The sequence below is a fragment of the Azospirillum sp. VT-I1 genome (assembly GCF_055698305.1).
The window spans coordinates 290,001-403,726 of record NZ_CP168804.1; the positions used below are offsets into that span (position 1 = coordinate 290,001).

The window sequence follows — 113,726 nt, forward strand, 5'->3', positions numbered from 1 at the left end:
TCGGGTAAGTTCCGACCTGCACGAATGGCGTAACGACTTCCCCGCTGTCTCCAACACCAACTCAGCGAAATTGAACTCTCCGTGAAGATGCGGAGTTCCCGCGGTCAGACGGAAAGACCCCGTGCACCTTTACTACAGCTTTGCAGTGGTGCTAGGGACTTCATGTGTAGGATAGGTGGGAGGCTTGGAAGCATGGGCGCCAGCTCGTGTGGAGCCATCCTTGAAATACCACCCTTGAAGTCTCTGGCATCTAACCGTGGCCCGTGATCCGGGTCCGGGACCCTGCATGGCGGGTAGTTTGACTGGGGCGGTCGCCTCCCAAAGTGTAACGGAGGCGCGCGATGGTGGGCTCAGAGCGGTCGGAAATCGCTCGTCGAGTGCAATGGCATAAGCCCGCCTGACTGCAAGACTGACAAGTCGAGCAGAGACGAAAGTCGGCCATAGTGATCCGGTGGCTCCACGTGGACGGGCCATCGCTCAACGGATAAAAGGTACGCCGGGGATAACAGGCTGATGACTCCCAAGAGTCCATATCGACGGAGTCGTTTGGCACCTCGATGTCGGCTCATCACATCCTGGGGCTGGAGCAGGTCCCAAGGGTTCGGCTGTTCGCCGATTAAAGTGGTACGTGAGCTGGGTTTAGAACGTCGTGAGACAGTTCGGTCCCTATCTGCCGTGGGTGTCGGAGTTTTGCGAGGATCTGTCCCTAGTACGAGAGGACCGGGATGGACATACCTCTGGTGCACCGGTTGTCACGCCAGTGGCATGGCCGGGTAGCTAAGTATGGACGGGATAACCGCTGAAAGCATCTAAGCGGGAAACCCACCTCTAAACCAGAGCTCCCTTGAGAGCCGTGACAGACCATCACGTCGATAGGAGGCATGTGGACGGGCAGCAATGTCTGAAGCTAAGCCTTACTAATCGCTCGATCGGCTTGATCTCGACCCCACATTACCGCGCCATGCGCAGCAGCAAGCCTGCTTGACGCACACACCGCAGTTCGATACATCCTCGACCTCACTTGCACTGAACAGCTATACGCTTCGGATAGCGTCGGTCTTGAGCCTCGGTGACCTGGTGGTCATGGCGAGGTGTCAAACACCCGATCCCATCCCGAACTCGGCCGTGAAAAGCCTCCGCGCCAATGGTACTGCGTCTTAAGACGTGGGAGAGTAGGTCGCCGCCAGGTCACTCAGGCTCAAGAGACGCTAAAACTCGAAGCAAACGCTGGCATCGTCACGATCCATCATCCACAATAGGACATCCGCGGGGTGGAGCAGCCCGGTAGCTCGTCAGGCTCATAACCTGAAGGCCGCAGGTTCAAATCCTGCCCCCGCAACCACCGACACTTGGCGCCCCGGTTCGAAAGAGCCGGGGCGTTCGTGCGTCTGGGCCTTGCCCATCCGGGCGGCGCCCTCGCAGACCGCCAGCACGCCGGCCAGCTCGCCATGCAGGTCGGCATCCAATCCTGCGCCGGCAGGGGAGGGCGTCAGGACGACGCGCTCGATCATGATCCGCACCATCTCCATCGCCTCGGCGCTGTCCTCGCCGCCAGCGAGAGCAGCCTCCAGCGCTTCCACCTTGCGGCGGTAGAGGTTCGACAGCTGGGGGTGCAGCAGGACCGACGGCAGGTCCGCATCGGGCTCCTCGGCCGCGGCAATGAGCTGGGCCTTGTCCGCCTCCAAGGTAAGCGGTGTTTTCAGGCCACGGCAGTTTCGGCCTGCTGGGCATAGCTCCAGGGCAGCAGCTCATCGAGCCTGGTGATCGGATGTCCGCCGGCGAGTTTGGTCAGGACATCGGCGAACCAGGGCTGCGGATCGACACCGCTGAGCTTGCAGGTTTCCACCAGCGACGCGATGGTCGCCCAGTGCTCACCGCCGCCGTCGCTGCCGGCGAACAGAGCATTCTTGCGCGTGAGGGCCAGCGGGCGGATGCTGCGCTCCACGCTGTTGCTGTCGATCTCCACCCGGCCATCGTCGAGGAACAGCGTCAACCCCTCCCAGCGGCTGAGCGCGTAACGGATCGCCTCGGCCAATGTCGATTTGCGCGACACGGTCGCCAGTTGCTTTTCCAGCCACGTCTTCAGTTCCGCAATCAGCGGCGTCGAGCGGGCTTGGCGCTCCCGGCGGCGCGCTTCGGAGTGATGGCCGCGGATCTCGGCCTCCACCGCGTACAGCTGGGCGATGCGCCGCAAGGCTTCGCTGGCGATCGGCGCCGAGCCGCCGGTCTGGAGATCATAGAAGCCGCGGCGGACGTGCGCCCAGCAGAAGGCGAGGCGCACGGCTCCGCCCTCGGCCAGCTTGCGATAGCCGGCATAGCCGTCGACCTGGAGCACGCCGGTGAACCCCTGCAGATGCATCACGGGGCGTTCCCCCTTACGATCGGGAGCATAGACGTAGGCCACCGCCGGCGGCTCCGGTCCGTTCCAGGGGCGATCGTCGCGTGCGTAGGCCCAGAGCTGGCCGGTCTTCGTGCTGCCCCGTCCGGGGTCGAGCACCGGCGCCGTCGTCTCGTCGGCGAACAGCTTGCCCGACCCCCTCAGGCTGGCCAGCAATCGTTCATGAAGAGGCCGCAGATACCACGCCGCCCGTCCGACCCAGTCGGCCAGGGTGGAGCGGTCGAGATCGACACCCTGGCGCGCGTAGATCTGGACTTGGCGGTAGAGCGGCAGGTGATCGGCGTACTTGGACACCAGCACGTGGGCGATCAGCGCCTCGGTGGGGATGCCGGCGTCCACGATGCGCGCCGGCGCCGCGGCCTGCACGACGCCCTCCTCGCACTGGCGGCAGGCGTATTTCGGCCGGCGGGTCACCAGCACCCGGAAGCGGGCCGGGATGAGATCCAGACGTTGCGAGACATCCTCGCCGATGGGATGCAGCGTGCCGCCGCAACACGGGCAGGTCTTGTCGGCGACATCGATGAGGATCTCCTCGCGCGGCAGATCGGCCGGCAGGTTGCCGCGGTTCACCCGACGCCGTGGCGGCGAAGGGGCCGGCTTGGCCGCCGCGGAGCCGGCGGGCTCGGCCTCCTTGGCGGCCAGCGTCTGCTCCAGGTCCTCCAGCGCCAAGGCCAGCTGGTCCGGATCAAGGCGCTCGGCCCGCCGGCCGAAGCGATGGCGCTGCAATTCCCAGATGATCTGGCGCAGCCGGGCGATCTCCTCCTCGGCCGAGGAGCGGGCCGCCGTCAACTCCGCGGCATGCCGGAGCCGTTCGGCCAGCAGCAGGGCACGCAGTTCGTCAGGATCGCTGGGAAGGGTTTCAGGCGCGGTCGTCACGTCCACCAGTATAGCGGCGGCTTGCGCAGTCCTCGCCTGCGAAAAGGCAAGCGAGTCGCTGTGTCGCAGCTCAGCCGGCGGACGTCGGCCGAGGCACCCGCACGCCCCGCACCCGGGTCCAGTCCAGCCCCTCGACGAGCGCCGAGAGCTGAGCCGGGGTCAGCCGGATCACGCCGTCGCGGATCGCTGGCCAGCGGAACTGGCCGGCCTCCAATCTCTTCGCGATGAGAACCAGTCCGGTGCCGTCCCAGTGCAGGAGTTTCACCCGGTCGGCTCGCTTGGAGCGGAAGACGTAGATGACCCCGCTGAAGGGATCAGCCCCCAGCTGCTGCTGCACCAGGGCGACCAAACCATCCATACCCTTGCGGAAATCGACCGGCTTGGCGGCGACAAGAACCCGCACCGCGCCCTCGATGCCGATCACCGCGACGCCCTCACCGCGCGCAACACCGCCTTGACGGTGGCGCTGTCCATGCCGGCCGGTACGCGCACCACCGCATCGCCGATCTGCACTTCGATGGCCGGGAGTTCCTTCGGTGCGGCTGGGGGCGGCGTGGTGTCCAGCACCACCGGCGCAAACACGAACCCCTCTTCCTGGAAGCGGTTGACGGCACGCGCTTCCCGGCGCCAGCCGAACACCTGCTGGGGCCGCAATCCGTGACGCCGGGCCACTTCGGAGACCACGACCCCGGGTACCGCCGCCTCAGCCAGGATCCGCGCCTTCTCCTCTGGCGACCAGGTCCGGCGCCCTACATCGCCCGTGATCACCTCCATGCGGCGCACCCGGACGGGCTCCTGGTCAAGCGTAAGGTCGAGCGTAGACACAAACCGTTCTCCCGATCATGCGATCCGGGAGATTCGCTCCACCCCGATCCCGCCGAAAGGTGGGACCAGAACACCGCTTACCCTCCAAGATGGTCAGGCGCTCTTTCATCGACTCGTGGTACAGCCCGTCCTCGATCGCCTTCAGGATGCCGACGATCTTGCGCTCGACTGCTGCCAGTTCGCGCTCGCGCGTGCGGCGGTTGGCTTCGCGGTCGGCCGTTGCCGCTTCCACGCCGGCACGGAAGCTGTCGACGAACTCCTGGATCAGTTCGGGCGCCAGCAAGCGCTCCTTGAGACCGGTGAGGACCCGCCGCTCGATGTCGAAGCGGCTGATGGTGCGATCGTTGCTGCAGTTCCCCTTATTCCTGTGACTGGCGCAGCCATAGCGGTCCTTGGCCATGATGGTCTAGTTGCCGCCGCAGCTGAGATGGTCCCGGTTTCGCGGCGAGTTCGCTAAGCTTGGTTCGCCCAGGAAGAAGGACGGACCCGATGACGGGAAAACGGAAGCGGTATTCGGCGGAGTTCAAGGCGAAGGTGGCGCTGGAGGCGATCGGAGGCGGGAGCTGATCGAGCCGGAGCATCCGCGGCTGTCGATCGCCCGGCAATGCGAGCTGTCTGGCCGTACCTGCTGCGCGACGTGACCATCGACCGACCCAACCAGGTCTGGTGCGCTGACATCACCTACATTCCGATGCGCCCGGGCTTCCTGTACTTGGTGGCGGTGATGGACTGGGCGACGCGCAAGGTCCTGAGCTGGCGGCTGTCGAACACCATGGACGTCGAGTTCTGCATCGAGGCCGTGGAGGAGGCGATGGCGCGGCGCGGCCGGTGGATCGACTACTACAACATCGACCGTCCGCATTCCGCGCTCGGCGACAGAACCCCGGAGGAGGCCTGCCAGGGTACACCGGAACCTATCAGATTGGCGGCATGACACGGACCTGAGCCAAGCTTAGAAAAGCCGCAAATCTGTCCGCGAAACCAGGACCATCTCAGCTTGATGAAGCTGTGCACAATGAAGAGGGGTGGTTCGGCCGATCGCCGGCAACGGGGCGATGTCGGCGGTGGCCTTGCCGGATGGGCTCCATGAGCATGGTGGCCCCGGCGATCTGTCAGCCGGGCTCTATCGCCTGAATCGCCACGGCGCGGCCGTCCGAGTGTTTGCGCCTCAAAGCCTTCCAAGGCGCATATTCCGGTGAATTGAAGAAGGTCCTGATGTCGTCCTTGGAAGGAAAGGCAACGATCAGCACGCGGTTGTTCCATGCCCCTTCCAGAACGATGCCGTTGTCGTCATAGGCGATCGGTGTGCCGCCGAACCTCTTCAGAAGCGGCAGCACATGTCGTTCGTACTCTTCCATTTTCGGAATGTCGAAAATGCTGATGTCGATTACAAGATAGGCCGTCACTATTATCTCTCTGCTGCTCGATTGATGTGCTCAGGCATCTAATCAGAGTGCGGAGATAAGATTTAGACAGCCAGATCGGACAGCGCTGTTCCAGCAGTGGGACAATCGGAGCGCTTATGGGCAGGGAACGTGACCAGGCAGGGCTGCGCCAGCCCGAGGGATCTCCCCATGATCGGGGAGGGCGTCCGCCCAGAATGGCGGGACGATGTGCTGATGGACGTCGATGCGGTCGGGGGCTGCCATGACGGCCTCCGGCGATGATCGGTCGAACGGCGGCTGGGTGAGGGCGCGCCGGCGGGGGTATGGGGCGCCCTCCCTGGCGGGATCAGATCACTGCCAGCAGGCCGCCATCGACGGTCAGGGCGTGGCCGGTAACGTAGCTGGACAGGTCGGAGCCGAGATAGGCCACCGCATCTCCGATCTCCGACGGCTGCCCCAGGCGGCGCAGAGGAGTGCGCTGGCGGAAGCCTTCTGACGCCTCGGCAATGCCGGGGGCGGTGCGCAACAGCACCGTGTCGATGGTACCGGGGGCGACGGCGTTCACGCGGATGCCGTCGGGACCGAGCGCGTCCGCCAGCGACTTCGCCATCAGGACCACGCCGCCCTTGCTGGTCGAATAGGCCACCGTTATACCGGCGCCGACGATGCCGCCCATGCTGGCCATCAGCACGATGCTGCCGGCCTTGCCCTTCGCCTTCATCTGCCGGGCCGCCGCCTGGGCGCCGAAAAGCACGCCGTCCAGGTTCACCGCCATCAGCCGCCGGTAGTCCTCCTCCGGTACTTCAGCGCCGTCGGTGCGCAACGTGATGCCGGCGTTGGCGACGAAGACATCGACGCCGCCGAATTCCTCCGCCGATGCAACCAGCGCGTCGTTCTCGGCGCGCTTGCTGACATCCGTCTTCACGAAGACGGCGGGCACGCCCAGCGCCCGGATCGTCTCGGCGGTCGGTTCGCCGCCTTCTCGCGGTGTTTCCGTCACGTCGGGGACGATCACCGCGCGGGCGCCATGCTCGGCAGCGCGTAGTGCGATCGCCCGGCCGATGCCGCTCGACGCGCCGGTCACCACGACCACCTTGCCATTCAGAATGTTGCTCATCGTCGACCTCGTGGGGGAGAGGAAGGCGCGCCGGATCAGGCCGACACACCGGCGGGCTGGGCCGGAGACTGAGCGGCGGGTAGGGCGCCCAGTTGTTCCAGCAGCTTGTAGAGGTTGGCGACACCCCAATGCTCGACGATGCGGCCGTCACGCACGCGCATGGCGTCCACCGTCTCGAAGGCGATGGCCTTGCCGGTCGGGGCGATGCCGAGGAAAGGTCCCTGGTGGGTGCCGTGATAGGTCTTGTAGGTGGTGACCAGATCGCCGTCGGCGGCCTGCCAGTGGATGTCCGCATGGAAATCAGGGAAGGCGGCGCGCAGGGCCTTGTACAGGCGCAGTGTGCCGGCCCGGTCGGGCGTGCCACCCGGCTGCGGTGTATGGTCGATGTAGTCGGGGGCGAAGAGTTCCTCGAACAGGGCGTAGTTGCCGCGGCCTTGGACCTGCTCGGTATTTAGACGCACGACGGCGATCGCCGCCTGGCTCTGGGGCGTGCTGGACATTGCGAAACCCTTTCAAGTGCCAACGGTCAGCCGAACAGCTTGGCCGAGGTGAGGGCGACGAGTTCGCCCTGGTGGCGGGCGCCGGCCAGATCGATCTCGGTCGGCTGGCGCGACCCGTCGCCGGCGGCGACCGTGGTGGCGCCGTAGGGCGCGCCGCCGACGATCTCGTCGGCACTCATCTGGCCCTGGTGGCTGTAGGGCAGGCCGACGATGACCATGCCGAAATGCAGCAGGTTGGTGATGATCGAGAACAGCGTGGTCTCGTTGCCGCCATGCTGGGTCGCGCTGGAGGTGAAGGCGGCGCCGACCTTGCCGTTGAGTGCACCGCGTGCCCACAGCCCGCCGGCCTGGTCGAGGAAAGCCGCCATCTGCGAGGAGATGCGGCCGAAGCGGGTGCCGGTGCCGACGATGATGGCATCATACTGCTCCAGCTCGGCCACGGTGGCGACCGGCGCGCTCTGGTCGAGCTTGAAGTGGGCGTTCTTCGCCACCGCTTCCGGCACCGTCTCGGGCACGCGCTTGACGTCCACCGCCGCGCCGGCGCTGCGCGCGCCTTCGGCAATGGCATGGGCCATCGTCTCGATGTGGCCGTAGGAAGAGTAGTAGAGGACGAGAACCTTGGCCATGAAAGCGATCCTTTTCGTGTTGGTGCGGATTGCGGTGGCGGCGCAGGGGAAGGGCCGCGGGTTGCGTGGCAGTCCTGCCGGAATGCATTCACCGTCAGGATGCTAAGCGGCCCGGCTACGGTCGCACGACCGACAATTCGTCACCGCGTGGATGACAAAGCGTCAGCCGCGCCGGCTTGGGACTCAGGAACGCAGATTGGCGAGGTGAAGGGCGAAGGCGCTTTTCATCGTCGCGAGCGGATCGGCCGCCATGGCCGGGGAAACGCAGCGTCCCTCGGTGAAGGCCGAGGACAGGCCGTAGAGCTGGGCGCCGCTTGCGACGGCGGCGATGCAGGGGTCGGGATCGCCTCTGAGCATACCGGAGGCCGCGGCCGCACCGAACCATGCGAACCAGTAGCCGGTCATCTCGTCGATCTGGTGCTGGGCATCCGCCGACCGCGGCAGGCTGCCACAGGAGGCGGTGATGATCTGCATATGGACGGGGTGCGCGTATGACCAAGTGAGATAGGCGTCACCGGCGGCGCGGACGCAGTCCAGGGGATCGGATTTGGACAGGAAGGATGCCTCGACCGCGATCCGCAGGCTACCGACCGCCTTGTCGACGACGGCCAGCATCAGGTCGGCCCGGCTCCTGAAATGCTTGAAGGGTGCCGAGGACGAGACATCGACGCGCCGCGCCGCCTCGCGGACGGAGACCCCCTCGATCCCCTTTTCCCGGACGATGTCGAACGTCGCGTCGACCAGCGCCTCCGCCAGCTTGCCATGGTGATAGGGGCGAGGCTCGCTGGCAGGGCGTTCCTTGCGGATGGTCATCCGATGCTCCGGAGCGCGACGTCGGATGCCAGCGCCGGCATTCGCCCCGTCTCGAACGCTCCCGTCGGTACTCCCGCGGGCGTACGCGTGGTGAAGGCGTTGCTGGCGGTCCTCAAATGCTTGAGGAGTGCGTCGGTCCTGGCGTTGGGGGCGCTGCCCGGCTGGCGATACACATAAGTGCAGGCAAAGCCCGCGTGCCAGTCGCCCAAGATGCGGACCAGCCGCCCCTCCTCCAGTTCGGTGGCGGCGACGAAGCGGGGAAGCTTTGCGATGCCGCCGCCCTGGATCGCCGCCATCAGCACCATCATCGGCGTGTTGAAGCTCAGATGCCGGCTCGCCTCGATCGCGACCTTCTGCGTGCCGCGGGTGAACAGCCAGGGGGTTCGGCGGCGTTCGTTCGTCTCGTCGAGCAAAAGCGTGTGCCCCGCCCCGGCCAACTCTGTCGGTATCGTCGGCGCCGATTTCGCCCTCAGATAGCTGCGTGAGGCGCAGAGGATCGACTCGCTCTCGAACAGCGGTTCCCCGGCCGCGCCCGGCCAGTCGGCATCGGCAAGGTGCATCGCCAGATCGAACGGCCCGGCGCCTGGATCCAGCGGCCGCTCCTGCACCTCCAGCCGCAGGTTCACTTCCGGATGGGCTTCGGTGAAGCTGCGGATGACGGGCAGGAGGAAATGGCTGGAGGCCGAATCGGCGTTCAGCCGGATGGTGCCGGCGAGGCCGCCGTTCGACGACCGCACGGCGCTTGCGGACTGTGCCAGCTGTTCCAGCAGGGGCAGGGTCTGTTCGTAGAATCGGCGGCCATCCTCGGTGATTCGGATTCCTTGCGGAGTGCGGTGAAAAAGGCGGGTGCCGAGTCGCTCCTCGAGCCGTCCGATCGCCCTGCTGACTCCGGAGGTCGTCAACCCGACGACTTCCGACGTCCGGACGAAGCTGCCCGTCTCGACAGCGGCGGCGAATACCCCGACGCCGCTGATTACCCTACCGTCGAACCGAGTCATCTGACCTCTCCCGGTCTTTTGTTCGAACCGGCAGCCGATCGCGTTCTTCGACGCGGTCCGGAGCGCGGTCTCTATCCCAGGATAGGGTGCATGCGCACGGGAGGACGGCGCCAGCAATGATCGAACCCGCTCGATGAAACTTTAAAATACAATAACTTCAATAGCTTAAACTTAAACCGGACGTTGGGGAGGCTACCTTCCCCCTACGGGAGCGTTGCCAAAGTAAGCATTTGAACACATTGTTTCCGCCGACCTGCATGATTTGGTGAACGAGGGTCCATGCTCCATTCCACGACCATCGCCCCCCGTTCGCCCGGCAAGGGTGAGCATTCCGCTCCGTTATCGGGTGCATGGCGATGAACACCGAGCCGGAACTCGGCGTCGATATCGGGGCCTTGTCGGCGCGGCTTCGGTTTAATCCGGAAGACGGCTGCATCTGGCTCGAGCGCGAGCGCATGATGCTCGTGCATCTCTCCGCCTATGCCGCCTTCCGCAAGGAACTGATCGAGACGGTGGGGCAGGAGGCGGCGAAGCGGATGCTGATGCGCATGGGTCATGCCGGCGGCAGTTCCGATGGGGCGCTGGCGCGACGCGCCCGGCCGGAATCCGACATGCTGACCAACTTCCTGGCCGGACCGCGGCTGCACGCCATTGAAGGCATGGTGGTGGTGGAGCCCGTCGCTCATTCCTTCGATCCGGCGACGAACTTTCACGCCGGAGAATGGATCTGGCGAAACTCGATCGAGGTCGAAGCGCATCTGAAGGAACATGGCCTGAGCAAGGAGCCGGTGTGCTGGAGCGCCATCGGCTATGCGACCGGCTACACCAGCGTCTTCATGGGCCGCCCGATCCTGTACCGGGAGGTCGAATGCCGGGCGATGGGCCATGCCCAGTGTCGCATCGTCGGCAAGCCGGCGGAGCTTTGGGAGGATGGCGCCCGCGACGACCTGCAGAATGGCCTGTGCCTGTCCGAACCGTGGAACAGCGACACCGACCAGTGGGAGCGGACGGCCGGCGTGGCTGCCCCGGCGCTGGAATGGTCGGACGGCCGGCTGCTCGGCATGTCGCCCAACTTCGTCTCCACCATGGATCTGATCGGCAAGGTCGCGCCGACCGACGCCCCGGTGCTGCTGGTTGGCGAGGCCGGTGTCGGAAAGAAGACGAGCGCGCGCGCCCTTCACCGCTTGAGCAAGCGCGCGCGGCAGCCCCTCGTCCATTTCAGCTGTTCGATGGCAACCGGCGACGCGCTGGATGCTGAGCTGTTCGGCGTCGAGAAGGGCGTTCTGGCCGGTGTGGCGGTGTCTCGCAATGGCCGGGTGGAGCGGGCCAACGGCGGGACCCTGTTCCTGGAGGACGTCCATTGCCTCGACGCGCGGGCGCAGTCGAAGCTGCTGCGGGTGCTGCAGGCCGGCGAGGTGGAGCGGCTTGGCGGCGGCCAGCCGCGACCGGTTAAGGTCCGCATCATCGCCGCATCGACACCAAGGCTGACGGCGGCGGTGCGGGACGGCAGCTTCCGCGAGGATCTCTATTACAAGCTCAGCGCCTTTCCGATCCGTCTGGCCCCCTTGCGTGAACGGCGGTCGGACATCCCGTTGCTGCTGAAGCATTTCGTGACGGAGTTCGCCTGCCGCCACGGCAAGCTGATCCGATCGGTTGCCCAGAGCGCCATCGCCTTCCTGTTGACCTACGAGTTTCCCGGAAATGTCGCCGAGCTGGAGAGCATGATCGAGCGTGCGGTGATCCTTGCGCCGGAAACCGGGACGATCGACCTGTCGCATCTCTCCTCGCCGCTCGACCAGGACAGTCCGCGCTTCTTCAGCGTTTCGCAGGCGGGGCGGCTGTCGATGGGTGGGAGGGAGGAGCCGGCGCCGACGGATGGCGGTCCCTCGCTCGACCAGCTTCTCGACGGCAATTTCTCGCTCGAGACCTTCGAGAGCGAGATCATCGCCCGGGCGGTCGAACGTGCGTCCGGCAATCTCAGCGCCGCCGCCCGCGAATTGGGAATGACGCGCCCCCAGCTCGCCTATCGCTTCCGCAAAAGCCGCGGGATGGGGGAGGACGAAGCCAAAGACGCGTTTTAGAAGGGGAAGTTCCTGTTATTCCGGCTCGAACCCGCCGATCGTCATGCCGCCATCCACCACCAGCATGTGCCCATATACGTAGCTGGCGCGGTCTGAGCACAACCAGACGGCAGCCTCGGCGACCTCCCGCGGGTGGGCGCCACGCTGGGGCGAGAAGGCACCACCGACGATCTTGACGTCGCTCGGGTTGATTGCCGCCGCATGGACCTCGACGAGGGCTTGGCCGGGACCGGGGACCGGCACCGGCAGATCCTGAAGGGACAGGACCGAGGGGTCGCCGGTCCGTTCGAAACGTAACGCTTGCATGACGATGTCCTCCGGCCGCCACCGCGGCTGTCAATGGCGGCCATCAAAAAGGCTTCAGGGAATCAGCAGGAGCAGTCCGTCGCGGTTGCGCGATGCGATGTCCTCATGGGCGCGGGCGGCCTCGGCCAGCGGGTAGCGGCTGAGGCGCAGCGTTCCGAACACGCCCCGCCGGTGGGCGTCGAAGACCTCCGCGCCGGCGCTGGCGAGGAGCGGTCCGCGGACCAGCTGGGCCGTGCTGCCGCCCGACAGCCGGATGCGGCGGCTTGCCAATGTGTCGCGATCGACCTCCGGCCGGCCGGAGGCTGCGCCGATCATGACGATCTCGCCGCCGTCGCGGATCGCCGCCACGGAGGCCGGGAAGGTGGCGCGGCCCACGAATTCGCAGACGACGTCGAAGCCGTCCGGGACCAGATCACGCAGCCGGTCTGCCAGACGCGGATCATGGGAGTCGACACCCGTGACACTCGACCCGTCCAGGACACCGAGTTTGGCGGCGGAGCCGGTGCCGACGACCCGCGCGCCCAAGGCATCCGCCCAACGCGCGGTGAGCGAGCCGACGCCCCCGCTGGCGCCCTGGACGAGGACCGCTTCACCCGGTTCGACGGGATGCAGATGGCGGATCGCCACCCAGGCGGTCAGTCCCTTAGTCATGATGGCGGCGGCGTCGTCGAAGGCGATATCGTCGGGCAACCGGATCAGAACCTCCGCCGGGACGTTGCGCAGTTCGGCGTAGCTGCCCGGCGCGAAGAAATAGCCGACGCGGTCGCCGACTTCATACTCCGTCACGCCCGGACCGACCGCCTCGATGACGCCGGCGGCCTCGACCCCGCCGACCGCCGGAAGCGCGGTGTTGAAGCTGCCGTCGCGGAAGGCGGTGTCGACGAAATTCACGCCGATCGCCCGCGCACGGAAGCGGACCTCGCCGGGGCCGGGCAGGGGAACGTCCTCGTCTTCAAGGACGAGCACCGATGGCGGGCCGGGATGATGGAAACGGACGACGGCGCTCATCGGCAGGCCAGCCGCAGCATTGCGCGCGGCTGCTCCTGCGGAGGGATGGCATCTGACATGGGGCTGCTCCTTGCAGCTGGGGTGCCACTGTGGGCATGCCGGGCGGCGCCATCGCGGCGCCGCTGCGGTCCCGCGGGTCAGGCGGCGGTCGCCATCGCGTTCAGCAATTGCAGCTCCCAGGCCAGCGCGCTGGCGCTGGCGCCGCCATGCTCCAGAATGATCTCCGCGGTTTTCGCCGCCTGTTCGGTCCGCGCCCAGTCTCGCTGGAGTTCGGAGATGAAGACGATGGTGGTCATCGGCACGGCACCGGCCTGGACCATGCGGGCGATGCCCATCTCATGGGCTTCCTGGCTGGTGCCGCCGGACGCGTCGGTGACGAAATAGACCTCGTAGCCGTCGCCCAGCGCATGGATCACCGGGAAGGCAAGGCAGACCTCGGTCCACAGCGCGGCGAAGACCAGCTTCTTGCGGCCGGTGCGCCGCACCCATTCCACGCAGTTCTCGTCTTCCCAGGTGTTGATGAAGGTGCGGTCGATCGGCGTCTGTTCTGGAAAAACCTCCGCCAGCGGTTTCAGGATGTTTCCGCCGCGGTCCTTGATGACGCTCGTCAGCAGCGTCGGCACGCCGAAGGCTTTCGCCGACTTCGCGAGCGCCACGACATTGTTGACCATCAACGAGACGTCGATGTTCTTCACGCCGGCGACCTGGAAGGGCTGATGGTCGATCAGGATCAGGGCGCAGTTGTCGGGCGTCAGCATCGTGCCGAGGCCGGTCTTTTGAAAGGAGTCGCTGCTCATGATGGAGTCCTTCGTCAGGTGATCCGTCGCGGCGCCGTCGCCGCCTGGAAGCCGATGAAGGAAGCCTATGGGGGTGGCAGGTCCGCCGGCGAACGCGGTTTGGTCACGCGCCGTTGCGCGCGCGGCAACCGGTGCTCACCGGATACCTGCCTCCCTCAGCGCGGTGGCGATGAATCCATCCGCCGCAGGCGTGAGGGTGCCGTGATGCCACGCGATGCCGAGCTCGACTGACGGAGGCTGGGGCGACAGCGGCAGGAACGAAACACCGGCGCGGGCGAGGTTGCGCAGCGACTGCGGCACCAGGGCGAAGCCGAGGCCGGCCGACACCAGGCTGATGATCGTCTGCATCTGAACCGCTTCCTGTCCGTGCGGAACATCGGATTGCGCCGTCGCCAGAAAGCCCGTCACCAGATCACCGGCCGCAGTCTGGCGGAGGAACTGGCGGACGTCATAGACGGTGTGGAGCTGTTCGGTGGGGCTGCTGGCGCGGATCACTGCCAGCCGGGGTATTTGCGTTTCATGAACGCCGTCCCCCAGGTCGGAGGTCACGCGGTCCAGGATCAGCGAGAATTCGGTCTCCTTAAACATGGCAGCTTCCATTCCGGTCAATCCGCAGCCCGCCATCCTAGCGTCTTTGCCTCGGCATCCCCAATCCCCCGGTTGATCCCGTGGAGGGTCGTGCAACCCTTCACGAGGATCGGACCAGAGGGTTCGGACCAGAGGGTTCGGACCAGAGGGTTCGGACCAGAGGGTTCGGACCAGAGGGATCGGACCAGAGGTATTGGCCTGTTGCGCTGCCGGTCGCCTTACTTGCCCCACTCGGGGCCGCCGTCGGTGCAGGTCTGTCCGCCATCGACGGCGAGAGTGGCACCGGTGATCCACCGGGCCTCGTCGCTCGCCAGGAAGGCGATGGCGGAGGCGATCTCCTCTGGCTTGCCGGCGCGGCGCAACGGAATGCGCTCCCATGCCTTTTCGAGCAGCGCCTCGTCTTCCATGATCGCATCGACCATGCCGGTCACGGTCAGGCCGGGGCATACCGTATTGGCGCGCACGCCGTACTTGCCGTTGTCGCAGGCGACCGACCGCGTCAGGTTGGCGACGGCCGCCTTGGCGGCGTTGTAGCCCGCGTGGCTCCAGCCGCCGCCGAGGGAGGACACCGACCCAACATTAACGATCGAGCCCTTGGTCTTGCGCAGATGCGGCAGGGCGGCCCGCGTCAGGAAGAAGACGCTGTCAACATCGGCGCCCATGCAGGCGCGCCAGTCCTCGTCCGAGGTCTCGTCCACCGTGCCGACCAGATTCATGCCGGCGGCGTTGACCAGCGTGTCGATCCGCCCGAAACGCTCGACCGTCGCGCCGATCAGGGCGTCGCAGTCGGACCGCTTAGACACGTCGGCCGCGAACAGGAGAATGCGGTTCCGCACCATGTCGGCGGAGGCTTTTTCCAGACGGTCCCTGTTACGGCCGGCGATTACCACGCTGGCCCCTTCGGCGAGGAACCGGCGGGCGGTGGCTTCGCCGATCCCGGAACCGCCGCCGGTCACGACGACCACCTTTCCAATGAACCTGTTCATGGGATGTCTCCTGAATAATGGTGTGGAGCGGCCTGCGGGGTCAGCCGTCTGAGGAGGCGGCGAACTCCGTGCTGCTGGTCAGCGCCTCCCAGGCGCGGAATTCGCGGCCCATCTCGTCCAGCTTGGCCATGGCGACGGCATAGGCATCGTTGCCGAGCAACAGGCGCTTGGGCGGATCGGCCGACAGCACTGCGGACGCGATGGCCTGGGCAGCTCGGGCGGGGTCGCCCGGCTGACGGCCCACCGACTGGCGATAGGCGCGGCGGGCCTCGCCGGCGGTCGCGTCATAGTCCGGGATGCCCCCGGCGGCCTCAGTGGAGGAACCGGCCCATTCCGTGCGGAAGGCGCCGGGCTCCACCGTCATCACATGGATGCCGAGCGGTGCCGTCTCGATGCGCAGGCTGTCGGACAGGCCCTCCACCGCATATTTCGAGGCGCAGTAGAAGCCGACCGCCGGGAAGCCTTCCAGCCCGCCGATGGAGGTCAAGTTGACGATGGTGCCGCTTCGCCGACGGCGCATGCCGGGCAGGACGGCGCGGATGGTCGCGGCGGTCCCGAAGAGGTTCACGTCGAACATCCGGCGGACCTCGGCCTCGTCACTTTCCTCGACGGCGGCGAAATAGCCGATGCCGGCGTTGTTCACGAGAACGTCGATCCGGCCGAACCGGGCTTCCGCCTGCTGGACGGCCTGTTCGGCCTGGGCCGGGGCGGTCACGTCCAGCGGCAGGATCAGGGCATCGCCGCGCTGGGCAAGCTCTTCGACCTGTGCGGGTTTGCGCGCGGTCACGACGACCTTCTGGCCGATGTCGAGAAGATGGCCGGCGATGTTGCGGCCGAAGCCGGTGGAGCATCCGGTCACGAGCCAGACGCGCTGGTCGTTGCTCTTCATCCTACTCTCCAGAATCAGCGTGGGGCGAAGTTGGAGGTCAGCCGTTGGGCGGTGTGGATCGTGACGCCGTCCGCGCACAGGTCGGGCAGCGCGGCCATGAAGGACTGGACATAGGGGGTGCGCATGTGGGCGTCGAAATCGTCCTGGCTGGCCCAATTTTCGTAAACGAACCAGAGGTTCGCATCCTCATCCGAGCGGTGGATGTCGTAGCGCAGGCATCCAAGTTCGGAGCGGGTCGGTTCGACCAGGGCGAGCAGGCGGGCGCCGAGCGTCTCGCCCAGTCCCGGTCTGGCGGCGAAAAACGCCGCCTTGGTTAGAATGGTCATCGCAATACGGGTCCATGCTGGGGATGAAAAGGGGGCGGTGCGCCTCAACCGGCGGTGACGGTCATGCCGCCGTCGGCCATCACCACCGCGCCGACCATGAAGCTGGCCCGGTCCGACGCCAGGAAGGCGACGACCTCGGCGATCTCCTCGGGCTGGGCGGCGCGGCCGATGGGGGCGGCCTTGCCGTGGTCGGCCAGGAAGTCGCGGCCGTTGTCCATGAAGTGGTTGAGAATGTTGGTCACCACGTCGCCGACGCCGATGGCGTTGACGCGGATGCCGTGCGGGATCGCCTCCAGCGCCTGGGTACGGGTCAGCTGCGCCAGGGCACCCTTCGACGCGGTATAGGCGGCGATGCCGGGGAAGGCGAAATAGGAGGCGTAGGAGGCGATATTGACGATTGCGCCGCGCTTGCGCGGCATCATCGCCTTCATCGCTTCGCGGGAATGCAGGAAGGCGCCGGTGACGTTGGTCGCCAGGATGCCTTCCCACTCCTCGCGGCTGGTCTCGGTCAGCGGCTTGTAGATGATGCGGCCGGCATTGTTGACGAGGATGTCGAGCGCGCCGAAGCGCTCCTGCGCCAGTTCCACCGCCCGTTCGGCGCTGCCGTCGGCGGCGATGTCGGCGACCAGCGGAACCAGACCCGGACGGGCCAGCGCCTCCACCGCGGGGTTGATGTCCTCCGCGATCACCCGGGCGCCGCGGGCGTGCAGCAGTTCGACGGTGGCGCGGCCGATGCCGCTGGCAGCACCGGTCACGATGGCGACCTTGCCTTCGACTTCGTTTACCGTGTTGACGATGCTGGTCATGATGGCTGCCTCTTCGTTGCTGGTTGGGGTGCCGGTCGATCGGCCGGCTTGGTCCAGAAGTTAGCGGCGGGGGCCGGCCGGAATAATCGGCTGGGATTCGAATGGGTTGTTCGGAACCGCCGCATAATCGACGGGCGGACAAACGGAGCTTCTGACATGCGGTCGACTGGGAATGCCGATCTTCGCGCCTTCATCGCGGTTGCCGAGCTGGGCAGCTTCACCCGCGCGGCGGAGCAGCTGGGGCTCGCGCCCTCGTCGCTGAGCCAGACCATCCGCGGGTTCGAGGAGAGGCTTGGCGTGCGCCTGCTGCAGCGGACCACGCGCAGCGTGTCGCTGACCGAGGCGGGTGAGCGGCTTCTGCTGCGGGCCCGTCCGGCGCTGGCGGAGCTGGATGCGGCGCTGGACGACATCGGCCATCTGCGCGACCGGCCGGCCGGAGTCGTCCGCGTCCGCAGCCTGCGCGCGGTGTACCGGCGCCATGTCGAGCCGATCCTGGCCGGCTTCCACCGCAGCTATCCGGACATCACGCTGGACATTCTGGTGGACGACGCGGTGGTCGACCTCGTCGCCTCCGGCTTCGACGTCGGCTTCACTCTGGGCGAGGTGGTGGAGCGGGACATGGTCGCCCTGCGGCTGGGCGGCGACCTTCGCCAGATCGCGGTGGCGTCGCCCGACTATGTCGCCCGCCATGGCCGGCCGGAAACGCCGAAGGAGCTGCTGTCCCACCGCTGCATCCGCTGGCGCTGGCCCGGCCGCATCGCCCCTTACAACTGGGAGTTCTTCGTCGATGGCGCCTGGATGGAGGTGGAGGTGAAGGGGCCGCTGGTGCTGAGCGACCAACGCCTGACCATTGAGGCCGCGGTGCAGGGGATCGGCATCGCCTTCTGGATCGAGCATGAGCTGCGCCCCCTGATCGCCGAGGGAAAGCTGGTCCCGCTGCTGGAGGAGTATTGCGCGCCCTTTCCCGGCTTCTTCCTCTGCTATCCGCAGCAGCGCCAGATGGCGCCGGCGCTTCGTGCCTTCATCGATGCCGTCAAGGCGCATGGCCACGGCCTGACCTCCTCCTGAGGGGCTTCATTTTCCGCGGCCCTTCAACTGGCACCTGAAGCTCGGCTTGATTATCCCCCGCGCGCGGGCAACATTGTGCCGAAATCCGATCCAATTGGCGGGTGCAGATGCAGGACCTGAACGACACCATCGCCTTTGTGAAGGTGGTGGAGGAAGGCAGCTTCACGAAGGCCGCCCGGCGGCTGCGGCTGCCGAAGACGACGTTGAGCCGCAAGGTGCGCGATCTCGAACAGCGGCTCGGCATCCAGCTTCTGCACCGGACCACCCGCCGCATCGGGCTGACCGAGGCCGGGACGGTGTATTTCGACCGCTGCCGGCGGATCGCCGAGGAGCTGGAGCAGGCAGAGAACGCCGTTGCCCAACTGCGCGACGCGCCGCGCGGCTGGCTGCGTGTCACGATACCGCCGTCCTTCGGCATGAAGGTCATCGCGCCGCTTCTGCCCGAATTCCGGGACCTCTATCCCGATGTCCGAGTCGATCTGGTGCTCAGCCATGAAACCCTGGATCTGGTGGCGCGGGACATCGATCTGGCGATCCGGATGGGACCGTTGCCGGACTCCACCATGGCGGCCCGCAAGCTGGGCGTCCTATCCCGCCATGTCTACGCGTCGCCCTCCTATTGTGCAGATCATGGGATGCCGACCCACCCCGACGACCTTGCCCGGCATCTGACACTGGCCACCCTGACCGCATGGCGGCCTTCCGGCCATGAGTGGCGCCTGACGCGAAACGGCAGAGGCCAAGCCGGGGAGCAGCTGGACATCGCCATCGATCCGGTGATGACGGCCGACGATCCGGAGTTGCTGATCCCGACGCTGCTGGCCGGTGGCGGGCTGGTCCTGTCCACCGACTTCGCCATGCGGCCCTATCTGGCTAACGGCCAGGTGCAGCGGGTGCTTGCCGATTGGAGGGGATCGGATGTCGACCTGCACGCCGTCTTTCCCAGAGGACGCATTCAACCGCCGAAGGTACGGTCTTTCCTGGAGTTCCTGGTGACGCGTATCGATTTGGGGAGTTGGCCCGACGGCGGATCGGCCGGGCTAACGTTGTACCGGTGACCGTGGGTGGATCGGCCGGACGCCGCCTTCTCCCTCCCGCCTCGGGGAGTGGCCGAAGACACGCTTGTACGCATGGCCGAAAGCGCTCTCGGAGGCATAGCCGAGGCTGGCCGCCAACTCTCCGATGGTGATGCGGCCCTCGCGCAGGGCCGATCGGGCACGCTCCATCCGCAGGCGCCTGAGATAGTCAAGCGGCGCCGTCCCGACGAGCCGGCGAAATCGGGATGCGAAGGCCGACCGGGATATGCCGGCGGCCGACGCCAGGGATCCGACGGTCCAGGGCTCGGCGATCTCTCCGTGCATTAGAGTCAGGGCGCGGCCGATCCGCCGGTCCGCCAGGGCACCAATCCACCCGGCGCTATCGTCTCCATGGTCGGCTACATAGGCACGCAAGGCCTGGACCATGATGATGGAGGCAAGCCCCCGTGCGACCATCGTGCCGCCAATTTGCGGCCGTGCCATTTCTTCGTTCAGAAGCTCGAGCATGTTGCGCAAAGCCACTGCCGCTGGACGGCCTGCCGGCACCGGCATGACAGGCGGCAGAGCCTCCACGATCAGCCAGGAACTGCTCTCTTCGAAGACCAGCCCGCCGCCGAGCAGCACCGTTTCACCGTCGCCCAGCCGAACCGTGTTCTGCCCATCGTCCGGGAATAGACCGGTGCCGTCCGCCGCCGTTACCGCGGGATCGCTCGCCACCGCATACGGGGTGTCGCTGAGCAGGAAGACATCGCCGGCCCGAAGGTGATGCGCTGGCTGGTCGGGCAGCAGCAGCCAGCACTGTCCCCGCAAAACGGCTACCAGCTTCAACCTCGACCGTCCGGGAAATTCCAGCGCCCAGGCTCCACCGGCTTCGAGCCGGGTGCAGCGCATGCTGCGGACCTGGAGCAGGGACAGCACGTCCGTGAACGGATCGGCCGCGGATATGGACGCTTGCGACGAAATCATGGGGTCTGAAGCATAGACCATCCGGCAGCCCGGCACAAAACTGAAGGCCTCGGCATCAGTGACAGGGAATGGTCATGGCAATGGACGGAAAAATCATCGCGATCACCGGGGCCAGCAGCGGCATTGGTCATGCGACTGCGCTTCTGTTGGCCGGACAGGGTGCGACGCTCGTGCTCGGTGCCCGGCGCCTGGATCGACTGGACGAGTTGGTAAACAATATCCGTGGGATGGGGGGTAATGCCGTCCGGATCGCCACCGACGTCAGCAAGCGCGAAGACTTGGAGGCGCTGGTAGCGTTGGCAGTGGAGCGTTACGGCCGGTTGGACGTGCTGGTCGGCAATGCCGGCATCGGCCCCATCGCCCCGTTCGACAACGGCACCGTCGAGGATTGGGACACGATGATCGACGTGAACGTGAAGGGCGTCCTCTACGGCATCGCCGCCGCCCTTCCGGTGTTCCGGCGGCAGGAAGCCGGGCATTTCATCAACGTGATCTCGACCGCCGGGCTCAAGATCGTCCCGACGCAGGGGGTTTATGCGGCAACAAAAAATGCCGTTCGGACGATCACCGAAGCCCTGCGTCAGGAGGCAGGGGCGAAACTGCGCGTCACTGCGGTTTCTCCCGGCATGGTGAAGACCGACTTCACCGACTCCATCCGGGATTTGGCAACCAAGCAGGCGATCGGCGAGCGGATGGCGGGGGTGGCTATTCCGCCGGAGGCCGTCGCACGGGCGATAGCCTTCGCCATCGCCCAGCCCGCGGATGTCGAGCTGAGCGAGATCGTCATTCGCCCGACCGCACAGGCCTGACATGATCCTCGGACCGGTCAGCCCTGTCTGATCAGGCTATGGACCATCAGCGCGCCGCCGAACTGCTGCAGGCGACCGCCCTCGGCGATGCGGCCCAGCGTGATGGGGGCATAGCCCAGCCGCTCAATCAGGCCGGCAACCTCGGCGTTGGCACCGTCGTCGTCGCCGGACAGGAACAGGACGCGGCGCCCGTTCTCCTGCGGATCCTTCGCCAGAACCGCCGCCGGCAGGGTGTTGAAGGCCTTGACGACGCGCGCACCGGGCACGGCTTCGGCCACGATGTGGGTGGATTGGCGGCCGCCCAGGTCGCGGGGGGTGAAGGCCGGGAAGTCGATGGCGTTGGTGGCGTCGACGACGATGCGGCCGTTCCAGGCCGGCGCCCCGTGCACGGCATCGCGCACCGCGTCGTACGGCACCGCCAGGATGAGGATGTCGGCGGCGAGCGCGTCCTGCACCGTGGCGGGAACGACGCTCGGCCCCAGATCGTGGGCGAGGTCGGCCAGGGTTTCCGGCCCGCGGCTGTTGGCGAGCAGAACCTCGATGCCCTTGCGGGCGAACTGGCCGGCGACGGCGGCGCCGATGGCGCCCGAACCGAGGATGGCGTAGGTGGTCATGGTGATGGTCCTTTCGAGACAAGAGGTTGGATGAGGGATCAGGCCGCGCGGGGTGCCGCGGGCTTTGAAGTCGGTTCCGGAACCGGGATGAATTCGGTTTCGCCGGGGACGGCGGGGAAGCGGCCCTCACGCCAGTCCTGTGCGGCCTGTTCGATGCGCTCGCGCCGGCTGGCCACGAAGTTCCAGTAGATGTGCCGCCGTCCGTCCAGCGGTTCGCCGCCCAGCAGCATCAGCCGGGCCGGGCCGACGGCACGCAGAACGATTTCCGCCCCCGGCCGGAAGACGATCAGCTGGTCCTTGCGGAAGACGCCGTCCTCGGACACCACCTCCACCGCGCCGTCGACGACATAGGCGGCGCGTTCGATATGCTCGGCGTCGATGCGCAGCCGGGCGCCGTCCTGCAGGACGACATCGGCGTTGAACAGATCGGAGAAGGTGTGGGTCGGCGCCCGCCGGCCCAGCAGCGATCCAGCGATCAGCCGCAGGTCGATACCCTCGCCTTCGATCCGCGGCAGCGCGTCTGCCGCCACATGCTGGAAGGTGGGATCGGTCTCCTCATGCTGCGCCGGCAGGGCGATCCAGCTTTGGAAGCCGAACAGCCGGTGTCCGCTGCTGCGGGTGGCGGGGGCAGTGCGTTCGGAATGGACGATGCCGCGCCCGGCGGTCATCAGGTTCACCGCCCCCGGCTCGATCGTCTGAACGAAGCCCTCGCTGTCGCGATGGACGATTTCGCCCTCGATCAGGTAGCTCAGGGTCGACAGGCCGATGTGCGGGTGGGGGCGGGTGTCCATGCCCTCGCCGGCGGAGAAGGTCACCGGGCCGAAACTGTCCAGGAAGATGAAGGGGCCGACCGACCGGCGCATGGCCGACGGCAGGGAGCGGCGGACCTGGAACCCGTCGCCGATGTCGCGGATGGCAGGCAGCAGGATGTGTTCGACGCCGGCGGCAGGGCGGACGGTCATGGCGGGAACTCCCGGTTTTGGAAGAGGCGGCGCCGGGCTGGTTCCTTTGGAGGAGTGGTCCGGCGCTGCTGGTGAGGGAAAGCTAACGCCGCTGGACCTTCGGAAAAACCGGGATAAGATGGATCAAAACGTTCGAGAAATTGGAAATGTCAGATCCCGGCACCCCGACCTTCGACCAGCTCCGCGTTTTCCTGACCGTGGTCGATACCGGCAGTTTCGCCGGAGCAGCGCGCAAGCTGGGGCGGGCGACCTCCGTCATCAGCTATTCCATCGCGAACCTGGAGATGCAGCTGGGCGTCTCCCTGTTCGACCGCGAGACCACCAAGCGACCGCAGCTGACCGACGCCGGCCGCGCCGTTTTGTCGGAGGCGCGGACCATCGCCAACGGCATGGGCAGCCTGCGAGCCAAGGTGAAGGGCCTGATCGAGGGGCTGGAGTCCGAGGTGCTTCTGGCGCTCGACGTCATGCTGCCGGCCTGGCGGGTGGTTGATGCGCTGAAGGCCTTCCGCGAGGCCTACCCGACCGTGACCCTGCGCCTGCATGTCGAGGCACTGGGTGCGGTGACCCAAATGGTTCTCAACCGTGCGGCGACGATCGGCATCAGCGGGCCGCTGGACATGGAGATCGACGGTATCGAGCGGATCGGCGTCGGCTTCGTCGAACTGGTGCCGGTCGCCGCCCCCTCCCACCCGCTGGCGATGGCCGGGCGCAATCCGCCCGGCGCGGGGCGCGAGCATGTGCAACTGGTGCTGACCGACCGCTCCACCCTGACGCAGGGCTGGGAGTTCGCGGTCATCGGCACGCGCACCTGGCGGCTGGCTGATCTCGGTTCCAAGCACATGCTGCTGCGCGAGGGGATCGGCTGGGGCAACATGCCCCTGCCGATGATCCAGGAGGATCTGGACAGCGGGCGGCTGGTGCGGCTGGACATGCCCGACTGTAAGGGCGGCCCCTACCGGCTTCAGGCTGTCCACCGCACCGACAGCCCGCCGGGACCGGCCGCCTCTTTCCTGATTTCCCGTTTCGAAAGCCAGATGGCGGGGTGAGGGCGTTCCGCCTTTTGATTGTTCCCGTAGATGCAACGGATTTCTTCCGACTGCTTGGTTTATCGTTCCTAGAAGAACGGTTAGCGTCCCGGCATTGACCGGCACGGCAATCCGTTCGCGTCCGGCCCGATCCCGATCTCTCCCAAGGATCCAAGGACGCGGATCATGAGCCAGTCCACCTCCCTCTGCGTCGCCGCCGGCGACACCCTGTCGACCCTGTCCTGCAAGCTGCACAGCGCCGGCTGCTCCGTCGTTCGCGGGGTGCTGGACCTGCTGATGATGCCGTCGGGCAATCAGCGGCTTCTCGGCTGGCTGGGCAACCACCTGCTGTCGATTGCCGGCCAAATCGGCAGCGGTGCGTCGGACCTGCTTCCGGCCCATCCCATGGCAATCGGCCCTTTCCTGGCCGCGGTCGGCTGCGCGGCGATCCTGGCGCTGCGCTCACTCGGCACCGCGGTGGTGCTGGCGGTCGTCATGCTGATCGGCGCGCATGTTCTGGTCCTGCAACTGCCGCCGGAACTCGCCACGTCGATCAAGGGCGTCGAATTCCTGATGATCGCCGGCTTGCTCGCGGTCGGCGCCGCTCTTCGCCACACGACGCGCTGAACATATTGGCTGCCTTGACAGGTAATTTATAACTTATAAGATTGTCGCATCGGATGGTCCGGTGCGGCGGCACGTCGCCGGCCCTCCGGGATCCAAGTAAGGAGGGTCGGATGACGAGGAGACTGGCCGGGCGCCTTTGCGCGCCCATAGTGTTCGCCATGCTGATTGCGTCCGGTTCGTCGTATGCGCGCGACCTGACGGTCGTCGGGTTCGGCGGATCGTTGCAGGACGCGATGCGGACCGCCTATTTCGAGCCCTTTTCCAAACGGTCGGGCGCGCCGCTGATCGAGGAGTCCTACACCGGCGGCATCGCCAAGCTGAAGGCGATGAACCAGTCGCGGACGGTCACCTGGGACGTCCTGCAGATGGACGAGAACGAGATGACGCTGGCTTGCGACGAGGGGCTTCTCGAGCCCTTCGACTGGAACAGCCAGCCGAACGCTGCCGACATTATCCCGCAGGTGAAGGCGCCCTGCGGTGTCGGCGCCTTCGTCTGGTCGAAGGTGCTGGCCTTCGATCCGGCCAAGACCCCTGGCGTGAAATCCTGGGCCGATTTCTGGGATCTCAAGCGCTGGCCGGGTGAACGCGGCCTGCGCAAGCAGGCGCGCATGACGCTGGAGATCGCCCTGCTGGCCGACGGCGTCGCCCCGGACAAGCTTTATGAGACGCTGGGCTCCAAAGCGGGGGTGGACCGCGCCTTCGCCAAGCTGGACCAGATCAAGCCGCACATCCGCTGGTGGGTCAGCGGCGCGCAGCCGGTCGAATGGCTCGCCGCCGGCAATGTCGTCATGACCTCCGCCTACAACGGGCGGGTCGCCGCCGCCAATAAGGACGGGCGGGCCTTCACCATGCTGTGGTCGCAGCAGCTCTATTCCGCCGATTACTGGACGATCCCCAAGGGCACCGACAAGCTGGCGGCCGCCAGGGATCTGGTCGCCTACATGACCAGCGCCGACACGCAGAAGCGCTTTGCCGAGACGATCCCCTACGGCGTCACCAACGGCCGCGCCTCCGCCCTGATCGATCCGAAAATCCAGCCGGACCTGCCGACCGCCCCGCAGAACATGGCGGGCGCGCTGATGATCGACACGCCCTTCTGGGTGAACAACGAAGACGAGTTGCAGCAGCGCTTCGAGCGCTGGGTCGCCCAATAGATCCGGGTTCACCGGACCGGGTGCAGAGCCGACCGCAACCCATTTCCGAACAGGTGAGAGTCATGACGCTTCACGCAAGGCGCATCGTCGGATGCGCGCTGGCTGCCGGACTGTTGTCCGCGCCGGCCCTGGCGCAATCTTCCGCGCAAACCGAGCAATTGACCGTCGTCGGCGCCGGCGGCGTGCTGCAGGACGCCGAACGCGCGGTGTTCTTCCGCCCCTTCGCCGATGCCAACAAGGTGCAGCTGACCGAGGATTCCTATTCCGGCCAGATGGCGAAGGTCCGCGCCATGGTCGATACCGGCAGTGTCAGCTGGGACGTGCTGCAGGTCGAACAGAACAGCCTGCTGAGCGGCTGCGAGGAAGGGCTGTTCGAAAAGATCGAATGGACCCGCATCGGCGACCGCAAGGAGTTCATTGACGAGGCCTACAGCGAGTGCGGCGTCGGCGCCTTCGTCTGGTCGATGGTGATGACCTACGACCGCTCCCGCCTCGCCAACGGCCCGAAGAGCTGGGCCGATTTCTGGAACGTGCAGCGCTGGCCGGGCAAGCGCGGCCTGCGCCAGACCGCCAAGATGACGCTGGAGATCTCCCTGCTGGCCGATGGGGTGCCGCGCGGCGAGGTTTACAAGCTGCTGGCGACGCCGGCCGGCGTGGATCGTGCCTTCGCGTCGCTCGACAGGCTCAAGCCGGACATCCTGTGGTGGACCTCCGGCGCCGAACCGATCGAGCGGCTGGCCTCGGGCGACGTGGTCATGTCCGCCGCCTTCAACGGGCGGGTGGCGGCGGCCAACCAGGGCGGGCGCTCCTTCGCGCTCTCCTGGGACGGGCAGGTGCTGGGCGTCGACTACTGGGCGATCCCGAAGGGGGCGAAGAACCGCGCCACGGCGGAGCGCTTCATCGCTTTCGCCAGCCGGCCGGAGGTGCAGGCGCGTTTCCCCAGCCACATCGCCTATGGCGTGACCAACCGCAAGGCGAACCTCGCCGTCGATCCGAAGCTGGCCGCCGACTTGCCGACGAGCCCCGCCAATTTCGCGCTGGCGGTCCCGCTCGACACCGCCTTCTGGGCCGACCATGGCGAGGCGCTGGAAGCGCGCTTCGCCAACTGGCGCTCCCGATGACCGGTGGAAAGGAGCGATGACGCGCATGGCAACCACCACTGAAACTCCCACTGAAACTATTGAGCGGCCTGCGGCGCTGGCGCCGCCGTCCCTGTCGTCGCGTGCGAAGGCCCGGATGGTCTCGGCCCTGCTGATCGCGCCGCTCGTCCTGTTCCTCATCCTGGTCTTCGTGCTGCCGCTGGGCGGCATGCTGGTGCATGCGGTGGAGAATGGCGAGGTGGGCGAGGCGCTGCCCGGCGTCGCCGCGGAGATGCGCGGCTGGATCGGCGAGGGCCTGCCGCCGGAGAGCGCCTATGCCGCGCTGGCCCGCGACCTGAAGGCCGCCTATGGCGATCCCCGCCTGGGCGAGGCAAGCCGGCGCCTGAATTACGAACGCGCCGGTTACCGCGCGCTGCTGGCCAAGACGGCGCGTGCCGTCCGCGGCATCGACCGGCCGCAGGCGGACTGGACGGCGGAGCTGACCGCCATCGATCCGCGCTGGGGCGAACCTGCCACCTGGGCGGCGCTGCGCCGGGCCAGCCCGTCGCTGACGCCCTACTACCTGCTGACGGCGCTCGACCTGCGGATGGACGACAGCGGCTCGATTACGCGGGCCCCGGCGGAGGAGCGCATCTACATCGACACGCTGGGCCGCACGCTGTGGATCGGCTTCGTCACCACGCTTCTGTGCCTCGTGCTGGGCTTCCCGCTCGCCCATGCGCTGGTCAGCCTGCCGCGCGGTTTCGCGTCGGTCCTGATGGTCTGCGTGCTGCTGCCCTTCTGGACCTCGCTGCTGGTGCGGACCAGCGCCTGGATCGTCGTGTTGCAGAAGGAAGGCGTGCTGAACGGGCTGCTGACCCGGCTCGGCATCGTCGATGCGCCGCTGGAACTGGTGTTCAACCGCTTCGGCCTCTACGTCGCGATGGTGCACATCCTGCTGCCCTTCATGATCCTGCCGATCCTCAGTGTGATGAAGGGCATTTCGCCCTCCTACATGCGGGCCTCGGCCTCATTGGGCGCCCATCCGGCTGTCGGCTTCCTCAAGGTCTATTTGCCGATGACGCTGCCGGGCGTCGGGGCGGGCTGTCTGATGACCTTCATCATCGGCGTCGGCTATTACATCACGCCCAGCCTGGTCGGCGGCGCCCGTGACCAGATGACCAGCTACTTCATCGCCTACTACGCGAACACCACCATCAACTGGGGCCTGTCCTCGGCGCTGGGGGCGATCCTGCTCGCCTGCATCATGCTGCTCTACGCGACGGTCGGGCGCCTGATCGGCGTCGGCCGCATCGCCGGCATTCAATGAGGTCCCCGCTTCCGGAAGAGAGGCCGAGCCATGTCCAGTCCGACCCGTGTTCTTCAATACGTCTTCTGCTGCGCGATGATGGTCTTCCTGGTGGGGCCGATCCTGACGGTCATCCCGATTTCCTTCAGCTCCGCCGGCTTCCTGTCCTACCCGATCCCCGGTCTGTCGCTGCAATGGTACGAGAAGGTGCTGGCGGCGTCCGGCCCCTGGCTGCCGGCGCTGCGCAACAGCCTGATCGTCGGCACCGGCGCCATGGCGCTCGCCACGCTGCTCGGCACGCTGGCGGCGCTGGGGCTGGCGCGCAACGACCTGCCGGGCCGGTCCTTCCTGCTCGGCCTGCTGATCGCGCCGATGGTGGTGCCGGTGGTGATCAGCGGCGTCGCCATGTATTTCCTGTTCGCGCGGATCGGCCTGACCGCCTCCTATCTCGGGCTGATCCTGGCCCATGCGGCGCTGGGTGCTCCCTTTGTCGTCATCACAGTGACGGCGACGCTGCGCAACTTCGATACCACCCTGGTGCGGGCGGCCTACAGCCTGGGCGCCTCGCCCGTGCGTGCTTTCTTCACGGTAACGCTGCCGCTGATACTGCCGGGCGTGCTGTCCGGCGGTCTGTTCGCCTTCATCTTTTCCTTCGATGAGGTGGTGGTGGCACTATTCATCGGCGGGCCGGAGCAGCGGACCCTGCCGCGCCAGATGTTCGATGGCATCCGCGACACCATCGACCCGTCCATCCTGGCGATGTCGACCCTGCTGGTCGGCGTCACCATCGTCTTCATGGTCCTTCTCGCCCGGCTGGGGCGGGGGACCGGTTCAAAGCCTGGGAGCAACGCATGATCATCGTTACCGGCGGCACGCACGGCATCGGTCGCGCCTGTGTGGAACGCCTGACTGGCGACGGGCAGGCCGTCCTCTTCACCGGCCGGGACGAGGCGGCGGGGGCGGACCTCGCCGGTCGCTGTCCGGGTGCCGTCTTCCAGCAGGGCGACGTCGCCTCGCCCGACGACTGCGCCCGCGCGGTCGCGCGCGCGATGGAACTTGGCGATGGCCGCATCGACGGGCTGGTCAACAATGCCGGCATGTCGCGTCGCGTCGCCTTCGCCGAAGCGCAGGTGGAGGATTGGGACCAGGTGATGGCGGTGAACGCCCGCAGCGCCTTCCTGTTCACCCGCCTTGCCCTGCCGGGGTTGCGGGCGGCGCGCGGCGCGGTGGTGAACGTTGCCTCCGTCGCCGGCAAGATCGGGGAGGAAGGGCTGGCGATCTACTGTGCGTCGAAGGCGGCCGTGATCGGCATGACCCAGGCGCTGGCACTGGAGTTCGGCGACGAGGTCCGCTTCAACGCCGTCTGCCCGGGCCAGATCGACACCCGCATGATGCAGGGCATCAAGACGCAGGAGATCAAGCGCCGCCGCCTGGAGCAGCGCATCCCCGCCGGCCGCTTCGGCGCGCCGGAGGAGGTCGCCGATGCCATCGCCTGGCTGCTGTCGGAGCGGTCGAGCTACGTCAACGGCACCGTCCTGACCATCGACGGCGGCGAGACCGCCGGGATGCGCACCCCGCGCGGTCTGGACGAGTGACGGGTTCTTCTGGCGCCGGTCTCAGGCCGGCGCCAGGGATTGGCCGATCTTTTCCAGATAGGGGATCAGGCTCTCGCCGCCGCGGATGATGTCGCGTTCGATGGCGGCCCGGGCGGCCGGGCCGTCATGGGTGCGGAGTGCGGCGATCAGGGCCAGATGCTCGTCGGCGCCGGCGTAATCGTCGTGCTCGACCTCGTTGTAGAACACGTTCAGGATCGGACCCATCGACACCCACAGGCTTTCGATCTGGCCGACCAGCATCTCCATCCCCGACAGCCGGTAGACGGTGAAATGGAAGTCGCGGTTGTGCTGTAGCGCCGCCGTGACGTCGCGGGCGCGCTCCGCCGCGTCGAACCGGGCATGCGCCTCGGTCAGGCGGGCGATGTCCTCCGCCGTGGCATGGGCGGCGCCGAGCTCCGCCGCCAGACCTTCCAGCGCGATGCGGATGGTGCGGATTTCCAGATAGCGCGACAGGCTGAGCCCCGGCACGCAGACGAAGCGGCCCGACCGCAGCTCCAGCCCCTGTTCGCTGACCAGCCGCAAACAGGCTTCGCGCACCGGCGTGATGCTGGTGCCCAGCTCGTCCGCCAGATCCTGCATGACCAGCCGCTGGCCCGGCTTGAAGCTCCCCGCGATCAGTGCTTCGCGCACCGCCACATAGGACCGCGCCGACAGGTTTCCCGGTTCGATCGGCTGCATTCGCACGACGTCATCTCCTCACACACGGACGAACGGCAGAAGGCGATGCCTTGGGCACGCCTCCTGCCGTCCTATAAGCTATAACACAGAAAAGTCAGGCGCCGACCCGCATCGCCGGATGGAGCGCATGCAGCGTCTCGGCGATGGCGTTAAGCGTGCGGTCGATCAGCGCCTGGTCATGGGCGGTCGACAGGTAGAGGCGCTTCAGCGGCAGGGGTTGGAAGATGAAGCGCTGCTCCACGAGCCGCCGGCGGAAGGCGAGGTCGGCGGCGTTGTCATTGCGCAGTAGGTCCTCATAGCGCTGGAAGGCGCCCTCGAAGAAGTAGAGGAGCCAGACAGACCCGTAGCCGGCCGGCTGCGCCGGGATCCCCAGCCGCTCCACGATGGCGGACAGGCCGGTCCGCATGCGGTCGCCGAGCGCGAACAGCCGCTCGTAGGTGCCCGGCCGTTCAAGCTCGCCGACGGTCGCCAGCAGGGCCGCCAGCGAGGGCGGCGTGCCGTTGAAGGTGCCGCCCATGAAGACCGCCCCTTCGCCGGTGCGCCCCAGCCGTTCCATAAGGTCGGCGCGGCCGGCCAGGATTCCCACCGGATGGCCGGAGGCCACCGCCTTGCCGAAGGTGGCGAGGTCGGGCGTCACCCCGACGATCGATTGGTAGCCGCCCAGCGCGTGGCGGAAGCCGGTGATGACCTCGTCGAAGATCAGCACGGTGCCATGATCGGCGGTCAGCCGGCGAAGGTCGCGCAGGAAGGCGTCATGGGCGATCACCGATCCCATATTGTGGGCGATCGGCTCGATGATGACAGCGGCGACCTCGCCCGGATGGGCGGTCAGGTAATCCTCCACCGCCTGGGCGTCGTTGTAAGGCAGCACGATGGTGTGCCGGGCGGCATCGAGCAGGATGCCGTCGCAAACCGGGTCGTACTGCCCGATGCGCTCGGCGGGCGATTGCACGTTCATGGCGACATAGTCGTGCCAGCCGTGATAGCCGCCCTGGAATTTGATCACGGTCCGCCGCCCGGTGGCGGCGCGCGCCAGCCGCAGCGCGTGGTAGGTCGCCTCCGACCCGCTGCTGCAGAAGGCCACCTGATCGGCGCAAGGGATCAGGCGGACCAGCGTTTCCGCCGCCTCTACCTCTAAATCCAGCGCCGCGGCGCCGATCAGGTCGATGCGCTCGGACACCGCGGTCACGCGGTCGCGCACGGCGGCGGCGCAATGGCCCAGCATGTTGGCGCCGAAGCCGCAGTGATAATCAACATGCTCGTTGCCGTCGGCGTCGTACAGGTACGGTCCGGCGGCGCGCACGAACACGTAGGGGTGCGCCAGCTGCCGGCTGGGGCTGAGCAGCCCGCCGGGCATGACGGCCCGCGCCCGCGCGGTCAGCGCGGCGTTGTCGGTCTCGATGGGCATGGTTGGTCCTCGTCATGGCGGCCGGGACTGGCGGCGGATTGACCCGTCCCGGCCGGCGGTCTCAGGCCAGGATGTCGCGGACGACCGTCTCGATGCCCGCGGCGTCGAGTTGGTAGTGGCGGTAGAGGTGCGTCGGCGGCGCAATCAGGCTGTATTCGTCGCGGATGCCGTGGCGGATCAGAACCGCCTTGGTGCCGGCCTCCGCCATCACCTCCGCCACGGCACCGCCGAGCCCGCCGAGGATGTTGTGCTCCTCCACCGTCAGGATGATGCGGGAGCGTTCGGCCGCCGCCAGCACTGCGTCGCGGTCCAGCGGCTTGATCGTGTGCATGTCGATCAGCCCGACCGACAGGCCGGACGCCCGCAGAGCCCGAACCGCCTCGCGGGAGGGGTGGACCATGGTGCCGCAGGCGATGATGATCAGGTCGGTGCCGGTCTCATGTTCGATGGCCTTTCCAAACCGGAAATCCGGCAGGTCGTCATAGACGTTCGGCTCCTGCCCGCGACCGATGCGGAAATAGATCGGTTCGGGGTGGTCGGCCGATGCCTTGATCGCGGCGGCCAGCTGTGGCCCGTCGGCCGGATTGACCACGGTCAGCCCGGCGATGGAGCGCATGATCGCCAAATCCTCCGTCGCATGGTGCGAGGTGCCGTAGAAGCCGAGCGCGATGCCGGCATGGTGCCCGATCAGCCGCACCGGCAGGGCGGAGTAGGCGACGTCCATACGGATCTGCTCGCAGCACAATAGCCCGAGGAAGGAGGCGAAGGTCGCCACGAAGGGCATCACCCCGGTGGTGGCGATGCCGGCCGCCGCCGACACCATGTTCTGCTCCGAAATGCCGAACTGGATGAAGCGGTCGGGATGGCGGGCAGCGAAGCGGGCGAGGCCGTTGGAGTATTGCAGGTCGGCGGTCCCGGCCATCACCGGGTGGCCGTCCGCCACCAGCGCCGACAGAGCGTCCGACAGATAGGACAATCCGGGGGCGCGGGCATTGAGCTGCCGGTACTGCCAGCTTCCGGGATTGACCGGTCCGGCGAGGGTATTGGCGGCGGTCATCGGGCGTCTCCCTGGGCGGCGTCTTCTTGGGTGATGGCGGGGCCGCTAGGTTGCCCCATGATCTCGGTGATGGCGGCGGCTTCGTCTTCCGGCGCCAGATATCCCAGGTGCCAGCCGGCCTCCCGCTCCATGTAGCCGACGCCCTTGCCTTTCAGCGTCTTGGCGATGACGCAGGCCGGCTTCTCGCGGGTCTTGTCCTGCTTCAGCCGGCGGAACAGGGTGGCGAGGGCGGCGACGTCGTGGCCGTCCACCTCATGCACCTCCCAGCCGAAGGCGCGCCATTTGTCGGCCAGCGGCTCGATCCCCATCACCTCGTCCACCTGGCCGTCGAGCTGGTAGCCGTTGCGGTCGATGATGGCGATCAGGTTCCCGGCCTTCTGGTGGGCGGCGGCCATCGCCGCTTCCCACACCTGCCCCTCCTGCATCTCGCCGTCGCCGAGCATGACATAGACGTCGAAGCGCCGGCCCATCATCCGGCCGCCCATCACCATGCCGAGGCCGGCGGACAGCGCATGTCCGATGGAGCCGGAGCTGAAATCCACCCCCGGCACCTTGGTCATGTCCGGGTGGTCGCCCAGCGGGTTGCCGAGCCGGGTGTAGCCGTCCAGCAGCTCCTTCGGGAAGAAGCCCCAGTCGGCCAGCAGTGGGTAGAGCCCGACCGCGGCATGGCCCTTGCCCATCAGGAAGCGGTCGCGGTCGGGCCAGCGCGGCTCCCCGTGACGTAGGCGCATGGCGTCGTAATAGAGCGTCGCGAACAGCTCCGCGCAGGAAAAGGTCGAGGAATAGTGGCCCACCTTGGCGATGGCGATCAGCCGGATCGTCTCCAGCCGGACATGCCGGGCGCGTTCCTCCAGATGGGCGACGGTTTCGGGTGCCAGGATTTCGGGCGTCAGGGTTGGGCCGGCGCCCATGGGATCGGGCGCCGGTCCGGCGGTGGCGGTCGTTGGCATGGTCATCCTGTCAGCGGATCGGCGCTGGATCGTGTGGGCGGGGTGCAAGGGCGCGCCGAATTGCCCTCGACAACTTATAACTTATAAGATACAAGTTGGGAATGGCAAGCATGACATTGCCGCCCGTTCCGCCGCGATCCCGCGGCCGAACCGCCGCCACCGCGCCCCTTCTCACTCCCCCGCAATCAGGAAGAGCCGATCCCATGACCAACGCCCTTCGTGCCTTGGACATCGACCTGCATCTGCATTCGCAAACCAATGCCCGCGCCCATGAGGAGCGCGGGCCGCTCGCCCTGGTGCGGGGCGACGGTGTCCATGTCGTGGACGAGTCCGGTCGCCGCTATATCGAGGGGATGGCCGGGCTGTGGTGCGCGTCGCTCGGCTTCGACGAGGCGCGGCTGGCCGAAGTCGCCGCCCGCCAGATGCGGACGCTGGCGACCTACCACACCTTCAACCACCGCACGAACGACGCCTGCGTGGCGCTGGCGGAGGCGATCTCAGGCATCTCGCCGATCAAGGGGGGCAAGATCTTCTTCGCCAATTCCGGGTCGGAAGCCAACGACACCATGGTGAAGCTGGCCTGGTACTACAACGCTGCGCGCGGCCGGCCGGAGAAGCGCAAGATCATCAGCCGCACCGGCGCCTTCCATGGCAGCACGGTGATGGGTGCGGCGCTCAGCGGCCTGCCTCACATGCACCGCGCCTTCAACCTGCCGGACCAGGGCGTGGTCTTCACCGCCTGTCCCAACCATGCGCGCCATGCCGAACCGGGCGAAAGCCAGGAGGAGTATGCGACGCGCCTTGCCGCAGAGCTTGAAGCGCTGATCCAGGCGGAGGGTGCCGACAGCATCGCGGCGATGATCGCCGAACCGGTGATGGGCGCAGGCGGGGTGATCCTGCCGCCGGAGAGTTATTTCCCCAAAATCCAGGCGGTGCTGGCCCGCCATGACATCCTGCTGCTGGCCGACGAGGTGATCTGCGGCTTCGGCCGTACCGGCAACTGGTTCGGCAGCCAGACCTTCGGCTTCCTGCCGGACATGATGTCGATGGCGAAGGGCCTGTCGTCGGGCGCCATCCCCATCGCCGCGGTGGCGCTGAGCGACCGCATCTATCAGGCGATCGCCGACCAGAGCGCGGAGATCGGCGTCTTCGGCCACGGCTTCACCTATTCCGGCCATCCGGTGTCGGCGGCGGTCGCGACGGAGGCCATCCGCATTTATCACGAGATCGACGTGGTCGGCCGCGCCCGCCGGCTGGGCGCCCATCTGCGCGCCGCCCTGGACGAGGCGCTGGCCGGGCACCCGCTGGTCGGAGAGATCCGCAGCGTCGGCCTGCTGGCCGGCATCGGCCTGACCGCCGATCCGGCGACCGGCCGCGAGTTCGACCCCGCCTTGCGGGTCGGCGCGCAGGTGGAGCGTCGCTGCCTCGCCCATGGTGCGATCATCCGCAACATGGGCGACAACATCGCGCTCTGCCCGCCCTACGTCATCGAACCCGGCCAGATTGACGCGCTGGTCGAGCGGCTGCGTGCCGCGCTGGACGACGTCGCCGACACGCTGTCCCGCGACAGCCTCGCCGCCTGAGGGGGACCCGCCATGCCATATCTCGATCTGCTCGATCAGGCCCGCCTGATCCGCGACGGCGAGGTCAGCGCCGCGGACCTGCTCGACGCCACCATCGCCCGCATCGAGGCGGTGAACCCGGTGCTGAACGCGGTGATCCTGCCGCTCTACGACCAGGCGCGCGCGGCGCTGGAGACGGGCGAGGCGTCGTCCGGACCCTTCGCCGGCGTGCCCTTCCTGATCAAGGATCTCTACTGCCATGTCAACGGCACGCCGACCACCGGCGCCTCCCGCCTGCTGGCCGGGACCGTCGTCGACCATGACAGCGAACTGATGGCGCGTTACCGCCGCGCCGGCCTGCTGGCGGTCGGCAAGACCAACCTGTGCGAATTCGGCACGCTCGGCACGACGGAGCCGGTGCTGTTCGGCCCGACCCGCAACCCCTGGGACACCAGCCGATCCAGCGGCGGGTCGAGCGGCGGTGCCGCGGCGGCTGTTGCGGGCGGCATGGTGCCGGCGGCACATGGCGGTGACGGCGCCGGTTCCATCCGCATTCCCGCCTCCTGCTGCGGGCTGTTCGGGCTGAAGCCGACGCGCGGCCGCATCACCATGGGTCCCGATCTGGGCGACAGCCTGGGCGGCATCGTCAACGAACATGTGGTGACGATGACCGTGCGCGACAGCGCGGCGCTGCTCGACGCCACCCACGGGCCGATGGTCGGCGATCCCTACAGCGCCGCCCCGCCGGCGAACAGTTTCCTGTCGCAGGTCGGCCGCGAGCCGGGGCGTCTGCGCATCGCCGTCACCGACCGGTCGCTGCTGGGCACCGACGTCGATCCCGATTGCGTGGCGGCGGTGCGCGACACCGCACGCCTCTGCGCCGAACTGGGGCATGACGTTGAAATCGCCGCCCCGGTCTTCGATGCGGAGCAGTACCAATCGGCCTATCGCCGCTTCTGGTCGATGACGGCGACGCGCAGCCTGTGGAGCATCGGCCGCGCCACCAACCGCTCCCCCGCCGCGCTGGCGGAGGAGGTCGAGCCCTTCAACCGTTACCTGTTCGAGCGTGGCAGCCGGATCCTGGCGGCGGATTACGTGACGGATCTCGGCTGGTTCCACGGCTTCTCCCGCACCCTCGGGCGCTTCCTGGAACGCTACGATGTCTGGCTGACGCCGACGCTGGGCTCGCCGCCGCCGAAGCTCGGCCATTTCGATGCGGGGCTGCATGGCGGGGAAGCGGTCATGGACCGCTTCATGCAGTTCCTGGCTTTCACCACCTTCGCCAACATGGCCGGCCTGCCGGCGATGAGCGTCCCGCTGTCCTGGAATGCCGAGGGGTTGCCGGTCGGCTCCCAGTTCACCGGTCGCGCCGGAGCCGAGGCGACGCTGTTCCGCCTTGCCGGCCAACTGGAACGCGCCCGCCCCTGGCAGGACCGCCGTCCGCCCATCCACTCCGCCTGACACGGAAGGAACGACCATGGAAAGCCAAGGTTTTGTGGAATTCGCCGACGTCCAGAAAAGCTATGACGGGCGCACTCTGGTGATCGAGGGGCTGGACCTGTCGATCCCGAAGGGGGAGTTCCTGACGATGCTGGGGCCGTCCGGTTCCGGCAAGACCACCAGCCTGATGATGTTGGCGGGGTTCGAGGCGCCGTCGCGCGGCGAAATCCGCGTGGCCGGCAAGCCGATCCAGAACGTTCCGCCGCACCGCCGCAACATCGGCATGGTGTTCCAGAACTATGCGCTGTTCCCGCACATGACCATCGCCGAGAATCTGGCCTATCCGCTGAAGGTGCGCCGGATGGGGCGGGCGGAGACGGAGCGGCGGGTGACCCGCGCGCTCGACATGGTGCAGATGGGCGCTCTGGCGCAGCGCCGTCCTTCCCAGCTTTCCGGTGGGCAGCAGCAGCGGGTGGCGCTGGCGCGGGCGCTGGTGTTCGAACCGGATCTGGTGCTGATGGACGAGCCGCTGGGGGCGCTGGACAAGAACCTGCGGGAGCACATGCAGTTCGAGATCAAGCATCTGCATGAGCGTCTCGGCGTGACCATGGTCTATGTCACCCACGACCAGGCGGAGGCGCTGACCATGTCCGACCGCATCGCCGTCTTCAATCGCGGCCGGGTGGAACAGCTGGCGACGCCGGAAGAACTGTACGAGGAACCGGCCACCGTCTTCGTCGCCGGCTTCATCGGCGAGAACAACCGGCTGTCCGGCGTGCTGGCCGACCGGCAGGGCGACCGCGGGACCGTCCGGCTGGAGGGCGGTTCGGTGGTGCAGGCCCGTATTGCCTCCGGATTGGAGGCGGGGGCTTCGGTCACCGTGTCACTGCGGCCCGAGCGGGTCCGGCTGGTGCCGGCGGAGGCGGCTGGCGGGGCTGGAGGAGGGAGCGGCCTGTTCGGGCATGTTTCCGAACTGATCTATCTGGGCGACCACATCCGCGTGCATCTGTCGGACGGTCCGGCTGGCGGGCTGGTCGCGAAAATTCCCAACAACGCCGACCATCAGCATGTGCGTCCGGGCGGCCGTTATCGGGTGGAATGGGGACCGGCCGACGCCATCGCGCTACCGGTGGGGCACTGATCAACACGATATTCAGCTGGCGGGGGAGGCGCTTCGGCGCCTCCGCACCGTCGGGCAGTTTGTTCAGCGGCGGGCATCCAGGCTGAAGCGGCCGGCACCGAAGGCGACGATCTGCAGCAGGCCGCCGGCGATCGAGATGTTCTTGAAGAAGTGGAAGTACTGATCGAGGTCGGCGAGGTTGTTGTGGAAGAGCACCGCCGTCGCGACCGTGAAGACCGCCATGGCGAGCGCCACCAGCCGGGTCTGGAAGCCGACGATCAGGGCGAGGCCGCCAGCCAGTTCGACCAGCAGCGCCATCACATAGGACAGTTCCGGCACCGGCAGGCCGACCGATTGGATGTAGCCGATGGTCATCGTCGGCGCGATCAGCTTGCCATAGCCGGAGACCAGGAACAGGCCGGCCAGCAGGACGCGGCCGGCCAGCGGAGCCGCATCGGCGGCGATCGAGCCCATCGGCAGGGACGAGGTCGAAGCGGTGGGGGCGGAGATGGTCATGTCAGTCATCCTTCGTTGATCAGGTTTCGTTGATCGGGGTTTCCGGATCGGCGCTCCGTTTCTTCGTCGGCGCCGGGGATGACGGAGATCTACGCTCCTTCTGCATTCAGGAAAATCGGGATAAAATGGACCATAACGTTCGAAAACTTCGAAAAGGAGCCAAGCGCTACCACCCTTGCTGCGATTGCCCGGCCGCGCCGGGCTGCGTCATACCGGAAGCTCCGGCGGAACACTGGTCGCGGACCCCGCCGCCCCAGGCAGAAAGGCGCGGTGGCTCATGGCGTTGTTCGAGAGCACGTTGATCCTGCTTCTGATTGCGGTCCTCCTGCTCCAGTTCTCGCGCCGGCTTTCCGTTCCCTATCCCACCATCCTGTGCCTGTCGGGCGTGGGGGTGGCGGCGCTGCCCTGGGCACCCGATATTCCGGCGCCCGACATCACGCTGGATCCTCAACTGGCGCTGGCGCTCTTCGTGGCACCGGCCCTGGTCGATGTGGCCTATGACACGCCATTCACGGCACTGCGGCGCAACTGGGCGCCGTTGCTGTCCCTGGCGGCGGTTGCGGTCATCCTGACGACCGCGGCGGTTGCCTGGGTCGGCATCGCGCTGGCGGGGCTTCCCATCGCCGCCGCCATCGCCATGGGCGCCATCGTGGCGCCGCCCGATGCCGCGGCGGCGGCGGCCATGCTCGGGCGCTTCGCCCTGCCGCGGCGGACCGTCACCGTTCTACAGGGCGAGAGCCTGCTGAACGATGCGGTTGCCCTGCTGATCTTCAGCGCTGCGGTAGCGGTCCAGTCCGGGATGACGGGCGGCGCCATTCCGGAGCATGTGCTCCCGCAACTCGTCCTGGCGGTGCCCGGCGGCCTGCTGGTCGGCGTTCTGGTCGGTCGCATCTATGTTCTGCTGGCGCCCCGGCTGGCCGGGACACTCAGCGGCACGATCTTCGAATTCCTGACCACCTTCGGCACTTGGGTGATTGCGGAGCGCCTGCATTTCTCGGCGATTCTCGCCACCGTCGCCTTCGCCATGACAGTCGCGCGGTCCGCGCCGGAACGCCAGCCGCCCCGTGACCGTGTCCATTCCTATTCTGTGTGGGAGGCGGTGGTCTTCCTGCTGAACGTCCTGGCTTTCCTTCTGATGGGATTGCAGGCGAGAGCGATCATCGGCAGGCTGGAAGGCGACCGCTTCTGGCAGGCCGCCGGCGTCGCGGCGGCGGTGTTCCTAGTGGTGGTGTTGGTGCGCGTTGTCTGGGTTCTCGTCTACAACCGTGCTTCCGCTTTCATCTTGCGGCAGCGAGGCCCGGGCGATGTTCCGACGGTGGGGCAGGGGCTGGTGGTCGCCTGGTGCGGCATGCGCGGACTGGTGACGCTGGCCACCGCACAGGCCCTGCCGCCGACCTTCCCCGAGCGCGACCTGATCGTGCTGTGCGCCTTCGCCGTTCTGCTCGGCACCCTGGTGTTGCAAGGCCTGACACTGGGACCATTGATCGTCCGCCTGCGCTTCCCGCCGGACCACTCCTTCGACCGGGAAGCGTCCGCCGCCCGGATCGTTCTGATCGATGCCGCCGTTGCCGCGCTTGAGGGGCGCGAGGACGAGGCCGCACGGGCGGAGCGGCACTCCCTTCGGGCGGCACGCGCGGCCACGGCCGCCGGACAGCACCCGCGGGAGGTCAGCGAGAGCGACCGGCTGAAACGGGACATGATCGCCGTGAAGCGTCGCAAGCTTGCCGAGATGCGCCGCGCGGGCGCCATCGATGACGATGTGTTCCACGCACTGGAGCAGGAGCTCGATTGGTCCGAACTCGCCTCTTCCCCGCCCGAACGCCTGCAACTGGTGGAAGGGTGAGGGACCGTCAAGCTGTGCGGATATGAACTGATGGTGTGGATGCCCCCTTTCCTCGGCATCGGAGTATGCCAGGATGCGGTGTTTGTCTGACATTGTAATGGAGGGCAGCATGGCTGCCCTGCTGGAAGGGAGCGGCCGGCCGCTGGAGCATGTGGCGCGGGAGTTAGGCCTGCAGGCCTCGGTGCTGCGGAGCTGGCGGCGGGCAGCCCAGAGTCACCCGCCGCGCTCACGGTCTGGTGTCCCTGCCGTATCCGACACGGCCATGCCGGCCAAGCCGGACGAGCAGTCGGCGGAGATCGCGAGGCTGCGATGCGAACTGGAGCGCGCCCGGCAGGAACGCGACATTTTGAAAAAGCCATCAGCATCTTCGCGGAAGCACCGAGATGAGGTTCCGCTTCATCGAGGACCACCGGGACGAGCGACCCGGAAGATCGTTGGCTGGGCGATGCGCGACCATTTGCGCGCCGAACTCGCCACCTCGGCCATCGGATACATCGCCCCCGAACAGGCCGAGCTAAGATCTGCGTGAACCCGTGTCCACCCAACCGGGGCAAGATCAGGATCTCGACGGCCGGAATAAAGGACATACCGATGAGTCGTACCGGCCGGGTTCCTGCATGGTTCATCGATGAGGCCGCGCGACAAACCCGATTACCGAACCGCCTTGATCCCCTTCCCGCCGACACCCTGACGGCGCCTATCCCAGCAGCCGTTCGAACAGATCATCGCCACCCATCTGACCGCCCTTCAGCATCAACTCCAGACCGTCGACTGCCGGTTCGTTCGCATGGGTACGGCTGACGGTGACGCCCGGTGCCAGGGTGCAACGGTAGGACAGCCCCCAACAGCCGAGAGCCCGCACCGCGAAGCTGGAGGTATCGCCGCCGGCGATGCCGACCCGGCGCAGCGGCACGGCCCGCAGCACCGCCGCGACGAATGCCGCGGTAGCCGCCGCCACCGAGCCGGCACGGCCGGTCTCGGCCGATCCCGAGGCCGGGGCGGTCCAGCCCAGCGTGTGGCGTCCGGCCTGCAAGGAGGCGGCGACCTCACCAAGCAGGGCTTCGGCATAGGCGGGATCGTCGCACAGGGCGGCCGCATCGACCTGGATGCGGCGGTAGGAGGTGGCTGCGTCGATCTGCCTGCGGGTCAACGGCGACAGGCTGCCGGCCATCAGGAAGACCGGGCCTGCCGCGGGGGCGAGCGGCGTCTCCTCGACGACCGCCGAGGGTGATTGGGCATCCCAATGGGCGGTCAGTGCCTGGGCGACGCCGCTCGGCCCCACCGCCAGCAGCGGCTCGCGTCGGGCGTGGCTCCAGATCAGCCGGCCGACAGCGGCGAGATCGGTGCTGCGGGATACGTCCAGAAGGATGGCGGGCGGCTGCTCCGCCAGCAGCCGTTCCAGCCGGATGTCGAGCGCCGCGTCGTCCAGGCAATAGTCGGGGTAGTGCAGCGCCGCCACCCCGTCCAGCCCTTGCGCGGCGAGGTGGCGGCGCAAATCGGCCTCCGCCATCGGGGTGACGGGATGGATGCTCATGGTCGGGTGGCGGTCGATGCGGTGGACGGTGCCGCCGGTGCCGGCCGCGGCGAACAGGGTGCTGAACAGGCAATAGCGCCCGATGTTCGGCTGACCGCCCACCACCGGGCGGAAGCGGTTGGGGAAGTGGTGTGCCAGGGTGCGCACCGCCTCCCCGATGCTGCCGACCGTTGGCGCACTGTCGAAGGTGGAGCAGCATTTGTAATGCATCACCGGCACGCCCAGCGCCGCGAAGAAGCGGCCGACCGGCTCCAGCTCCGCCCGCAGCGCGTCGGGCGGCATGCTGCGCCCCGCCCCGGCGATGCCGACGGCGTCGAGCGGACCACCGGCCGCCATCCGGGCGGCGCCCAGCCGGGCGACATCCGGCACGTCGAGGAACAGCAACGCCCGCCGCCCGGCCTTCGCCAGGGTGGCCAGCGTGTCGGTCGCCCCGGTGAAGTCGTCGCCGTACCAGCCGATCTTCGGGATCACCGGCATGGCGTTCAGCCCTTCTTTCCGAAGAAGTCCAGCGACCGGCGCAGTTCCGGCAGTTCCAAAGCCGCGTCGTCGAGGGTACGCCCGGCGCGGACGGCGTCCCAGGCCTGCCGGATGCTCAGCACGCCGGCCGCCGGCCCGTCGGGATGGGCCATGATGCCGCCGCCGGACATGAACAGCAGGTCGGCCGTGCCCACCGCCTCCCAGGTGACCGGCACCGTCCCAGCCCATTGGCCGGAGGAGAAGGCCGGCATCACGGTGTCCGTGGCATCGGATGCGTCCGCCGCAAGCGGCGCAAGACAGGCGCGGGCGCCGTCGATCACCTCTTCGTCAGGCTGGGCGAACTTGCCGTTCAGGCCGTGGACATGCATGTGGTCCACGCCCGTGAGCCGCCACAGAGCCTGATAGGCGTCGAAGCCGATGCCCAGCAGCGGATGGCGCGAGAAGGCGCCGAAGCCGTTGCGGTGGCCGTGCAGCACCAGCCCGCTGTGCCGGCGCAGCGTCTGCACCGCGGAATAGCCGCACCAGTTCAGGCTGACCATGATGCAGGACCCGCCCTCGCGTTCCACCAGATCGGCATGGCGGCGCATGGCGTCGGTCTCGTCGGTGATGTTGAAGGCGACCATCACATGCCTGCCGGTGCGGTCCTGGTGGCGGCGCACCCGGTCCATCACCGCGGGGATGCGCTGGGCCAGCGGAGCATGGGCCGGATCGGCGCAGATCTCGTCGTCCTTGATGAAGTCGAGCCCGGCGGCGCACAGCGTGCCGACCAGCTCGCCGGTCTCCTCGGCCGACAGCCCGACATTCGGCTTGATGATGGAGCCGACCAGCGGCCCGTCCGCCACCCCGGTCAGCCGGCGTGTGCCGGCGACGCCGTGGCGGGGCAGGTCGAACTGCGCGCGGTAGGCTTGGGGGATGCGCACGGATTCCAGGCGAAGGCCGGTGACCTCGCCGAGATCGTAGAGGTTGCCGGCGACGGTGGCGGCCAGCGTGGGCAGGTTGGCGCCGATGTTGGCGGTGGGGAAGGAGATGGTGATGCGGGCGCGCTGCCAGGGGCCGGTGGTGCGCTGGCGCTCCAGCCATGTGTTGGGCAGGGCAGGGCTGTCGGCGCTGTCCAGCTTTTCCACCGATTCGACGATGGCGCGGGCGCGGGCGCGCAGGTCGTCGGTCTCGCCATGGACGCGGGTGAAGGTGCCGCAGGACTGCTCCCCCGCCATCACCTCCGCCACCTTGGCCGGGGCGAGGGGAGTTTCGATCAGGTATGTGGCTTCGATGCGGTCGGCGTGCATGGGCGTGGCCTTGTGATGGCGTGAGGTGCTGCCGCGGGGTGCCCCCTCCCCATCCCTCCCCTCTTCGAGGGAGAGGGGGTTGAACGCTTGCGGGGTGATTGCAAAGGGCAGCGGCAGTCCCCTCTCCCGCGAAGCGGGGAGGGTTAGGGAGGGGGCAAAACGCCCCTATAAATCGTCCCTCACAACTTGCTCAAATCCGGAAACGGCCGCACCGGATCGGACCCGTCCCAGCCCATCGACGCCTCGCGGATCAGGTCGAACATCCTGCCCTTCGGTCCGGCGACCTCCGACAGCTCGATCACCGTGCCGGGGTGGTATTCGGTGTCGAAATAGACGAAGCGGCCCTTCTCGCCGACCTCGCCGCTCATCACCGGCTTGAAGCCCTGGCCGAGCAGCCGTTCCAGATCGGCGTCGTAATCCTCGGTCCAATAGGCGACATGCTGCAGGCCCGTGTTCCCGGCCTGCAAAAAGTCGCGGTACATCGACGGCGCGTCGTTGCGGGTCTGGATCAGCTCCATCTGCAGCGGGCCGGAGTTGGCCAGCGCCACCGAATTGTGAACCTCGTAGGATTCGCCGCGGTAGCTGTAGTTCCGGATCGGGACCCGCTCGTTGTAGAACCAGGGGCCGATGCCGAGCGTGCGGCTCCAATAGTCCATGGCGGCTTCGATGTCGCGCACGACGTAGCCAGCCTGACGGATCTGGCCGAAGAATCGGCTCATTGAAAGCACTCCGGATAAGAGGGGATTTGAGGAAACCGGTGGCTCTCAGCGAGCCAGGAAGCCGGTCGAAATCCAGGGGATGGCGGCGACGATCACCAGCCCGACCAGCAGCGCGCCGACATAGCCCCAGATGTGCTTCAGGCCTTCGTCGGGATTCACCTTGCTGATGGCGCAGGCGCCGTAATAGCCGACGCCGAAGGGCGGCGCGAACAGGCCGATGCCCATGGCGAAGATGACGACCATCGCGTAATGCACCTCGTGCACCCCGGCGGCGCGGGCGATGGGGAACAGCAGCGGGCCGAACAGGACGATGGCGGGGATGCCCTCCAGAACGCTGCCCAGGATGATGAAGGCGACGATGGAGATGGCGAGGAAGCCGTAGGCGCCGCCGGGGATGCCGGCCATGAAGCGGGCGAGGTCGGACGAGAAGCCGGACTGGGTCAGGCCCCAGGCCATCGAGGTGGCGCAGCCGACGATGAAGATGATGGCCCCGGTCAGCGACGCCGTTTCGATCAGCATCGGCTTCAGCCGGCCCCAGTCGAACTGGCGGTAGATCAGCAGCCCGACGATGGTGGAATAGGCGATGCCGATGGTCGACACCTCGGTCGCCGTCGCGATGCCCTCGACCACCGCGGCGCGGATGACGAAGGGCAGCAGGATGGCGGGCAGCGCCACCATGGCGAGCCGGGCGATCTCGCGGCCGGGGGTGCGCTTGACATGGCTCAGATCCTCGTGCCGGTAGCGCCGCCAGACGACGAAGCACAGGCAGGCGCCCAGGACCACGCCCGGCAGCATGCCGCCGGTGAAGAGTGCCGCGATCGATACGCCGGTGACGGACCCGATGGTGATCAGCACGATGCTGGGCGGGATGGTCTCGGTCTGCGCACCCGTCGCCGACAAGAGCGCCACCAGATCGCCCGGAGGGGCGCCGCGCTTCTTCATTTCAGGGAACAGCACCGGCGCGATGGCCGCCATGTCGGCGATCTTCGAGCCGGAGATGCCGGAGACCAGATACATCGCGCCGATCAGCACATAGGACAGGCCGCCGCGCACGTGGCCCAGCAGGCTGGCCAGGAACTGGATCATGGCGCGGGCCATGCCGGTCATCTCGATCAGCAGGCCGAGGAAGACGAACAGCGGTACCGCCAGCAGGATCAGGTGGCTCATCCCCTCGTCCAGCCGTCCGACCATCACCAGCAGCGGCGTGGAGGTGGTCAGCGCCAGATAGGCGAAGGTGGCGAGCGCGAAGGAGAAGGCGATGGGCACGCCGGCGAACACGTTGGCGGCGACCAGCCCGACGAAGAAGATGATGAGGTTCAACTGCCCCAGCGGCTTCAGCACCGGCCCGGCGACCCAGAAGCCGGCGACGATGGCGCCGGTCACCAGCGCCGCCGCCAGGACGGTCAGCGGCCGGGCGACGCGCAGCAGCCGGAACAGCGCCGCCACCAGCATCAGCCCAAGGCCGACCGGCAGGGCCGAGGCGCGCCAGGCGTTGGACACCTCCATCGCCGGGGTGGTGATGAACTGCTCCTCGATCGCGTAATCGACCGCGTGGTAGAGCACCAGCGCCAGGAAGGCGATGGGGGCGGTGATGGCGATGCATTCCAGCAGGCTGCGCGTCTGCGGGCGGACGCGGCTGACCAGACCGGTCATCCGCATATGCTCGCCCCGGCGCAGCGCCACCACGGCCCCCAGCATCGACAGCCAGAGGAACAGGATCGAGGCCAGCTCGTCCGACCAGACCAGCGGGGTGTGGAACAGGTAGCGGGCGACGACGCCCGCCAGCAGGACCACGATCTCGACCAGAACCAGCAGGCCCGCCGCCATCTCCACCCCGACCGAAAGGCCGTGGTCGATCTTGCGGAGCAGCGAAGAGGCACCGCCGGCACCCAGGCTGCCGGGCGCCTCCGCAAAGCCGTGGACCGGTTCGGACATGTGGGACATGACGGGGGTTCCTTCATGGGGAGCGGGACCGGGGAGGGCGGGGGGCGGCGGGTCAGGCGAGCTTGCCGACCGCCTCCTCCAGCAGGCCCCAGGCCTCGTCCCCGAAGCGGCCCTTCCACTCGCCGTAGAAGCCGCTGTCGCGCAGCTTGGCGCGGAAGCTGTCGGGCGACGGCTGGTTGAAGGCCAGCCCCTTCGATTCCAGATCGGCGCGGACCGAGGCGTTCAGCGCCTTGATGTCGCCGCGCTGGGCCATGCCGGCGTCGTTGATGGCGTTGGCGACGATGGTCTGCATCTCCGCCGGCAGGCCCTTCCAGGCGCGGCCGTTGGCGATGAACCAGAATCCGTCCCAGATGTGGTTGGACAGGGAGCAGTATTTCTGCACCTCGTACAGCTTGGCGACCTGGATGATCGGCAGCGGATTCTCCTGCGCATCGACGATCCGGGTCTGCAGCGACGAATAGACCTCGCTGAACTGCAGGCTGGCCGGGGCGGCCCCCAGCCCCTTGAACATGGCGATGCTGAGCGGGCTGACCGGCACGCGGATCTTCAGCCCGTTCATGTCGGTTGCGGTGTTGATCGCCTTGTCGCCGCTGGTCATCTGGCGGAAGCCGTTGTCCCACATCTTGTCGAAGGCATGGAGGCCGACCTTGGAGATGGCGTTGCGGACATGGGCACCCAGCTTGCCGTCCATCGCTTTCCACACCTGGTCGTAGTCGGAGAAGGCGAAGCCGACCGCGTTGATGGCGGCGACCGGAACCAGCGTGGCGATCACCAGCGCCGACGGGGTGAAGAAGGTCAGGCCGCCGCTGCGCACCTGGGACAGCATGTCGGTGTCGCCGCCGAGCTGGTTGTTCGGGAAAATCTTGACCTCGACCCGGCCGTTCGACTCCTTGGCGATCCGCTCCGCCGCCTCCTGGGCGCGGATGTTCAGCGGATGGGTCAGCGGCAGGTTGTTGCCGTATTTCAGCTCGAACTCCGCGGCGCGGGCGACGTGCGGCATGCCGATGACGGCGCCGGCTGCCCCGATGGCGGGGAGGGCCGCGGGGGCGGTGGCGAAGGCCTTCAGCATGGTGCGGCGGGTCAGACTGGTCATGTTCGATCCTCCCATAGGGTTCCGGCCGACATTGCTGCTTCCGGCCTTGCGTTTCTGAGGTGATTTGATGTCAATTGATGATTGTTGGTCGGACGGTAGGTCCAGGGCCGACAGGTGTCAAACGCGAATGATGATGGTTTTTGATGGTTTCGCCGAAGGATGATGCGGACACCAAGGGATTCCAGCGCGGGCTGCCACGGGTGGTCGACATCGCGCAGGCGGCGGGCGTGTCCACCGCCACGGTCGACCGCGTGCTGAACCACCGGCCGGGGGTGCGTGCCGCCACGGTGCAGCGGGTGCTGAAGGCCGCGGCGGAGCTGGACTATCTGCCGGAATCCGAACTGCATGCGGCGGCGGTGCAGAAGCCGATGCGGCTGTCCTTCCTGCTGCCGGCCGGCAACAACCGCTTCCTGACCGGCCTGGGGGAGATGATCCGCCGGGCCGATGCCATGCTGGCGCCGCATGGGGTGAAGGCGCAGGTGGAGTTCATCAAGAGCTTCAACCCGGAACTGCTGGCCCGCTGCCTGTTCCAGCATGGCCGCCGGGCCGACGGCGTCGCCTTTATGGCGCTGGAGCATCCGGCGGTGCGCGAGGCGGTGGACGCGCTGGCGGAGCGCAATGTGCCGGCCGTCACCCTGATCTCCGACATCCTGAACTGCCGCCGGGCCGGCTATGTCGGGCTGGACAACCGGGCGGCGGGGCGGACCGCCGGCTATCTGATCGCGCGCTTCCTGGGCAAACGGCCGGCCAAGGTGGCGATGATCGCCGGCAGCCTCAGCTACCGCGCCCATGAGGACCGCGAGATGGGGTTCCTCCATGTCCTGAAGGAGATCGCTCCCGACATCGAGGTGGTCGGCCTGCGCGAGGGCCATGACGACGAGGGCAAGAGCTATCGCCAGACCCGTATGCTGCTGGGCCTGCATCCCGACCTTGCCGGCGTCTACAACATCGGCGGCGGGGCGGAGGGCGTGGCGCGCGCGCTGAAGGAGACGCGGCGGGAGCGGGAAATCGTCTGCATCGGCCACGGCCTGACCAACGAGACGCGCGGCCTGCTGATCGACGGCACGCTTGACGCCGTCATCACCCAGGATCCGCGCAACACGCTGTCGGCCTGCGTGGCGATCTTCACCAACCTGCGGGCCGGCCGCCCGGCGATGCAGGGGGTGGAGACGCCGCGGGGCGAGGTGATCTTCCGCGAGAACCTGCCGCGGGGCATGCTGCCGGACGAGTGACGGCCGGTGGTTCAGTTTTTCGATACCATCGGTCGGCCGCGCTCCCGATATCGATCCGGGCACCGTCCGCCACCCCAGGGCAGCCAAGCAGGAGACCGACCCGATGGCCGAAACCCCCGTTGGCCGCTTCACCACCGGTTCGCCGATGCGTCATGTGATGGTGATGACCGCCACCGGCTCGGTCGGGTTGATCGCGGTGTTCGCGGTCGATCTGCTGAACCTGTTCTACATTTCACTGCTGGGCGAACGCGAACTGGCGGCGGCGGTGGGTTTCGCCGGCACCGTCCTGTTCCTGCAATCGTCGCTGTGCATTGGCCTGTCGATCGGCGCCGGAGCGCTGGTCGCCCGCGCGATAGGCGGTGGCCGGCGCGCGGAGGCGGAAAGACTGGCCGGCTCCAGCCTGATCCTTACCGCGCTGGTCGCCGCGCTGGTCGGCCTGCTGACCTTGCCGCTGCTTGGACCGGCAATGGACCTGCTGGGCGCAAAGGGAGCCACCAAGGAGCTGGCTGTCGGCTATCTGACCATCCTGTCACCGACCCTGCCGTTGCTCGGCCTCGGCATGGGCTGTTCGGCGATGCTGCGGGCGCAGGGCGATGCCCGCCGTGCCATGACCGTCACGCTCTATGCCGCGCTGTTCACCGCGGCGCTGAACCCGGTCCTGATCTTCGGCCTGCGGCTGGACCTGACCGGTGCCGCGGTGACGGTCGTGCTGTCGCGCTGCCTGCTCGCCGCTGTCGGCTGGCACGGTGTGGCGCGGGTGCACCGGCTGCTCGCAGCACCGGGTTGGGCCGGGCTGGTGAAGGATGCCAGAACCCTGGCCGGCATCGCCGGTCCGGCGGTCCTCACCAATCTCGCCACCCCGGTCGCCGGCGTTTACGTCACCACCAGCATGGCCCGTTACGGCGATGCGGCGATCGCCGGGGCGGCCATCGTCGACCGCATGGTTCCGGTCGCCTTCGGCACGATCTTCGCCCTGACCGGAGCGGTCGGCCCGATCCTGGCGCAGAATCTTGGTGCCGGCCGGCTCGACCGGGTGCGGGCGACCCTGCTGGCCAGCCTGGCGCTGATCGTCGTCTGGGTGCTTGCGGTCTGGCTGGGTCTGTTCCTTGCCCGTGATTGGGTGGTCGGCGCCTTTTCGGCCGAGGGCGTGTCGGCCGATCTGGTCCGCTTGTTCTGCACCGCTGTGGCCGGCGGGTTCCTGTTCGTCGGCTTCCTCTTCGTCGGCAACGCCGCGTTCAACAATTTGGGCTTTCCCCTGCTGGCGACCGGGTTCAACTGGGGCAGGGCGACGCTGGGAACCATGCCGTTCGTGGCGGTGGGCGGATGGCTGGGCGGTGCGCCGGGTGTGCTGATCGGGCAGGCGGCGGGATCGGTGCTATTCGGTATCGCGGCGGTCTGGGTGGCGTTTCGGGTGATCGGACGGCTCGACCCGGCCGGAGGCGGACCGGCACTGGAGGCCGTGGTGGTGCCGGCCGACATTCCATTGTCCGGCAAGGCGGTGGCCGCGCTGACCGTGCAGATCAACCGGCCGTGAGGCGGCACCGGCCTGCCTTCGCAGTCTCCTGCACCGCGGGGAAGCGGAATTGCTTCCGGACCACATCAATCGGGGGTTCTCGCACTCCGCGCAAGACCGGCGTAATGCCTGACGTCGAAGGCGATGAACTCGACTTCCGCGTCGGTCACGTCGCGCAGATGCCTGGCCGGGCTGCCGGCCCAGAGCTGGCGGGCGGGGACGCGCTTGCGCGGGGTCAGGACGGCACCGGCGGCCAGCATGGCGCCGCTTTCCACGACGGCCCCGTCCAGCACGATGGAGCCGATGCCGATCAGGCAGCCGTCGGCCAGCGTGCAGCCATGCATCCGCACGCCGTGGCCGATCACCACGTCGGCGCCGATGACGGTGGGATACTCGTTCAGCATGACATGGATGATGGTGCCGTCCTGGATGTTGGTGCGCGGCCCCACCGTGATGCTGTGGTCGTCGCCGCGCAGGACGCAGCCGTACCAGACGCTGGCCTCCGCTCCGATGGTGACGTCGCCCACCACCACCGCGCCGGGGGCGATGAAGGCGTCGGTGGCGATGCGCGGCCATACCCCCTTGAAGGGCCGGATGATGGCGCCGGGATGGCGGGCCGGCAGAGCCTCGCCGGTTTCAAAAGGCGTTTCGGATGCGCTCTCGGAGGTCATTGCTTCTTTCCTTTTTTACAACCGTCAGGAGGCGAGCCGTTCCTCCCCCGCCTCCGCCTTTGGGCCTTCGGCCGGATCGGCCACCACCCCGGCGGCAATCAGCCGGTCGATCTCCGCCCGACTATAGCCCAGTTCGGCCAGCAGCGCCGCGCTCTGCGCGCCGACCGGCGGCAGCGCCATACGCGGCTCCAGCCGGCGGCCGTCCAGCGTCAGCGGCAGCAGCGGCACGCGCGTCTCTCCGCCCGTCTCGGTGGTGATGGCGGCGAGGCCGCCGCTCTGGTTCAGATGGGGATCGTCGAACAGCTCCTCCGGCCGGTTGATCGGGGCATAGGGCAGGCCGTTGCGCTCGAAAAGCTCGGCGATCTCGGCCTTGCTGTAGGCGGCGAGGCGGCGGCGGATTTCCGGCAGCATCCAGTCGCGGGCCTGGCAGCGCTTGGTGTTGCCGTCCAGCCTGGGGTCGGCCAGAAGGTCGTCGAAGCCGAAGGCGGTGCAGAAGGTCCGCCACTGCACGTCGCTGACCGCGCCCAGGAAGATCTGCTCGCCGTCCTTGACCTCGAAGGTGTCGTAGATGCTGAAGGCGGCGATGCGCTCGGGGAAGGGGGCGGGGCCTCGCCGGTCACGGCGAACTGCTGCATGTGCTGGGCCGACAGCAGGACGCAGGTCTCATACAGGCCGGACTGGATGTCCTGGCCGCGGCCGGTGGCGTCGCGGGTGCGCAGAGCCGCCATAATGCCGATTACCCCGAACATGCCGCCCATGATGTCGTTGACCGAACTGCCGGCGCGCAGCGGCCGGCCGGTCGGACCGGTCATGTAGGCAAGCCCGGCCATCATCTGCACCACCTCGTCCAGCGCCGTGCGCTTCTCGTAGGGGCCGGGCAGGAAGCCCTTCAGCGACAGGTTGATGATGCGCGGCTTGCGCGCGGCGATGCTGGCGTAATCGAGACCGTAGCGCGCCATTAGGCCGGGGCGGAAATTCTCCAGCACCACGTCGGCGGTGTCGACCAGCCGGTGGACGGCGGCCAGCCCGTCGGGGCTGTTCAGGTCGACGGCCAGCGACTTCTTGTTGCGGTTGAAGGTGCGAAAGAAGCCGGCGGCGGCCCCCGGCAGGGCGCGGGTCTTGTCGCCCGTCACCGGTTCCACCTTGATAACGTCGGCGCCGAGGTCGCCCAGGATCATGCCGCAGGTCGGTCCCATCACCATGTGGGAGAATTCGACGACGCGGATTCCGGCCAGCGGCAGGTTGGGGGCGGTGGCGTCAGGCATGGACGGGGCTCCGGTGAAAAGGGCCTTGGACGAAATGCTTGGGCAGGCCGGCGGCGGCGATCTTGCCGTGCAGCGTCTGGCCGGGAAGAAGGGTGGCGAGCAGGCGTTGCGCCTCGATCAGGGCGTCCAGGTCGATGCCGGTGTCGAAGCCCATCGACTCCAGCATGAAGACCAGGTCCTCCGTCGCGACGTTGCCGCTGGCGCCGGGGGCGTGCGGGCAGCCGCCCAGCCCGCCGAGCGAGGCGTCGAACTCGCGGATGCCGATGTCCAGCACGGTAAGGCAGTTGGCGAGGCCGAGGCCGCGGGTGTCGTGGAAATGGGCGCTCCGCAGCCGGTCGCCGGCGATCTCCTTCACCCGCCTGTAGAGGCGGCGGACCTGCGCCGGGTCGGCATAGCCGACGGTGTCGGCGAGCGCCACGCGGTCGGCCCCGGCCTCCAGGCAGGCTTCGGCGAGGCGGACCACGTCGTCCTCCGACACCTCGCCCTGGATGGTGCAGCCGAAGGCGGTGGAGATGCCGGCGTCGATGCGGGTCCTGTGGCCGCCCTCCTGAATGCTCTCGTCACGGGCGCGGCAGACGCTGGCCAGTTCCGCCACCGACTCCTCGCGGGTCTTGCGGATGTTGGCGCGGCTGTGCGCCTCGCTGGCCGACAGCGGCAGGACGATGACGTCGGAGCCGGCGGCGAGTGCCGCCGTGGCACCCTTCAGGTTGGGGGCCAGGGTGTGGACGATGACGCCGGGCAGCTTGCGGGCGCCGGCCACCACATCGGCCGCGTCGGCCATCTGGGGCAGCAGCCTGGGCGGAACGAAGGAGGCGGCTTCGAAGCGGCGGACGCCGGCGCGGTGCTCGGCCTCCAGCCAGCGCAGCTTGTCGGCGGTGGGCACCACGCGGTCGAGAATCTGGAGCCCGTCGCGCAGGCCGACCTCGACGATGGTTACGGAGTCTTTGGTCAAGGCAAGGGTCCTCCGTTCGGATGCGCCGGGAGAGGGCGCATCCGGTGGAAACGGGAAGGGAGGGATCGGGACGTGTTAAGGGGCGGTCAGATGCCGAAGCCTGCAGCCTGCGGCAGCCAGAGCGACAGCGACGGGACCAGCCAGGTCACGAACAGGCCCGCCATCATCAGCAGCACATAGGGCAGGGCGCCGCGCGTGACCTCGGCAAGGGACGATGTTGTGATGCCCTTGATGACGAACAGGTTCATGCCGACCGGCGGGGTGATCAGCGCCAGCTCCAGGTTGATCATCAGCATCACGCCGTACCAGATCGGATCGATGCCCAGCGCCGTCATCACCGGCAGGATGATGGGGGTGGTGATCAGGATGATGGCGATGGTCTCCAGGAACATGCCCAGGATGAAGATCGCCAGCATCACCGCCAGGATGAAGCCACCCTGCGACAGGCCCAGCGCCGTCACCGTCTCCATGATCTGGGCCGGCAGGCGGATGATGGTGATGGCGTGGCCGAACATGCCGGCGGCGGCGATGATCATGAACAGCATCACGCTGGTCCGCATCGTCTGCACGCCGCAATCCAGCAGGTCCGCGAAGGAGACATTGCGGTAGACCAGCAGCGCCACCGCCAGCGCATAGACCGCGCCGACCGCCGCCGCCTCGCCCGGCGTGAAGACGCCGAGATAGATGCCGCCCAGGATCAGCGGCGGCATCAGGACCGCCCAGACCGACTTGCGGAAGGCGCCGGCGACGGCGCCGAAACCGGGCCAGGGCTGCGACTGGACGCTGTCCTGCCGCTTGGCTTGGAGCCAGCTGTAGCCGGCAAACAGAACCGCCATCATCAGGCCCGGGATGATCCCGGCCAGGAACAGGGCGCCGATGGAGGCGTCGGTGACGATGGCGTAGAGGATCATCGGCCCCGACGGCGGGATCAGGATGCCCAGCGTGCCGCCGGCGGCGATCAGCCCGTAGGTGTCGCGCTGGCGGTAGCCGTAGCGCTTCATCTGCGGGATGGAGATCGAGCCGATGGTCAGCGCCGTCGCCACCGACGAGCCGGAGATGGTCGAGAAGATGGTGCAGGACAGAATGGTGGCGAAGCTGAGCCCGCCCTTGATGTGCCCGACCAGCGTGTTCGACATCTCATAGAGATCGTCGACCACCTTGGCCTTGATCATGATGTGGGCCATCAGGGCGAACATCGGGATGGTGGCGAGCAGCGGGTTGTTCAGGCTGGAGAACACCGCGTCGGCCATGCTGTCGATGCTGCCCTCGAACAGGGCCAGCACGGCAAGCGAGGTGAGGGAGAGTGCCGCGAAGATCGGCATGCCGCTGAACAGAAGGAGCAGCAGCAGTCCCAGGATCAGGAACGTCATCAGTGGCCTCCCCTCATCTCATCCGTACTGTCGCCCGCCAGGGCGGAGAGCAGCTTGGCGAAGGCGACGATTCCCAGCAGGGCGGCGCCGATGGGAAGCGTGGCCTGCGGGATCCACAGCGGCAGCTCCAGCTGGCCCGGCGAGAAGGCGTCGAAATCGTAGGAGAACATGGCGGTGTGCCAGCCGGTGCGGGCCAGCAGCACGGCGAAGACGAGCACCGCCAGATTGGCCCAGGCATCCAGCCAGCGCCGGCCGCGCGGACCGACGAAGCCCATGATCAGATCGATCCGGATATGGTGGCCGGTGCGCAGCGCCTCCGCCGCGCCCGCCATCACCATGGCGACGACCATGAAGCCGCAGGCCTCGTCCACCCCCTCCAGCGGGTGTCCTGCGACATAGCGGGCGAAAACGCCGGCGGTGGTCAGAGCCAGAACGACGACGATCAGCAGGATGCTGAGGGCTCCGCCGATGCGCGACAGGACCGATGCGGTACCGGCCAGCAGGCGCAAGGCGCCCTTTCCACTGACGGAGGCGATGGAGTCGGGGGTGGACATGCTGCTCATGGCCGGCCCTCCCTCACTGGAGCTTTTGGACGAGTTCCAGAAGCTTGCGGCCGTCGGCGCCGGTTTCGTCGGCGAAGCCCTCGGCGAACGCCGGAGCCATGGCGGCCTTGAAGGCGGCATTCTCCTCCGGGGTCGCGACATGCACCTTGACGCCCTTCGATTCCAAATCCGCCGGGGCGCTGGCCGCGGCCTCCTGCGAGGCTTCGATCGCCCAGCCGGCGGCGAGGTCGCCGGCCTTCTTCAGGGCCGCCTTGTCCTTGTCGGTCAGCTTGTTGTACCATCCGGGATTGACGTAGCCGTGCAGATAGGCGGCCAGCGCCGGCACCACGGTCATGTGGTCCTGCACCTCGTAATATTTGCGCGACCAGGCGGCGGCGACGTCGGTGATGGCGGAGTCGATGACGCCGGTCGCCAGCGCCTGATAGACCTCGCTGCCGGGGATCGCCACCGGGGTAGCACCCATCGCCTTCAGCCCGCGGTCGAAGGCGGGGCCGATGCCGCGCATCTTCTGGCCCTGGAAATCGGCCGGCTTCAGCAGGGGCTTGCCCTTGGAGGTGAAGACGCTGGTGTTGGTCTGGAACATCCAGACGACGTTCCTCACGCCCTTCTTCAACAGCCGCTCCTCGAGGAAGGCGGCGGCTTCGGAGTCCGGCCATTTCTTCCACGCCTCGATCGAGGACATGGTGTAGGGACCGACCGTGACGTTCATCAGCGGCAGGGTCTTGCCCCACTGGAAATTCAGCGAGAAGGCACATTCGATGTCGCCCTTGGCGACGGCGAGGATGTTCTCGTTGGCCTTGATCAGGCTGTCGGCGCCGAATACCTGGACGTCCAGGTTGCCCTCGGACAGCGTCTTCACCTCCGCCGCCCAGCGCTCGACGACCTTGGCGATGTGGTGGGACGGCGGCAGCTGATGGCTGCAGCGCATCCGCGTCGCCGCCTCCGCGTCCGTCGGCAACGCCGTCAGCGCCGTGACGGCAGCGGCGGCGAACAGAGCCAGCGCCGGCTTCGCGTGGGCAAGATCCTGGGTGGACGTCTTGGTGGGCGTCATGTCCTGCACCTCCCGTTGGTGGTTCGTTGCGACGTTCCGGCGCGTGGGCAGGCAGGGCCGGAAGCCGGGCCCATTCAACTGCGGGCCTTCGGATTGTTTGCCTGCAAAGCAGAACAGCACGGGGAGGCGATGTCGTAAAATACAAAGAAGAGAAGCGAGCTATCTGGTTTCCAGATAGGTTTCCCGCAGCCGGCCCGGCCATCGGCCGCTCGCCTGGGCGTCGCGCACCACGTCGATCATCAGCCGCCGCGCCTCCACCACGGCGCGCGACGCGGTCTTCATGCGCGAGGCGACCAGATACAAGGTGCGTCCCATCGTCGGATTCACCACCGGCCGGGCGACCAGCTCGCCGCGGGCGATCTCGTCGCCGGCCAGCGCCGCCGACTGGATGGTCACGCCCAGCCCGGCGCTGACCGCCCGCTTCAGCGGGATGGCCGATTCGATCTCCATATGGACCTTGGCGGCGATGGCATTGCGCACCTCGGCGTCGCTGGCCAGCGCCTGCAGCACGGCGGTGCGGCCGGGCATGATCAGCGGCAGGCGCAACGCGTCGGTCAGATCGATCGGACCGCCGTCGCCGAGCATCGCGCGGGTGCCGAGGCAGACCAGCTCCTCGTCCAGCAGCGGCACGGCCTCCAGCCGGTCGTCGTTGGGAGGCAACAAGGTCAGGGCGAGGTCGGCTTGGCCGGACAGCATCCACTGATGCATGATCTCGCTGTGCGCCTCGATCACGCGCAGTTTCACCTCGGTCAGGGTGGCGGCGACGCGCTGGATGAAGGACAGGCCGATCGCCTCCATCGCGGTGTAGTTGAAGCCGACCATCACCGGCCCGACCACCGTTCGGGTCAAGGACTGAACATCCAGTTCCGCCTGTTCCAACGCGTGCAGAACGCCTCGTGCATGGGCGTAGAGCCGCTCGCCCGCCTCGGTCCGGCTGACGCCGCGCGGCTGACGGACCAGAAGCTGGACGCCCAGATCGTCCTCCAGCATCGCCACATGCTGGCTGAGCGCCGATTGGGCCACGCTCAGAAACTCGCTGGCCTTGGAAAAGCTGCCGAGTTCGCAGACGGCGACAAAGTAACGGAGGCGTCGGAAGTCGAGTTTGTTCGCCATCGGTCCCTGATCCATGCGCGCATCGGCGGAATGGAATTCATCATCGGGCATCGACGCGGTGGGAACCATCTCTATGCCCGCTGCGCCGACGTCCCGCACCGCAAGCCGGATTTATGCGACAACGCTTCGACAAGCATGTCCGATCCGGGGAGCATCGTGGGTGGTGTTACCGATGCTCTCGAATCATTCCTGCTACTTACGCCGTCGTGTCAATCGACGCAGCACACGCGATACGTCGTCAACGGCGTAGGGCTTGTGCAGCAGCTCGAAGCCGTGCCGCCCCTCTTCGGCCAGGACATGGCTGTAGCCGGAGGTCAGCACCACCGGAAGGCCCGGAAAGCGCTGCCGGATCTCCCTTCCCAGTTCGATGCCGCTCATCCCGGGCATGACCACGTCCGAGAACACCAGGTCGAACCGGGCAGCATCCTCTTCAAGAAGCGTGAGAGCCTCCCGCGCATTCGCCGCCCAGCTGGTCTCGTAGCCGAGGTCCTGGAGAAGCTGGGTCGAGAAGCGGCCCACCTCGATGTTGTCCTCGACAACCAGCACCCGCCGCCCGCCGCCGTCCTCGTCCTGACCTGGACCTCGACCGGGATCCGAGGCACCGCCCGTGTCCACCTCCCGCTCGACCATCGGCAGGTAGAGGGTGAAGGTCGCGCCTTTCCCAACCTCGCTCGCGACGGCGACATCGCCCCCGGACTGCTTGGCAAAGCCGTAGACCTGGCTCAGGCCCAGGCCCGTGCCCTTGCCGATTTCCTTTGTGGTGAAGAACGGTTCGAAAATCTGGCCGAGCTGATCCGCGGGGATGCCCGAGCCGGTATCGCTGATGGACACCGCCACGAACTTACCGGCTCCGCCCGCATGCCCGCGGATCGGCGGCATCTGCGCCTGGGGATTGACATGCACCCTCAGAGTGCCCTCGCCATTCATGGCGTCACGGGCGTTCACCACCATGTTCACGACAGCCGTCTCGAACTGGACCACATCCGCCTCGGCGAAGCACCGATGGCATGCGGCGTCGATCACGATCTGGATGCGGCCCCCGACGATGGTGCGCAGCATGTCTGTGATCGCCTGGATCCGCTCAGGCACATCGAAGACCTCCGGTTTGAGCGCCTGCCGTCGGGCAAAGGCCAGCAGCTGTCCCGTAAGCTTGGCGGCACGATCAACGGTGTCGGTGATCGCGTCGATGTAGCGGCGGCGGCGCTCCTCCGCGAGATTGGGCCGGCGCAGGAACTCGACCGACGAACGGATGATGGTGAGCAGGTTGTTGAAGTCGTGAGCGACGCCGCCCGTGAGCTGCCCCACCGCCTCCAGCTTCTGCGACTGGCGCAGGGCAGCCTCGGTCTTTTCACGCTCGGCGACCGCAAGAAGGACGCGAGTTTCCAATTCCTCGTTGAGGCCGCGCAGGGCAGCCTCGGCCTCGCGACGGTCGGTGACGTCGAGAACGAACTCCACCACTTCGTCGCCGACCTTGCGCGGTGCGAACAGCCCCCACCAGCGCGAGCCGTCCTTGCGGAAGTACTGCTTCTCATAAGGCGTGGCCTCGCCCCTCGTCATCACCTGCTCGACCGCCCGCCAGGACTCCGGGAAAAACTCCTCAGGCGTGATCTCCTGCCAAGTCTTGCCGAGCGCCTCCTCGCGGCTGAAGCCGGTCATCGCCAGGAATGCGTCGTTCACCTCGGTGAGCCTGAAGCCCGGTCCCCAGAACAGCACTCCGACCGTGCTGATCTCCATGGCCGTCCTGAGGCGTTCCTCGCTGCGGCGCAGCGCCTCCTCGGCGCGCACACGCTCGCTGATGTCGCGGTAGAAGGCGGCCACTCCGCCGGGCACCGGATAGATGCGCAGCGCCAGCCAGAGGTCATGTCCGGTAGCCGCATCCCGGTAGTAATGGTTCAGCTCCACAGGGACGCGCTCGTCCATTGCCCTGCGGTAGGCCGCCTCGACCGGGGTCCCCACCGAGGCGGGGAACAACTCCCGGTGAGTTTTCCCGAGGATCTCGCTCTCCGGTCGCCCATCGATCCGCAGGCCTTCGGCATTGATCTCGGTGACGCGGTATTCCTCGTCGAGAACAAGGAAACCCTCGCTCATTGCCGCCAGCACGCTGCAGTATCTTGCGTTGCTGGCCTCAATGGCGGCCCGGGCCAGATGAACCTCGGTGACATCGTGACCCTCGCAGAAGATCCCGGTGACGCGACCAGCCTCGTCCCGCACAGGCTCGTAGATGAAGTCGAGGAAGCGCTCCTCCGCCATCGCGCCCGGCGAGCGCCGGAGACGGATCGGCAGGTGATGAGCGGCAAAGCGCTTGCCGCTGGTGTAAACTTGGTCGAGCCGCTCGAAGAAGCCTTGCCCGTCCAGTTCGGGGAAGACCTCGCGCACGGTCCTGCCGACGAAGTCACGATCACCGAACAGGTGCCTGTAAGCCTGGTTGACGAACTCGAAGGTATGATCCGGCTGAGCCAGCACCGCCACAAAGCCCGGCGCCTGCTCGAACAGCCGTCGCTGACGCTCGGTCTCGGCTGCAAGCCGCCGCTCGGCCATGATCTGACCCGTGATTTCGTTGCAGGGGCAGAAGAAGCCGGTGATGGCCCCCGCCTCGTCGCGCACCGGCGTGTAGGAGAAGGCGAAGTGTGCCTCCTCCAGATAACCGCGGCGCTCCATCATGAGGGTGATGTCGTCCATGTGGACGGGCTCACCACTGTAGGCCTGCTCGACAATAGGCAGAAGGTCGGCCCGGATTTCATGCCAGACCTCCAGAAAGTCGCGGCCCAGGGCAGCCGGATGCTTCCCCGCGAGGATCTCGGCGTAGGCATCGTTGTAGAGCAACTTGCGGTCCGAACCCCAGGTGACGAACATCGGCTGGATGGAACCCAGCATGACCGCAACCAGGGTCTTGAGGCTGGAGGGCCAACCGGCAGGCTCTCCGAGCGGCGTCGCCGCCCAGTCATGGGCACGGATGAGCGTCGCCATCTCGCCCCCACCAGAGAGGAAGTCCAGTTTGCGGTTCGGTCCAAGGCTGCCGTGCATCGCGTCCGATCTCGTTGGTGCGCCGGATTGTGGGCCGGTATGGCCCAACTCAAGCTGAGCCAGGCAAGATGTCATTCCCGGTTCATGGAAGAAGGCGTGAAATGGGGAACTGAGCTGGGACTGTAAAGACGCCGTGCGAACGTCGGTTCCATCCTGTTCCGCCGCTGCCGGCGTCTCTAGAGGAAGCCTGAGGCCTTAGAATCCAGTGCATTGTCGAGATCCAGCGGCCGCAGCCCCTCGGAAACTGGCCAAGGGTCGTTTTTGGCGCTGATGGCGCAGAGCGGGTGTTCTCTATGGGCTGCCGTGGCCATGCTTGTAACAAATGAAGTGACAAAATGGGTATGCCATGTGCTGGTGTCACAGTTGAGTTTTGGCACTATAGGTATGCATACTGCTCGGCTACGCTCGCGTCTCCACACAAGATCAGCAGCTTGAACCGCAAATCCACGCCTTAAAGGCCGACGGTGTTAATGTAGATAGGATCTATACTGACAAGATTACTGGGGCAAACTCAGACCGTCCAGGGTTGGTGGCTGTGTTGAAAGCCCTGCGCGAAGGAGACACGCTCGTAGTCGTCAAGCTGGATCGCCTGGCCCGCTCGATGAAGCACCTGATCGAACTGGGGGAGGCAATCCAAGGAAAGGGAGCGGCACTGCGCGTGCTGGATGCCGGCATCGACACGGGGACTCCAGTCGGCCGGCTCACGTTCCATATGATCGGTGCATTGGCCGAGTTCTAGCCCGCACTTATCCGCAAGCGCACGCAGGCCGGTTTACGGGCCGCTCGCGAACGGGGGCGGCGCGGTGGGCGTAAAAAGAAACTAGAAGGCAAGACACTCGACCTCGTGCGGGCGCGATGGAGCAATCCTGAATTCACCGTTGAAGATATTGCCGAACAGGTGAAGGTGCCGAGGCGGACATTATTCGGTGAACTTGGAGCACGGCCCATCCAAGCTCCTCTGTCGTAAAGAGGCACCGCCGGCGCCACCTCGTCCATCAGCCCGCCAGCCGACGCGATTTCGCGGATCAGGCTGGCAGCCCCCTCGGCGCCCGGCCTTAGTCAGGATGAACCCATCACCGACAGGCTCCCGGTTCAGCCGGCTGCCGGGGAAACGCTGCCGAGGTCGCGCGCGCGGGCAGCAGCAGCAGCAACGGTCGCAGAGACAAGCGCCTCCATCCGGCCGTCGCGCATCAGCACCGATAGGCCGGCCTGCGTGGTCCCGCCCGGTGAGGTGACGTTGCTGCGGAGTTCCGCTGCCGGGAGGCCGGTCTGGCGCAACAACTCACCGGCGCCCTCGATGGTGGCGCGCGCCAGACGCTCCGCCGTTTCCGGCGGCAGGCCGGCTTCGATGCCCGCCCGGGTCAAGCATTCCACCAGATAGAACACATAGGCTGGGCCGGAGCCGGACACCGCGGTCGCCGCGTCCATCAGAGTCTCGTCGGCCAGCCACTCCAGTTCACCGACCGCGGATAGCAATCGGGCCGCCTGCGCAGCCTGCTCGACGCGGCAGGATGGGTCGGCGATCAGGACGGTGGCGCCACGCCCCACTGCGGCTGCAAGGTTCGGCATGGCGCGGACGAAGCCGCCAGCGGCCGGAAACAGCCGGCGCAAGTCGGCCAATGTCTTGCCGGCCATGATCGACACCACCAGGCTGTGTTCCCCCAGCCGGGCCTGCATGTCCTGCGCCGCCGCGGCGGCCAGCTGCGGCTTTACCGCGACGACAAGGACGTCCGCCAAGCCGGGTTCCGCGGGATTGAGCTGGAAGCCGGTGTCGACGGCCAGACCTTCCAGCGCCTTGTCCGGTTGCGGGTCTATCACCGTGATGGAGGCGGCCGGGATGCCTTGCGCCAGCCAGCCGCGGAGCAGGGCGCTTCCCATGCGGCCGGCACCGAGGAGGAGGATTGTGTCGCCGTTTGCGGGACTCGTGTGCATGAGTTGGTGCTCTCAATCTCAGTGGATGGCAGCGGGCGGGACCGGCTTCCGGCCATGCCCACCATGTCGAACTATCTGTCGCGCCCCGGCGGTGCTTCCTGCCGGGGTGAGCAACGCCTCGTCGGAGGGACTGCCGCAGCCGGAGGGTTTGCCAAGGATGGGGTCTTTATGCTTCAAGGATGGACAACGCAGGGTATTGCGGCTGTTGCCCTCCTGAATCCGTCGGGGCGGCATCGGCCCGACCGGCCGTCGGAGCGAGAGGGAACGGGGTTCATGAGCAAGCGTAACGGCACGGAGTTTCTGGCAGCCGATGTCCACGCGCGGCTCCGCACCAAGATCCTGTCCTTCGAGATCAAGCCCGGCACGCGTCTGGTGGAGGACGAGATCTCGGCCAGCCTGGAGGTGGGCCGCACGCCGGTGCGCGAAGCGCTGCTGCGCCTCCAGGGCGAGGGGCTGGTCAGCCGGGAGAAGGGATGGGTGGTGGAGAGCACCGATCCCTCCCACATGCAGGCCATCTTCGAAAGCCGCATCGCCATCGAAGGCTATGCCACCCGGCTCGCCGCCGCGCGGGTGACGGACGGGCATGTCCAGGAACTCAGCAGGCTGGTTGAGGAAATGGACCGCTTCGAACAGATGCCCCGCGCGCAGCTGAACCAGTTGAACCGCAGCTTCCATCGCCGCATCATCGAGCTGTCGGGCAACCAGTTCTTCGTGGATATGCATGAGAAGACCCTGTTCCACTATTGGAACATGCGTCTGCCCATCATCTTCACGAAGGAGCAGACGCATGTCGCCAACGACCAGCACAGGCTGATCCTGGGTGCGCTGGCCGAACACCGGGAAGACGCGGCCGAGGAGGCCGCGCGGCAGCATGTCCGGACCACCTACGACATCGTCAGGGATACGCTGGACGGCTTTTGAACCCGGTCGGCCAAATCCAGTCAGCGGGCCCAGTCAGCGGGCCGATTTGCGGATTTCCAGCACCACGCCGGCATCCCTGCGGGTGTCGAAATAGCAGAAGCCGGTGCCGTCGGCGCGGCGGCCGCGGGCGATGACGCCCAAGCCTTTCGCCCGGCCCTCCGCCTCGGCGGCATCGCGATCCGGCACCTCGAAGCCGAGGTGGTACACGCCTTCGCCATGCTCCTCCAGGAAGCGGCGCTGCGGCGAGTCCAGCTCGCCCGGATCGCAAAGCTGGATCTGCATGTTGGCGAGATCGACGCATTTGTAGCGCATCGCCTTGGATGCGGCTTCGTTGGGCACCTCGAACTCCAGGTACGGTCCGCCTTTCGGGTAATCGTACCAGGGGCCGACACCCAGCGATTCATAATAGGCGACCGCCTTGTCGAGATCGTGGACGACGATGCAGACGTGATGCAGCGTATTGAAAAGGGGCGACATGCCGGTCTTGGCTCCTTTGGTGAGAGTGATGTCGATTGGCGGGGGAATCACGCCCCGTGCCGCCGCAGCGGGATCGCCGGGCGGCGCAGCGCCGCCAGCAGGCCGCCGGACAGGATCAGGGCGGAACCGAGGAAGGCGGGGGCGTCGGGCAGCTCCGCGAACACGGCATAGCCGAGGATCACCGACCACACGACCTGTGAATAGGAGAAGGGCGCCAGCTGCCATGCCGGATGGCTGCGATAGGCCAGCACGATGCAGAAATGCGCGGCCGTCCAGGTCGCCGCCATGCCGGCTGCGGCAAGTGCCTGCGCGCCGTCCAGCATGGTGGCGTGGAAGGGCAGGGCGATGCTCGCCGCGGCGAGGCCGACGGTCACCGACCAGAGCAGCGTTGTCACCGGCGAATCGCCATCGCCGATGCGGCGCGTGCACAGCATTCCGATCGCCCAGAACAGCGAGGACAGGATGGGCAGCGCGACCGCTGCGGTCATTCCGTCCAGCCCCGGCCGCACCACCACCGCAACTCCGGCCAGCCCGATGCCGACCGCCCCCCAATGGGCCGCCGACACCCGGTCGCCGAACAGCAGCGCCGATAGCCCGGTCAGGATGAACGGGGACATGAACACCAGCATCGTCGCCTCGGCCAGCCCGAGATGGCGCAGCGCCGCGATCAGCAAGGTCGTCGACGCCAGCAGACAAAGGCCGCGGGTCACCTGGACATGCGGGCACACGCTGCGCAGCAGGTCCGGCCGCGCAACCACGACCGGCAGCAGCAGAATCACCGCGCCCAGGCAGCGCAGCCACGCGATCTCGACGGGATGGACGCTCTGCGCCAGCCGCTTCGCCAGCACGTCCGACAGGCTGAACAGCAGCATCGATCCGACGATCAGCCCGATACCGCAGGCAAGAGAACGGTGCTGGGGCTGCATCATGAAACCGGCTTTCCAAGGATGAGGAGTAGGGCAGGGGTCAGGCAGGCGGGCACTTCGACCGCACACGCAAGGACGGCGGCGTCACCGTCCGGTCGAACACGACGATCCAGCATCTGGATGGGATGGCCGTGCCGCGCCCGGTCCGATAGGCGTCCACCGCAAGCAGCCATTCGGCGGCATCGCGGGCGCTAAGCGTTCCGGCTGCAGCCGTGCCGTCGGCGAACAGGACCAGGCGGGGGGTCGGCTGCCGCTCCTGTCGCAGCGGCAGAGGCCCGTCCCGCACCGTCCCGCGGGCACCCGGGTAGAGGTGGGTGCCGGTGGTTTCGAGCGTGATCGTCATCCGTCCAGCGCATCGCGGACGATCCGATGCGTCGTCACGACATGCTCGCGCGCATGGCGTTCCGCCGCGCTGGCGTCACCGCAGGACAGGGCACTGAGGATCAGCCGGTGCTGTTCGTTCGTCACCATCGCCTGCTCACGCGTGAAGAGGACGGGCAGGCGCATGTTCCAGTAATGGAACTGGGTGCGTTCATGCATCTCCACGAAAAATGGATTTCCGGACAGCGCGACGATGCGCTGATGGAAGCGGCGGTTGAGCTGGTTGAGTGCGGTGCGGCTCATTGTTTCGAAGCCGTCCATCTCCTCCACCAGGGCCATCAGTTCGCGCAGGTCGGCGGGGGCGATGCGCAGCGCGGCGAGCCGTGTCGCATAGCCTTCGATGGCGACCCGGCTTTCGAACACGCGGTCGATGCTGGCGGCGTCGGTGCTCTCCACCACCCATCCCTTCTCCCGGCTGACCAGCCCTTCGCCCTGGAGGCGCAGCAGCGCCTCGCGCACCGGCGTGCGGCCCACCTCCAGGCTGGTCGAGATCTCGTCCTCCACCAGACGCGTGCCCGGCTTGATCTCGAAGGTCAGGATTTTGGTGCGGAGCCGGGCGTGGACATCGGCCGCCAGCAGCGCGGTGCCGGAGCGCTTACGCGCGGGATCCCGATCCGGGACGTCTTCGGCGGTTTTGCGGTCGATACTGTCTGGCATGACGGTGTCCTTCGATCGGCCGGTCAACCGGCATGCCGGGCGACGAACTGCCGGCTGCGCTCGTGGCGGGGCGAGGTGAAGAAGCTGCGTGCCGGCACATCCTCCACCACCTCACCGTGCACCATGAAGACCACGCGGTCGGCGAAATCGCGGGCGATGGCCATCTCGTGCGTGGCGATGAGCATGGTGTAGCCCTGCTCCGCCAGACTGCGGATGGTGGCGACCACCTCCTGCGACAGTTCGGGATCGAGCGCGCTGGTCGGTTCGTCGAACAGCATGACGCTGGGGGCCAGCGCCAGGGTGCGGGCGATGGCGACGCGCTGCTGCTGTCCGCCCGACAGTTCGGACGGGTAGCGGTCGGCCTTGTCGGGCAGGCCGACCTTGGCGAGCAGGTCGCGGGCGAGCGCCTCCGCCTCCGCCTTCGGCGTGCGCAGCACATGGACCGGCCCGCTCATGACGTTCTGCAGGACCGTCATGTGGCGGAACAGGTTGAAGCTCTGGAACACCATGCCGATGGAGCGGCGCTGGGCGCTGATCTCGCGATCGGACAGCTCGTGCAGGGTGTCGCCGACCTCGCGGTAGCCGATGAGCTTGCCGTGCACATAGATGCGGCCGGAGCTGATCGTCTCCAGATGATTGATGCAGCGCAGCAGGGTGGATTTTCCGGCTCCCGATGGACCGAGGAGGGTGACCACCTCCCCCGGCGCGATGGAGACGGAGACGTTCTTCAGAATCTCGACCGGTCCGTAGGATTTCGAGACGGAGTCGAGAACCACGGCCGCGGCGTTGGGGGAGGTGTCCATGTCGACCTCTGGGGGCTACCGCTGGGGGAAGGTCTTTTCGAGTGTGGTCTGGATGGCGGTGGCGAAGGCCGTCATCACCAGATACCAGAATGCGGCGACCGCCAGCAGTTCGATGACCATGAAGTTGGACGAGTAGATGTCGGTGGTGATGCGCAGCAGCTCCAGGAAGCCGATGGCGGACGCGAGCGACGTCGATTTCAGCAGCATGATGTACTGGTTGCCGCCGGCCGGAATGATGATGCGGGCCGCCTGCGGGATGACGACGTGGCGCAGCACCTGGGCTTCGGTCATGCCGATGGCGCGGGCGGCGGCGCGCTGACCCTTGTCCACCGCCAGGATGCCGGCGCGGATGATCTCGGCCATATAGGCACCTTCGGCAAGACCGAGCCCGGCGAGTGCCGCGACGAACGGCGTCACCACCGTGGTGGTCGGCGCGTCGAGCAGGACGATGTCGGTGAAGGGCACCGTCAGGTAGAGGCGCTGGAACATGGTGGGCAGCGCGTTGAACCAGAACAGCAGCTGGATCAGCATCGGCGTGCCGCGGAAGAAATAGACGTAGGTCGCCGACAGGCCGGCCAGGATGGGGTTGCCGCTGACCCGCATCAGAGCGACGACGAGTCCGATCACGCTGGCCAGCGCCAGCGCCAGGGTTCCGAGAATGAGGGCGTTGCGGGCGCCGATGAGCACCTGTTCGCTGGTGAGGTAGGTGAGGAACACCTCCAGGTTCATGATCTTCGCACGGATCGCCGCGACGAGGAGCATGCCCGTCACCAGAAGGACGATGGCGCTGAGGAGCCAGGCTCCCCAGCGCACGCGGTGCTTCACGCGGACGGCCCGTGGTTCGGCCATTGCGCAGCTGGCGGCCACGGTCATTTCCTCTTGCTGGCGGGCAGGTTGACGGTGATCTCCGGCAGGGCGGCGCCCTCCATCTCCCACTTGGACAGGATGGTCCGATAGGTGCCGTCGGTCAGCATGCTTTGCGCGGCCTTCTGCACGGCTTCCGTCAGCGGCGAGGTCTTCTGGAAGCCCCAGGAGGTGATGTATGGGGTCAGGATATGGTTGCCGCCGGCGATGGCATATTTGCCCGGCACCTGCGCCTTCATGTAGACGAGCGCCGGGAAATCGCCGAGATAGCCGTCGACCCGCCCAAGATCGAGCTGCATACGGGCATCGGGTGCGGCGGGCAGTTGGTTGGCGGCGATCGGCGGCTTGCCGCCGGCGACGCAGGTCTCGGACGCCTTCTCCACCGCCGCCATGATGACGTGGCTGCCCAGCAGGGTGGCCACCGACCGTCCGCAGAAGTCCGCGAGGCTCCTCAGCTTGTCCGCGTCGGCGGCGCGAACCAGGATGCTGCCTCCCGACATGAGGTAATTGACGAAGTCGACCTTTTGCTCGCGCTCCTCGGTGTCGCTGATGCCGCCCGAGGCGACGTCGAAGCGGCCGGCTTCCAGGCCGGGGATCAGTGCGGCGTATTCGCCATGCACGAAGGTGATGGTGAGGCCGAGGCGCTTGCCCACCTCGTTCAGCAGATCGACGCTGACGCCCGTCGGCTCGGTTTTGCCGTCCTGGCGGAATTCGACAGGCGGGAAGGTCTGCTGCGACCCGACGCGCAGGGTACCGGCGTCGCGGATCGGCTTCGGCACGAGGGCCGCGGCCTCGCCGACGATCTGGGCATGGGCAGGGGCGTGCAGCGACATCGAGAACAGGCAGGCGGCCATCGCCGCCATCGAAGCCGGCATGGCCCGACTGGAGTTGGCCGAAGGGGACAGACGCATCGCAATTTCTCCTCTGTTCCTGTCATTCTTTGTTTGGTGTCATTCATCCGCGGCGATGGCGCCCATCCGCCGGACCGCATTCTGCGGCGGCCCTTCGGCGGACGGGCGCGTTTCATCAGCGCGTCTCTGCCGAGCGGCCCGGAACGGCGGACGGGTTCGGACGGTCGGCGCGCGGGCAGGCTGCCGCCTCTTCGTACATCGCCAGCACGGAGCGGACATACTCGTCCGGGAAGCCCCAGTGCTTCATGCCTTCGGGGATATGGTTCCAGTAGAAATTGGGCGGACGCATCGCCGAACCCGGCGCCGACATGCGGTAGGTCCAGCAGTCGTAGATCTTGCCGTCGTCGCCGCGGACGCTGACGAAGCAGCGTTCGAAGTCGTCATAATCCTCTTCGAAATGATGGTCCGGGTGTTCGACGACGATGCCCAGAACGTTGTTGCCCCAAGCCCGGCCGGTGTTGGACAGATGGCACCATCCGCGATCCGCACGGCCTGCTGCCGCGTGGAACTCCAGCTTGTGGTTCGCGACGTAGCCCTTGGTGACTACCTTCGCCTCCGGGAAATACCGGTGCAATTCCGGCGGATTCAGCCACGTGCAGTACCCGAAATAGTACATCTCAAACCCCCATTGTGGACTTTGCGGTTCTGCAGGACAGCTGAATGCGCCCTGCCGAACATATACGAGATCATATACGAGAAAATATATGCTAGCAACCGGGAATCTGGCGATGCGGATGAACACGCTGTTTATTGCTCAGGCTGACCAAATTTTGCTTCCACGAGAGGGTTTTGAGCATGTCAGCGAAGCTCGGGTGAACCGGGTGGAGATGTTCGACGCCGTCGATTGGACCAGAGGCAGCCGGCCATGGACGGTGAAGAGCCAGCGTCCAAGCACCTGACCCCTATTGGCGAGTGTGAATTTGTTTGGGGATTCTGACGCCGATTCAAATAGGTTGGGAAATCCCGAACGGGACACGGCCCCTTCAGTCCGACAAAGCCGGGGCGGTTCATTGTCGAGTGCCCCGTTATGTTGGGACAGCAGCACCGGACTATGAATGCCGGTTCGCGCGGCACGAAGGGCAGGCGCATGAGGTGCCGACAGTGGAGGGCTCGCTGCCTGACCGATGGGAAGGCGCGGTCGCCGGCATCGTCCCGTTCGCCGCATCCATACCCGGAAATCGGCTTGCAGATGCTCTTGGCCTGTATTGCACCTTTCCCGGCGTTGCCCGCCGGCCTGAAATGCACACCAAAGGAAAGGGCGCCCTTTCGGGCGCCCTTTCCTTTTACCGCGATGCTTTGTCGCCGGATCAACCGAGGTTGATGTCGGAGAGCGAGAGCACCGTGCCGTTGTAGACGCCGAGCAGGCGCACCTCGGTGGCGGCCACCTGGCCGTCGCCGTTGGTGTCGACCACCTGGTACAGGCCCGAGTTCGTGCCGTTGTTGGCCAGAACCAGCGTGCTCGCACCAGCCGACGAATTCGTCAGCGTACCCAGAGCCGTGCGGAAGTTGGCGAGGTTGGCATCCGTCAGGCTGCCGCTGACCGCCGAGGACAGGCTGACCAGTTCGTTGGTCATGCTCACCCCGTTGGTCGCCGCGGTCGCCGTGGTCAGCGAAGCGTCGCCATTCCGGTCCGCCGTGGTCCGGGCCACATCCGTCAGCTGCACCTTGTCGGTGCCGCTCTGGAAGTTCGACACCGAGATGAAGCCGGTGTTCGCACCCAGCGCCGCGATGTCGCTGAAGGACGAGTACACCACCGTATCGGTGCCGCTGCCCGACGCCAGGCTGATGCTGTCGCCAGTACCACCCTGGAAGCGGATCGACCCGCTGGTCACCGTGATCGCATCGGTGCCGAGGCCGCCAACCAGCGTCTCGATGCCCGAGACCGACATGGTCACGCCGGTGTTGCCGGTGGTGATCACGTCGTTGCCCGTGCCGCCGACCAGCGTCTCGATGCCGCGCAGCAGAACCGTCGAGCCGCCGTCGCCGAGGCTGACCACATCCGTGGCCGCACCGCCGACGATGATCTCGATCCCGCTCTCCGCACGCATGGTCACGCCGGTGTCACCCAGCAGGACCAGGTCGCTGCCCGCACCACCGATCATGGTGTCGATGCCGCGGGTGATGACGGTGTTGCCCGACGCACCCAGGGTCACGACGTCCGAACCGGCGCCGCCGACCAGGAACTCCACGCCCGAGGCCAGCATCGTCACGCCGGCCGAGCCGGTGAAGACGATGTCGGTGCTCGCACCGCCGGTCAGGGTGTCGATGCCCGACACGGTGATGGTGTTCGGCGTGTCGCCCAGCGTGATCACGTCGGTGCCGGCCGCGCCGATCAGGGTCTCGACCGCGCGGGTCAGCAGCGTGCTGCCCGACGTGGAGAGGCTGACGACGTCGGTGGCCGCACCACCGATCAGCAGTTCGATGCCCGTGCCCAGCGCCATGGTGACGCCGGTGTCGCCCAGGAACACCCAGTCGGTGCCCGCACCGCCCGACAGCGTATCGATGCCGCGGGTGATGACGGTGTTGCCCGAGGAGCCCAGGGTGACCACGTCGGTGCCCGTGCCGCCGACCAGGAACTCGATGCCCGAAGCGGTCATCGTCACGCCGGCCGAGCCGGTGAAGACGATGTCGGTGCTCGCACCGCCGGTCAGGGTGTCGATGCCGGTGACGGTGACCGTGTTCACCGTGTCGCCGAGCGTGATCACGTCGGTGCCGGTCGAACCGATCAGGGTCTCGATCGCACGGGTCAGCAGGGTGGCGCCCGAAGTGCTGATGCTCAGCACGTCGGTGGCCGTGCCGCCGACCAGAACCTCGATGCCGGTGCCCAGCGTCATCGTGTTGCCGGTGTCACCCAGGAACACGACGTCGGTGCCCACATCGCCGATCAGCGTCTCGATGCCGCGGATCGTGGTGGTGTTGCCGGCCGAACCCAGGGTCAGGACGTCGGTGCCGGTGTTGCCGATCACGAAGTCCGCGCCCGAGACGGTCAGGGTCGCACCCGCCGAACCGGTGAAGATCACCTCAAGGCCCGTGCCGCCGATCAGCGTCTCGATGCCGAGAGCCAGCAGCGTGCCGCCGACAGTGCCGATGGTGACGATGTCGGTGCCCGTGCCGCCGACCAGCGTCTCGATGCCCGACACCACCAGCGTGTTGCCGGCCGTGCCGAGAGTGACGATGTCCGAAGCCGAACCGCCGGTCAGCGTCTCGATCCCGCTGACGAGCAGCGAGTTCGCGGTGTTGCCCAGCGTGACGACGTCGGTGCCGCCCTGACCCGTCAGCGTCTCGATGCCGCGCAGCAGCACCGTGTTGCCGGCCGTGCCCAGCGTGACAACGTCGGTGCCGGTGCCGCCGATCAGGATGTCGATCGCCGAAACCAGGGCCGTCGTGCCGCCCGAACCCAGGAACACCAGTTCCGAACCCGAACCGCCGGTGATCGTCTCCAGAGCATTGGCCAGGAAGGTCGAGCCGACCGTGCCGATGGTGATGACGTCCGTACCAGCACCGCCCGTCACCGTCTCCAGCGCCGAAACCAGCATGGTCGTGCCGGTCGTGCCGATGGTGATGACGTCCGTCCCAGCGCCGCCCGCCAGCGTCTCCAGCGCCGAAACCAGCATGGTCGTGCCGGTGTCGCCGATGGTGATGATGTCGGTGCCGCCCTGACCCGTCAGCGTCTCAAGGCCGCGCAGGATCACCGTGTTACCGGCCGTGCCCAGCGTGACGATGTCGATCCGGGTGTTTGCCGTCTCGATGTTCGATCCGCCGACCAGCGTCTCGATGCCGGAAACCAGCATGGTGCTGCCGGTCAGGCCGATGAACAGGATGTCGGTGCCGGCGCCGCCGGTCAGTGTCTCCAGGCCGGTCGCCAGCAACGTGCCGCCGGTTGAGCCCAGCGTGACGAGGTCTGTGCCGGTGCCGCCGGTCAGGGTTTCGAGCAGCGACACCAGCATGGTCGAACCGCCCGTATCCAGCCGGACGACGTCGGTGCCGGTCTGACCGGTCAGCGTCTCGATGCCCGTCAGCAGGATGGTGTTGCCGAGAACCGAGCCCAGTGTGACGATGTCGGTGCTCTGACCGCCGGTGAGCGTCTCGAGCGCCGATACGACGGTGGTGTTGCCGCCGCCGCCCAGCGTGACGATGTCGGAACCCGTGCCGCCGATGATCGTCTCGAACAGGCGGACCTCGGCGGTGTTGCCGGTGTCGCCCAGCGTCAGCATGTCGGTGCCGGCGGCGCCGATCAGCGTCTCTATGCCGCGCAGCAGCAGCGTGTTGCCGGCCGTGCCGAAGGTCACCACGTCGGTGCCGGCACCGCCGACCAGGATGTCGATGCCCGACACCGAGACCGTGTTGCCGGCCGTGCCCAGGAACACAAGTTCCGAGCCCGTGCCGCCGACGATGGTCTCAAGCCCCGAAACCAGCAGCGAGCCGCCGGAGGAGCCCAGGGTGACGACGTCGGTTCCCGTGCCGCCGGTCAGCGTCTCCAGGCCGGAGATCAGCAGGCTGTTGCCCGCCGTCCCCAGCGTAATCACGTCGGTGCCCGTGCCTCCGGACAGAGTTTCCAGCGCCGAGACCAGCATGGTGGTGCCGGTGTCGCCGATGGTGACGGTATCGGTGCCGACATCACCGGTCAGCGTTTCCAACCCGCGCAGAAGGATGGTGGTGCCGGCGGTGGACAGGGTGACGATGTCGATGGCGCTGTTGGCCGTGGCGATGTCCAGCCCGCCGACCAGGATCTCGATTCCCGACACCAGCAGCGTACTGCCGCCGAGCCCGATGAAGACGCTGTCGCTGCCCGCTCCCCCGGTAAGCGTTTCCAGATCCGAGGCCAGCAACGTGCCGCCCGCCGAGCCCAGCGTGACGATGTCTGTGCCGGTGCCGCCCAGCGCTGTTTCGATTGCCGACACGAGGAGAGTGCTGCCGGCAGTCCCCAGCACGGTCAGATCGGTTCCGGCCCCGCCGACGATAGTCTCCAAAGCCTCGGCGACGATCGTGACACCGCCCGTTGCCAGGGTGACGACGTCGGTGCGCGCCGAACCGGTCAGCGTTTCAATGCCGCTGATCAGCACCGTGGCGCCCGTGGTGCCCAGCGTCACCCTGTCCGTACCGGTGCTTCCGCTCAGCGTTTCCAGCCGGTCCGCCAGGATGGTGTTGCCGGCGCCGCCCAGCAGGATCACGTCGGTACCGGTATCCCCGGTCACCGTTTCGAACAGAGACAGCGTCGTGGTGTTGCCGGCGATGCCGAGGGTGACGACGTCGCTGGCTGCCGACCCGATCAGGGTCTCCACCCCCTGCACCTGAAGAGTGCCGCCCGCGGTTCCAAGCGTGATGACGTCGGCCGACGACGAACCGATGATGGTCTTGTACCGCTCAGCAAGGGTCAGGGTTTCGCCCCCGTTGCCTACGAACAGGATGTCGGTCGGCCCGATGCTGACCAGAGTTTCGACGCCGGTGAGTTGAAGCGTCTGGCCGAGCGAGACGATGGTTTCGATGCCGGCGACGGTCAGGGTGGCTCCCGCCGAACCGATCATGACGACGTCGGTCCCCGAACCGCCGATCAATGTCTCGATGCCGAAGACCTGAAGCGTGTTGCCGGCCGTGCCCAGGAACACAAGTTCCGAACCCGTGCCGCCGATGATCGTCTCAAGAGCACTGGCCAGCAGGGTCGCGCCGGCCGCGCCGATGGTGACCACGTCGGTGCCGCCCAGGCCCGACAGGGTTTCCAGAGCCGAAACCAGCAGGGTGTTGCCAACCGTGCCCAGCGTGACGGCGTCGGTGGCGGCACCACCGGTCAGCGTCTCCATGCCCGAGGCCAGGACGGTGTTGCCCGAGGAACCCAGGAACACCAGGTCGGAACCCGTGCCGCCGATGATCGTCTCCAGCGAGCTGGCGACCAGCGAGTTGCCGGCCGTACCCAGCGTGATGACGTCGGTCGAAGCACCGCCGACCACTGTATCGATTAGCGAGACCTCCAGTGTGCTGCCCGACGAGGCCAGCGCGACGACATCGTTGCCGGCGGTTCCAGTCAGCGTCTCGAGAGACGAGACGAAGGTGGTGTTGCCACCCGTGCCCAGCGTGACGACATCGGTGCCTGCACCGCCGGTCAGGGTTTCCAGCGCCGCGGCAAACAGCGTCACCCCCTGGTCGCCCAGCGTGACGATGTCTGTGCCGGTGCCGCCCAGCAGTGTTTCGATTGCCGACACGAGGAGGGTGCTGCCGGCCGTCCCCAGCACGGTCAGATCGGTTCCGGCACCGCCGACGATGGTCTCCAAAGCCTCGGCGACGATCGTGACACCGCCCGCTGCCAGGGTGACGACGTCAGTGCCCGCCGAACCGGTCAGCGTTTCAATGCCGCTGATCAGCACCGTGGCGCCCGTGGTGCCCAGCGTCACCCTGTCCGTACCGGTGCTTCCGCTCAGCGTTTCCAGCCGGTCCGCCAGGATGGTGTTGCCCGCGCCGCCCAGCAGGATCACGTCGGTGCCGGCATCCCCGGTCACCGTTTCGAACAGAGACAGAGTGGTGGTGTTGCCGGCGGTGCCGAGGGTGACGACGTCGGTGCCCACGCCGCCGATCAATGTCTCGATACCGAAGACCTGAAGCGTGTTGCCGGCCGTGCCCAGGAACACAAGTTCCGAACCCGTGCCGCCGATGATCGTCTCCAGCGAGCTGACGACCAGCGAATTGCCGGCCGTACCCAGCGTGATGACGTCGGTCGAAGCACCGCCGACCACTGTATCGATTAGCGAGACCTCCAGTGTGCTGCCCGACGAGGCCAGCGCGACGACATCGTTGCCGGCGGTTCCAGTCAGCGTCTCGAGAGACGAGACGAAGGTGGTGTTGCCACCCGTGCCCAGCGTGACGACATCGGTGCCTGCACCGCCGGTCAGGGTTTCCAGCGCCGCGGCAAACAGCGTCACCCCCTGGTCGCCCAGCGTGACGATGTCTGTGCCGGTGCCGCCCAGCAGTGTTTCGATTGCCGACACGAGGAGGGTGCTGCCGGCCGTCCCCAGCACGGTCAGATCGGTTCCGGCACCGCCGACGATGGTCTCCAAAGCCTCGGCGACGATCGTGACACCGCCCGCTGCCAGGGTGACGACGTCAGTGCCCGCCGAACCGGTCAGCGTTTCAATGCCGCTGATCAGCACCGTGGCGCCCGTGGTGCCCAGCGTCACCCTGTCCGTACCGGTGCTTCCGCTCAGCGTTTCCAGCCGGTCCGCCAGGATGGTGTTGCCCGCGCCGCCCAGCAGGATCACGTCGGTGCCGGCATCCCCGGTCACCGTTTCGAACAGAGACAGAGTGGTGGTGTTGCCGGCGGTGCCGAGGGTGACGACGTCGCTGGCCGCCGACCCGATCAGGGTCTCCATCCCCTGCACCTGAAGAGTGCCGCCCGCGGTTCCAAGCGTGATGACGTCGGCCGACGACGAACCGATGATGGTCCTGTACTGCTCCGCAAGGGTCAGGGTTTCGCCCCCGTTGCCTACGAACAGGATGTCGGTCGGCCCGATGCTGACCAGAGTTTCGACGCCGGTGAGTTGAAGCGTCTGGCTGAGCGAGACGATGGTTTCGATGCCGGCGACGGTCAGGGTGGCTCCCGCCGAACCGACGATGATGACATCGGTCCCCGAACCGCCGATCAGCGTTTCGATCGAATCGACCAGCAGGGTGTTGCCTGCCGTCCCCAGCGTCACGACGTCGGTGCCCACGCCGCCGATCAATGTCTCGATGCCGAAGACCTGAAGCGTGTTGCCGGCCGTGCCGAAGGTGACGACGTCGGTTCCGCCGCCGCCGGTCAGTGTTTCGACACCGCCCACCGCCAGCGTGTTGCCGGTCGTCGCCAGCGTGATGACGTCGGTTCCCGATCCGCCGGTGAGCGTTTCGATGCCGCCGACGGCCAGCGTGTTGCCGGCGGTCATCAGCGTGACCACGTCGGTTCCGCCGCCGCCGGTCAGCGTCCAGATGCCATCGACCAGCAGCGTGTTGCCGCCTGACCCGAATGTGACGATGTCGTCGGCGCCGTTCCCGATCAGCGTTTCGATTCCGCCGATGACCAGCGTGTTGCCGCCGGTGTCGAGCGTGACGACATCGGTGCCGGCACCGCCGGTCAGCGTCTCGATGCGGGCAACCCGCATCGTGTTGCCGCCCGAGTGCAAGGTCACGACGTCGGTTCCGCTGCCGCCGGTCAGCGTCCACAGCCCACCGATCAGCAGGGTGTTGCCGGTCGTGCTGAAGGTGATGATATCGGTGCCGCCGCTGCCGATCAGCGTTTCGATGCCGCTGACGAGCAGCGTGTTGCCGCCGGTGTCGAGGGTGATGATATCCGTGCCGCTGCCGCCGGCCAGCGTTTCCAGACTGGATAGAAGAAGCGTCGATCCGGCATCGTCCAGCAGAACGTTATCGCTGCCCACCCCGCCGATCAGCGTTTCGATCCGGCCGATATGGAGCGTGGCGCCGGCCGACCTCATCGTCACGACGTCGGTTCCTGCGCCTCCCAGCAAGCTCTCGATCCGCCAGACGCTGATCGTGTTGCCGACTGTGCTGAGGTTGACGAGATCGTTCCCCGAACTGCCGATCAGTGTTTCAATGTCGGTCGCGAATATCGTGCTGCCGCCGGTGCCGGTCGTCACCACGTCGATGCCGATGCCGCCGATGAGGGTTTCCAGCAGCCTCGTGAACAGCGTATTGCCGGCGGTTCCCAGGAGCATCACATCGGTTCCGGATGAGCCGACAATAGAGTCCAAGCCGCTGACCTGCAGTGTGGTGCCGCCGGTTTGCAGGGAGATGCTGTCGGTACTGCTGCCGCCGACCAGCGTCTCGATACCCTCGATCAGCAGGGTGTTGCCGCTCGAATGGAGGGTGATGATATCGGTCCCCGCATTGCCGGTCAGCGTCTCCAGCCTCCACACCAGCATCGTATTGCCGGTCGTCGCCAGGGATATGCTGTCCACCCCCGAATTGCCGTACACCGTTTCGAGGGCGGACACCGAGACGGTTATGCCTGCGGCGGAAATGGTCACCACATCGGTGCCCATGCCGCCGATCAGCGTTTCGATCCTGTTGGTGTTCAGTGTCGTGCCCGCCGTCCCAAGGATCACGACGTCGGTGCCGGTACCGCCGAACAACGATTCGATCGCCGAAATCCCGGTTGTGCCGCCACCATCCATAAGGGTTGCAACGTCGGTTCCGGCACCGCCGATCAGGGTTTCGACATCGCGCACCCTGAATGTGTTCCCGGTCGTGCCCAGAATGACGACGTCGCTGCCGCTGCCGCCCATGATGGATTCGAACAACGTGACCGAGATCGTGTTGCCGGAATCGCTCAGGGCGACGAGATCGATGTTGTTGCCGCCCCTCAGCGTCTCGATGTTGCCCACCAGGATCGAGTTGCCGCCGGACCGCAAGGTCACGACATCGTCGCCGCTTCCACCGATCAGCGTTTCAATGGTGCCGACGGTCAGCGTTGTGCTTGTCGTTCCAAGGATCAGGACATCTGTGCCGGTGCCGCCGATCACCGTTTCGATCGAAGAAATCTGAACGGTGATGCCCGTGTCCAGAAGGGTCAGAACGTCGGTTACATTGCCGCCGATCAGCGTTTCGACATCCCGCGCCCTTATGCTGTTGCCGGTCGAGCCCAGGATGACGACGTCTGTGCCGCTGCCGCCCAGGATGCTTTCGAGCAACGTCGCCGAGATCGTGCCGCCGCCATTGTCCAGGGCGACAAGATCGCTGCCGGAACCGCCTATGATCGTCTCGGCATTGGTTACCAGGATCGAATTGCCGCCCGGCTGCAAGGTCACGACATCTGTGCCGCTGCCCCCCAGCAGCGTTTCCACGAGACTGGCTCTGATCGTGCTGCCGGACGTGTTCAGGGTGACGACGTCCTTGCCGCTGCCGCCCAGCAGCGTCTCGAGCCCCTCGATCAGCAGCGTATTGCCGCCCGACCTCAGGGTTACGATATCGACGCCGAGGCCGCCTATCAGGGTCTCGATGCCGCCCACCGTGACCGTGTTGCCGGCGGAACCCAGGTAAACGACATCGGTGGCGGTGGCGTCTCCGACAACAGTATCGACCGAAGAGACGGAAACCGTTGCCCCTCCCTGAAGGTTGATCCAATCCGTAAAAGTCGTACCGAGGATGGTTTCGTAACTTCTTACGCTGAGCGTCAGGTTCGAATTTTGGGCTATCGAAACGACATCGTTCCCAGCGCCACCCACCAAGGACTCGATCTGGCTGATTGTGATCGTTATTCCCGTTATGCCGGGATCGATAATAATCAGATCGGTGCCGCTGGATCCAACAACTGTCTCGATACTGTCGACGAGCAGGGTATTTCCTGAACTATGAAGGCTAACGTAATCGGAGAATGCAGTTCCGATAAGGGTTTCGATATACGCGATCTGGAGAGAAGTGCCAGACGTATCGCTCAACGTGATGATGTCGGTGCCGGAATTTCCTATGATCGTGTCATATCCACCGAGGGTCAGGGTCGATCCATCAGTGTTTGTGATATTATACGGCCCCGGCATCGAATCTTCTCCACCTGATTTTTCAATCCCATATTTATGGGATGTGTCTTTAGTGTGTAAGTTTTTCAACCTGGTGTTTGACATCCAGGATGATGATCTTGTGTTCTCCTTGCATTTAAATAAAGGGGGGCTGTCTCTATATTGTCAATGCCATAAAATGTTTCATTCGCGTTCTAAATAAAAATCCGCGCAAGGCAAAGTGCGGCTCAATACATTGACCGCAATAAATAAATAATATTCCCAGTGCTTAAAGGTGAAGCTCAAGATTGATTTCAAATGACCGTCCGGAAATCATAGAAATTGAATGGGATTTTCCGCATCGTTGCGAACGCAACCGCGTCGGACACGTCTTCGGTCCGGGGGGCAACAGGATCCTGCCCCGGCATGTCATCGATATGGTCGAGGACGCAGCGATTGGCCGGTTCGCCGGCGTGGCGGACGAGGTTCGGCGGTTTGGCGGGTGCCGTCGCGTTCCCCGCAACCGGACGGTCGGACGCCGGGCCATCGCCCGGACTGGGGCGTCGGCCCGGCGCACCGACACACGCTTCCATGGTTACGCTTAATCACCCCGGCGGCCGGTCGAACCTCGACGGCGCATGGCGGCAGGGCATCTGCCGCGACATCCCCCACCCGGCTCGCAGCAGCCCCCCGGCCAGTTCCGAGCAGGATGCGCCGCCCACGAACGGGACCTCGATCCCGCACGGGACACCGCGCCACCAGGAGCCGCAGGCTGGCCCTGCCTCAGCGGTCCAGCAGTCGGTTCACCGCGGCGCGGCCGGGCAGGGAAGGGATGGCGCCGGGAGCGGTGGTGGTCAGCGCGCCGGCGGCGTTGGCGAAGCGGCAGAGTCCGTGCAGCCGCTCGGGCGTGAAGGCGGTGTCGACGTCCTCGAGAATGCCGGCCAGCAGGGCGGCGACGAAGGCGTCGCCGGCGCCGGTGGTGTCGACCGTGGTGACGGCCATCCCCGGCACATGGCCGGACGCATCGGCGGTCAGGAAGGTGCAGCCATCGCGGCCATGCGTCACCACCAGCAGACGCAGGTCGTCATGCCACAGGCTGCGGCCGACGCCGTCCGGGTCGGTGCTGCCGGTCAGGAATTCCAGCTCCTCGTCGCTGAGCTTGACGATGGAGGCGGCGGCGATTCCCCGGCGGATCAGCCCTTCCGCCGTGTCTCGGTCGGGCCAGAGGGCGAGGCGCAGGTTGGCGTCGAAGGACACCAGCCGGCCGTTGCGGCGCGCGGTCTCCACCGCCAGCAGGCTCGCCTCGCGCGCGGCCGGGTGGATCAGGCCGATGGAGCCGCAATGCAGCAGGCGGGCCGCCGCGACGGTGCCGAGATCCAGGTCGGCGGTGGAAAAGCCGGCCATCGGCTCGCCATAGAACAGGAACTCCCGCTCCCCCTCTTCATCGAGTGAGACGAAGGCGACGGGCGTCCTGGCATCGGGGACGAGTCGCAGGCGGGACACGTCGACGCCGGCATTGCTCAGCGCGCGTGCCAGGAAGCGGCCGAAGCCGTCCGCCGCCGTCCGGCCCATGAAGGCGCTGCGCACCCCCAGCCGGGCCAGACCGACCGCGACATTGGCCGGTGCACCGCCCGGCGCCGGGTCGAAGGCGCCGATCACCCCGGGCTGCGCCGGGCCGGCGGGCATGAAGTCGATCAGCACCTCTCCCAGGCACAGGACGTCGGGGGGATGCAACGCCGGGGGTGGCATATCGGTCATCGCTGGCATGTCCTTCAGTTGGTGCCGCCGGCATAGCGGGCGAGCACGGCGCTGGTGCCGTCCGTCCACAGGGCGCGCAGGGCGGTCGCGAAGGCGTCGCGGAAGGGCTGCGCCCGGCCGACCTCGCCATAGACATCCTCCATGTCGAGCCAAACGGCCGGCTCGTCGCGGGCATCCCTGGCGATCCGCGTCAGGCGGTCCCAGTTGGGGTCGTTCGGCTCGATCGGCCGGCCATCGTCGGTCGTCCCGAAGCAGTAGCGGCACCACAGCGCCGATTCCAGCGCGAGACCCTCGATTCCGGCGCCGGCCTTCAGGCGGTCGGCGATGGACGGGACGATGAATTTCGGCTGGCGGTTGGAGCCGTCCAGGCAGAGCCGGCGGATGGTGTCCTTGATCTTGGGGTTGGCGAAGCGGCGCTCGATGATGCCGAAATAGGAGTGCAGGTCGGTGCCCGGCACCGGCGGCACGGTGGGGATGATCTCCTCCCGCTCCACCTTCTGCAGGAAGGCGCGGATCAGCGGGGTTTCCATCGCCTCATGCGCGTAGGTGATGCCGAGCAGCCCGGCCGGATAGGCGATCACCGCATGGCCGCCGTTGAGGATGCGGATCTTCATCGTCTCGAAGGGCGTCACGTCGGGGACGAATTGCACGCCCACCGCCTCCAGCGCCGGGCGGCCGGCGGAGAAGCGGTCCTCCAGCACCCATTGGGTGAAGTCCTCGCAGAAGACCGGCCAGTTGTCGGCGATGCCGAAATCGCGGTCGAGCGTCTCGCGCTCCTGCACGCCGGTGGCCGGCGTGATGCGGTCGACCATGCCGTTGGGGAAGGCGACGGAGGCGTCGATCCAGGCGGCGAGGTCGGCGTCGATCTCCCTGGCGATGCCCAGCACGGCGTTGCGGGTGACGACGCCGTTGTGGGGGATGTTGTCGCAGGACATGACGGTGAAGGGCACCGTGCCGGCGGCGCGGCGGCGGGCCAGCCCGGCGACGATCAGGCCGAAGACCGTGGTCGGCCGGGACGGCACGGCGATATCGGCGCGGATGGCCGGGTGGCCGGCGTCGAACCTGCCGGCGGCGTCGATGTAGTAGCCGCCCTCCGTCACCGTCAGCGAGACGATGCGGATGGCGGGGTCGGCCAGCTTGGCGACGATGGCGTCGGTGTCGCCGACCGGCAGCATGCCGGTCATGGCGCCGGTGACGCGGGCGAGGCTCTGCGCGCCGGACTGCTCGACGACGGTGGTCAGCCAGTCCTGGCCCTCCAGCGCGTCTCGCATGCGCTGGTCCGACGGCATGACGCCGGCGCCGAGGATCGCCCAATCATGGTCGCGGCCCTGGGCGAACAGGCTGTCGAGATAGACCGCCTGATGGGCGCGGTGGAAGTTGCCGACGCCGAAATGCAGGATCCCGGCGGACAGGGCGGACCGGTCATAGGCCGGCACCGAGGCCCGCGCGGCGATGTCCGGAAGGGTGGCGGCGGAAAGGGCGATGGTCATGGTCGGGGGTCCTGCGGGGATCCTCCCTCTCCCCCCGGGGAGAGGGTCGGGGTGAGGGGGATGCATGGCTTAGATTGGGTGGGCGGCGTGGAGTGCGCGTTTCTTGAGAGTATTCGCTGTGCATCCCCCTCACCCTAACCCTCTCCCCGGGGGGAGAGGGGATCCCCTTGGGGGAGAGGGAGGCGCTTCAACTCATCCAGTTGCCGCCGTCGACGTTGTAGGTTTGGGCGACGATGTAGTCGGCCTCCCGGCTCGCCAGGAAGATCGCCATGCCGGTCAGGTCCTCGGCGCGGCCCATGCGGCCGAAGGGGACCGCTTCGCCGACCATGCGCTTCTTCTCGCCGGGCTGGAGGCCCTCGTGCTTGGCGAACAGGGCGTCGACGCCGTCCCAATGTTCTCCGTCGACCACGCCGGGGGCGATGGCGTTGACGTTGATGCCGTGCTTGATGAGATCGAGACCGGCCGACTGGGTCAGGCTGATGACCGCCGCCTTGGTGGCGCAATAGACGCCGACCAGCGCTTCGCCGCGCCGCCCGGCCTGGGACGCCATGTTGATGATCTTGCCGCCGCGCCCTTGCGTGATCATCCGCTTCGCCACCGCCTGCATGGTGAACAGGGTGCCGGCGACGTTGATCGAGAACAGCCGGTCGTAGCTCTCCCGCGTGATCTCGACGATGGGGGCGAGGTCGAACAGGGCGGCGTTGTTGACCAGGATGTCGATGCCGCCGGCCCGCTCCACCACCGCGGCGACCGCGGCGTCGATGGACGACTGGCTGGTCACGTCGAGCGCCACGGCATAGGCGCCGGGACCGATCTCCGCCGCCGCCGTCTCCGCCGCGGCGAGGTTGATGTCGGCGATGGCGACGGTGGCCCCCTCCGCGACATAGGCGGCGGCGAAGGCGCGGCCGATGCCGCGGGCGGCGCCGGTGACGATGGCCGATTTGCCGTCGAGACGTTTCATGGTGGTGAAGCCTTTCATGCCACTTTCGCACCGGCGGCGACGGCAGTCAGGGCGTTGCCCTGGGCGTCGAAGCGGTGGAGCTTTTCGGTTTGCGGCGTCAGCCAGACGCGGTCGCCGTGATGGACCGGGAATTCGCCGCCGGCCCGCGCCACCAGCGTGCCGATGCCCTCCACCTGCACATAGACGAAGGTGTCGGAGCCCAGATGTTCGGACACGGTGACCGTGCCGCCCCATCGGCCGCTTTCGGTCGAGAGCGTCAGATGTTCCGGGCGGATGCCGATGCAGTCGGCACCGTCGCCGCGCGCGGGCTCGCCCTCGACGAAGTTCATGCGGGGGGAGCCGATGAAGCCGGCGACGAAGCGGTTGCGCGGACGGCTGTAGAGGTCGATGGGGGATCCCACCTGCTCGATCCGGCCGGCGTTCAGCACGACGATCTTGTCGGCCATGGTCATGGCCTCCACCTGGTCGTGCGTCACATAGATCATGGTGGTGCCGAGGCTGGCGTGCAGCTCGGAGATTTCCAGCCGCATGTTGACGCGCAGTGCAGCGTCCAGGTTCGACAGCGGCTCGTCGAACAGGAAGGCGGTCGGCTCGCGGACGATGGCACGGCCGATGGCGACGCGCTGGCGCTGGCCGCCGGACAGCTGGCCCGGACGGCGGTCGAGATAGTTGGTGAGGTTCAGCACCTTCGCCGCCGCCTCCACTTTGCGGTCGATGGCGGCCTTGTCGAGCCGGGCCATCTTCAGCGGGAAGGCGATGTTGTTGCGAACGGTCATGTGCGGATAGAGCGCGTAGGACTGGAACACCATCGCCAGCCCGCGCTGGGCGGGGGCAGGGCGGTGGCGTCCTTGCCATCGATGCGGATGGTGCCGGACGACACGTCCTCCAGCCCGGCGATCAGGCGCAGCAGCGTGGACTTGCCGCAGCCCGACGGGCCGACGAACACAACGAACTCGCCGTCGCCGATGGAGAGATCCAGCGGCGGGATGACGGCGATGTCGCCGAAGCTCTTGGTGACGCGGTCGAGCGTGATCTGACCCATAGCGGGTTCCCCCTACTTCACGGCGCCGAAGGTCAGGCCGCGCACCAGCTGCTTCTGGCTGAACCAGCCGAGAACCAGGATCGGCGCGACCGCCATGGTCGAGGCGGCCGACAGTTTCGCGTAGAACAGCCCTTCGGGGCTGGAGTAGCTGGCGATGAAGGCGGTCAGCGGCGCCGATTGCGAGGCGGACAGGTTCAGCGTCCAGAACGCCTCGTTCCACGCCAGGATGATGTTCAGCAGCAGGGTGGAGGCGATGCCGGGCACCGCCATCGGCAGCAGGACGAACAGGATCTCGTCGCGCAGGCCGGCACCGTCCATCCTTGCGGCTTCCAGGATCTCGCCGGGGATTTCGCGGAAATAGGTGAACAGCATCCAGACGATGATCGGCAGGTTGATGAGCGTCAGGACGATGACCAACCCGATGCGGCTGTCGAGCAGCCCGAAGTCGCGGAACAGCAGGTAGATCGGGATCAGCACGCCGACCGGCGGCAGCATCTTCGTCGACAGCATCCACATCAGCACGTCGCGGGTGCGCTTGCCGGGGACGAAGGCCATCGACCAGGCAGCAGGAACGGCGACCAGCAGGCCGAGCAGCGTGGAGCCGACCGAGATGACGACCGAGTTCCAGAAATGGAGGAAATAGTCGGACCGTTGCCGGACCTCGGTGTAGTTCTCCAGCGTCCAGTCGAAGGCGAGGAAGCTGGGCGGAGTCGCCACCGCCTCCGCTTCCGTCTTGAAGCTGGTCAGGACGGTCCACAGGATGGGGAAGAAGATCGCGATCCCGATGGTCCAGGCGATCAGGGTCACGACCAGCTTGCGGCGGTTGGTTGCGGCGCGCGCCATGGTCAGATGTCCAGGTTGCGGCCGATCATCCTCATCAGGAAGACGGCGACGATGTTGGCGAGGACGACGGCGACGATGCCGCCCGCGGAGCCGCCGCCGACATCGAACTGCAGCAGCGACTGGGCATAGACGAGATAGGTGATGTTGGTGGTGGCGGTGCCGGGGCCGCCATTGGTCGTCACCAGGATCTCGGCGAAGACCGACAGCAGGAAGATGGTCTGGATCAGCGTCACCACCGTCATCGCACGTGCCAGATGGGGCAGGATGATGTGGATGAAGCGGTCGAGCGCGCCGGCGCCGTCCATCTCCGCCGCCTCCAGCCTTTCACGGTCGAGCGACTGCAGCGCGGTCAGCAGGATCAGCGTGGCGAAGGGCAGCCACTGCCACGTCACGATCAGAATGATCGAGGACAGCGGCGCCTCGGCCAGGAAATCGAAGGGCTGGAGGCCCAGCCCCTTGGCGATGGCGGCGAACAGGCCGTTCACCGGGTTCATCATCATGTTCTTCCACACCAGCGCCGACACCGTGGGCATGACGAAGAAGGGCGCGATGACCAGAAGGCGGACGATGCCCCGCCCCCAGAAAGGCTGGTCGAGCAGCAGGGCCAGCCCGATCCCGCCGGCGATGGTCAGCACCAGCACCCCGCCGACCAGCGCCAGCGTGTTGCCCAGTGCGGAGAAGAAGGCAGGATCGGTCAGGAAATACTGGTAGTTCAGCGTGCCGATGAACTCCTCCGTCCCCGGCATCAGCAGGTTGTAGCGCAGGAAGGAGAAGTAGAGCGTCATCACGAGCGGGATCAGCATCCAGCCGAGCAGCAGGATGACGGCCGGCGACATCGTCAGGCGCGCGGCTGCACGCGAATGGGCGGTGGCCATGGCTCGACCCTTGGGTAACGGCGTTGCGGGACGCGGCCGTCTTCGGCCGTGATGCCCACGAAGGGGCTGAGTTACGGACGGATCCGGCAATGCGGGAGCAATCCCCTCTCCCGTCCCGGGAGAGGGGAGGGGCCCGCCGCGAAGCGGTGGGAAGGGTGAGGGGTGTTCCAAGGAACCATGCGGTTCTGAATTCTCGTGCGCCCCCTCACCCTCCCCGCCTCCGGCGGGTCCCCTCCCTCTCCCGGGGCGGGAGAGGGCGTTGGTGATCCGCCTCGATCGCCTACTTGATGTAGCCGGCCTTGGTCATCTCGCGGGTGGCGAGCGTCTGGGCGGTCTGCAGGGCCTGATCGGCGGTCGTCTGGCCCGCGAGTGCGGCGGAGAAGGCCTGTCCGACCGCCGTGCCGATGCCCTGGAACTCGGGGATGGCGACGAACTGCACGCCGGTGTAGGGGACCGGCTTGACCGTCGGGTGCTGCGGATCGGCGGCCTGGATCGACTTCAGCGTCAGGTCGGCGAAGGGAGCGGCCTTGCGATACTCGGGATTGGCGTAAAGCGAGCTGCGGGTGCCCGGCGGCACGTTGGCCCAGCCCTCTTCCTTGGCGACGAGGTCGAGATACTCCTTGGACGTTGCCCAGGAGATGAAGGCCTGCGCCGCGTCGCCCTTTTTGCTGCTGGCGGGAACCGCGAGGCTCCAGGCCCACAGCCAGTTGGACCGCTTGCCGAGACCGGTGTCCGGGGCCAGCGCGTAGCCGACCTTGTCCGCCACCTTGCTCTGCGCCGGGTTGGAGACGAAGGAGGCGGCGACGGTGGCGTCGATCCACATGGCGCATTTGCCGGACTGGAACAGCGCCAGATTCTCGTTGAAGCCGTTGGAGGAGGCGCCCGGCGGGCCGGCGTCCTTCATCAGCCCGAGATATGTGGTCAGCGTCTGCTTCCACGGATCGGTGTTGAACTGGGGCTTCCAGTTCATGTCGAACCAGCTGGCGCCGAAGGAGTTCGCCATGGCGCTGAGGAAGGCCATGTTCTCGCCCCAGCCGGCCTTGCCGCGCAGGCAGATGCCGTAGACCTCGGCCTTCTTGTCGGTCAGCTTGCGCGCCGCGTCGGCGACGAAGGCCCAGGTCGGCGCCTCCGGCATGGTCAGGCCGGCCTTCTCGAACAGGTCCTTGCGGTACATGACCATCGAGCTTTCGCCGTAGAAGGGCGCGGCATAGAGCGTGCCGTCGGTGGTCAGGCCGCTGCGGATCGAGTGCAGCAGATCGTCGGCGTCATAGTTGGAGCCGAGCTTCGTCAGCGGCATCAGCCACTTCTGCTTGGTCCAGATCGGAACCTCGTAGGTGCCGATGGTGAGGATGTCGTACTGGCCGCCCTTGGTGGCGATGTCGGTGGTGACCCGCTGGCGCAGCACATTCTCTTCCAGCGTCACCCAGTTCAGCGTGATGCCGGGATTGGCCTTGGTGAAATGCTCCGCCAGCTTCTGCATGCGGATCATGTCGCCGTTGTTCACCGTGGCGATGGACAGAGTCTCCGCCTGGGCGGAACTGCCGAGAAACGCGGCGACGGCCGCGCCGATCAAGGAAAGCGCACGCTTCATTTCTGTTTTCCTCCCCAATGTCCCGTCCGGCCGCGCCCTGGCTTTCATCCCGCCGGCCCCGGCGACCAGTCGCCCGGATGCATCTGCGGCATTCGGTTTGTATGGCGTACGAACACTATGGCGCAGGCGGCGGAGGGACGCAATAAATAAATCACACTGATTTTGATATTGCGGAATGTCTCCCTCCCCGCCCAGCGCGGGAGGGTTGGGGTGGGGGCCTGCGAGAGCGGGAGAGAGGGGATGCAGGTGGTTTTCGGAGTAAGTGCGATAAGACATGGTGCATTGAGCGACGCGATTCTGTATCCTTGCCTATCCCTTCACACTCACCACCTCGTGAATCTCCCTCCCCTGGGGGCAGAGGAGTGCCTCACTCGACCAATTAATAAATCACTTTGATTTTGTTACGATTGGTTGTTATACGGACTATTGTTCGTAAACGAGGCGGGGGCGGCGGGAGGATGCGGGGCGGCGATACCACCGGGCTGCGCGCCTACAACGAGCGGCTGGTCATACATGCGCTGTTGCAGACCGGCACGCTGTCGAAGGCGGAGATCGCGCGGGAGACCGGACTGAGCGGGCAGGCGGCGTCGGTGATCGTCAACCGGCTGCTGGAGGACGGCCTGCTGGTCAAGCTGGACAAGGTGCGCGGGCAGGTCGGCCAGCCGTCCACCCCCATCGCGCCAAATCCGGACGGGGCCTATTCGCTGGGGGTGAAGATCGGCCGCCGCAGCGTCGAGGCGATCCTGATCAACCTGCTGGGCGAGGAATTGGGGGCGAGCCACGTGCGCTACGACGCGCCGCTGCCGGAACCGACGATCGCCACCGCGATCGCCCAGGCGGTCGGGCTGCTGGCCCACCTGTCGCCGGCGGCGCGGTCACGGGTGGTCGGGCTGGGCGTGGCGATGCCGGACGAGATTCACGCGTGGTCGGCGGAGCTGGGGCTGGCGCCGGGGGCGCTGGACGGCTGGCGCGATGCCGACATCGGCGGCGACTTCGCCCGCGAGACCGGGCTGCCGGTGACGCTCTACAACGACGCGGCGGCGGCCTGTGCGGCGGAAATGATCGCCGGCCACGCTATCACCAGCCGCAGCGCGCTCTACATCTATCTCGGCACCTTCATCGGCGGCGGGGTGGTGATCGACGGGCGGCTTTATCGGGGGGAGCAGGGGAATGCGGGGGCCATCGGCTCGATGCCCACGGGGCCGGCAGGGCCGGGCAATCCGCCGGGGCAGCTGATCCACAGCGCCTCCATCTTTCTGCTGGAACGGGAACTGGAGGCTGCCGGGATCGACCCGTCGGCGGCGCTGTCGGCCACGCTGGCCGATGGCGGCGGCGAGCGGGCCGACGCCATCTTCGATGCCTGGGCCGAAACGGCATGCGCCGAGCTGTCGCGCGCCGTCGTTTCCGCTCTCAGCGTCATCGACTTCCAGGAGGTGGTGGTCGACGGCTTCCTGCCGCCGTCCTGGCGCGACCGCTTCACGCAACGCCTGTCGGCGGCGGTGGAGCGCTTCAACCGGTCGGGGCTGAAGGCAGCACCGGTGACGGCGGGATCGATCGGCCCGATGGCCCGCGTGCTGGGTGCGGCGATGCTGCCGCTGAAGGCACGCTTCTCGCCCGACACCGATCTGCTGATCCGGTCGGGCATGGCTCGGGATTTGGTCTGACGGCTCGGAAGGGCGACCGGGGCGGCCTAGCCGAGCAGGGCCGCCGCTTCCGCCAGTGTCGGTGCCGAGTCTGCCGCACCGGCGCGGGTGGTGGCAAGCGCGCCGCAGGCGGCGGCGAAGCGCACCGCGCCGGCCAGATCGTCTCCGCGCGCCAGGGCGAAGGCCAGACCGCCATTGAAGCAGTCCCCGGCCGCGACCGTGTCGATTGCCGTCACCGGAAAGGGTGGGACGAAGCCCTGCTGGCCCAATCCCCGGTAATAGACGCCCTTGGCGCCCATCTTGACGATGGCGATGGACAGGCCGCGCTCCAACAGCCGGTCCGCGGCGGCGGCGGCTTCGTCCGGGCTGGTCGGCCGCACCCCGACCAGGGTCTCGGTCTCGGTCTCGTTGGGCGTCATGGCGTCGACGGCCCGGAAGACCTCCGCCGGCAGGCCATGGCGCGGTGCCGGCGCCGGGTCGAGGATAACGCGCCCGCCGCCGGCCCGCACCGCCGACGCCGCGGCCAGCCCGGCGGAGAGCGGGGTTTCCAGTTGCAGCAGCAGGACGGCGGAGGCGGCGAGCAGCGGGGCGGCCCGGGCCACGTCGTCCGTGCTCACCGCCATGTTGGCGCCGCCGACCACGGTGATGCAGTTCTCGCCCGAGGACTCGACGCCGATCACCGCGATGCCGGTGGGATGGTCCGGGTCCGCCGACAGATGGCCGGTGCGCACGCCGAAGCCGGCCAGCCGGCTGCGCGCCATCTCGCCGAAGGCGTCGCTTCCGGTGCGGCCGACCATCTCGACCTGACCGCCCAGCCGGGCCGCAGCCGCGGCCTGGTTGGCGCCCTTGCCGCCCAGCCCCATGGCATAGCCGCTGCCGTGCACGGTCTCGCCCAGACGCGGAAGCCGGTCGGAATAGGCGCAGACGTCGATGTTGACGCTGCCGAAGACGGTGATCGGGCGGCCAATGGGGAGCAGATTTACGGTCATGAAAGCCTCTCGCAGGGACGGCCGACCGAGGCGCGCAGCACGAGGTCGGGCGGCAGGGACAACAGCTCGGGCAGCGGCCGGCCGTCTTCCAGATGATCGATCAGAAGTTCCGCCGCGCGGGCGCCGAGCAGGCCCGCCGACTGGCGGATGGTGGAGAGCGGCGGGGTGAGATAGGCGGCCAGCTCGATGTCGTCATAGCCCAGCACCGACAGCCGATCCGGAACCGTCAGCCCGCGTTCGGCCGCGGCGCGCAGCACGCCGGCCGCCATCAGGTCGTTGAAGGCGAAGATCGCGTCGGGTGCTTCGCCGGCATCGAGCAGGTCCGCCGCCGCGGCATAGCCGCCGGCGATGGTCAGGTCGGCCTCGCGCAGCCGGGCGGGGTCGAGCGTCAGGCCGGCCTTGCCCAGCTCTTCGACGAAGCCGGCCAGCCGGGCGCGGGAGCGTGGATGGCGCCCCGGACCGGTGATGCAGGCGATGCGGCGGAAGCCGCGCTCCGCCAGCAGCCGGGCGGCCAGCCGCCCGCCCATCACCGAATCGTCGGTCACCGTGCAGGCGCCCGGACGCGGGTCGGTGTCGAGCAGCAGCAGCGGCAGGTCGGGGGCGCGGCCCTGGACATCGTTGAGGAAGCCGGGGTCGGCGTTGCTGGTCATCACCGCGAGCCCGTCGATCCGGCGGTTGTGCAGCGCCTCGAAGGCGCGGATCTGCTTGCCCGGCTCGTCGTCGGTGTTGCACAGGATCAGGCTGTAGCCGCGGTCGGAACTGACCGTTTCCAGCCCATGGATGACATGGGCGAAGAAGGGGTTGGAACTGGCGGTGACGATCATCCCGAGCGTGCGGGTGCGGTTGCCCTTCAGCGCGCGGGCGATGCCGTTCGGCGTGTAGCCCAGCCGCTCGATGGCGGCGCGCACCAGCTGCTCGGTCTCCGGCGCCACGAAGCGGGTGGCGTTGACGACGTGGGAGACGGTGCTCATCGACACGCCGGCCTCGCGGGCCACATCCCTGATCGTCACCATGCCGCCGCTCCCTGGTTTGTCTCCCTCTCCCGTCCCGGGAGAGGGAAGGGGCCCGCGAAGCGGGAAGGGTGAGGGGTTAGGCACGAAGCCATGCGCTTCGGGAGTCTTGGATCACCCCTCACCCTCCCCCGCCTTCGGCGCGGGTCCCCTCCCTCTCCCGGGGCGGGAGAGGGCTGTTGTCGCCGAATGTGATGCTGTGCCTTACTTCGTCACCATCTTCAGCTCAACCGGGGTGAAGGCCGGGACCTTCTCGCCTTTCAGCACCTTGTCGGCGGTCTCGACGCCCTTTTCGCCGATCAGGCCGGCCTGCTGGGCGACCGAGGCGGTCAGGGTGCCGGCATTGATGGCGGCGATGCCTTCGTCGGTGCCGTCGAAGCCGACCACCGGGATCTTGCGGCCCGAGGCCTGGACAGCCTTGACCGCACCCAGCGCCATCTCGTCGTTGTGGGCGAACACCACGTCGATCTTCTGCTGGGCCTGGAGGATGTTCTCCATGACGTTCAGCGCCTTGGTGCGGTCGAAGTCGGCCGGCTGGCTCGCCACCACCTTGATCCCGGCGGCCTTGTCGACCACGTCGTGGAAGCCCTTGCCGCGGTCGCGGGCGGCCGAGGCGCCCGGCAGGCCCTGCAGCTCGACGACGGCGCCCTGGCCCTTCAGCATGTCGACCACCAGCTGCCCGGCCATCCGGCCGCCCGCCACGTTGTCGGACGCGATGTGGGAGACGACCTCGCCGCCATTGGCCGAGCGATCGAGCGTCACCACCGGGATCTTGGCGCGGTTGGCCGAACGGACCGCCGAGCGCACCGCATCGGAATCGGTCGGGTTGACCAGCAGAAGCTTGACCTTCTTGTTCACCACGTCCTCGACGTTGGCCAGCTCCTTAGCCGGATCGTTCTGGGAATCGAGGACCAGCAGGTTGTAGCCCAGCGCCTTGGCCTTGGCCTCGGCCCCGTTCTTCAGCGTGACGAAGAACGGGTTGTTGAGGGTCGAGACGACCAAGGCGATGGTGTCGGCCGCCTGGGCGTTGGCCGAGGCGAACAGGGCGGTGGCGGCGACGGTGGCGGCAACGGTGGTAGCGGTCAGAAGCTTACGCATGGCTGGTTTTCCTTCCTCATCGTTCTTGTTCGTGCAGCGGGGACAGCAGAAAGGGCCGATCCGGAAAAGCGGTCGCCTTACGACGACTTGCGGCTGTCGGCGAGCACCGCGAGCAGGATGACCGCACCCTTGGCGATCATCTGGTAATAGGAGGAGACGTCCATCAGGTTCAGCGCGTTGTTCAGCACCCCGATGATGAGGGCGCCGACCAGCGTGCCGAACAGGGTGCCCTTGCCGCCGGACAGGCTGGTCCCGCCGACCACCACGGCGGCGATGGCGTCCAGTTCGTAGCCGGCGCCGGCGGTCGGCTGCGCGCTTTCCAGCCGGGCGGTCAGGATGACGCCGGCCAGCGCCGCCAGCAGGCCCGACAGGGCGTAGATCGTCGTCTTCTCGAGATTGACGCGGATGCCCGACAGCCGGGCCACAACCTCGTTGCCGCCGACCGCATAGGTGTAGCGGCCGAAGCGGGTCCGGGTCAGGACGAGGCCGCAGACGGCGAAGACGACGCCCGCGATCACCACCGGCACCGGAATGCCGAGCAGATAGCCGCCGCCGACGCTCCAGAAGGCATCGGCCGCCGCACCGGTCCCGGTGGTGATCGGCCGCCCGTCGGTGAAGACCAGGGTGGCGCCGCGCAGCATGGTCATGGCGACCAGCGTGGCGACGAAGGGCTGCACGCCGCCGGTGCCGATGACGACGCCGTTGACGGCGCCCAGCCCGGCGCCCAGCAGCAGGCTGATGGGGATGGCGAGCCAGATCGACATGTCCCCCGCCACCAGCCAGGCGCACACCGCCCCGCAGAAGGCCAGGACCGAGCCGACCGACAGGTCGATGCCGCCCGACAGGATGACATAGGTCATGCCCACCGCGATCACCGCGTTGATCGAGGTCTGCCGCAGGATGTTCAGCAGATTGTCGACGGTCAGGAAGCTGGGGCTGAGGATGGCGACAACGGCCATCAGCACGATCAGGCCGACCAGCGGCTTGTTGCGGGACAGGAATCGTATCAGCATGGTCATCGTCGTCTCTCTTCCGGCGCTCATCCGATGGCGCAGGCCATGATCTTTTCCTGGGTTGCCTCGTCCCGGCCGAAGCGGCCGGTGATCCGCCCGCCGGCCATGACGAGGATGCGGTCCGACAAGCCCAGCAGTTCCGGCATGTCCGACGACATCAGCAGGATGCACAGGCCCTGGGCCTTGAGGCCGTTGATCAGGCCGTAGATTTCCCGGCGGGCGCCGACATCGACGCCGCGCGTCGGCTCGTCCAGGATCACGACCTTGGGCGACAGCATCAGCGCCTTGGCCAGCGAGATCTTCTGCTGGTTGCCGCCCGACAGCGTCCGCACCTCCGCCCCGATGCCGTGCGCCTTGACCGAGAAGGCGGCCATGAAGCGGTCGATGGCCGTGCGCTCGTCGGCCTGCCGGACGATGCCGGCCGGTCCGCAGAGCTGCGTGAGGGCGGCCAGCGACATGTTGGTGCGGATGGAGTGGGACTGGATCAGCCCCTCCGCCTTGCGGTCCTCGGGCACATAGGCGATGCCGGCGGCCACGCCGTCGCGGGGATGGCGCAGCCGCACCTCCGCCCCATCGACCAGGACGCGTCCGGCGCGCAGCCGGCTGGCGCCGAAGATCGCCTTGCCCAGTTCGGTCCGCCCGGCGCCCATCAGCCCGGCGAAGCCCAGGATCTCGCCGCCGGCGGCGGTGAAGCTGACGTCGTTCACCCCCTCGGCGCTCAAGCCTTCCACCGCCAGCCGTTCGGACCCGGCGGGGCAGGGCAGGTAGGGGTACTGGTCGGTGATGGAGCGGCCGACCATGTGGCGGATCAGTTCCCCCTCGTCGAGGTCGGCGACGGCGCTGCGGTGGACCATATGGCCGTCGCGCAGCACGGTGACGCTGTCGCACAGCGCGAAGATCTCGCCCAGCCGGTGCGAGATGTAGACGATGCCCTTGCCCTCCGCCTTCAGGCCGCGGATCACCTCGAACAGGACGGCGGTCTCGACATCGGTCAGGGCGTCGGTCGGCTCGTCCATGATGATGAGTTCGGCGTTCAGCGACAGGGCGCGGGCGATCTCCACCATCTGCTGCTGGCCGACGCTGAGGCTGCCGACCGACCGGTCCGGGTCGATGGACTGGCGCAGCCGCTGCAGCAGGGCCGCCGCCTCGCGCCGCATCCGGGCGCGGTCGATCAGGCCCAGCCGGTTCACGGGCTCGCGCCCCAGCCAGATGTTGTCGGACACCGAAAGATGCGGCAGCAGGTTCAGTTCCTGGTGGATCATGGCGATGCCGGCGTCGATCGCCTGCCGCGGCGCGGTGAAGCTCACCGCCTGCCCGCGGAACATCATCGCCTTCGCCGAATCCGGCGGGATGATGCCGGTGACGATGCGCATCAGCGTCGATTTGCCGGCGCCGTTCTCGCCGATCAGCGCCATGACCTCGCCGGCGCGCAGGCGGAAATCCACCCCGTCCAGCACCGTGACGCCGTTGAACCCCTTGCCGACCCCCCGGAGGTCGAGCAGGAACCCGGTTTCTGGGTCCATGTCAGCCTCGCGGATCAGAAGGTTACGCCGGAATAGAGCAGGATGTTGGCGTAGGGGGAGCATTCGCCCGTGCGCACCACGGCGGCCGAGCCGGCGGTCAGCCGCTTGAACTCCTCATGCGGAACCTCGTCCAGGGCAATGGCACGGCCCTGGGCCGCCGCCATGCGATCCAGCCGTTCGGCCAGTACGGCGCGCAGGGACGGATTCACCGCCGCCATCTCCGCCGCGATCACCGCGCGCTCGACCATCATTTCCCCGGCGACCGCGTCGAGGACCTGGAGGAAGGAGGGCAGGCCGGGCGTCACCGCCAGATCGATGCGCTCCGGACCGGCGGGGATCGGCAGTCCGGCATCGGCGATGGTCAACGCCTGGGTGTGGCCCAGCGACGCGACGGCGTGGCTGAGCGGGGCATTGAGAAGGCCGATCCGTTTCATGGCAAAGCGGGCTCCAACAGGGCGGGACAGCGGGAGCCTAGCGTCGTCGAAACGTTTGCGCAAACGTTTGCGGTGCTGCGGCGCACCAATTCGGTGCCGCAGCGCGGTGCAGTGCTGGTCCGGCGTCCGTGTGCCGGTTCACCGCGGCATGCGGCTTTGCGGAGTCTGGTAGACCTCGCTGAAATGCGTGCGGAACAGACGCATGGCCGGCGTCAGCTCGACCCCTTGGCGCCAAGCCAAGCCGACATCCATTGCCGGAACCCGCTCACGCATGATGATCGTCTCGATGCGTTTGCCTTCCAGCGACCATGGCCGGTAGACCATGTCGGACAGGATGGTCACGCCCTGGCCGTTGGCGACCGTTGAGCGCACGGCTTCGATCGACGAGGTGCGCAGCCGCACGTTGGGGCGGAAGGGGGAGGCGCTCCAGTAGCGGGTGGTCCAGTGGGCGGCCTCGTCGACGGTCAGCATGATGTAGGGATGCTCGGCCACATCCTGCAGCCCGACGGAATCGAGTTCCAGCAGCCGGTGCCCGGCCGGCACCCACAGGCGCCGCTGGCTTCCGATCAGCGTTTCGGTCGTCAGCTCCGGATTGCTGATGTTGGAGGTCAGGACCACCGCCATGTCGAGCCGGCCGGTGATCAGATTGTCCTCGATCATCTCGCGCGTCAGCTCGTGGATGTGGATGCGCAGGTTTGGGTAGCGCCGCTCCAGCCGCTCCAGATGCTGCGGCAGGAAGTATCCGAGAACCGTATAGCTGGCTCCGATGGACAGGCTGCCGGCGACCTCCGCCGCTGTATCGGCCGGATGCAGCGCCTCCTCCACGCTCGCCATGATGCGATGGCTCGCGGCCAGGAAACGGCGGCCGGTGTCGGTCAGCTCCATCCCCTGGGCGGTGCGGACGAACAGCCGTCCACCGACCTCCGCCTCCAGTTCCTTGATGGCGGAGGTGATCGCGGACTGGGAAATCGACAGCTCGCGCGCCGCACGCGACACCTGCCCCAGATTGGCGGTGGCGATGAAATATTTCACGTGGCGGAAATTCAGCATGGTTAGCCCCGGATTTTCACATGGCCGGATATCGAAAAATCAGAATATGCCTAAATCCTGCACGGGCCAAGTTTGCTCAAGAACGGCGGATTTTCGCGATGATGCCCGATTTTCAGGCGGAATCGGACAGCGGAAAAACAGATAAAGCAATCTCAGAAATTAGAAATTGCAAAGGGCAGCGAACAACATACGCTCATATGGCAAGGCAGCCATTCCACGGACTCATCCCTGGGGCTCAGCGCCCCTGGTTCCGTAAGCAAGCAAGGGAGTAAGGCGTTGGCTCGTACAATGGTCGATCTCAACTGTGACCTCGGCGAGGGGTACGGCCAGTGGACGCTCGGCGAAGCCTCCGACGACGCGTTGATGGACCTCATCAGCTCGGCCAATGTCGCCACCGGCTTCCATGCGGGCGATCCCAACCTGATGGATCGCGTGGTGCGGCTGGGGGTCGAGCGCGGCGTGGCCCTGGGCGCCCACCCCGGCTACCGGGACCTGCAGGGCTTCGGCCGCCGCGTCATCCAGGCCAAGCCCGAGGAGTTGGTGAACGACATCCTCTATCAGGTCGGCGCGCTGCGCGAATTCGCCCGCCGCCACGGCACCCGGCTGCAGCATGTCAAGCCGCATGGCGCCCTTTACATGGAGGCGGCGAAGGACGAGACGCTGTCGCGTCTGATGGTCGAGGCGCTGCTGAAGTCCAGCCCCGACACGCTGCTGTTCTGCATGGACGTGTCGAAGACCTGCGCCGTTGCCGAGGCGGCCGGCCTGCCGGTCATCCGCGAATTCTACGCGGATCGCGACTATGACCGCAGCGGCTCCATCGTCTTCGCCCGCCGCATGCGGCCGCTCGACCCGGCGGAGGTCGCCGACAAATGCGTCCGCGCCTGCCGCGACGGCAAGGTGCGGACGGTGGAGGGCGACGACATCGACATCGCCTTCGACTCGATCTGCTTCCACTCCGACACGCCGGGCGCGCTCGCCATCGGAACCGCCGTGCGCGACGCCCTGCTGAAGGATGGTCTGCGCATCGTCGCGGCCGCCGATCTGGTCGCCCAGACGCGCTGACATCCTCCGGTCTTTTCAGTCCCGCCTCCAGACAGCCCGTTGAAGAAGGAATGTTTCGATGCCCGAGATCCGCTCCCCCTTCCCGGTTCCTTCTACCGGCGCCCCGCCCCCGGCCAGCCGCCCTTCAAGGAGGTCGGCGACCGGGTGGAGCCGGGCGACGTCATCGGCCTCGTCGAGGTGATGAAGAGCTTCAACGAGATCCGCGCCGATGTCGGCGGCACCATCCTGAGCTTCGCGGTGGAGGATGAGGAGCCGGTAATGGCCGGCGCCGTCCTCGTCGAGCTGGAAGGCTGACGGCGATGACGATCCGTCGCCTGTTCGTCGCCAACCGCGGCGAGATTGCGGTGCGGATCATCCGCGCCGCCAAGAGCCTGGGGATCGGGACGGTCCAGGCCTATTCCGAAGCCGACCGCGACATGCTGGCGGTCAAGCTGGCCGACGAGGCGGTCTGCGTCGGCCGTCCGGCCGCCCGGCATTCCTATCTCGATGCGGCGGGGCTGGTGGCCGCCGCGCGGAAAGCCGGCTGCGATGCCGTCCATCCCGGCTACGGCTTCCTGTCGGAGAATGCCGACTTCGCCGAGATGGTGGAGAGCTTCGGCATGGTCTTCGTCGGTCCGAAGCCCGACACCATCCGCCGCATGGGCGACAAGGCCGCCGCCCGCGAGGCCGCCATCGCCGCGGGGGTGCCGGTGGTGCCCGGATCGCAGGGCCGCGTCGCCGATGTCGATGCAGCGCTCGCCGCTGCGGAAACCATCGGCTATCCGGTGATGATCAAGGCGGCGGCCGGCGGCGGTGGGCGCGGCATCCGCATCGCCGAGACTCCCGACGAGCTGCGCCGCCTCGCCCCGCAGGCCCAGTCGGAGGCCCAGGCCGCCTTCGGTGATGGCGGGCTCTATCTGGAACGGGTGATCCAGAATGCCCGCCACATCGAGGTGCAGATCCTCGGCGACGGTACCCGCGCCATCCACTGTTTCGAGCGCGAATGCTCGCTGCAGCGCCGCCGCCAGAAGGTGTGGGAGGAGGCGCCTGCCGCCTGCCTGGACGAGGCAACCCGCGCGCGGCTCTGCGCCTCGGCGGTGGCGCTGGCCGAAAGCGTCGGCTACCGCGGTGCCGGCACGCTGGAATATCTCTACGACGAGCCGACCGGCGCCTTCTACTTCATCGAGATGAACACCCGCATCCAGGTCGAGCATCCGGTGACCGAGATGATCACCGGCATCGATCTGGTGGCGGCGATGATCCGCATCGCCGGGGGCGAGCCGCTGCCCGTCACCCAGGATCAGGTGACGCGGTCCGGCCACGCCATCGAGGTGCGCATCAACGCCGAGGATCCGGCCGCCGGCTTCCTGCCCAGCCCCGGCACCATCGAAAGCCTGTCGGTGCCGGCCGATCCGGAGGTCCGTTTCGACGGCATGATCTACGAGGGCTATACGGTTCCGCCCTTCTACGACTCCCTGCTCGGCAAGCTGATCGTGCACGGCGCAACGCGGGACGAAGCCATCGACCGCATGGCGGCGGCGCTGGAGGGCTTCGCCGTCACCGGGCTGAAGACCACCGTCCCGCTGCACAAGGCGCTGGCCGCCGACCCGGATGTCCGGGCGGGCAGGGCGCACACCCGGTTCCTGGAAGGCTGGCTGGCTGGGAACCCCGCATTCGATCCCCAGAAGGCCGCGTAATAGGAGCACCGGATGCAGACCCGCTATTCCTACGGTGGCGACGAGCACATCTTCGTCGAGATGGACGAGGAGATGTCGCTCGAAGCCTTCTTCAAGAGCATGTCGATCACCAATGCGGTCCGGGCCGCACACATCGACGGCATCACCGAGATCTGCCCGGCCAACGGCAGCTTCCAGATCAAGTTCGACCCCGACCGCATCGCCCCGGACGAGTTGATGGGCCGGCTGCGCGCGCTGGAACAGGCGGCGGACAAGGCGGAGAAGCGGCTGGAGACCCGCATCGTCGAGGTGCCGGTCTTCTATCGCGATCCCTGGACCACCGAAACGCTGATGCGCTTCCGCGAGCGGCACCAGGACCCGCAGAGCACCGATCTGGAATACGCCGCCCGGATGAACGGTTACGACACGGTGGAACAGTTCATCCACGCCCACCATGCCTCGCCCTGGTTCGTGTCGATGGTGGGGTTCGTCGCCGGCCTTCCCTTCCTCTACCAGCTGGTCGAGCGGTCGCGGCAGATCCAGGTGCCGAAATATTTGCGCCCGCGCACCGACACGCCCAAGCACACCATCGGCCATGGCGGCTGCTTCGGCTGCGTCTATTCGGTGCGTGGCGCCGGCGGCTACCAGATGTTCGGCATCACGCCGATGCCGATCTACGACCCCACCCAGAAGGTCTCCTACCTGCGCGAGTTCATGGTGTTCTTCCGCCCCGGCGACATCGTGAAATGGAAGCCGATCGACCGCGAGGAATACGACGCCATCACCGCCGACGTCGCGGCCAACCGCTACGAACCGCGCATCCGCAAGGTCACCTTCGATCTGGACGGCTTCAACGCGGACATCGACGGCACCAACCAGCGGCTGATGGAGACCCTCCATGGCGTTTAAGGTTCTCAACCCCGGCCTGCTGACCACCGTCCAGGATCTCGGCCGGCCCGGCTATTTCCATCTCGGCATCCCGATGTCGGGGGCGATGGACCGTTACGCGCTGCGTGCCGCCAACCTGCTGGTCGGCAATCCGGAAGGGGCGGCGGCGCTGGAGGCGGTCTTCATGGGGCCGCATCTGGAATTCGAGGTGGACGCCACCGTCGCCGTCACCGGCGCCGACCTGCCGGCCCGCGTCGATGGCGAACCCCATCCGGCCTGGACCGCCTTCCCGGTGCGCGCCGGACAGGTTCTGTCCTTCGATTATCTGAAGGGCGGCGCCCGCGCCTACATCGCGATCTCCGGCGGCATCGACACCCCGCCGGCGCTGGGCAGCCGCTCCACCTACATCATCGGCGCACTCGGCGGCTATCACGGCCGGGCGCTGGCGGCGGGCGACATGGTGCCGCTGGGCAAGCCGGGCGCACTGCGGCACGGCACCGAGGTGCCCGACGCCCTGCGCCGGACAGTGGGCAAGAGCGCCGAGCTGCGCGTGCTGCCCGGCCTCTACTGGCGCCTCATCACCGAGGAGGCCGGGCGCAACTTCTTCGAGGACAGCTGGAAGGTGGCGCCGGAAGCCGACCGCATGGGCTACCGGTTCCGCGGCGGGCGCCCCTTCACCTTCGAGCCGCGCGAACAGCCCTTCGGCGCCGGCTCCAACCCGTCCAACATCGTCGATGCCTGCTATCCCTACGGCTCGATCCAGGTGCCGGGCGGTACCGAGCCCATCGTTCTGCACCGCGACGCCGTATCCGGCGGCGGCTATTTCACGCTGGGCGCGGTGATCTCCGCCGACATGGACCTGATCGGCCAGATGCAGCCCCACACCGGCGTCCGTTTCGTCAAGGTCGACATGGATCAGGCGCTGGCTGCCCGCGCCGAAGAAGCCGGTCGCCTGGCCCGCCTGCGCGAAGCCCTGGCCTGACCGGAAGGGAGGCGGCACCCCGTCCGCCGCCTCCCTCCTTTTTAAACATCCCCAATCCGTCCCATCCCATGCCGTGGAGACCACCCGCATGAACGACCTCGCTCGCGCTCTTGTCGCCGCCACAGTTCTTGGAAGCAGCCTCGCCGCCGCCGGCCCGGCATCCGCCGCGGAGTGGTTCCCCTATCCGGCGGTGGAGGTGACGCCCGCCTTTTCCGCCGACGGCAGGCCGAAGGACATCTCCTACAGCCCGCTGCCCAAGGCGGCGAAGAAGTGGGACATCTGCGTGTCCTTTCCGCACATGAAGGACGCCTACTGGCTCGGCGTCGATTACGGCGTGGTGGAGGAAGCCAGACGGCTGGGGGTGAAGGTCACCGTGGTGGAAGCCGGCGGCTACACCGAGCTGAACAAGCAGATCAGCCAGATCGAGGATTGCGTCGCCCGTGGCGCCAATGCCGTGGTGATCGGCGCCATCAGCTTCGACGGGCTGAACAATCTGGTGGCGGAGCTGGCGAAGAAGAACATTCCGGTGATCGACGTCATCAACGGCATCTCCTCCCCGGCGCTGACCGCCAAGTCCCTGGTGTCCTTCCACACCATGGGGGCGGAGGCCGGCCGCTACCTCGCGGCGAAGCATCCCGCCGGCAGCCCGCCGGTGAAGGTCGGCTGGTTCCCCGGCCCGGCCGGTGCCGGCTGGGTCGAGGCTGCCAACAAGGGCTTCATGGAGGCGGTGGCCGGCTCCGCCGTGCAGGTGCTGGAACCGCGATACGGCGATACCGGCAAGGAGGCGCAGCTGCGGCTGGTCGAGGATGCGCTGCAGGCCACGCCCGACATCAAGTACATCGCCGGCACCGCCGTGACCGCCGAGGCGGCGCAGGGCTTGCTGCGGGAGCGCGGGCTGACCGACAAGGTCGGTCTGATCGCCTTCTACATGACGCCCGGCGTCCACCAGGGCATCAAGCGCGGCTTCATCCAGGCGGCCCCGGCCGATTCGATGGTCATCCAGGGCCGGATCGCCATCGATCAGGCGGTGCGGGCGCTGGAGAAGGCCGATCTGGTCCGCCATGTCGGCCCGAAGATCTTCGTCGTCGACAAGAGCAATGTCGGCAGCGTGCCGCGCGACGCCATCCTGCCGCCGGACAATTTCTCCCCGGTTTTCAGCGTGAAGTGAGGCTGTTTCCCCCGTCGCCGGCTTCCCGATGGGGCCGGCGGCGGGGGCCATCCGGAGTGTGCGCATGTCCCCTCCCGTCCTGATCCGGACCGTCGCCCTGACCAAGCGCTATCCCGGCGTCACCGCGCTGGACCGCGTCGATTTCGACCTGCGCCCCGGCGAGGTGCATGTGCTGTTCGGGGAGAACGGCGCTGGTAAATCGACCCTGATCTCGCTGCTGGCCGGGGTCTCCGCCCCCAGCGAGGGCGAGATTCTGCTGCGCGGCCGGCATGTCCGCTTCACCGGCGTCGCCGATGCCCGCGCCGCCGGCATCTCCGCCGTCTTCCAGGAATTCTCGCTGGTCCCGACCCTGACGGTGGCGGAGAACCTGTTCCTGGGCGACGAGCCGATGAGCGGCCCATTTCTCGACCGCCGGGCGATGCGGCGCAAGGCCGCCGCCCTGTTCGCCGAGCTTGATTTCGCCATTGATCCGAAACGGCTGGTCGCCACGCTGAGCCGCGCCGAACAGCAGATGGTGGAGATCGCCAAGGCCCTGCACGGCGAGGTCGGCATCCTGATCCTCGACGAGCCGACGGCCTCGCTGACCGACCGGGAGGTCGATCATCTGTTCGCGGTGATCGCGCGCATGAAGGCGCGTGGCGTCGGCATCGTCTACATCTCGCACCGGATGCAGGAGTTCGCCCGCATCGCCGACCGCGTCACCGTCCTGCGCGACGGACGGCGGATCGGCACCGTGGCGATGGCCGACACCAGCGAGGCGGCCCTGCTTGAGATGATGGCCGGCCGCGCCATCGCCGAAATCTACCCGTCCATTGCCCGCAACCCCGGTCCGGTCCTGCTGCGGACGGAGGGGCTGCGGGCGTGGGGCGTTCATGGCGTCGATCTGGAGGTCCGCGCGGGCGAGGTGCTGGGCGTGGCCGGCCTCGTCGGCTCAGGCAAGTCGCGCAGCTTCCGGGCGCTGATGGGGCTGCTGCCCATCCAGGCGGGGCGGGTGACCGTCCGGGGGCGCGACCTCACCGGTGCGGCGACCCGCGAGCTGATGCGTGCGGGCCTCTGCTATGTGCCGCCCGACCGCAAGACCGAAGGGTTGCAGCTGGCCTTCAGCACGCGGGACAATCTGGCCCAGGGGGAACTGGCCGGCACGCCGGGCCGCTTCGGCCTGCTGCCCTGGCGGCGCATCCGCAAGCGTTGCGAGGCGACCGCCGAACGGGTCGAGCTGCCGGCCGCCTATCGCGGCCGGGCCGTCGGAAAGCTGTCGGGCGGCAACCAGCAGAAGGCGCTGTTCGGCCGTGCGCTCGGCCGCGACTACGACCTTTACATCTTCGACGAGCCGACCGTCGGCGTCGACATGGGCGCTCGTGCCGCCATCTACCGCCTGATCCGCGAACTGGCCGAGGCCGGCAAGGCGGTGGTCGTCATTTCCTCCGACCTGCCGGAGGCGATGAACCTCGCCCACCGCCTGCTGGTCTTCGCCCATGGCCGCATCGCCGCCGAACTGGAAGGCGACGCCATCACCGAGACGGCCATCCTTTCCCACTTCTTCGATCCCGTTCCGTCGGCTGCCATCCCGCCGGTCCCCACCATCGACCAGGAAGCGAGACTGCCCGCATGAGCGCCACCTCATCCGCCGCATCGCCGTCCTCCGGCACCGCCCCGGCCACCACCACCGTCCGGCTGCGCGCGGCCGGGCGGGCGCTGTTCATCCGCCTGGGCGTGCTGCCCTTCTTCCTGGCGGCGGCGCTGATCGTGTTCACGCTCGCCTCCGACCGCTTCCTGACCGCCGACAATCTCGTCAACGTGATGCGCCAGTCGGTCTATCTGGTTCTGGTGTCGCTGGGTCAGATGACGGTGCTGATCACCGGCGGGTTCGATCTCGCGGTCGGGGCGACCGTCGCCCTCACCTCCGTGGTGTCGGCGCTGGCGATGGCGGCACTCGCCACGATGTTCCCGGATTCCCCGGCCCTGGTGATCGCGCTGGGCGCGCTGGCCGGTTTCGCGGTGGCGGCGCTGGTCGGTCTGGCGAATGGCGCCGGCGTCGCGCTGTTCGGCGTCTCGCCCTTCATCATGACGCTGGGCGTCAGTTCCGTGGCGGCGGGCGGATCGCTGTTCCTGACCGGCGGCGTCCCGGTGTCCGGCCTGCCGGTGGAGTTCGCCGAGCTGTTCGGCTTCGGCCGCTGGATGGGCATTCCGGTGCCGGTGCTGGTCGCCGCCGTGGCGGTCGCGGTCGCCTGGGTCGTCATGACGCGCACCAGGATCGGCGCCCACCTCTATGCCGTCGGCGGCAACATCAAAGCCGCCAGACTGTCGGCCATCGACACCGGGCGCACGCTGATCGTCGCCTATGTCCTGTGCGCCCTGATCGCGGCGCTGACGGGCCTGTTGCTGACGGCCCGGGTGGAATCGGGAGAGGCCAATCTGGGCGGAACGCTCGCCCTGGAGTCCATCGCCGCCTGCGTGATCGCCGGCGTGTCGCTCCGCGGCGGCATCGGCCGGGTGGAGACCGTCGTGCTGGGCGCCCTGTTCATCGTGCTGGTCCAGAACGGCATGAACCTGGCGCAGGTCGGATCCTATCTGCAGATGGTGCTGCTGGGCGGGCTTCTGATTCTCGCGGTGATCTTCGATCAGATCCGCTACCGCATGATGATGGACGCCTGATTCCATCGCGTCACGGACGATGTTCTCCGTTGACGGCAGGGGCGTCTTCGGAATGCCCGGCCGGGGGATCGCGTGACGCTCGGCCAGGGGACCTCCCCATCACGCTCGACAAGCCGCTGCCCGGCCTGCCGCCGGTGGCGGAATCCGCGTGAGGGTGGAGGGTGTGTTTCATCGTTCTTGAGTGGGAGGTGGGTTTCAAAGGCCCGGAACGACCCCATCTCTACGGCTCCCGGCCATGGCCGGGCTGGCGGTTCCCGTACCGGCCCCTGAACCCACGAAGAGGAAGGGAACGATGAGCAATCTGAGCAAAGTTCTCGGCGTCATATTGGCCAATGGCCTTGCCGGCCGCACCGGCCGGGGGCCGGCCTTTGCCGCCGCGATGCCTCTGCTCCTTGGCAAGAAGGGCAAGAAGAAAAAGAAATATTACGGACACGGCTATGGCATGCCGCATGGACCGGCCGCGGGGATGGGCGGGCTGGCGGGCGGATTTGCCGGCGGGCACGGATCGGGACTGCTTCAGAAGGCGGGTCTCGCTTCGCTCGCCTATCTCGCCTACCGCGCCTATCAGGAAAGCCAGAAGCCGGCCATGTCCGGACAGACATCCGGACCGCAGCCTCCTCCTCCGGCCGCGAGCGGACCGCTGGGGGGCATTCTCAACCGGCTCGGGCTGGGCGGGGCGCTCGGCGGCGCGCTGGGCGGTGCAATGGGGGGCACCACGCGCGGCAGTGTGATGGGTGGCGGCGTGATGGGCGGCGGCATGGGTGGCGGCGCCGGAATGGGCGGCCTCGGTGACCGTCTCGCCGGGGTGCTGCGTGGCGGCACGCCGGAACCCGATCTGGGCGACGCCAAGGCGCTTCTGCTGATCCGCGCCATGATCGCCGCGGCGAATGCGGACGGCCGGATTTCCCCCGACGAACAGCGCCGCATCCTCGACAGCCTGGACGCCGCCCAGGCCGATCTGGAAGACCGGCGGATCGTCGAGGCGGAGTTGCGGTCGCCGCGCCCGATGGACGACATCGTGCGCGAGGTGCGCGACCCGGAAACGGCGGAGCAGGTCTATCTCGCCTCCGAGCTGGCGGTGCGCGGCGGCAGCGAGGTCGACCGCCAGTATCTGGCCTACCTCGCCGCCCGCCTCGGCCTGCCGGAGGACCGGCGCCGGGAGCTGGATTCTATGGTGTGACCCGCGCGCTTGCCGTCAGGGGCGTGCCGGCGGGTCGATGACGATGCGCACCGGTACGCCCTTGGCGGCGGGGGTCTCCGACGCCTCGTCGTGATACCAGAGCGGGATCAGCGGGTTCATCTCCGGGTAATAGCCGCCGATGCAGCCGCGCGGCAGGCGGAAGGGCGTGACCGTCAGCCCGTCGACCCGGCGGTCCACGCCGTCGCCGGCATCGCCGGCAAGCCCGACCACCTGACCCTCCCACAGCCCGGCGGCGGCGATGTCGGCCGGGTTCATCAGCAGAACGTCGCGCGTGCCCTCGATCCCGCGCAGCCGGTCGGAATAGCCGTAGATCGTCGTGTTGAACTGGTCGTTGGACCGCATGGAGATCAGCCGGAAGCGGCCTGGCGCATCGTCGAACCCGATGGCGCGCAGCTGTCCCGGCGGGGTGAAATGGGCCTTGCCCGACGGGGTCTTCCAGATGCGTTCGCGGGCGGGATTGCCGCGGTAGAAGCCGCCCGGCGTGAAGACCCGTTCGTTGAAACGGTGGAACTGGTCGGGATAGGTCTCCTCGATCAGGGCGCGGATGCGGCGGTAGTCGGCCACCCATTCGTCCCATTTGACCTTCGGGTTGGGCGGCAGGGTCGCCTTGGCCATGCCGGCGACGATGGCGACCTCCGATTTCAGATGCGGGCTGGCCGGCGTGTTGTTGCCGAGCGAGCCGTGGATGCAGCTCAGGCTGTCTTCCATCGTCACCGCCTGGGCGCCGCTTTCCTGCAGATCCTCTTCCGACCGGCCGAGGCAGGGCAGCAGGAAGGCGACCTCGCCGTTGATCAGGTGGCTGCGGTTCAGCTTGGTCGCGATCTGAACCGTCAGGCGCATGCGGGGCCATGCCGCCTCCATCCGGTCGCGCTCCGGGATGGCACGGACGAAGTTGCCGCCCAGCCCGATGAAGGCCCTCACCTCGCCCGACAGGATCTTCTCGCAGGCCTTGACGGTATTCAGCCCCTCCTTGCGCGGCGGCTCGAAGCCGAACTGGTCGGCCAGCCGGTCGAGCGGCACCAGCTCCGGCTTTTCGGAGATGCCGACGGTGCGCTGTCCCTGCACGTTCGAATGGCCGCGGACCGGCGAGACACCGGTGCCGTCGCGCCCGATGTTGCCCTTCAGCAGCCAGAGATTCACCAGGGCCGCCAGCGTCTCGGACCCGCGCACATGCTGGGTCAGGCCCATGCCGTACATGGCGATGGAGCGGTCGGCCTCGACGTAGATGTCGGCGGCCTGCTTCAGCTCCTCGCGGGTCAGGCCGGATTCCCGTTCGATCTCGTCCCAGCCGACGGCCTCCACCCGCGCCTTCATCTCCTCGAAGCCGACGGTGTGCTGGACGATGAAGTCGGGGTCGATGACATGCCGCTTCTGCCCGGACCAGCGCGCCTCCTCTGCCGCCAGCACATGCTTGATGAGGCCGGTGATCGCGGCGATGTCGCCGCCGGCCTTGACCTGGAAATAGAGCGTCGAGATCTGCGTGTCCTTGCCGGTCAGCATCTCCAGCGGGCTCTGCGGGTTGCGGAAGCTCTCCAGGCCCTTTTCGCGCACGGGGTTGAAGGTGACGATCCGCGCGCCGCGCTTCACCGCCTGCTGCAGCGGGTGGAGCAGGCGCGGGCTGTTGGAACCGGTGTTCTGCCCGAAGAAGAAGATGGCGTCGCAGCTGTCGAAATCGTCCAGCACGCAGGTGCCGACCGGCGATCCGATGACCTTCTTCAGCCCGACCGAGGTCGTCTCGTGACACATGTTGGAGCTGTCGGGCAGGTTGTTGTGCCCGTACAGCCGCGCGAACAGCGCGTAGAGGTAGGAGGTTTCCAGGCTGGCGCGGCCGGAGGCGTAGAAGACCGCCTGCTCCGGATCAATCGCCCGCAGTTCCGCACCGATGGCGGCAAAGGCCTCCTCCCAGCTGCAGGGCACATAGCGGTCGCCGGCGCGATCGTAGCGCATGGGGTGGGTCAGCCGCCCCTGCTGTTCCAGGTCGTAATCCTTCCAGCCCTTCAGTTCGCTGACGCTGTGCCGGGCGAAGAAGTCCGGCGTGCAGCGTCGGCTGGTCAGTTCCCAGATCGTCGCCTTGGCGCCGTTCTCGCAGAATTCGAAGGTGTGCGGCTTGGCCGGCTTTCCCCAGGCGCAGGACACGCACATGAAGCCGCCGGGCTTGTTCTGCCGGCGCAGCGTATCGAGCACGGCGGGTGTCGGCAGCTCGTCGCCCAGGATCCGGGCCATGGAGCCGACCGAGCCCCATCCGCCGGCGGGCTTGTCGTAATGCGGGGTGTTCTCGTCGTCCGACAGGCCGTCGATGCTCATGGCGCGGGTCTTTCAGCGATTGGTCTAAAGGTCAGGACGGGCTGATCTTTGGGAGCGGGGTGGCCGCCGTCTTCCTGGTAGGTCCAACCGGCCGGGCGGCGACAGGTTCCGCAGGACCGTCCGGCGGCGGAAGCGGCTGCTCTCCCTCCCGCCCACGCTACCGCAACGGCGTAAGTCCTCCGTTGAGCGGGGCCCGGGCGTAATGGAGCCGGGCCGGTCCTGTTGGCAGGAAGACAGGCCCCCGCGACGAGCCCAGCGCCGTGCGCGGAGCCGCCTGGGGGAAAACCCCCGGGACTGAATCCTCAGGTCAGTGGAGAACCATCCATGCCCAACGCCAAAGACAACCTGATCGCGTGGCTGCGCGATGCCCATGCCATGGAAAGCCAAGCGGTCGAGATGCTTGAGCGTCAGGTCGACCGCATCAAGAACTATCCGGAAATGCTGGCGAAGGCCCAGGAGCACATCGACGTCTCCAACCGTCAGGCGGAACGGCTGAGCCAGTGCCTGCAGTCGCTCGGCAGCAGCACCTCTTCGATCAAGACCGGCGTCGGCATGCTGATCGGCAATGCGCAGTCGCTGTCGGGCGTGTTCGCCGACGACGAGATCGTGAAGGCCGGGATCTTCAACTATGCCTTCGAGCATTTCGAGATCGCCAACTACCGCGCCCTGATCGCTGCCGCCAACCGCGCCGGCGAGACGGAGATCGCCCGCACGCTGCAGCAGAGCCTGGACGAGGAGATCGAGATGGCCTCGTGGCTGGAGCAGCGGCTGCCGCAGGTCACCGAAACCTTCCTGACGCGCCAGGAAGCCGGGGCGCCCGCCGAAGCGAAGCGCTGACCGGACAGGCACCCACCGACCGGACGCAGGGAGCCGGGCCATGCGGCCCGACTCCCTGCTTGCCGATTCCCGGATCAGTTCTTCTGCTGTTCGCTGGTCCGCCGGACCTCCGGCTTGGACAGCACGGTCCGCAACAGGTCGGCGTTCCTGCGGGCTTCCTGCATCTGCTGGTCCCAATTGGCGGCGAGATGGGTCTGGCCACGCTCCCTGGCGTGGCCGGCAAGCCGCCGGAACAGCTCCACGCGGTCCTCGTGGGTGCGCAGGGCGACCCAGAGAGCATTCTCCATCGCCTCTGCCTGCGCTTCCTGCATGCTTTCCGGGCTGTAGGCATGGCCGATATGGCAACGGAAGCGCAGGACCGCACCGTCACGGATCTCGGACAGGCCGCCGCCGCATTCGGGACAGGACAGGGTGGTCGGCTTGCCGACCGTCTGGGTATCGTCTGACATGGTGGTGAACTCCTGCTCGGCGATCCGCGCTTCCGTTGCGATATCGAGCGGGGTCGGCGGGCTTGGGGGAGCCGGCTCGGCGGAAAGCCGGGCGAGCAGGGCCGGCATCCTGTCCAGCGGCAGGATATGGTCGACCTCGCCGCGCTCGATGGCGCTCAGGGGCATGCCGGGCCATTCGGCCTCGGCAGGGTCCTGGGCGACGCCGACCCCACCGCAGCGGCGGATCGCCCGCAGCCCGGAGGCGCCGTCGTCCAGCGTGCCCGACAGCACGATGCCGATTACGCGGCTGCCGAAGGCCACGCCGGCGGAACGGAACAGCGGATCGACGGCGGGCCGGGTCCGGTTCTCACGCGGGCCGCGGCGGATCAGCACGCGGTCGCGGTGGACCAGCAGATGATGGTCGGGCGGCGCCACATGGATGTGGCCCGGCCGGATCGGCTCGCCGTCGCCGGGATGGAAGGCCGGAAGCCAGCCGACGCGGTCTAGCAGGAGCGGCATAGTGCTGCGCGCGGTCGGCGACACATGGACGACGACGAACACGGTCGGCGCAAACCCCTTAGGCATGCCGCCGAACAGCCGCCTGAGCGCCGCCAGCCCGCCGGCCGATGCGCCGATCGCAAGGATGTCGCATTTGTCCATCGAACTAGAACAATGCGCGATTTGCTGCGTTGCGCCGTGCGCATAATATTTCCGGGCATCCTCCCGACGATTCACGAACGGAGCCTAGGACCTCGCGCCGCTTGAGCGGAGTGGGTACAGGCGATTATGCTCGGCCCCACACGGTGGCAATGCAGAACGATGACGAAGAATACGGACGAGCCCGACGGCGATTTCAACGACCTGATCCGTCATATCCAGGAAAGCCGCGGGATCGACTTCCGCGGATACAAGCGCACCAGCCTGGAGCGGCGCATCCGTCGGCGGATGGAGGAGGTCGGCTGCGACAGCTTTGCGGCCTATCATGCGTTCCTCGAGGCCGATCCGCAGGAATTCATCGACCTGCTGAACACCGTGCTGATTAACGTCACCTCCTTCTTCCGCGACAGCGAGTCCTGGGACGTGCTGCGGCGCGACGTCGTTCCGCGCATTCTGGAGCGGAAGGGCGGCAACGCGCCAATCCGCGTCTGGAGCGTTGGCTGCGCCTCGGGCGAGGAGCCCTATTCGCTGGCGATGCTGTTCGCCGAGATACTGGGGACGGCGGAATTCTGCCGGCGGGTCAAGATCTACGCAACCGATCTGGACGACGCGGCCCTGAACACCGCCCGCCACGCCACCTATTCCGCGCGCGAGGTGGAGTCCGTGCCGCAGGCGCTGCTGGAGCGCTATTTCGAGCGGGCCAACGGTCATTACGTCTTCCAGCGCGAGCTTCGCAAATGCGTGATCTTCGGCCGCCACAATGTGGTCAGCGATGCGCCGATCTCCCGCATCGACCTGCTGATCTGCCGCAACCTGCTGATCTATCTGGAAGCCGACACGCAAGCCATCGTCTTGCCGCGCCTGCATTATGCCCTGGTCAATGACGGGTTCCTGTTCCTCGGCAAGGCCGAGACGCAGCTGGCGCGGTCGCGCATGTTCGAACCGGTCGATCTGAAGAGCCGCATCTTCATCAAGGTGCCGCAGGAATGGCGCCGCACCGCCGGCGGCAGCCTGGCGATGGCCAACGATGCCGGCAACCCGCGGACCAACCAGCATGCCCGCCTGCTGGAAAGCATCGTCGACAGCAGTTCGACAGGCTATCTGGCGGTGAATGCCGAAGGATCGCTGGTGTTCGCCAACACCCACGCCCGGCGCCTGTTCGAGGTCGAGGAAAGCGACATCGGCCGTCCGTTCCAGGATCTGAACATCTCCTACCGGCCGGCCGAACTGCGGAGCCGGATCGAAGAGGTGCGCAATTCCGGCCGCATGGTCCGCATCGAACACCAGTCCTTCACGCGGCCGGGGTCGGAACCGATGCGGCTGACCATCGAGGTGGCTCCGCTCTACAGCCGGGACGGCAAGCCCTTCGCCACGCTGCTCAGCTTCTTCGACACCAGTCGCATCTTCCTGCTTCAGCAGGAGATCGAGGCGGCGCAGGAAAGCCTCGAAACCACCATCGAGGAGCTTCAGTCCTCCAACGAGGAACTGGAGACGACCAACGAGGAACTCCAGTCCACCAACGAGGAGCTGGAGACGACCAACGAGGAACTCCAGTCCACCAACGAGGAACTGGAGACGATGAACGAGGAGCTGCGCTCCACCAACGAGGAGCTGGAGGTCACGAACGAGGAGATGCGGCGGCAGAGCGAGGAGGCCGCGGAATACCGGCGATACTCCGAATCGATCCTCCGCAGCATCGACGTCGGCATCATCGTTCTGGACGACAACCTGACCGTCCAATCCTGGAACCGCTGGAGCGAGAACATCTGGGGGCTGCGGAACGAGGAGGTGACTGGTGTGCCTTTCCTGGACCTCGACTTCGGCCTGCCGGTCCAGTCGCTGCGCCGGTCGCTTCAGGACATCCTGAAAACCCAGACCCCCGCCGAACCGGTGGAGATCGAGGCGATGGACCGGCGGGGACGCCGGATCAACTGCCGCATCCGCCTTTCCCCGCTGCTCTACGACAACCGCCTTGCCCGCGGTGCCGTCCTGATCATCGAGGACGTGACGGAGCGCGTGCGGGCAGACGCCTTCGCCGGCTATCTCGGCCGCATCGTCGGGGAATCGCTGAACGAGGTCTATTTCCTCGACCCCGTCACCTTCACCTTCCATCTGGTCAACAAGGGTGCGGAGGAAAAGCTGGGCTACTCGCTGGACGCCTTGCGCCAGATCGCCCTGCACGACCTGATGCCGGATCTGGATGCGATCGCCTTCACCAGACTGGTCGCTCCGCTGCTGCTGGGCGAGAAGGCGGAGATCGTTCTTGAGACGACGATCGAGCGCAGCGACGGCTCGGCACGCCCGGTCGAACTCTGCGTGCAGTATTTCGGCGAGGAGCAACCGCCGATCCTGGTGGTGCTCGCCCATGACGTGACGGAGCGGCAGCGCATCGGCCTGGACGGCAAAAGGGCCGACGCGACGTATGGTTGACCGGAAGGGTAGGTACTGAACGGCCGGGCAGTCTGGTCCCTGTCTAACAGTCATCCAGTCCTGGCCGTCGGTATTATTATCGGAACTTTGGTGGATGCAAATCGTTCAGACAATCGAATATCTGTTGGCGTAAACTGACCGCTTGATGCACCGTAGTTAGCCATTAGGTTGGAAGGAACATGGTGCCATGTCGGACACGCATGGTTTGAAGGCTGGCCGTGCCGCCAAGGCAAGGCCGTTGATCGTGCAGCCGCTTTGGGACCGGTTGGACCATGCGGTGATCGTGACCGACTGCAACCTTGCGGCCCCCGGCCCCACCATCCGTTACGTGAACCGCGCCTTTACCCGTCTCACCGGATACCGGGCGGACGAGGTGATCGGGCGGTCGCCCCGCATGCTGCAATGCGCCCGAAGCGACCGGGCGGTGATAGCGACCATCAGGCGCGACCTGCATGAAAGCGAGTTCTCCCGCGCCACGCTGGTCAACCGCCGCAAGGACGGCACCGAATATCTGTGCAGCCTCGTCATCACACCGCTGATCGGACCGACGGGCGAGACCGAGCATTTCATCTGCGTCGCGGACGACCTGAAGGAGGACCGTTCGGAATCGGCGTTCCAGCGTGTCTCGGCCGAACTGGAGCAGGCGCTGACGCTGGTCGAGGATTTGGAAAGGCGCCAGACCGAGGCGAACGACCTGATCGCGCGCCAGCAAAGCGATCTGGCGGCGCTGGCGGAACGGTACCGCGCCACATCCACCCAACTGGAGGAGGTGCAGGAGCGTCTGGCCCTGCGCGAGAGCGCGCTGGAACGCTCCAGCCTGGAGGCCCACCGGTCGGACAGCGAGCTGCACGCCTCGATGGAGGAACTGCGCGCGATGGACGAGGAACTGCGCGTCGCGCTGGAGCAGATGGAGGTGGCCAACGCACATCTCGCCCGCTCCAACGAGGAATTGCGCCGTCTTCAGGCCGCCGACGCCGACAAGCTTCAGCTGCTCGCCTCGGCCAGCCACGACCTGCGCCAGCCGGTGATGTCGATGGGCCTGTTCCTGGACGTGCTGCGCAGCCGCCTGGGCGAGGCCGAGCGTCCCCTGATCGGCGCGGGCTCATGGCCGCGCACGTCTCGATCCGCACCCTGCTGGAGGGCATGCTGGACACGGCGAGGCTCGATGCCGGCGCCCTGGACCCGATGATCGAGCCGGTTCAGATGCCGGTCCTGCTGGAGGTCATCCACGGCGAATTCTTGCTCCAGGCTGAAATGCGCGGGCTGCGGTTCCGCGTGATCCCCTGCGGCGAGACCGTGCTTAGCGACTCCCAGCTTCTGGAGCGGATCCTGCGGAACCTCGTTGCCAATGCTCTGAAGTACACCACCGGCGGCGGAATCCTGCTGGGCTGCCGCCGTCGCACCGATGCCGACGGCGAAAAACACCTGTGCATCGAGGTGTGGGACACCGGCCCCGGCATCGCCGAAAACAACCTGAGGACGATTTTCGAGGAGTTCCGCCAACTCGACAACCGCGACCGCGATCAGACGCGCGGTGTCGGGCTAGGGCTTGCGATCGTGTCGCGGCTGGCCAGACGCCTGAACCATCAGATCGCCGTGCGCTCTTGGCCCGGGCGGGGGTCCGTCTTTTCGGTGACGGTCCCGCTTGCGCCAAAGCCCAGTACCGGACAGGGAAGGGCAGGCGCCGCGCCCGCCGGCTGAGACGGCGGCGGGCGGGACCGGCCCCTCACCTTCGGCCCCTCACCTTCGTTTTGCGCAGGAACTATCCCCATGCACCTTTAGGTTCACGGAAGGGATGGTTCAACCTGCCCCTCTGTTGG

General features: G+C 67.2%; 96 protein-coding genes, 1 tRNA gene, 2 rRNA genes and 5 pseudogenes (1 of these 104 only partly in view). 39 read left to right on the forward strand and 65 right to left on the reverse strand.

The window, feature by feature from the left end; translation table 11 throughout:
• The 3 genes from AB8P05_RS23600 to AB8P05_RS23610 form a co-directional block, all read left to right on the forward strand.
• A 23S ribosomal RNA gene (locus AB8P05_RS23600) occupies positions 1-942 on the forward strand (it extends 1,803 nt beyond the left edge of the window).
• Between the two features lie 131 nt (positions 943-1,073).
• Positions 1,074-1,189: ribosomal RNA gene (rrf, locus tag AB8P05_RS23605) — 5S ribosomal RNA — on the forward strand.
• A 76-nt stretch (positions 1,190-1,265) separates the two neighbouring features.
• Positions 1,266-1,342: transfer RNA gene (locus AB8P05_RS23610), tRNA-Met, on the forward strand.
• A gap of 357 nt (positions 1,343-1,699) precedes the next feature.
• Here AB8P05_RS23610 and tnpC read toward each other — a convergent pair.
• The 4 genes from tnpC to AB8P05_RS23630 all read right to left on the reverse strand — a co-directional run bounded on the left by tnpC (position 1,700) and on the right by AB8P05_RS23630 (position 4,499).
• Positions 1,700-3,274: an IS66 family transposase gene (tnpC, locus tag AB8P05_RS23615; RefSeq protein WP_472760587.1), complete on the reverse strand. Its 1,575-nt coding sequence runs from the start codon at positions 3,272-3,274 to the stop codon at positions 1,700-1,702.
• Between the two features lie 70 nt (positions 3,275-3,344).
• Positions 3,345-3,698, reverse strand: a complete 354-nt coding sequence (gene tnpB / locus AB8P05_RS23620; protein WP_472760588.1) for an IS66 family insertion sequence element accessory protein TnpB — start codon at positions 3,696-3,698, stop codon at positions 3,345-3,347.
• Positions 3,695-4,099, reverse strand: a complete 405-nt coding sequence (gene tnpA, locus AB8P05_RS23625; protein WP_472760589.1) for an IS66-like element accessory protein TnpA — start codon at positions 4,097-4,099, stop codon at positions 3,695-3,697. The genes tnpB and tnpA overlap by 4 nt, the downstream gene beginning before the upstream one ends.
• On the reverse strand, positions 4,074-4,499 hold the full coding sequence (locus AB8P05_RS23630; RefSeq protein ID WP_472761119.1) for a hypothetical protein: 426 nt from the start codon (positions 4,497-4,499) through the stop codon (positions 4,074-4,076). The genes tnpA and AB8P05_RS23630 overlap by 26 nt, the downstream gene beginning before the upstream one ends.
• A gap of 213 nt (positions 4,500-4,712) precedes the next feature.
• Between AB8P05_RS23630 and AB8P05_RS23635 the strand changes: the two are divergent.
• A pseudogene (locus AB8P05_RS23635) lies at positions 4,713-5,033 on the forward strand (transposase); the annotation flags it as partial.
• A gap of 178 nt (positions 5,034-5,211) precedes the next feature.
• On the opposite strand, the gene AB8P05_RS23640 reads toward AB8P05_RS23635, so the two are convergent.
• From AB8P05_RS23640 to AB8P05_RS23665, 6 genes are all read right to left on the reverse strand, one after another.
• Entirely contained in the window at positions 5,212-5,505 is a 294-nt protein-coding gene (locus AB8P05_RS23640) for a DUF1330 domain-containing protein (protein ID WP_472761120.1), read from the reverse strand.
• A gap of 325 nt (positions 5,506-5,830) precedes the next feature.
• Positions 5,831-6,601, reverse strand: coding sequence for an SDR family NAD(P)-dependent oxidoreductase (locus AB8P05_RS23645; RefSeq protein ID WP_472761121.1), 771 nt, complete (start codon positions 6,599-6,601; stop codon positions 5,831-5,833).
• Positions 6,602-6,636: 35 nt separating this feature from the next.
• Complete coding sequence (locus tag AB8P05_RS23650) at positions 6,637-7,101, reverse strand: ester cyclase (RefSeq protein WP_472761122.1); 465 nt, start codon at positions 7,099-7,101, stop codon at positions 6,637-6,639.
• A 26-nt stretch (positions 7,102-7,127) separates the two neighbouring features.
• Entirely contained in the window at positions 7,128-7,727 is a 600-nt protein-coding gene (wrbA, locus tag AB8P05_RS23655) for an NAD(P)H:quinone oxidoreductase (RefSeq protein ID WP_472761123.1), read from the reverse strand.
• 183 nt (positions 7,728-7,910) lie between these two features.
• The gene (locus AB8P05_RS23660) at positions 7,911-8,540 is read right to left on the reverse strand and encodes a TetR/AcrR family transcriptional regulator (RefSeq protein WP_472761124.1); all 630 of its coding nucleotides are present in this window, start codon (positions 8,538-8,540) and stop codon (positions 7,911-7,913) included.
• Positions 8,537-9,538 carry a LysR family transcriptional regulator gene (locus AB8P05_RS23665; protein ID WP_472761125.1) on the reverse strand — a complete coding sequence of 334 codons (1,002 nt, stop codon included), beginning with the start codon at positions 9,536-9,538 and terminating at the stop codon, positions 8,537-8,539. Before AB8P05_RS23665 ends, AB8P05_RS23660 begins: the two co-directional genes overlap by 4 nt.
• A gap of 356 nt (positions 9,539-9,894) precedes the next feature.
• On the opposite strand from AB8P05_RS23665, the gene AB8P05_RS23670 reads away from it, so the two are divergent.
• Complete coding sequence (locus AB8P05_RS23670; protein ID WP_472761126.1) at positions 9,895-11,619, forward strand: sigma 54-interacting transcriptional regulator; 1,725 nt, start codon at positions 9,895-9,897, stop codon at positions 11,617-11,619.
• Positions 11,620-11,634: 15 nt separating this feature from the next.
• Here the strand turns inward: AB8P05_RS23670 and AB8P05_RS23675 are convergent.
• The 8 genes and pseudogenes from AB8P05_RS23675 to AB8P05_RS23710 all read right to left on the reverse strand — a co-directional run.
• Positions 11,635-11,763 (reverse strand): annotated as a pseudogene (locus tag AB8P05_RS23675) (SDR family oxidoreductase); the annotation flags it as partial.
• A 216-nt stretch (positions 11,764-11,979) separates the two neighbouring features.
• Complete coding sequence (locus AB8P05_RS23680) at positions 11,980-12,933, reverse strand: alcohol dehydrogenase catalytic domain-containing protein (RefSeq protein ID WP_472761127.1); 954 nt, start codon at positions 12,931-12,933, stop codon at positions 11,980-11,982.
• A gap of 137 nt (positions 12,934-13,070) precedes the next feature.
• Complete coding sequence (locus AB8P05_RS23685; RefSeq protein ID WP_472761128.1) at positions 13,071-13,730, reverse strand: hydrolase; 660 nt, start codon at positions 13,728-13,730, stop codon at positions 13,071-13,073.
• Between the two features lie 135 nt (positions 13,731-13,865).
• Positions 13,866-14,318 (reverse strand): LysR substrate-binding domain-containing protein, encoded by a 453-nt coding sequence (locus tag AB8P05_RS23690; RefSeq protein ID WP_472761129.1) that lies wholly within the window; start codon positions 14,316-14,318, stop codon positions 13,866-13,868.
• A gap of 218 nt (positions 14,319-14,536) precedes the next feature.
• Positions 14,537-15,304, reverse strand: coding sequence for a meso-2,3-butanediol dehydrogenase (budC, locus tag AB8P05_RS23695; RefSeq protein WP_472761130.1), 768 nt, complete (start codon positions 15,302-15,304; stop codon positions 14,537-14,539).
• 40 nt (positions 15,305-15,344) lie between these two features.
• Entirely contained in the window at positions 15,345-16,193 is an 849-nt protein-coding gene (locus tag AB8P05_RS23700) for an oxidoreductase (RefSeq protein ID WP_472761131.1), read from the reverse strand.
• A gap of 14 nt (positions 16,194-16,207) precedes the next feature.
• On the reverse strand, positions 16,208-16,519 hold the full coding sequence (locus AB8P05_RS23705) for a putative quinol monooxygenase (RefSeq protein WP_455173382.1): 312 nt from the start codon (positions 16,517-16,519) through the stop codon (positions 16,208-16,210).
• A gap of 44 nt (positions 16,520-16,563) precedes the next feature.
• A complete protein-coding gene (locus AB8P05_RS23710) occupies positions 16,564-17,325 on the reverse strand; it encodes an SDR family NAD(P)-dependent oxidoreductase (protein WP_472761132.1) in 762 nt (253 codons plus the stop codon).
• A gap of 156 nt (positions 17,326-17,481) precedes the next feature.
• Here AB8P05_RS23710 and AB8P05_RS23715 point away from each other — a divergent pair, with 156 nt between their 5' ends.
• The gene (locus tag AB8P05_RS23715; protein WP_455173384.1) at positions 17,482-18,393 is read left to right on the forward strand and encodes a LysR family transcriptional regulator; all 912 of its coding nucleotides are present in this window, start codon (positions 17,482-17,484) and stop codon (positions 18,391-18,393) included.
• 107 nt (positions 18,394-18,500) lie between these two features.
• A complete protein-coding gene (locus AB8P05_RS23720; protein ID WP_472761133.1) occupies positions 18,501-19,451 on the forward strand; it encodes a LysR family transcriptional regulator in 951 nt (316 codons plus the stop codon).
• On the opposite strand, the gene AB8P05_RS23725 is transcribed toward AB8P05_RS23720, so the two are convergent.
• Entirely contained in the window at positions 19,434-20,396 is a 963-nt protein-coding gene (locus tag AB8P05_RS23725; RefSeq protein WP_472761134.1) for an AraC family transcriptional regulator, read from the reverse strand. The two genes, AB8P05_RS23720 and AB8P05_RS23725, sit on opposite strands and share 18 nt — an antisense overlap.
• A gap of 74 nt (positions 20,397-20,470) precedes the next feature.
• Here AB8P05_RS23725 and AB8P05_RS23730 point away from each other — a divergent pair, with 74 nt between their 5' ends.
• Positions 20,471-21,205 (forward strand): SDR family oxidoreductase, encoded by a 735-nt coding sequence (locus AB8P05_RS23730; protein ID WP_472761135.1) that lies wholly within the window; start codon positions 20,471-20,473, stop codon positions 21,203-21,205.
• 17 nt (positions 21,206-21,222) lie between these two features.
• Here the strand turns inward: AB8P05_RS23730 and AB8P05_RS23735 are convergent, their stop codons facing one another.
• Positions 21,223-21,819: an NADPH-dependent F420 reductase gene (locus AB8P05_RS23735; RefSeq protein WP_455173388.1), complete on the reverse strand. Its 597-nt coding sequence runs from the start codon at positions 21,817-21,819 to the stop codon at positions 21,223-21,225.
• A 38-nt stretch (positions 21,820-21,857) separates the two neighbouring features.
• The gene (locus tag AB8P05_RS23740; protein ID WP_472761136.1) at positions 21,858-22,781 is read right to left on the reverse strand and encodes a pirin family protein; all 924 of its coding nucleotides are present in this window, start codon (positions 22,779-22,781) and stop codon (positions 21,858-21,860) included.
• Positions 22,782-22,927: 146 nt separating this feature from the next.
• Here AB8P05_RS23740 and AB8P05_RS23745 point away from each other — a divergent pair, with 146 nt between their 5' ends.
• From AB8P05_RS23745 to AB8P05_RS23775, 7 genes are all read left to right on the forward strand, one after another.
• Complete coding sequence (locus AB8P05_RS23745; protein WP_455173390.1) at positions 22,928-23,827, forward strand: LysR family transcriptional regulator; 900 nt, start codon at positions 22,928-22,930, stop codon at positions 23,825-23,827.
• A 165-nt stretch (positions 23,828-23,992) separates the two neighbouring features.
• A complete protein-coding gene (locus AB8P05_RS23750; RefSeq protein WP_455173391.1) occupies positions 23,993-24,433 on the forward strand; it encodes a hypothetical protein in 441 nt (146 codons plus the stop codon).
• Positions 24,434-24,543: 110 nt separating this feature from the next.
• Complete coding sequence (locus AB8P05_RS23755; RefSeq protein ID WP_472761137.1) at positions 24,544-25,587, forward strand: ABC transporter substrate-binding protein; 1,044 nt, start codon at positions 24,544-24,546, stop codon at positions 25,585-25,587.
• A 62-nt stretch (positions 25,588-25,649) separates the two neighbouring features.
• On the forward strand, positions 25,650-26,708 hold the full coding sequence (locus AB8P05_RS23760; protein ID WP_472761138.1) for an ABC transporter substrate-binding protein: 1,059 nt from the start codon (positions 25,650-25,652) through the stop codon (positions 26,706-26,708).
• A 25-nt stretch (positions 26,709-26,733) separates the two neighbouring features.
• Positions 26,734-27,996 carry an ABC transporter permease gene (locus AB8P05_RS23765; protein WP_472761139.1) on the forward strand — a complete coding sequence of 421 codons (1,263 nt, stop codon included), beginning with the start codon at positions 26,734-26,736 and terminating at the stop codon, positions 27,994-27,996.
• 30 nt (positions 27,997-28,026) lie between these two features.
• Entirely contained in the window at positions 28,027-28,830 is an 804-nt protein-coding gene (locus tag AB8P05_RS23770) for an ABC transporter permease (protein ID WP_472761140.1), read from the forward strand.
• On the forward strand, positions 28,827-29,570 hold the full coding sequence (locus AB8P05_RS23775) for an SDR family NAD(P)-dependent oxidoreductase (RefSeq protein WP_472761141.1): 744 nt from the start codon (positions 28,827-28,829) through the stop codon (positions 29,568-29,570). The genes AB8P05_RS23770 and AB8P05_RS23775 overlap by 4 nt, the downstream gene beginning before the upstream one ends.
• 21 nt (positions 29,571-29,591) lie before the next feature.
• Here AB8P05_RS23775 and AB8P05_RS23780 read toward each other — a convergent pair whose 3' ends face one another.
• The 4 genes from AB8P05_RS23780 to AB8P05_RS23795 all read right to left on the reverse strand — a co-directional run bounded on the left by AB8P05_RS23780 (position 29,592) and on the right by AB8P05_RS23795 (position 33,645).
• Complete coding sequence (locus AB8P05_RS23780; protein WP_472761142.1) at positions 29,592-30,269, reverse strand: GntR family transcriptional regulator; 678 nt, start codon at positions 30,267-30,269, stop codon at positions 29,592-29,594.
• A 94-nt stretch (positions 30,270-30,363) separates the two neighbouring features.
• Complete coding sequence (locus tag AB8P05_RS23785) at positions 30,364-31,677, reverse strand: aspartate aminotransferase family protein (protein WP_472761143.1); 1,314 nt, start codon at positions 31,675-31,677, stop codon at positions 30,364-30,366.
• 61 nt (positions 31,678-31,738) lie between these two features.
• Positions 31,739-32,734, reverse strand: coding sequence for a transketolase family protein (locus AB8P05_RS23790; protein ID WP_472761144.1), 996 nt, complete (start codon positions 32,732-32,734; stop codon positions 31,739-31,741).
• A complete protein-coding gene (locus tag AB8P05_RS23795; protein ID WP_472761176.1) occupies positions 32,731-33,645 on the reverse strand; it encodes a transketolase in 915 nt (304 codons plus the stop codon). Before AB8P05_RS23795 ends, AB8P05_RS23790 begins: the two co-directional genes overlap by 4 nt.
• A gap of 242 nt (positions 33,646-33,887) precedes the next feature.
• Here AB8P05_RS23795 and AB8P05_RS23800 point away from each other — a divergent pair, with 242 nt between their 5' ends.
• From AB8P05_RS23800 to AB8P05_RS23810, 3 genes are read left to right on the forward strand one after another with little or no spacing between them, the layout of a single operon-like run.
• Entirely contained in the window at positions 33,888-35,267 is a 1,380-nt protein-coding gene (locus AB8P05_RS23800) for an aminotransferase (protein ID WP_472761145.1), read from the forward strand.
• 12 nt (positions 35,268-35,279) lie between these two features.
• On the forward strand, positions 35,280-36,707 hold the full coding sequence (locus AB8P05_RS23805; RefSeq protein ID WP_472761146.1) for an amidase: 1,428 nt from the start codon (positions 35,280-35,282) through the stop codon (positions 36,705-36,707).
• A gap of 16 nt (positions 36,708-36,723) precedes the next feature.
• Positions 36,724-37,827 carry an ABC transporter ATP-binding protein gene (locus AB8P05_RS23810; protein WP_472761147.1) on the forward strand — a complete coding sequence of 368 codons (1,104 nt, stop codon included), beginning with the start codon at positions 36,724-36,726 and terminating at the stop codon, positions 37,825-37,827.
• Positions 37,828-37,890: 63 nt separating this feature from the next.
• Here AB8P05_RS23810 and AB8P05_RS23815 read toward each other — a convergent pair whose 3' ends face one another.
• Positions 37,891-38,280 (reverse strand): DoxX family protein, encoded by a 390-nt coding sequence (locus AB8P05_RS23815; RefSeq protein WP_472761177.1) that lies wholly within the window; start codon positions 38,278-38,280, stop codon positions 37,891-37,893.
• A gap of 319 nt (positions 38,281-38,599) precedes the next feature.
• On the opposite strand from AB8P05_RS23815, the gene AB8P05_RS23820 reads away from it, so the two are divergent.
• Positions 38,600-40,165 (forward strand): cation:proton antiporter, encoded by a 1,566-nt coding sequence (locus AB8P05_RS23820; protein ID WP_472761148.1) that lies wholly within the window; start codon positions 38,600-38,602, stop codon positions 40,163-40,165.
• Positions 40,166-40,445: 280 nt separating this feature from the next.
• A pseudogene (locus AB8P05_RS23825) lies at positions 40,446-40,584 on the forward strand (IS3 family transposase); the annotation flags it as partial.
• Between the two features lie 278 nt (positions 40,585-40,862).
• On the opposite strand, the gene AB8P05_RS23830 reads toward AB8P05_RS23825, so the two are convergent.
• The 5 genes from AB8P05_RS23830 to AB8P05_RS23850 form a co-directional block, all read right to left on the reverse strand.
• Complete coding sequence (locus AB8P05_RS23830; protein WP_472761149.1) at positions 40,863-42,176, reverse strand: four-carbon acid sugar kinase family protein; 1,314 nt, start codon at positions 42,174-42,176, stop codon at positions 40,863-40,865.
• Between the two features lie 5 nt (positions 42,177-42,181).
• Positions 42,182-43,462, reverse strand: coding sequence for a ribulose-bisphosphate carboxylase large subunit family protein (locus AB8P05_RS23835; RefSeq protein WP_472761150.1), 1,281 nt, complete (start codon positions 43,460-43,462; stop codon positions 42,182-42,184).
• A 179-nt stretch (positions 43,463-43,641) separates the two neighbouring features.
• The gene (locus AB8P05_RS23840) at positions 43,642-44,181 is read right to left on the reverse strand and encodes a VOC family protein (protein WP_085082958.1); all 540 of its coding nucleotides are present in this window, start codon (positions 44,179-44,181) and stop codon (positions 43,642-43,644) included.
• 45 nt (positions 44,182-44,226) lie between these two features.
• On the reverse strand, positions 44,227-46,125 hold the full coding sequence (locus tag AB8P05_RS23845; RefSeq protein WP_472761151.1) for a TRAP transporter large permease: 1,899 nt from the start codon (positions 46,123-46,125) through the stop codon (positions 44,227-44,229).
• A 52-nt stretch (positions 46,126-46,177) separates the two neighbouring features.
• Positions 46,178-47,218 carry a TRAP transporter substrate-binding protein gene (locus AB8P05_RS23850; RefSeq protein ID WP_472761152.1) on the reverse strand — a complete coding sequence of 347 codons (1,041 nt, stop codon included), beginning with the start codon at positions 47,216-47,218 and terminating at the stop codon, positions 46,178-46,180.
• Positions 47,219-47,361: 143 nt separating this feature from the next.
• Here AB8P05_RS23850 and AB8P05_RS23855 point away from each other — a divergent pair, with 143 nt between their 5' ends.
• Both AB8P05_RS23855 and AB8P05_RS23860 read left to right on the forward strand, forming a co-directional pair.
• Complete coding sequence (locus tag AB8P05_RS23855) at positions 47,362-48,450, forward strand: LacI family DNA-binding transcriptional regulator (protein WP_472761153.1); 1,089 nt, start codon at positions 47,362-47,364, stop codon at positions 48,448-48,450.
• A 103-nt stretch (positions 48,451-48,553) separates the two neighbouring features.
• Positions 48,554-49,984 carry an MATE family efflux transporter gene (locus AB8P05_RS23860; RefSeq protein ID WP_472761154.1) on the forward strand — a complete coding sequence of 477 codons (1,431 nt, stop codon included), beginning with the start codon at positions 48,554-48,556 and terminating at the stop codon, positions 49,982-49,984.
• Positions 49,985-50,049: 65 nt separating this feature from the next.
• Here the strand turns inward: AB8P05_RS23860 and AB8P05_RS23865 are convergent, their stop codons facing one another.
• From AB8P05_RS23865 to AB8P05_RS23900, 8 genes and pseudogenes are all read right to left on the reverse strand, one after another.
• Positions 50,050-50,634, reverse strand: coding sequence for a gamma carbonic anhydrase family protein (locus tag AB8P05_RS23865; RefSeq protein WP_472761155.1), 585 nt, complete (start codon positions 50,632-50,634; stop codon positions 50,050-50,052).
• A 24-nt stretch (positions 50,635-50,658) separates the two neighbouring features.
• Positions 50,659-51,899, reverse strand: a pseudogene (locus tag AB8P05_RS23870) (CaiB/BaiF CoA transferase family protein).
• Positions 51,892-52,851, reverse strand: a complete 960-nt coding sequence (locus AB8P05_RS23875; protein WP_472761156.1) for a hydroxymethylglutaryl-CoA lyase — start codon at positions 52,849-52,851, stop codon at positions 51,892-51,894. Before AB8P05_RS23875 ends, AB8P05_RS23870 begins: the two are co-directional and overlap by 8 nt.
• An 86-nt stretch (positions 52,852-52,937) precedes the next feature.
• Positions 52,938-54,221, reverse strand: coding sequence for a TRAP transporter large permease (locus AB8P05_RS23880; protein ID WP_472761157.1), 1,284 nt, complete (start codon positions 54,219-54,221; stop codon positions 52,938-52,940).
• On the reverse strand, positions 54,221-54,784 hold the full coding sequence (locus tag AB8P05_RS23885) for a TRAP transporter small permease (protein WP_472761158.1): 564 nt from the start codon (positions 54,782-54,784) through the stop codon (positions 54,221-54,223). The genes AB8P05_RS23880 and AB8P05_RS23885 overlap by 1 nt, the downstream gene beginning before the upstream one ends.
• A gap of 13 nt (positions 54,785-54,797) precedes the next feature.
• Entirely contained in the window at positions 54,798-55,835 is a 1,038-nt protein-coding gene (gene dctP, locus AB8P05_RS23890) for a TRAP transporter substrate-binding protein DctP (RefSeq protein ID WP_472761159.1), read from the reverse strand.
• Between the two features lie 159 nt (positions 55,836-55,994).
• Positions 55,995-56,948: a LysR family transcriptional regulator gene (locus AB8P05_RS23895; protein ID WP_472761160.1), complete on the reverse strand. Its 954-nt coding sequence runs from the start codon at positions 56,946-56,948 to the stop codon at positions 55,995-55,997.
• 192 nt (positions 56,949-57,140) lie between these two features.
• Entirely contained in the window at positions 57,141-59,972 is a 2,832-nt protein-coding gene (locus AB8P05_RS23900; RefSeq protein WP_472761161.1) for a hybrid sensor histidine kinase/response regulator, read from the reverse strand.
• 442 nt (positions 59,973-60,414) lie between these two features.
• Here AB8P05_RS23900 and AB8P05_RS23905 point away from each other — a divergent pair, with 442 nt between their 5' ends.
• Complete coding sequence (locus AB8P05_RS23905; protein ID WP_472761178.1) at positions 60,415-60,711, forward strand: recombinase family protein; 297 nt, start codon at positions 60,415-60,417, stop codon at positions 60,709-60,711.
• A gap of 353 nt (positions 60,712-61,064) precedes the next feature.
• Here AB8P05_RS23905 and proC read toward each other — a convergent pair whose 3' ends face one another.
• The gene (gene proC / locus AB8P05_RS23910) at positions 61,065-61,850 is read right to left on the reverse strand and encodes a pyrroline-5-carboxylate reductase (RefSeq protein WP_472761162.1); all 786 of its coding nucleotides are present in this window, start codon (positions 61,848-61,850) and stop codon (positions 61,065-61,067) included.
• Between the two features lie 327 nt (positions 61,851-62,177).
• Here proC and AB8P05_RS23915 point away from each other — a divergent pair, with 327 nt between their 5' ends.
• Positions 62,178-62,825 (forward strand): GntR family transcriptional regulator, encoded by a 648-nt coding sequence (locus AB8P05_RS23915; protein ID WP_472761163.1) that lies wholly within the window; start codon positions 62,178-62,180, stop codon positions 62,823-62,825.
• Positions 62,826-62,858: 33 nt separating this feature from the next.
• Here the strand turns inward: AB8P05_RS23915 and AB8P05_RS23920 are convergent, their stop codons facing one another.
• The 8 genes from AB8P05_RS23920 to AB8P05_RS23955 form a co-directional block, all read right to left on the reverse strand.
• A complete protein-coding gene (locus AB8P05_RS23920) occupies positions 62,859-63,302 on the reverse strand; it encodes a VOC family protein (protein WP_455174818.1) in 444 nt (147 codons plus the stop codon).
• 47 nt (positions 63,303-63,349) lie between these two features.
• On the reverse strand, positions 63,350-64,231 hold the full coding sequence (locus AB8P05_RS23925) for a DMT family transporter (protein ID WP_455174819.1): 882 nt from the start codon (positions 64,229-64,231) through the stop codon (positions 63,350-63,352).
• Positions 64,232-64,268: 37 nt separating this feature from the next.
• Positions 64,269-64,571, reverse strand: coding sequence for a hypothetical protein (locus tag AB8P05_RS23930; protein WP_472761164.1), 303 nt, complete (start codon positions 64,569-64,571; stop codon positions 64,269-64,271).
• The gene (locus AB8P05_RS23935; protein WP_472761165.1) at positions 64,568-65,266 is read right to left on the reverse strand and encodes a GntR family transcriptional regulator; all 699 of its coding nucleotides are present in this window, start codon (positions 65,264-65,266) and stop codon (positions 64,568-64,570) included. The genes AB8P05_RS23930 and AB8P05_RS23935 overlap by 4 nt, the downstream gene beginning before the upstream one ends.
• A 23-nt stretch (positions 65,267-65,289) precedes the next feature.
• Positions 65,290-66,069, reverse strand: coding sequence for an amino acid ABC transporter ATP-binding protein (locus tag AB8P05_RS23940; RefSeq protein ID WP_472761166.1), 780 nt, complete (start codon positions 66,067-66,069; stop codon positions 65,290-65,292).
• A 15-nt stretch (positions 66,070-66,084) separates the two neighbouring features.
• Entirely contained in the window at positions 66,085-66,936 is an 852-nt protein-coding gene (locus AB8P05_RS23945; protein ID WP_472761167.1) for an amino acid ABC transporter permease, read from the reverse strand.
• Positions 66,937-66,938: 2 nt separating this feature from the next.
• Entirely contained in the window at positions 66,939-67,844 is a 906-nt protein-coding gene (locus tag AB8P05_RS23950; protein WP_472761168.1) for an ABC transporter substrate-binding protein, read from the reverse strand.
• A gap of 115 nt (positions 67,845-67,959) precedes the next feature.
• A complete protein-coding gene (locus AB8P05_RS23955) occupies positions 67,960-68,460 on the reverse strand; it encodes a gamma-glutamylcyclotransferase family protein (protein WP_472761169.1) in 501 nt (166 codons plus the stop codon).
• Between the two features lie 112 nt (positions 68,461-68,572).
• On the opposite strand from AB8P05_RS23955, the gene AB8P05_RS23960 reads away from it, so the two are divergent.
• On the forward strand, positions 68,573-68,743 hold the full coding sequence (locus tag AB8P05_RS23960; protein ID WP_472761170.1) for a hypothetical protein: 171 nt from the start codon (positions 68,573-68,575) through the stop codon (positions 68,741-68,743).
• 408 nt (positions 68,744-69,151) lie between these two features.
• Here the strand turns inward: AB8P05_RS23960 and AB8P05_RS23965 are convergent, their stop codons facing one another.
• The 8 genes and pseudogenes from AB8P05_RS23965 to AB8P05_RS24000 form a co-directional block, all read right to left on the reverse strand.
• On the reverse strand, positions 69,152-78,361 hold the full coding sequence (locus AB8P05_RS23965) for a beta strand repeat-containing protein (RefSeq protein WP_472761171.1): 9,210 nt from the start codon (positions 78,359-78,361) through the stop codon (positions 69,152-69,154).
• Between the two features lie 741 nt (positions 78,362-79,102).
• Complete coding sequence (locus AB8P05_RS23970) at positions 79,103-80,077, reverse strand: carbohydrate kinase family protein (protein ID WP_472761172.1); 975 nt, start codon at positions 80,075-80,077, stop codon at positions 79,103-79,105.
• 14 nt (positions 80,078-80,091) lie between these two features.
• A complete protein-coding gene (locus AB8P05_RS23975; protein ID WP_472761173.1) occupies positions 80,092-81,567 on the reverse strand; it encodes a mannitol dehydrogenase family protein in 1,476 nt (491 codons plus the stop codon).
• A 187-nt stretch (positions 81,568-81,754) separates the two neighbouring features.
• A complete protein-coding gene (locus AB8P05_RS23980) occupies positions 81,755-82,528 on the reverse strand; it encodes an L-iditol 2-dehydrogenase (RefSeq protein ID WP_472761174.1) in 774 nt (257 codons plus the stop codon).
• A gap of 14 nt (positions 82,529-82,542) precedes the next feature.
• Positions 82,543-83,570 (reverse strand): annotated as a pseudogene (locus AB8P05_RS23985) (ABC transporter ATP-binding protein).
• A 12-nt stretch (positions 83,571-83,582) separates the two neighbouring features.
• Complete coding sequence (locus AB8P05_RS23990) at positions 83,583-84,413, reverse strand: carbohydrate ABC transporter permease (protein WP_472761175.1); 831 nt, start codon at positions 84,411-84,413, stop codon at positions 83,583-83,585.
• 2 nt (positions 84,414-84,415) lie between these two features.
• Positions 84,416-85,288, reverse strand: coding sequence for a carbohydrate ABC transporter permease (locus AB8P05_RS23995; RefSeq protein WP_472760706.1), 873 nt, complete (start codon positions 85,286-85,288; stop codon positions 84,416-84,418).
• 280 nt (positions 85,289-85,568) lie between these two features.
• Complete coding sequence (locus tag AB8P05_RS24000; protein WP_472760707.1) at positions 85,569-86,879, reverse strand: ABC transporter substrate-binding protein; 1,311 nt, start codon at positions 86,877-86,879, stop codon at positions 85,569-85,571.
• Between the two features lie 458 nt (positions 86,880-87,337).
• Between AB8P05_RS24000 and AB8P05_RS24005 the strand changes: the two genes are divergently transcribed.
• Positions 87,338-88,543: an ROK family transcriptional regulator gene (locus AB8P05_RS24005; RefSeq protein ID WP_472760708.1), complete on the forward strand. Its 1,206-nt coding sequence runs from the start codon at positions 87,338-87,340 to the stop codon at positions 88,541-88,543.
• A gap of 26 nt (positions 88,544-88,569) precedes the next feature.
• Here AB8P05_RS24005 and rbsK read toward each other — a convergent pair whose 3' ends face one another.
• The 7 genes from rbsK to AB8P05_RS24040 all read right to left on the reverse strand — a co-directional run bounded on the left by rbsK (position 88,570) and on the right by AB8P05_RS24040 (position 95,639).
• Positions 88,570-89,511, reverse strand: coding sequence for a ribokinase (rbsK, locus tag AB8P05_RS24010; protein WP_472760709.1), 942 nt, complete (start codon positions 89,509-89,511; stop codon positions 88,570-88,572).
• Complete coding sequence (locus AB8P05_RS24015; RefSeq protein WP_472760710.1) at positions 89,508-90,524, reverse strand: LacI family DNA-binding transcriptional regulator; 1,017 nt, start codon at positions 90,522-90,524, stop codon at positions 89,508-89,510. Before AB8P05_RS24015 ends, rbsK begins: the two co-directional genes overlap by 4 nt.
• Positions 90,525-90,725: 201 nt before the next feature.
• Positions 90,726-91,619 carry a ribose ABC transporter substrate-binding protein RbsB gene (rbsB, locus tag AB8P05_RS24020; RefSeq protein ID WP_472760711.1) on the reverse strand — a complete coding sequence of 298 codons (894 nt, stop codon included), beginning with the start codon at positions 91,617-91,619 and terminating at the stop codon, positions 90,726-90,728.
• A 77-nt stretch (positions 91,620-91,696) separates the two neighbouring features.
• Positions 91,697-92,662 (reverse strand): ribose ABC transporter permease, encoded by a 966-nt coding sequence (gene rbsC / locus AB8P05_RS24025; protein WP_472760712.1) that lies wholly within the window; start codon positions 92,660-92,662, stop codon positions 91,697-91,699.
• Entirely contained in the window at positions 92,659-94,155 is a 1,497-nt protein-coding gene (locus AB8P05_RS24030; RefSeq protein ID WP_472760713.1) for a sugar ABC transporter ATP-binding protein, read from the reverse strand. Before AB8P05_RS24030 ends, rbsC begins: the two co-directional genes overlap by 4 nt.
• A gap of 14 nt (positions 94,156-94,169) precedes the next feature.
• On the reverse strand, positions 94,170-94,589 hold the full coding sequence (gene rbsD / locus AB8P05_RS24035; RefSeq protein ID WP_472760714.1) for a D-ribose pyranase: 420 nt from the start codon (positions 94,587-94,589) through the stop codon (positions 94,170-94,172).
• A 138-nt stretch (positions 94,590-94,727) separates the two neighbouring features.
• Positions 94,728-95,639: a LysR family transcriptional regulator gene (locus AB8P05_RS24040; protein WP_014189244.1), complete on the reverse strand. Its 912-nt coding sequence runs from the start codon at positions 95,637-95,639 to the stop codon at positions 94,728-94,730.
• 276 nt (positions 95,640-95,915) lie between these two features.
• Here AB8P05_RS24040 and AB8P05_RS24045 point away from each other — a divergent pair, with 276 nt between their 5' ends.
• The 9 genes from AB8P05_RS24045 to AB8P05_RS24085 all read left to right on the forward strand — a co-directional run bounded on the left by AB8P05_RS24045 (position 95,916) and on the right by AB8P05_RS24085 (position 105,229).
• Positions 95,916-96,701 carry a 5-oxoprolinase subunit PxpA gene (locus AB8P05_RS24045; RefSeq protein WP_455174841.1) on the forward strand — a complete coding sequence of 262 codons (786 nt, stop codon included), beginning with the start codon at positions 95,916-95,918 and terminating at the stop codon, positions 96,699-96,701.
• Between the two features lie 39 nt (positions 96,702-96,740).
• The gene (locus AB8P05_RS24050) at positions 96,741-96,995 is read left to right on the forward strand and encodes an acetyl-CoA carboxylase (RefSeq protein ID WP_472760715.1); all 255 of its coding nucleotides are present in this window, start codon (positions 96,741-96,743) and stop codon (positions 96,993-96,995) included.
• 5 nt (positions 96,996-97,000) lie between these two features.
• The gene (locus AB8P05_RS24055) at positions 97,001-98,377 is read left to right on the forward strand and encodes an acetyl-CoA carboxylase biotin carboxylase subunit (RefSeq protein ID WP_472760716.1); all 1,377 of its coding nucleotides are present in this window, start codon (positions 97,001-97,003) and stop codon (positions 98,375-98,377) included.
• A 12-nt stretch (positions 98,378-98,389) separates the two neighbouring features.
• Positions 98,390-99,265, forward strand: a complete 876-nt coding sequence (locus tag AB8P05_RS24060; RefSeq protein WP_455174843.1) for a 5-oxoprolinase subunit B family protein — start codon at positions 98,390-98,392, stop codon at positions 99,263-99,265.
• Positions 99,255-100,226, forward strand: a complete 972-nt coding sequence (locus AB8P05_RS24065; RefSeq protein WP_472760717.1) for a 5-oxoprolinase subunit C family protein — start codon at positions 99,255-99,257, stop codon at positions 100,224-100,226. The genes AB8P05_RS24060 and AB8P05_RS24065 overlap by 11 nt, the downstream gene beginning before the upstream one ends.
• An 88-nt stretch (positions 100,227-100,314) precedes the next feature.
• The gene (gene torT, locus AB8P05_RS24070) at positions 100,315-101,394 is read left to right on the forward strand and encodes a TMAO reductase system periplasmic protein TorT (RefSeq protein ID WP_472760718.1); all 1,080 of its coding nucleotides are present in this window, start codon (positions 100,315-100,317) and stop codon (positions 101,392-101,394) included.
• A 64-nt stretch (positions 101,395-101,458) separates the two neighbouring features.
• Positions 101,459-103,006, forward strand: a complete 1,548-nt coding sequence (locus AB8P05_RS24075) for a sugar ABC transporter ATP-binding protein (RefSeq protein ID WP_472760719.1) — start codon at positions 101,459-101,461, stop codon at positions 103,004-103,006.
• Positions 103,003-104,049, forward strand: a complete 1,047-nt coding sequence (locus tag AB8P05_RS24080) for an ABC transporter permease (protein ID WP_472760720.1) — start codon at positions 103,003-103,005, stop codon at positions 104,047-104,049. Before AB8P05_RS24075 ends, AB8P05_RS24080 begins: the two co-directional genes overlap by 4 nt.
• 292 nt (positions 104,050-104,341) lie before the next feature.
• The gene (locus AB8P05_RS24085) at positions 104,342-105,229 is read left to right on the forward strand and encodes a tellurite resistance TerB family protein (RefSeq protein WP_472760721.1); all 888 of its coding nucleotides are present in this window, start codon (positions 104,342-104,344) and stop codon (positions 105,227-105,229) included.
• 15 nt (positions 105,230-105,244) lie between these two features.
• On the opposite strand, the gene AB8P05_RS24090 is transcribed toward AB8P05_RS24085, so the two are convergent.
• Positions 105,245-107,554, reverse strand: coding sequence for an FdhF/YdeP family oxidoreductase (locus AB8P05_RS24090; RefSeq protein ID WP_472760722.1), 2,310 nt, complete (start codon positions 107,552-107,554; stop codon positions 105,245-105,247).
• Positions 107,555-107,878: 324 nt separating this feature from the next.
• On the opposite strand from AB8P05_RS24090, the gene AB8P05_RS24095 reads away from it, so the two are divergent.
• Complete coding sequence (locus AB8P05_RS24095) at positions 107,879-108,391, forward strand: ferritin-like domain-containing protein (RefSeq protein ID WP_455174850.1); 513 nt, start codon at positions 107,879-107,881, stop codon at positions 108,389-108,391.
• A 74-nt stretch (positions 108,392-108,465) separates the two neighbouring features.
• Here AB8P05_RS24095 and AB8P05_RS24100 read toward each other — a convergent pair whose 3' ends face one another.
• Positions 108,466-109,479 (reverse strand): chemotaxis protein CheB, encoded by a 1,014-nt coding sequence (locus tag AB8P05_RS24100; protein WP_472760723.1) that lies wholly within the window; start codon positions 109,477-109,479, stop codon positions 108,466-108,468.
• Between the two features lie 159 nt (positions 109,480-109,638).
• Between AB8P05_RS24100 and AB8P05_RS24105 the strand changes: the two genes are divergently transcribed.
• The 3 genes from AB8P05_RS24105 (at position 109,639) to AB8P05_RS24115 (ending at position 113,607) form a co-directional block, all read left to right on the forward strand.
• Positions 109,639-111,906, forward strand: a complete 2,268-nt coding sequence (locus tag AB8P05_RS24105) for a CheR family methyltransferase (RefSeq protein ID WP_472760724.1) — start codon at positions 109,639-109,641, stop codon at positions 111,904-111,906.
• A 187-nt stretch (positions 111,907-112,093) separates the two neighbouring features.
• Positions 112,094-113,095: a PAS domain S-box protein gene (locus AB8P05_RS24110; protein ID WP_472760725.1), complete on the forward strand. Its 1,002-nt coding sequence runs from the start codon at positions 112,094-112,096 to the stop codon at positions 113,093-113,095.
• Positions 113,011-113,607 carry a sensor histidine kinase gene (locus tag AB8P05_RS24115; protein ID WP_472760726.1) on the forward strand — a complete coding sequence of 199 codons (597 nt, stop codon included), beginning with the start codon at positions 113,011-113,013 and terminating at the stop codon, positions 113,605-113,607. Before AB8P05_RS24110 ends, AB8P05_RS24115 begins: the two co-directional genes overlap by 85 nt.
• The last annotated feature ends 119 nt before the right edge of the window (positions 113,608-113,726 follow it).

What these genes read in the sequence shown, in the direction of transcription:
- AB8P05_RS23630 (WP_472761119.1), bottom strand. Translation starts at nt 4,499, where the DNA reads ATGGCCAAGGACCGCTATGGCTGCGCCAGTCACAGGAATAAGGGGAAC.
- AB8P05_RS23645 (WP_472761121.1), bottom strand. Translation starts at nt 6,601, where the DNA reads ATGAGCAACATTCTGAATGGCAAGGTGGTCGTGGTGACCGGCGCGTCG.
- AB8P05_RS23650 (WP_472761122.1), bottom strand. Translation starts at nt 7,101, where the DNA reads ATGTCCAGCACGCCCCAGAGCCAGGCGGCGATCGCCGTCGTGCGTCTA.
- wrbA (WP_472761123.1), bottom strand. Translation starts at nt 7,727, where the DNA reads ATGGCCAAGGTTCTCGTCCTCTACTACTCTTCCTACGGCCACATCGAG.
- AB8P05_RS23660 (WP_472761124.1), bottom strand. Translation starts at nt 8,540, where the DNA reads ATGACCATCCGCAAGGAACGCCCTGCCAGCGAGCCTCGCCCCTATCAC.
- AB8P05_RS23665 (WP_472761125.1), bottom strand. Translation starts at nt 9,538, where the DNA reads ATGACTCGGTTCGACGGTAGGGTAATCAGCGGCGTCGGGGTATTCGCC.
- AB8P05_RS23670 (WP_472761126.1), top strand. Translation starts at nt 9,895, where the DNA reads ATGAACACCGAGCCGGAACTCGGCGTCGATATCGGGGCCTTGTCGGCG.
- AB8P05_RS23680 (WP_472761127.1), bottom strand. Translation starts at nt 12,933, where the DNA reads ATGAGCGCCGTCGTCCGTTTCCATCATCCCGGCCCGCCATCGGTGCTC.
- AB8P05_RS23685 (WP_472761128.1), bottom strand. Translation starts at nt 13,730, where the DNA reads ATGAGCAGCGACTCCTTTCAAAAGACCGGCCTCGGCACGATGCTGACG.
- AB8P05_RS23690 (WP_472761129.1), bottom strand. Translation starts at nt 14,318, where the DNA reads ATGTTTAAGGAGACCGAATTCTCGCTGATCCTGGACCGCGTGACCTCC.
- budC (WP_472761130.1), bottom strand. Translation starts at nt 15,304, where the DNA reads ATGAACAGGTTCATTGGAAAGGTGGTCGTCGTGACCGGCGGCGGTTCC.
- AB8P05_RS23700 (WP_472761131.1), bottom strand. Translation starts at nt 16,193, where the DNA reads ATGAAGAGCAACGACCAGCGCGTCTGGCTCGTGACCGGATGCTCCACC.
- AB8P05_RS23705 (WP_455173382.1), bottom strand. Translation starts at nt 16,519, where the DNA reads ATGACCATTCTAACCAAGGCGGCGTTTTTCGCCGCCAGACCGGGACTG.
- AB8P05_RS23710 (WP_472761132.1), bottom strand. Translation starts at nt 17,325, where the DNA reads ATGACCAGCATCGTCAACACGGTAAACGAAGTCGAAGGCAAGGTCGCC.
- AB8P05_RS23715 (WP_455173384.1), top strand. Translation starts at nt 17,482, where the DNA reads ATGCGGTCGACTGGGAATGCCGATCTTCGCGCCTTCATCGCGGTTGCC.
- AB8P05_RS23720 (WP_472761133.1), top strand. Translation starts at nt 18,501, where the DNA reads ATGCAGGACCTGAACGACACCATCGCCTTTGTGAAGGTGGTGGAGGAA.
- AB8P05_RS23725 (WP_472761134.1), bottom strand. Translation starts at nt 20,396, where the DNA reads ATGATTTCGTCGCAAGCGTCCATATCCGCGGCCGATCCGTTCACGGAC.
- AB8P05_RS23730 (WP_472761135.1), top strand. Translation starts at nt 20,471, where the DNA reads ATGGCAATGGACGGAAAAATCATCGCGATCACCGGGGCCAGCAGCGGC.
- AB8P05_RS23735 (WP_455173388.1), bottom strand. Translation starts at nt 21,819, where the DNA reads ATGACCACCTACGCCATCCTCGGTTCGGGCGCCATCGGCGCCGCCGTC.
- AB8P05_RS23740 (WP_472761136.1), bottom strand. Translation starts at nt 22,781, where the DNA reads ATGACCGTCCGCCCTGCCGCCGGCGTCGAACACATCCTGCTGCCTGCC.
- AB8P05_RS23745 (WP_455173390.1), top strand. Translation starts at nt 22,928, where the DNA reads ATGTCAGATCCCGGCACCCCGACCTTCGACCAGCTCCGCGTTTTCCTG.
- AB8P05_RS23750 (WP_455173391.1), top strand. Translation starts at nt 23,993, where the DNA reads ATGAGCCAGTCCACCTCCCTCTGCGTCGCCGCCGGCGACACCCTGTCG.
- AB8P05_RS23755 (WP_472761137.1), top strand. Translation starts at nt 24,544, where the DNA reads ATGACGAGGAGACTGGCCGGGCGCCTTTGCGCGCCCATAGTGTTCGCC.
- AB8P05_RS23760 (WP_472761138.1), top strand. Translation starts at nt 25,650, where the DNA reads ATGACGCTTCACGCAAGGCGCATCGTCGGATGCGCGCTGGCTGCCGGA.
- AB8P05_RS23765 (WP_472761139.1), top strand. Translation starts at nt 26,734, where the DNA reads ATGGCAACCACCACTGAAACTCCCACTGAAACTATTGAGCGGCCTGCG.
- AB8P05_RS23770 (WP_472761140.1), top strand. Translation starts at nt 28,027, where the DNA reads ATGTCCAGTCCGACCCGTGTTCTTCAATACGTCTTCTGCTGCGCGATG.
- AB8P05_RS23775 (WP_472761141.1), top strand. Translation starts at nt 28,827, where the DNA reads ATGATCATCGTTACCGGCGGCACGCACGGCATCGGTCGCGCCTGTGTG.
- AB8P05_RS23780 (WP_472761142.1), bottom strand. Translation starts at nt 30,269, where the DNA reads ATGCAGCCGATCGAACCGGGAAACCTGTCGGCGCGGTCCTATGTGGCG.
- AB8P05_RS23785 (WP_472761143.1), bottom strand. Translation starts at nt 31,677, where the DNA reads ATGCCCATCGAGACCGACAACGCCGCGCTGACCGCGCGGGCGCGGGCC.
- AB8P05_RS23790 (WP_472761144.1), bottom strand. Translation starts at nt 32,734, where the DNA reads ATGACCGCCGCCAATACCCTCGCCGGACCGGTCAATCCCGGAAGCTGG.
- AB8P05_RS23795 (WP_472761176.1), bottom strand. Translation starts at nt 33,645, where the DNA reads ATGGGCGCCGGCCCAACCCTGACGCCCGAAATCCTGGCACCCGAAACC.
- AB8P05_RS23800 (WP_472761145.1), top strand. Translation starts at nt 33,888, where the DNA reads ATGACCAACGCCCTTCGTGCCTTGGACATCGACCTGCATCTGCATTCG.
- AB8P05_RS23805 (WP_472761146.1), top strand. Translation starts at nt 35,280, where the DNA reads ATGCCATATCTCGATCTGCTCGATCAGGCCCGCCTGATCCGCGACGGC.
- AB8P05_RS23810 (WP_472761147.1), top strand. Translation starts at nt 36,724, where the DNA reads ATGGAAAGCCAAGGTTTTGTGGAATTCGCCGACGTCCAGAAAAGCTAT.
- AB8P05_RS23815 (WP_472761177.1), bottom strand. Translation starts at nt 38,280, where the DNA reads ATGGGCTCGATCGCCGCCGATGCGGCTCCGCTGGCCGGCCGCGTCCTG.
- AB8P05_RS23820 (WP_472761148.1), top strand. Translation starts at nt 38,600, where the DNA reads ATGGCGTTGTTCGAGAGCACGTTGATCCTGCTTCTGATTGCGGTCCTC.
- AB8P05_RS23830 (WP_472761149.1), bottom strand. Translation starts at nt 42,176, where the DNA reads ATGCCGGTGATCCCGAAGATCGGCTGGTACGGCGACGACTTCACCGGG.
- AB8P05_RS23835 (WP_472761150.1), bottom strand. Translation starts at nt 43,462, where the DNA reads ATGCACGCCGACCGCATCGAAGCCACATACCTGATCGAAACTCCCCTC.
- AB8P05_RS23840 (WP_085082958.1), bottom strand. Translation starts at nt 44,181, where the DNA reads ATGAGCCGATTCTTCGGCCAGATCCGTCAGGCTGGCTACGTCGTGCGC.
- AB8P05_RS23845 (WP_472761151.1), bottom strand. Translation starts at nt 46,125, where the DNA reads ATGTCCCACATGTCCGAACCGGTCCACGGCTTTGCGGAGGCGCCCGGC.
- AB8P05_RS23850 (WP_472761152.1), bottom strand. Translation starts at nt 47,218, where the DNA reads ATGACCAGTCTGACCCGCCGCACCATGCTGAAGGCCTTCGCCACCGCC.
- AB8P05_RS23855 (WP_472761153.1), top strand. Translation starts at nt 47,362, where the DNA reads ATGGTTTCGCCGAAGGATGATGCGGACACCAAGGGATTCCAGCGCGGG.
- AB8P05_RS23860 (WP_472761154.1), top strand. Translation starts at nt 48,554, where the DNA reads ATGGCCGAAACCCCCGTTGGCCGCTTCACCACCGGTTCGCCGATGCGT.
- AB8P05_RS23865 (WP_472761155.1), bottom strand. Translation starts at nt 50,634, where the DNA reads ATGACCTCCGAGAGCGCATCCGAAACGCCTTTTGAAACCGGCGAGGCT.
- AB8P05_RS23880 (WP_472761157.1), bottom strand. Translation starts at nt 54,221, where the DNA reads ATGACGTTCCTGATCCTGGGACTGCTGCTGCTCCTTCTGTTCAGCGGC.
- AB8P05_RS23885 (WP_472761158.1), bottom strand. Translation starts at nt 54,784, where the DNA reads ATGAGCAGCATGTCCACCCCCGACTCCATCGCCTCCGTCAGTGGAAAG.
- dctP (WP_472761159.1), bottom strand. Translation starts at nt 55,835, where the DNA reads ATGACGCCCACCAAGACGTCCACCCAGGATCTTGCCCACGCGAAGCCG.
- AB8P05_RS23895 (WP_472761160.1), bottom strand. Translation starts at nt 56,948, where the DNA reads ATGGCGAACAAACTCGACTTCCGACGCCTCCGTTACTTTGTCGCCGTC.
- AB8P05_RS23900 (WP_472761161.1), bottom strand. Translation starts at nt 59,972, where the DNA reads ATGCACGGCAGCCTTGGACCGAACCGCAAACTGGACTTCCTCTCTGGT.
- proC (WP_472761162.1), bottom strand. Translation starts at nt 61,850, where the DNA reads ATGGGAAGCGCCCTGCTCCGCGGCTGGCTGGCGCAAGGCATCCCGGCC.
- AB8P05_RS23915 (WP_472761163.1), top strand. Translation starts at nt 62,178, where the DNA reads ATGAGCAAGCGTAACGGCACGGAGTTTCTGGCAGCCGATGTCCACGCG.
- AB8P05_RS23920 (WP_455174818.1), bottom strand. Translation starts at nt 63,302, where the DNA reads ATGTCGCCCCTTTTCAATACGCTGCATCACGTCTGCATCGTCGTCCAC.
- AB8P05_RS23925 (WP_455174819.1), bottom strand. Translation starts at nt 64,231, where the DNA reads ATGATGCAGCCCCAGCACCGTTCTCTTGCCTGCGGTATCGGGCTGATC.
- AB8P05_RS23930 (WP_472761164.1), bottom strand. Translation starts at nt 64,571, where the DNA reads ATGACGATCACGCTCGAAACCACCGGCACCCACCTCTACCCGGGTGCC.
- AB8P05_RS23935 (WP_472761165.1), bottom strand. Translation starts at nt 65,266, where the DNA reads ATGCCAGACAGTATCGACCGCAAAACCGCCGAAGACGTCCCGGATCGG.
- AB8P05_RS23940 (WP_472761166.1), bottom strand. Translation starts at nt 66,069, where the DNA reads ATGGACACCTCCCCCAACGCCGCGGCCGTGGTTCTCGACTCCGTCTCG.
- AB8P05_RS23950 (WP_472761168.1), bottom strand. Translation starts at nt 67,844, where the DNA reads ATGCGTCTGTCCCCTTCGGCCAACTCCAGTCGGGCCATGCCGGCTTCG.
- AB8P05_RS23955 (WP_472761169.1), bottom strand. Translation starts at nt 68,460, where the DNA reads ATGTACTATTTCGGGTACTGCACGTGGCTGAATCCGCCGGAATTGCAC.
- AB8P05_RS23960 (WP_472761170.1), top strand. Translation starts at nt 68,573, where the DNA reads ATGCGGATGAACACGCTGTTTATTGCTCAGGCTGACCAAATTTTGCTT.
- AB8P05_RS23965 (WP_472761171.1), bottom strand. Translation starts at nt 78,361, where the DNA reads ATGCCGGGGCCGTATAATATCACAAACACTGATGGATCGACCCTGACC.
- AB8P05_RS23970 (WP_472761172.1), bottom strand. Translation starts at nt 80,077, where the DNA reads ATGACCGATATGCCACCCCCGGCGTTGCATCCCCCCGACGTCCTGTGC.
- AB8P05_RS23975 (WP_472761173.1), bottom strand. Translation starts at nt 81,567, where the DNA reads ATGACCATCGCCCTTTCCGCCGCCACCCTTCCGGACATCGCCGCGCGG.
- AB8P05_RS23980 (WP_472761174.1), bottom strand. Translation starts at nt 82,528, where the DNA reads ATGAAACGTCTCGACGGCAAATCGGCCATCGTCACCGGCGCCGCCCGC.
- AB8P05_RS23990 (WP_472761175.1), bottom strand. Translation starts at nt 84,413, where the DNA reads ATGGCGCGCGCCGCAACCAACCGCCGCAAGCTGGTCGTGACCCTGATC.
- AB8P05_RS23995 (WP_472760706.1), bottom strand. Translation starts at nt 85,288, where the DNA reads ATGGCCACCGCCCATTCGCGTGCAGCCGCGCGCCTGACGATGTCGCCG.
- AB8P05_RS24000 (WP_472760707.1), bottom strand. Translation starts at nt 86,879, where the DNA reads ATGAAGCGTGCGCTTTCCTTGATCGGCGCGGCCGTCGCCGCGTTTCTC.
- AB8P05_RS24005 (WP_472760708.1), top strand. Translation starts at nt 87,338, where the DNA reads ATGCGGGGCGGCGATACCACCGGGCTGCGCGCCTACAACGAGCGGCTG.
- rbsK (WP_472760709.1), bottom strand. Translation starts at nt 89,511, where the DNA reads ATGACCGTAAATCTGCTCCCCATTGGCCGCCCGATCACCGTCTTCGGC.
- AB8P05_RS24015 (WP_472760710.1), bottom strand. Translation starts at nt 90,524, where the DNA reads ATGGTGACGATCAGGGATGTGGCCCGCGAGGCCGGCGTGTCGATGAGC.
- rbsB (WP_472760711.1), bottom strand. Translation starts at nt 91,619, where the DNA reads ATGCGTAAGCTTCTGACCGCTACCACCGTTGCCGCCACCGTCGCCGCC.
- rbsC (WP_472760712.1), bottom strand. Translation starts at nt 92,662, where the DNA reads ATGAGCGCCGGAAGAGAGACGACGATGACCATGCTGATACGATTCCTG.
- AB8P05_RS24030 (WP_472760713.1), bottom strand. Translation starts at nt 94,155, where the DNA reads ATGGACCCAGAAACCGGGTTCCTGCTCGACCTCCGGGGGGTCGGCAAG.
- rbsD (WP_472760714.1), bottom strand. Translation starts at nt 94,589, where the DNA reads ATGAAACGGATCGGCCTTCTCAATGCCCCGCTCAGCCACGCCGTCGCG.
- AB8P05_RS24040 (WP_014189244.1), bottom strand. Translation starts at nt 95,639, where the DNA reads ATGCTGAATTTCCGCCACGTGAAATATTTCATCGCCACCGCCAATCTG.
- AB8P05_RS24055 (WP_472760716.1), top strand. Translation starts at nt 97,001, where the DNA reads ATGACGATCCGTCGCCTGTTCGTCGCCAACCGCGGCGAGATTGCGGTG.
- AB8P05_RS24060 (WP_455174843.1), top strand. Translation starts at nt 98,390, where the DNA reads ATGCAGACCCGCTATTCCTACGGTGGCGACGAGCACATCTTCGTCGAG.
- AB8P05_RS24065 (WP_472760717.1), top strand. Translation starts at nt 99,255, where the DNA reads ATGGCGTTTAAGGTTCTCAACCCCGGCCTGCTGACCACCGTCCAGGAT.
- torT (WP_472760718.1), top strand. Translation starts at nt 100,315, where the DNA reads ATGAACGACCTCGCTCGCGCTCTTGTCGCCGCCACAGTTCTTGGAAGC.
- AB8P05_RS24075 (WP_472760719.1), top strand. Translation starts at nt 101,459, where the DNA reads ATGTCCCCTCCCGTCCTGATCCGGACCGTCGCCCTGACCAAGCGCTAT.
- AB8P05_RS24080 (WP_472760720.1), top strand. Translation starts at nt 103,003, where the DNA reads ATGAGCGCCACCTCATCCGCCGCATCGCCGTCCTCCGGCACCGCCCCG.
- AB8P05_RS24085 (WP_472760721.1), top strand. Translation starts at nt 104,342, where the DNA reads ATGAGCAATCTGAGCAAAGTTCTCGGCGTCATATTGGCCAATGGCCTT.
- AB8P05_RS24090 (WP_472760722.1), bottom strand. Translation starts at nt 107,554, where the DNA reads ATGAGCATCGACGGCCTGTCGGACGACGAGAACACCCCGCATTACGAC.
- AB8P05_RS24095 (WP_455174850.1), top strand. Translation starts at nt 107,879, where the DNA reads ATGCCCAACGCCAAAGACAACCTGATCGCGTGGCTGCGCGATGCCCAT.
- AB8P05_RS24100 (WP_472760723.1), bottom strand. Translation starts at nt 109,479, where the DNA reads ATGGACAAATGCGACATCCTTGCGATCGGCGCATCGGCCGGCGGGCTG.
- AB8P05_RS24105 (WP_472760724.1), top strand. Translation starts at nt 109,639, where the DNA reads ATGACGAAGAATACGGACGAGCCCGACGGCGATTTCAACGACCTGATC.
- AB8P05_RS24110 (WP_472760725.1), top strand. Translation starts at nt 112,094, where the DNA reads ATGTCGGACACGCATGGTTTGAAGGCTGGCCGTGCCGCCAAGGCAAGG.
- AB8P05_RS24115 (WP_472760726.1), top strand. Translation starts at nt 113,011, where the DNA reads ATGGCCGCGCACGTCTCGATCCGCACCCTGCTGGAGGGCATGCTGGAC.